This is a genomic window from Saccharothrix coeruleofusca, assembly GCF_014648515.1.
Taxonomy (GTDB): domain Bacteria; phylum Actinomycetota; class Actinomycetes; order Mycobacteriales; family Pseudonocardiaceae; genus Actinosynnema; species Actinosynnema coeruleofuscum.
On the sequence record NZ_BMRG01000008.1, the window covers coordinates 22,994 to 130,729 of the forward strand.

General features: G+C 73.9%; 86 protein-coding genes and 1 pseudogene. 51 read left to right on the forward strand and 36 right to left on the reverse strand.

Annotated elements, in window-relative coordinates:
* Positions 1–1,026, reverse strand: a 1,026-nt coding sequence (locus IEZ00_RS36880; protein WP_268248784.1) for an ABC transporter transmembrane domain-containing protein, incomplete at its 3' end; no start/stop codon positions are given.
* Positions 1,027–1,160: 134 nt separating this feature from the next.
* Between IEZ00_RS36880 and IEZ00_RS20525 the strand changes: the two genes are divergently transcribed.
* The 8 genes from IEZ00_RS20525 to IEZ00_RS20560 all read left to right on the forward strand — a co-directional run bounded on the left by IEZ00_RS20525 (position 1,161) and on the right by IEZ00_RS20560 (position 20,517).
* Positions 1,161–2,486, forward strand: a complete 1,326-nt coding sequence (locus IEZ00_RS20525) for a lysine N(6)-hydroxylase/L-ornithine N(5)-oxygenase family protein (RefSeq protein ID WP_189224921.1) — start codon at positions 1,161–1,163, stop codon at positions 2,484–2,486.
* Between the two features lie 67 nt (positions 2,487–2,553).
* Entirely contained in the window at positions 2,554–3,558 is a 1,005-nt protein-coding gene (locus IEZ00_RS20530) for an iron-siderophore ABC transporter substrate-binding protein (protein WP_189224922.1), read from the forward strand.
* An 87-nt stretch (positions 3,559–3,645) separates the two neighbouring features.
* Positions 3,646–16,914: a non-ribosomal peptide synthetase gene (locus IEZ00_RS20535; RefSeq protein WP_189224923.1), complete on the forward strand. Its 13,269-nt coding sequence runs from the start codon at positions 3,646–3,648 to the stop codon at positions 16,912–16,914.
* Positions 16,911–17,108 (forward strand): MbtH family protein, encoded by a 198-nt coding sequence (locus IEZ00_RS20540; protein ID WP_189224924.1) that lies wholly within the window; start codon positions 16,911–16,913, stop codon positions 17,106–17,108. The genes IEZ00_RS20535 and IEZ00_RS20540 overlap by 4 nt, the downstream gene beginning before the upstream one ends.
* 221 nt (positions 17,109–17,329) lie before the next feature.
* Positions 17,330–18,319 carry an iron chelate uptake ABC transporter family permease subunit gene (locus IEZ00_RS20545; protein ID WP_229795945.1) on the forward strand — a complete coding sequence of 330 codons (990 nt, stop codon included), beginning with the start codon at positions 17,330–17,332 and terminating at the stop codon, positions 18,317–18,319.
* A complete protein-coding gene (locus IEZ00_RS20550) occupies positions 18,316–19,344 on the forward strand; it encodes a FecCD family ABC transporter permease (RefSeq protein ID WP_229795946.1) in 1,029 nt (342 codons plus the stop codon). Before IEZ00_RS20545 ends, IEZ00_RS20550 begins: the two co-directional genes overlap by 4 nt.
* Positions 19,341–20,171 carry an ABC transporter ATP-binding protein gene (locus IEZ00_RS20555; RefSeq protein WP_189224927.1) on the forward strand — a complete coding sequence of 277 codons (831 nt, stop codon included), beginning with the start codon at positions 19,341–19,343 and terminating at the stop codon, positions 20,169–20,171. Before IEZ00_RS20550 ends, IEZ00_RS20555 begins: the two co-directional genes overlap by 4 nt.
* Before the next feature lie 166 nt (positions 20,172–20,337).
* Positions 20,338–20,517 carry a hypothetical protein gene (locus IEZ00_RS20560; protein WP_189224928.1) on the forward strand — a complete coding sequence of 60 codons (180 nt, stop codon included), beginning with the start codon at positions 20,338–20,340 and terminating at the stop codon, positions 20,515–20,517.
* Here IEZ00_RS20560 and IEZ00_RS20565 read toward each other — a convergent pair.
* Positions 20,507–21,499 (reverse strand): LLM class flavin-dependent oxidoreductase, encoded by a 993-nt coding sequence (locus IEZ00_RS20565; protein ID WP_189224929.1) that lies wholly within the window; start codon positions 21,497–21,499, stop codon positions 20,507–20,509. The genes IEZ00_RS20560 and IEZ00_RS20565 overlap by 11 nt on opposite strands.
* Before the next feature lie 35 nt (positions 21,500–21,534).
* On the opposite strand from IEZ00_RS20565, the gene IEZ00_RS20570 reads away from it, so the two are divergent.
* Positions 21,535–21,810 (forward strand): GNAT family N-acetyltransferase, encoded by a 276-nt coding sequence (locus IEZ00_RS20570; RefSeq protein WP_189224930.1) that lies wholly within the window; start codon positions 21,535–21,537, stop codon positions 21,808–21,810.
* A gap of 41 nt (positions 21,811–21,851) precedes the next feature.
* Here the strand turns inward: IEZ00_RS20570 and IEZ00_RS20575 are convergent, their stop codons facing one another.
* Genes IEZ00_RS20575 through IEZ00_RS20585 form a run of 3 tightly spaced genes read right to left on the reverse strand, consistent with a single transcriptional unit; the run spans position 21,852 to position 24,962 of the window.
* Positions 21,852–22,289, reverse strand: coding sequence for a response regulator (locus IEZ00_RS20575; RefSeq protein ID WP_189224931.1), 438 nt, complete (start codon positions 22,287–22,289; stop codon positions 21,852–21,854).
* A complete protein-coding gene (locus tag IEZ00_RS20580; protein ID WP_189224932.1) occupies positions 22,282–23,787 on the reverse strand; it encodes a sensor histidine kinase in 1,506 nt (501 codons plus the stop codon). Before IEZ00_RS20580 ends, IEZ00_RS20575 begins: the two co-directional genes overlap by 8 nt.
* Positions 23,787–24,962: a PP2C family protein-serine/threonine phosphatase gene (locus IEZ00_RS20585; RefSeq protein WP_189224933.1), complete on the reverse strand. Its 1,176-nt coding sequence runs from the start codon at positions 24,960–24,962 to the stop codon at positions 23,787–23,789. The genes IEZ00_RS20580 and IEZ00_RS20585 overlap by 1 nt, the downstream gene beginning before the upstream one ends.
* A 120-nt stretch (positions 24,963–25,082) precedes the next feature.
* Here IEZ00_RS20585 and IEZ00_RS20590 point away from each other — a divergent pair, with 120 nt between their 5' ends.
* Positions 25,083–25,832 carry a lysophospholipid acyltransferase family protein gene (locus tag IEZ00_RS20590; RefSeq protein ID WP_189225082.1) on the forward strand — a complete coding sequence of 250 codons (750 nt, stop codon included), beginning with the start codon at positions 25,083–25,085 and terminating at the stop codon, positions 25,830–25,832.
* Here IEZ00_RS20590 and IEZ00_RS20595 read toward each other — a convergent pair.
* The 7 genes from IEZ00_RS20595 to IEZ00_RS20625 form a co-directional block, all read right to left on the reverse strand.
* On the reverse strand, positions 25,753–26,220 hold the full coding sequence (locus IEZ00_RS20595) for a YkvA family protein (protein WP_189224934.1): 468 nt from the start codon (positions 26,218–26,220) through the stop codon (positions 25,753–25,755). The two genes, IEZ00_RS20590 and IEZ00_RS20595, sit on opposite strands and share 80 nt — an antisense overlap.
* 47 nt (positions 26,221–26,267) lie before the next feature.
* Positions 26,268–26,411: a hypothetical protein gene (locus IEZ00_RS20600; RefSeq protein WP_189224935.1), complete on the reverse strand. Its 144-nt coding sequence runs from the start codon at positions 26,409–26,411 to the stop codon at positions 26,268–26,270.
* 73 nt (positions 26,412–26,484) lie between these two features.
* Positions 26,485–27,768 carry a glycosyltransferase family 2 protein gene (locus IEZ00_RS20605; protein ID WP_189224936.1) on the reverse strand — a complete coding sequence of 428 codons (1,284 nt, stop codon included), beginning with the start codon at positions 27,766–27,768 and terminating at the stop codon, positions 26,485–26,487.
* A 54-nt stretch (positions 27,769–27,822) separates the two neighbouring features.
* The gene (locus tag IEZ00_RS20610; protein ID WP_189224937.1) at positions 27,823–29,382 is read right to left on the reverse strand and encodes an NAD(P)/FAD-dependent oxidoreductase; all 1,560 of its coding nucleotides are present in this window, start codon (positions 29,380–29,382) and stop codon (positions 27,823–27,825) included.
* A complete protein-coding gene (locus tag IEZ00_RS20615; RefSeq protein WP_189224938.1) occupies positions 29,379–30,218 on the reverse strand; it encodes a ferredoxin in 840 nt (279 codons plus the stop codon). Before IEZ00_RS20615 ends, IEZ00_RS20610 begins: the two co-directional genes overlap by 4 nt.
* A 163-nt stretch (positions 30,219–30,381) precedes the next feature.
* The gene (locus IEZ00_RS20620; RefSeq protein ID WP_229795947.1) at positions 30,382–31,134 is read right to left on the reverse strand and encodes a DUF4142 domain-containing protein; all 753 of its coding nucleotides are present in this window, start codon (positions 31,132–31,134) and stop codon (positions 30,382–30,384) included.
* A 13-nt stretch (positions 31,135–31,147) separates the two neighbouring features.
* Positions 31,148–31,726 (reverse strand): hypothetical protein, encoded by a 579-nt coding sequence (locus IEZ00_RS20625; protein ID WP_189224939.1) that lies wholly within the window; start codon positions 31,724–31,726, stop codon positions 31,148–31,150.
* Positions 31,727–31,913: 187 nt separating this feature from the next.
* Between IEZ00_RS20625 and IEZ00_RS20630 the strand changes: the two genes are divergently transcribed.
* Together IEZ00_RS20630 and IEZ00_RS20635 are read left to right on the forward strand one after the other, a co-directional pair.
* Complete coding sequence (locus tag IEZ00_RS20630) at positions 31,914–32,471, forward strand: sigma-70 family RNA polymerase sigma factor (protein ID WP_372448488.1); 558 nt, start codon at positions 31,914–31,916, stop codon at positions 32,469–32,471.
* A gap of 5 nt (positions 32,472–32,476) precedes the next feature.
* Positions 32,477–33,205, forward strand: coding sequence for an anti-sigma factor family protein (locus IEZ00_RS20635; RefSeq protein ID WP_189224940.1), 729 nt, complete (start codon positions 32,477–32,479; stop codon positions 33,203–33,205).
* 4 nt (positions 33,206–33,209) lie between these two features.
* On the opposite strand, the gene IEZ00_RS20640 is transcribed toward IEZ00_RS20635, so the two are convergent.
* On the reverse strand, positions 33,210–33,551 hold the full coding sequence (locus tag IEZ00_RS20640) for a DUF742 domain-containing protein (protein WP_189224941.1): 342 nt from the start codon (positions 33,549–33,551) through the stop codon (positions 33,210–33,212).
* Between the two features lie 565 nt (positions 33,552–34,116).
* Between IEZ00_RS20640 and IEZ00_RS20645 the strand changes: the two genes are divergently transcribed.
* Together IEZ00_RS20645 and IEZ00_RS20650 are read left to right on the forward strand one after the other, a co-directional pair.
* Positions 34,117–35,085 carry an SRPBCC family protein gene (locus tag IEZ00_RS20645; protein WP_189224942.1) on the forward strand — a complete coding sequence of 323 codons (969 nt, stop codon included), beginning with the start codon at positions 34,117–34,119 and terminating at the stop codon, positions 35,083–35,085.
* Positions 35,082–36,257, forward strand: coding sequence for a zinc-dependent alcohol dehydrogenase (locus IEZ00_RS20650; RefSeq protein ID WP_189224943.1), 1,176 nt, complete (start codon positions 35,082–35,084; stop codon positions 36,255–36,257). Before IEZ00_RS20645 ends, IEZ00_RS20650 begins: the two co-directional genes overlap by 4 nt.
* 18 nt (positions 36,258–36,275) lie before the next feature.
* Here IEZ00_RS20650 and IEZ00_RS20655 read toward each other — a convergent pair whose 3' ends face one another.
* Positions 36,276–37,508: an HNH endonuclease signature motif containing protein gene (locus IEZ00_RS20655; RefSeq protein ID WP_189224944.1), complete on the reverse strand. Its 1,233-nt coding sequence runs from the start codon at positions 37,506–37,508 to the stop codon at positions 36,276–36,278.
* A 160-nt stretch (positions 37,509–37,668) separates the two neighbouring features.
* Here IEZ00_RS20655 and IEZ00_RS20660 point away from each other — a divergent pair, with 160 nt between their 5' ends.
* The 3 genes from IEZ00_RS20660 to IEZ00_RS20670 all read left to right on the forward strand — a co-directional run bounded on the left by IEZ00_RS20660 (position 37,669) and on the right by IEZ00_RS20670 (position 39,768).
* On the forward strand, positions 37,669–38,187 hold the full coding sequence (locus IEZ00_RS20660; protein ID WP_189224945.1) for a MarR family winged helix-turn-helix transcriptional regulator: 519 nt from the start codon (positions 37,669–37,671) through the stop codon (positions 38,185–38,187).
* A gap of 248 nt (positions 38,188–38,435) precedes the next feature.
* Entirely contained in the window at positions 38,436–39,053 is a 618-nt protein-coding gene (locus tag IEZ00_RS20665) for a DUF4360 domain-containing protein (protein ID WP_189224946.1), read from the forward strand.
* An 85-nt stretch (positions 39,054–39,138) separates the two neighbouring features.
* Positions 39,139–39,768, forward strand: a complete 630-nt coding sequence (locus IEZ00_RS20670; RefSeq protein ID WP_189224947.1) for a DUF4360 domain-containing protein — start codon at positions 39,139–39,141, stop codon at positions 39,766–39,768.
* Positions 39,769–39,838: 70 nt separating this feature from the next.
* Here the strand turns inward: IEZ00_RS20670 and IEZ00_RS20675 are convergent, their stop codons facing one another.
* Both IEZ00_RS20675 and IEZ00_RS20680 read right to left on the reverse strand, forming a co-directional pair.
* A complete protein-coding gene (locus tag IEZ00_RS20675) occupies positions 39,839–40,051 on the reverse strand; it encodes a hypothetical protein (protein ID WP_189224948.1) in 213 nt (70 codons plus the stop codon).
* Between the two features lie 91 nt (positions 40,052–40,142).
* Entirely contained in the window at positions 40,143–40,844 is a 702-nt protein-coding gene (locus IEZ00_RS20680; RefSeq protein ID WP_229795948.1) for a VIT1/CCC1 transporter family protein, read from the reverse strand.
* A gap of 37 nt (positions 40,845–40,881) precedes the next feature.
* Here IEZ00_RS20680 and IEZ00_RS20685 point away from each other — a divergent pair, with 37 nt between their 5' ends.
* On the forward strand, positions 40,882–41,661 hold the full coding sequence (locus IEZ00_RS20685; RefSeq protein WP_189224949.1) for a phosphotransferase family protein: 780 nt from the start codon (positions 40,882–40,884) through the stop codon (positions 41,659–41,661).
* A 22-nt stretch (positions 41,662–41,683) separates the two neighbouring features.
* Here IEZ00_RS20685 and IEZ00_RS20690 read toward each other — a convergent pair whose 3' ends face one another.
* Both IEZ00_RS20690 and IEZ00_RS20695 read right to left on the reverse strand, forming a co-directional pair.
* Positions 41,684–42,232: a hypothetical protein gene (locus IEZ00_RS20690; RefSeq protein ID WP_189224950.1), complete on the reverse strand. Its 549-nt coding sequence runs from the start codon at positions 42,230–42,232 to the stop codon at positions 41,684–41,686.
* The gene (locus IEZ00_RS20695; protein WP_189224951.1) at positions 42,229–42,588 is read right to left on the reverse strand and encodes an ArsR/SmtB family transcription factor; all 360 of its coding nucleotides are present in this window, start codon (positions 42,586–42,588) and stop codon (positions 42,229–42,231) included. Before IEZ00_RS20695 ends, IEZ00_RS20690 begins: the two co-directional genes overlap by 4 nt.
* Positions 42,589–42,675: 87 nt before the next feature.
* Here IEZ00_RS20695 and IEZ00_RS20700 point away from each other — a divergent pair, with 87 nt between their 5' ends.
* The 4 genes from IEZ00_RS20700 (at position 42,676) to IEZ00_RS20715 (ending at position 46,444) form a co-directional block, all read left to right on the forward strand.
* Entirely contained in the window at positions 42,676–43,404 is a 729-nt protein-coding gene (locus IEZ00_RS20700) for an SDR family NAD(P)-dependent oxidoreductase (RefSeq protein ID WP_189224952.1), read from the forward strand.
* A gap of 93 nt (positions 43,405–43,497) precedes the next feature.
* Positions 43,498–44,175 carry a response regulator transcription factor gene (locus IEZ00_RS20705; RefSeq protein WP_189224953.1) on the forward strand — a complete coding sequence of 226 codons (678 nt, stop codon included), beginning with the start codon at positions 43,498–43,500 and terminating at the stop codon, positions 44,173–44,175.
* Between the two features lie 10 nt (positions 44,176–44,185).
* Complete coding sequence (locus tag IEZ00_RS20710) at positions 44,186–45,469, forward strand: HAMP domain-containing sensor histidine kinase (protein ID WP_189224954.1); 1,284 nt, start codon at positions 44,186–44,188, stop codon at positions 45,467–45,469.
* 243 nt (positions 45,470–45,712) lie between these two features.
* Entirely contained in the window at positions 45,713–46,444 is a 732-nt protein-coding gene (locus IEZ00_RS20715) for a CAP domain-containing protein (RefSeq protein ID WP_189224955.1), read from the forward strand.
* Between the two features lie 198 nt (positions 46,445–46,642).
* Here the strand turns inward: IEZ00_RS20715 and IEZ00_RS20720 are convergent, their stop codons facing one another.
* Positions 46,643–47,119, reverse strand: coding sequence for an Lrp/AsnC family transcriptional regulator (locus IEZ00_RS20720; RefSeq protein WP_189224956.1), 477 nt, complete (start codon positions 47,117–47,119; stop codon positions 46,643–46,645).
* A gap of 121 nt (positions 47,120–47,240) precedes the next feature.
* Between IEZ00_RS20720 and pdhA the strand changes: the two genes are divergently transcribed.
* From pdhA to IEZ00_RS20745, 5 genes are all read left to right on the forward strand, one after another.
* Positions 47,241–48,320, forward strand: coding sequence for a pyruvate dehydrogenase (acetyl-transferring) E1 component subunit alpha (gene pdhA / locus IEZ00_RS20725; protein ID WP_189224957.1), 1,080 nt, complete (start codon positions 47,241–47,243; stop codon positions 48,318–48,320).
* Positions 48,317–49,336, forward strand: a complete 1,020-nt coding sequence (locus IEZ00_RS20730; RefSeq protein WP_229795950.1) for an alpha-ketoacid dehydrogenase subunit beta — start codon at positions 48,317–48,319, stop codon at positions 49,334–49,336. The genes pdhA and IEZ00_RS20730 overlap by 4 nt, the downstream gene beginning before the upstream one ends.
* The gene (locus tag IEZ00_RS20735; RefSeq protein WP_189224958.1) at positions 49,329–50,573 is read left to right on the forward strand and encodes a dihydrolipoamide acetyltransferase family protein; all 1,245 of its coding nucleotides are present in this window, start codon (positions 49,329–49,331) and stop codon (positions 50,571–50,573) included. The genes IEZ00_RS20730 and IEZ00_RS20735 overlap by 8 nt, the downstream gene beginning before the upstream one ends.
* A 107-nt stretch (positions 50,574–50,680) precedes the next feature.
* Entirely contained in the window at positions 50,681–51,229 is a 549-nt protein-coding gene (locus tag IEZ00_RS20740; RefSeq protein WP_189224959.1) for a GNAT family N-acetyltransferase, read from the forward strand.
* Positions 51,217–51,831, forward strand: coding sequence for a histone deacetylase (locus tag IEZ00_RS20745; protein WP_229795951.1), 615 nt, complete (start codon positions 51,217–51,219; stop codon positions 51,829–51,831). The genes IEZ00_RS20740 and IEZ00_RS20745 overlap by 13 nt, the downstream gene beginning before the upstream one ends.
* 46 nt (positions 51,832–51,877) lie before the next feature.
* Here IEZ00_RS20745 and IEZ00_RS20750 read toward each other — a convergent pair whose 3' ends face one another.
* The 3 genes from IEZ00_RS20750 to IEZ00_RS20760 are packed head-to-tail and all read right to left on the reverse strand — an operon-like array spanning position 51,878 to position 54,813.
* Entirely contained in the window at positions 51,878–53,020 is a 1,143-nt protein-coding gene (locus IEZ00_RS20750) for an RICIN domain-containing protein (RefSeq protein WP_189224960.1), read from the reverse strand.
* 58 nt (positions 53,021–53,078) lie between these two features.
* Positions 53,079–54,143, reverse strand: a complete 1,065-nt coding sequence (locus IEZ00_RS20755) for a GDSL-type esterase/lipase family protein (RefSeq protein ID WP_189224961.1) — start codon at positions 54,141–54,143, stop codon at positions 53,079–53,081.
* Between the two features lie 49 nt (positions 54,144–54,192).
* On the reverse strand, positions 54,193–54,813 hold the full coding sequence (locus IEZ00_RS20760) for an L-threonylcarbamoyladenylate synthase (RefSeq protein WP_189224962.1): 621 nt from the start codon (positions 54,811–54,813) through the stop codon (positions 54,193–54,195).
* 147 nt (positions 54,814–54,960) lie between these two features.
* On the opposite strand from IEZ00_RS20760, the gene IEZ00_RS20765 reads away from it, so the two are divergent.
* Positions 54,961–55,911 carry an NAD(P)/FAD-dependent oxidoreductase gene (locus tag IEZ00_RS20765; protein WP_189224963.1) on the forward strand — a complete coding sequence of 317 codons (951 nt, stop codon included), beginning with the start codon at positions 54,961–54,963 and terminating at the stop codon, positions 55,909–55,911.
* Positions 55,912–56,264: 353 nt separating this feature from the next.
* A complete protein-coding gene (locus tag IEZ00_RS20770) occupies positions 56,265–57,092 on the forward strand; it encodes a nitroreductase/quinone reductase family protein (RefSeq protein ID WP_189224964.1) in 828 nt (275 codons plus the stop codon).
* 4 nt (positions 57,093–57,096) lie between these two features.
* Here IEZ00_RS20770 and IEZ00_RS20775 read toward each other — a convergent pair whose 3' ends face one another.
* A complete protein-coding gene (locus IEZ00_RS20775) occupies positions 57,097–57,798 on the reverse strand; it encodes a hypothetical protein (RefSeq protein ID WP_189224965.1) in 702 nt (233 codons plus the stop codon).
* An 88-nt stretch (positions 57,799–57,886) separates the two neighbouring features.
* The gene (locus tag IEZ00_RS20780; RefSeq protein WP_189224966.1) at positions 57,887–58,612 is read right to left on the reverse strand and encodes an SDR family oxidoreductase; all 726 of its coding nucleotides are present in this window, start codon (positions 58,610–58,612) and stop codon (positions 57,887–57,889) included.
* A 94-nt stretch (positions 58,613–58,706) separates the two neighbouring features.
* Between IEZ00_RS20780 and IEZ00_RS20785 the strand changes: the two genes are divergently transcribed.
* Positions 58,707–59,393 carry a TetR/AcrR family transcriptional regulator gene (locus IEZ00_RS20785; RefSeq protein WP_189224967.1) on the forward strand — a complete coding sequence of 229 codons (687 nt, stop codon included), beginning with the start codon at positions 58,707–58,709 and terminating at the stop codon, positions 59,391–59,393.
* A 15-nt stretch (positions 59,394–59,408) separates the two neighbouring features.
* Here IEZ00_RS20785 and IEZ00_RS20790 read toward each other — a convergent pair whose 3' ends face one another.
* Together IEZ00_RS20790 and IEZ00_RS20795 are read right to left on the reverse strand one after the other, a co-directional pair.
* Entirely contained in the window at positions 59,409–59,846 is a 438-nt protein-coding gene (locus IEZ00_RS20790) for a hypothetical protein (RefSeq protein WP_189224968.1), read from the reverse strand.
* Positions 59,847–59,968: 122 nt separating this feature from the next.
* The gene (locus IEZ00_RS20795; protein ID WP_189224969.1) at positions 59,969–61,126 is read right to left on the reverse strand and encodes a glycosyltransferase; all 1,158 of its coding nucleotides are present in this window, start codon (positions 61,124–61,126) and stop codon (positions 59,969–59,971) included.
* 202 nt (positions 61,127–61,328) lie between these two features.
* Between IEZ00_RS20795 and IEZ00_RS20800 the strand changes: the two genes are divergently transcribed.
* The 6 genes from IEZ00_RS20800 to IEZ00_RS20825 all read left to right on the forward strand — a co-directional run bounded on the left by IEZ00_RS20800 (position 61,329) and on the right by IEZ00_RS20825 (position 65,787).
* A complete protein-coding gene (locus tag IEZ00_RS20800) occupies positions 61,329–61,514 on the forward strand; it encodes a hypothetical protein (RefSeq protein WP_189224970.1) in 186 nt (61 codons plus the stop codon).
* On the forward strand, positions 61,511–62,233 hold the full coding sequence (locus tag IEZ00_RS20805; protein WP_189224971.1) for a hypothetical protein: 723 nt from the start codon (positions 61,511–61,513) through the stop codon (positions 62,231–62,233). The genes IEZ00_RS20800 and IEZ00_RS20805 overlap by 4 nt, the downstream gene beginning before the upstream one ends.
* Positions 62,230–63,138: a DUF6895 family protein gene (locus IEZ00_RS20810; protein WP_189224972.1), complete on the forward strand. Its 909-nt coding sequence runs from the start codon at positions 62,230–62,232 to the stop codon at positions 63,136–63,138. The genes IEZ00_RS20805 and IEZ00_RS20810 overlap by 4 nt, the downstream gene beginning before the upstream one ends.
* Positions 63,135–64,112 (forward strand): serine hydrolase domain-containing protein, encoded by a 978-nt coding sequence (locus tag IEZ00_RS20815; RefSeq protein WP_189224973.1) that lies wholly within the window; start codon positions 63,135–63,137, stop codon positions 64,110–64,112. Before IEZ00_RS20810 ends, IEZ00_RS20815 begins: the two co-directional genes overlap by 4 nt.
* A 144-nt stretch (positions 64,113–64,256) precedes the next feature.
* Positions 64,257–64,826, forward strand: a complete 570-nt coding sequence (locus tag IEZ00_RS20820; protein WP_229795952.1) for an LOG family protein — start codon at positions 64,257–64,259, stop codon at positions 64,824–64,826.
* A 124-nt stretch (positions 64,827–64,950) separates the two neighbouring features.
* Positions 64,951–65,787, forward strand: a complete 837-nt coding sequence (locus IEZ00_RS20825) for a helix-turn-helix domain-containing GNAT family N-acetyltransferase (protein ID WP_189224974.1) — start codon at positions 64,951–64,953, stop codon at positions 65,785–65,787.
* A 7-nt stretch (positions 65,788–65,794) separates the two neighbouring features.
* Here the strand turns inward: IEZ00_RS20825 and IEZ00_RS20830 are convergent, their stop codons facing one another.
* The gene (locus IEZ00_RS20830; RefSeq protein ID WP_189224975.1) at positions 65,795–66,502 is read right to left on the reverse strand and encodes a Crp/Fnr family transcriptional regulator; all 708 of its coding nucleotides are present in this window, start codon (positions 66,500–66,502) and stop codon (positions 65,795–65,797) included.
* 101 nt (positions 66,503–66,603) lie between these two features.
* Between IEZ00_RS20830 and IEZ00_RS20835 the strand changes: the two genes are divergently transcribed.
* Positions 66,604–67,248 carry a chemotaxis protein CheB gene (locus IEZ00_RS20835; protein WP_189224976.1) on the forward strand — a complete coding sequence of 215 codons (645 nt, stop codon included), beginning with the start codon at positions 66,604–66,606 and terminating at the stop codon, positions 67,246–67,248.
* A gap of 26 nt (positions 67,249–67,274) precedes the next feature.
* Here IEZ00_RS20835 and IEZ00_RS20840 read toward each other — a convergent pair whose 3' ends face one another.
* Positions 67,275–68,495 carry a PP2C family protein-serine/threonine phosphatase gene (locus IEZ00_RS20840; RefSeq protein WP_229795953.1) on the reverse strand — a complete coding sequence of 407 codons (1,221 nt, stop codon included), beginning with the start codon at positions 68,493–68,495 and terminating at the stop codon, positions 67,275–67,277.
* Positions 68,496–68,875: 380 nt separating this feature from the next.
* Between IEZ00_RS20840 and IEZ00_RS20845 the strand changes: the two genes are divergently transcribed.
* Positions 68,876–73,003, forward strand: a complete 4,128-nt coding sequence (locus IEZ00_RS20845; protein ID WP_189224977.1) for a SpoIIE family protein phosphatase — start codon at positions 68,876–68,878, stop codon at positions 73,001–73,003.
* Positions 73,000–73,308, forward strand: a complete 309-nt coding sequence (locus IEZ00_RS20850; RefSeq protein ID WP_189224978.1) for an STAS domain-containing protein — start codon at positions 73,000–73,002, stop codon at positions 73,306–73,308. The genes IEZ00_RS20845 and IEZ00_RS20850 overlap by 4 nt, the downstream gene beginning before the upstream one ends.
* Before the next feature lie 31 nt (positions 73,309–73,339).
* On the opposite strand, the gene IEZ00_RS20855 is transcribed toward IEZ00_RS20850, so the two are convergent.
* From IEZ00_RS20855 to IEZ00_RS20865, 3 genes are all read right to left on the reverse strand, one after another.
* The gene (locus IEZ00_RS20855) at positions 73,340–74,812 is read right to left on the reverse strand and encodes a DHA2 family efflux MFS transporter permease subunit (protein WP_189224979.1); all 1,473 of its coding nucleotides are present in this window, start codon (positions 74,810–74,812) and stop codon (positions 73,340–73,342) included.
* Positions 74,813–74,995: 183 nt separating this feature from the next.
* Positions 74,996–76,102, reverse strand: a complete 1,107-nt coding sequence (locus tag IEZ00_RS20860; RefSeq protein ID WP_189224980.1) for an NAD(P)/FAD-dependent oxidoreductase — start codon at positions 76,100–76,102, stop codon at positions 74,996–74,998.
* Between the two features lie 53 nt (positions 76,103–76,155).
* Positions 76,156–76,644: a MarR family winged helix-turn-helix transcriptional regulator gene (locus IEZ00_RS20865; RefSeq protein ID WP_229795954.1), complete on the reverse strand. Its 489-nt coding sequence runs from the start codon at positions 76,642–76,644 to the stop codon at positions 76,156–76,158.
* 79 nt (positions 76,645–76,723) lie between these two features.
* Between IEZ00_RS20865 and IEZ00_RS20870 the strand changes: the two genes are divergently transcribed.
* Both IEZ00_RS20870 and IEZ00_RS20875 read left to right on the forward strand, forming a co-directional pair.
* On the forward strand, positions 76,724–78,733 hold the full coding sequence (locus IEZ00_RS20870; protein ID WP_189224981.1) for an MMPL family transporter: 2,010 nt from the start codon (positions 76,724–76,726) through the stop codon (positions 78,731–78,733).
* 224 nt (positions 78,734–78,957) lie between these two features.
* Complete coding sequence (locus IEZ00_RS20875) at positions 78,958–81,234, forward strand: S9 family peptidase (protein WP_189224982.1); 2,277 nt, start codon at positions 78,958–78,960, stop codon at positions 81,232–81,234.
* A gap of 33 nt (positions 81,235–81,267) precedes the next feature.
* On the opposite strand, the gene IEZ00_RS20880 is transcribed toward IEZ00_RS20875, so the two are convergent.
* Positions 81,268–82,287 carry an aldo/keto reductase gene (locus tag IEZ00_RS20880; protein WP_189224983.1) on the reverse strand — a complete coding sequence of 340 codons (1,020 nt, stop codon included), beginning with the start codon at positions 82,285–82,287 and terminating at the stop codon, positions 81,268–81,270.
* Positions 82,288–82,494: 207 nt separating this feature from the next.
* Between IEZ00_RS20880 and IEZ00_RS20885 the strand changes: the two genes are divergently transcribed.
* The 4 genes from IEZ00_RS20885 to IEZ00_RS20900 all read left to right on the forward strand — a co-directional run bounded on the left by IEZ00_RS20885 (position 82,495) and on the right by IEZ00_RS20900 (position 85,864).
* Positions 82,495–83,364, forward strand: a complete 870-nt coding sequence (locus IEZ00_RS20885; RefSeq protein WP_189224984.1) for an alpha/beta fold hydrolase — start codon at positions 82,495–82,497, stop codon at positions 83,362–83,364.
* A 116-nt stretch (positions 83,365–83,480) separates the two neighbouring features.
* Positions 83,481–84,314 (forward strand): helix-turn-helix transcriptional regulator, encoded by an 834-nt coding sequence (locus tag IEZ00_RS20890; protein ID WP_189224985.1) that lies wholly within the window; start codon positions 83,481–83,483, stop codon positions 84,312–84,314.
* 120 nt (positions 84,315–84,434) lie between these two features.
* The gene (locus IEZ00_RS20895; RefSeq protein WP_189224986.1) at positions 84,435–84,890 is read left to right on the forward strand and encodes a nuclear transport factor 2 family protein; all 456 of its coding nucleotides are present in this window, start codon (positions 84,435–84,437) and stop codon (positions 84,888–84,890) included.
* 2 nt (positions 84,891–84,892) lie between these two features.
* A complete protein-coding gene (locus tag IEZ00_RS20900) occupies positions 84,893–85,864 on the forward strand; it encodes an alpha/beta hydrolase family protein (protein ID WP_229795955.1) in 972 nt (323 codons plus the stop codon).
* Here the strand turns inward: IEZ00_RS20900 and IEZ00_RS20905 are convergent.
* The gene (locus IEZ00_RS20905) at positions 85,850–86,215 is read right to left on the reverse strand and encodes a VOC family protein (protein ID WP_189224988.1); all 366 of its coding nucleotides are present in this window, start codon (positions 86,213–86,215) and stop codon (positions 85,850–85,852) included. The two genes, IEZ00_RS20900 and IEZ00_RS20905, sit on opposite strands and share 15 nt — an antisense overlap.
* Positions 86,216–86,316: 101 nt before the next feature.
* Here IEZ00_RS20905 and IEZ00_RS20910 point away from each other — a divergent pair, with 101 nt between their 5' ends.
* Complete coding sequence (locus IEZ00_RS20910) at positions 86,317–87,282, forward strand: helix-turn-helix transcriptional regulator (protein WP_189224989.1); 966 nt, start codon at positions 86,317–86,319, stop codon at positions 87,280–87,282.
* Positions 87,283–87,306: 24 nt separating this feature from the next.
* Here the strand turns inward: IEZ00_RS20910 and IEZ00_RS20915 are convergent, their stop codons facing one another.
* Complete coding sequence (locus IEZ00_RS20915; RefSeq protein ID WP_189224990.1) at positions 87,307–87,927, reverse strand: dihydrofolate reductase family protein; 621 nt, start codon at positions 87,925–87,927, stop codon at positions 87,307–87,309.
* A 212-nt stretch (positions 87,928–88,139) separates the two neighbouring features.
* On the opposite strand from IEZ00_RS20915, the gene IEZ00_RS20920 reads away from it, so the two are divergent.
* From IEZ00_RS20920 to IEZ00_RS20930, 3 genes are all read left to right on the forward strand, one after another.
* On the forward strand, positions 88,140–88,550 hold the full coding sequence (locus IEZ00_RS20920) for a YybH family protein (protein ID WP_189224991.1): 411 nt from the start codon (positions 88,140–88,142) through the stop codon (positions 88,548–88,550).
* Positions 88,551–88,615: 65 nt separating this feature from the next.
* Positions 88,616–89,140, forward strand: a complete 525-nt coding sequence (locus IEZ00_RS20925) for a flavin reductase family protein (protein WP_189224992.1) — start codon at positions 88,616–88,618, stop codon at positions 89,138–89,140.
* An 11-nt stretch (positions 89,141–89,151) separates the two neighbouring features.
* Positions 89,152–90,741 carry an acyl-CoA carboxylase subunit beta gene (locus IEZ00_RS20930; RefSeq protein ID WP_373293171.1) on the forward strand — a complete coding sequence of 530 codons (1,590 nt, stop codon included), beginning with the start codon at positions 89,152–89,154 and terminating at the stop codon, positions 90,739–90,741.
* Between the two features lie 160 nt (positions 90,742–90,901).
* Here IEZ00_RS20930 and IEZ00_RS20935 read toward each other — a convergent pair whose 3' ends face one another.
* On the reverse strand, positions 90,902–92,356 hold the full coding sequence (locus IEZ00_RS20935) for an aspartate aminotransferase family protein (protein ID WP_189224993.1): 1,455 nt from the start codon (positions 92,354–92,356) through the stop codon (positions 90,902–90,904).
* A gap of 1 nt (position 92,357) precedes the next feature.
* Positions 92,358–92,741 carry a YybH family protein gene (locus IEZ00_RS20940; RefSeq protein WP_189224994.1) on the reverse strand — a complete coding sequence of 128 codons (384 nt, stop codon included), beginning with the start codon at positions 92,739–92,741 and terminating at the stop codon, positions 92,358–92,360.
* Positions 92,742–92,916: 175 nt separating this feature from the next.
* Between IEZ00_RS20940 and IEZ00_RS20945 the strand changes: the two genes are divergently transcribed.
* Together IEZ00_RS20945 and IEZ00_RS36885 are read left to right on the forward strand one after the other, a co-directional pair.
* Positions 92,917–105,579 (forward strand): type I polyketide synthase, encoded by a 12,663-nt coding sequence (locus tag IEZ00_RS20945; protein ID WP_189224995.1) that lies wholly within the window; start codon positions 92,917–92,919, stop codon positions 105,577–105,579.
* A 55-nt stretch (positions 105,580–105,634) separates the two neighbouring features.
* Positions 105,635–107,736 (forward strand): annotated as a pseudogene (locus tag IEZ00_RS36885) (type I polyketide synthase); the annotation flags it as partial.

The window sequence follows — 107,736 nt, forward strand, 5'->3', positions numbered from 1 at the left end:
GCGCAGCGTCCCCGACCGCACCCCGGACAGCCGCACGTGCCCGGCCACCGGCTCGGCCGGCGACGCGTGGCCCGGTGGCACGGCCGGGGGAGCGGCCAGCACCTCGCCGATCCGCGCGGCTGAGGCGCGGCCCTGGGCGAACAGCCCGTTGACCCAGGAGAACACCGACAGCGGCCACAGCAGGAACTGCGCCAGGCCCACCGCCGCGACCAGCTGGCCGACGGTGATCGCCCCGTCGGCGGCCAGCCTGCCGCCGACCAGCGCCACCACCGCCAGGAACACCCCGGTGACCGCGAGCATCGAGCCGTCCAACCAGGCCCGCGCCCGCGCCGCCCGCACCGCCGCGGCCATCGAGTCGCGGCTGGTGGCCCGGTACCGGTCGGCCGCGGCGTCCTCGGCGCCGATGCCCTTGAGCGCGCGCAGACCGGCCACCAGGTCGGCGGCCACGCCGGAGGCCAGCGCGGCGCGGTCCTGCTCGGCGTCGCTGCGCCGCTCCAGCGGCTTGCCCAGCAGGTGGGCCAGCACCAGCAGCAGGGGCGCGGCGACCAGCACCAGCAGCCCCAGCGGCAGCGAGACCCGCAGCAGCGCCACCGCGCCCACCAGCAGACCCGCCACCGCCGCGAACGCGGTGGGCAGCGCCAGGTTCACCGCGCCGACGCGCTGGGCGTCGGCGGTGGCGATGCTGGCCAGCTCGCCGGAGAGCCTGCCGCGCTGGGCGCCGCCGTCGGCGGCCAGCACCCGCTGGGCCAAACGGGTGCGCAGCTCGTGCGCGGCCCGGTGGGAGGCGCGCTCACTGGCCCGCAGGGAGAACCGGAAGCTGGTGGAGAGCACCAGGAACACCGCGCCGAGCACGGCGATCCAGCCGAGCAGCCGCCCGGTCGTGCCGGTGCCCACCGCTTCGTCGATGACCACGCCGATGAGCAGGGGGACCATCGCCTCGCCCGCTTGGTGCGCGGCGCCCAGGACCGAGGCGGCGGCCACGGATCGCCACTGCCCGGAGACGGCGTCCGACAGGACGGTTTTCACCCGACCACCTTCCCCTGTGCTCCAGGTGAGGTTAGCCTAACCGCAGAAGAGACCCGGCTCACTCCCCGACGCGTGCAACTTAGGTTAGGGTAACCAAAGTTTGATCACCCACTCGTCGCACCGATGGGACAGCCATGCCAGCACAGCCACCGGTTTTCGACCTACTCGGCGTCGGCTTCGGGCCCTCCAACCTGGCGCTGGCCGTCGCCGTCACCGAGTACAACGCCACCGCGGCCAAGGCGGACGTGGTGACCGCCCACTTCCTGGAGCGGCAGGAGGGCTTCGGCTGGCACCGGGGGATGCTGATCGACGACGCGACCATGCAGGTGTCCTTCCTCAAGGACCTCGTGACGCTGCGCAACCCCAACAGCTCCTTCAGCTTCCTCAGCTACCTGCACCACAAGGACCGCCTGCTCGACTTCGTCAACCACAAGAACCTGTTCCCCCTGCGGGTGGAGTTCCACGACTACTTCGAGTGGGCCGCCGAGCGGGTCGACGACCTGGTCTCCTACGGCCACGAGGTGGTGGCCGTGCGCCCGGTGGTCGAGGACGGCGTGGTCGCCTACTTCGACGTGGTCTCCCGCGTCGCGGGCGGCGAGCCGGAGGTGCGCCGCGCCCGCAACCTGGTGCTGGCCACCGGCCTGCGCGCCCACCTGCCCGAGGGCGTGCGGGCCACCGAGCGGGTGTGGCACAACAGCGAGTTCCTGCACCGCGTGCGAGCGCTGTCCGATCCCCGGCGGCTGGTCGTGGTCGGCGCGGGCCAGAGCGGCGCCGAGGTCGCCGCGCACCTGCACGAGCGCTTCCCCGACGCCGAGGTTTGCGCGGTGTTCGCCCGCTACGGCTACAGCCCGGCCGACGACAGCTCCTTCGCCAACCGGATCTTCGACCCGGCCGCGGTGGACGACTACTTCCAGGCGCCCGAGCAGGTCAAGCGCGCCCTGATGGCCTACCACGGCAACACCAACTACGCGGTGGTCGACAACGACCTGATCGCCGAGCTGTACCGGCGCGTCTACCGGGAGAAGGTGCTGGGCGCGCAGCGGCTGCGGCTGCTCAACGTCTCCAAGCTCGCCGAACTGGTGGACACCCCGGACGGGGTTCGGGTGACGGTGGAGTCGCTGACCAGCGGCGAGCGGGAGGTGCTCGACGCCGACGCGGTGGTGTTCGCCACCGGTTACCGCGAGGCCGACCCCACCGCCCTGCTGGGCGAGCTGGCCGCCAAGTGCCTGCGCGACGCGGGCGAGCGGCTGCGGGTGGGCCGCGACTACCGGCTGGGCACCACCGACGACGTGCTGGGCGGGATCTACCTGCAGGGGGGCACCGAGCACACGCACGGCATCTCGTCCTCGCTGCTGTCCAACACCGCCGTGCGGGTGGGGGAGATCCTCCAGTCCGTGCTCCACCACCGCGCGCCCGCGGTCCCCGCGCAGCACGAGTACGCCGTCAGCGCGCTTTCCTGAGGCAGCGGCGAGAACACCGGCAAGTCACCACGGCGCTCCGTCGCGCCTGGCGAAAGGGAACAACGACATGTCCACCAGGTCCAAGCTGACCGCCGTCGCGGCGGCCGCCGCGCTGGCGCTGACCGCCTGCGGGGGCGGCGACGCGGGCAGCGGCTCCGCGAGCACGACCGGCACCTCCTCGGGCGCCTTCCCCGTCTCGGTCGAGCACAAGTACGGCACCACCGAGATCAAGGCGGAGCCCACCAAGGTCGTCACCCTCGGCCTGTCCGACCAGGAGCCGGTGCTCGCGCTGGGCGTCAAGCCGGTGGGCGTGGTCGACTGGTTCAAGGAGCGGCCCTACGGCAACTGGCCGTGGACCAAGCAGCTGTGGGGCGACACCCAGCCCGAGATCGTCGGCGAGCGCGACGAGTACAACCTGGAGAAGGTCGCCGCGCTCAAGCCCGACCTGATCGTCGCGGTGTACTCGGGGATGAACCAGGAGCAGTACGACACCCTGTCCAAGATCGCCCCGGTGGTCGCGCAGCCCAAGGGGTTCGTCGACTACGGCGCCCCGTGGCAGGAGCAGACCAAGCACATCGCCAAGGCGCTGGGCAAGTCCGCCAAGGCGCAGGAGCTGATCGACGGCGTGGCCAAGCGGTTCGCCGACGCCAAGGCCGCGCACCCGGAGTGGTCGGGCAAGACCGTCGTGGTGGCCGACAGCTTCAAGCCGGGCGAGTACTCCGCGTTCGCCCCCACCGACCCGAAGGCCATCTTCATGCGGGAGCTGGGCTTCACGCTGGTCGACGAGATCGGCGCGCTGGCGGGTGAGCGGAACGTGGCGCAGTTCAGCGAGGAGCGCTTCGACCTGCTCGACGCCGACCGCCTGGTGTGGCTGACCTCCGACGTGGCCGCGCAGGAGCGGGTCAAGGCGGTGCCCGCCTACCAGCGGCTGGACGTGGTCACCGGCAAGCGCGACCTCTTCCTCACCTACATGGACCCGCCGATCGGCGCCGCCATGTCCTTCAACACGGTGTTGAGCGTGCCCTACGGCATCGACCAGGTCGTGCCGCTGCTGGAGCAGATCAAGAGCTGACCGGCGAAGGCCGGGGGTGGGGTGCCGACCGGGCACCCCACCCCCGGCGTGCGCGGGTGAGGAACGGACGAGCCGGAGAAGGTTGAGATGACGACCCTGCCACTGACCGCCGCCCAGCGCGGAGTCCGGCTGGCCCAGCAGTTGGAGCCGGACAACCCCGTCTACAACGTGGGCTGGTACCTCGACCTGCGCGGGCCGGTCGACTTCGGCAGGCTGGCCTCGGCGGTGCGCCAGGCCATCGCCGAGACCGGGGCGCTGCACGTCCGGTTCACCCGGCACGGGCAGCAGCCCGTGCCGGTCGCCACCGACCTCACCGACCTCGCCTTCGAGTCCTTCGCCGACGCGCGCGCCTGGATGGAGCGGGACCTCGCCCGGCTCGTCGACGTCGCCGAGGGGCCGATGTTCCACCACGCGCTGCTGCGCGTCGGCGCGGACCGCGTGCTGTGGTACCAGCGCTACCACCACCTGGTCATGGACGCGCGCGGCTGCGTCCTGCTCACCGAGCGCGCCCGCGACCTCTACGCCCGGCCCGACGAGCACCGCCCGCGACCGCTGGAAGTGCTCGTCGAGGCCGACCTGGCCTACCGGGACTCCCCGGCGCGCCAGGCGGACCGGGAGTTCTGGCACGCGCGGATGGCCGACCGGCCCGAGCCGGTCCGGCTGGTGCCGCGCGCCCACGGCCAGGCGCGCCGGGTCCTGCGGCGCACCGTCGAGCTGCCCGCCTCGCCGAACTCGCGGCAGGCCATCGCCGCCGTCGCCGCCTACGCGCACCGGGTCAGCGGCGCGCACGACGTCGTGCTCGGCCTGCCGGTCACCGGCCGCCTGGGCGAGGCCGACCGCACCACCCCCGGCATGGTCTCCACCGTGCTGCCGCTGCGGCTGACCGTGCGCCCGGAGGCCACCCTCGCCGAGCTGGCCGCCGACGCGGACCGGGAGATCCGGGCCGTGCTGCCGCACACCGCCTACCGGGGCGAGGACCTGGCCCGCGAGCTGGGCCTGCGCGACGGCATCGCGGAACTGGTCGGCCCCACCGTGAACTACCTCGGCTTCGGCCAGGGCCTGGTGTTCGAGGGCCTGGACACCGAGCTCAACGTGCTCTCCCACGGCCCGGTCAACGACCTGAGCACCTCGTTCGTGCGGCGCGTCGACGGCACGACGGCGATCACCTTCGAGGCCAACGCCGAGGTGTGCGCCGAGGCCGAGCTGGCCGAGCACGAGCGGCGCTTCCTGCGCGTGCTGGCCGCCGATCCGGACCGGCCGATCGCGCGGATCGACCTGGTCGACGCGGGGGAGCGCGCGGCGCTGCTGGAGATGGGCAGCTCGCCGCGCGAGGTGGAGGAGTTGACCTGGCCCGCCGCGTTCGAGCGGCAGGCCGCCCGCACCCCGGACGCGGTCGCGGTGGTCTGCGAGGACGAGCAGCTGACCTACGCCGAGCTCAACGCCGCGGCCAACCGGCTCGCCCGCGCCCTGCGCGCGGGCGGCGTGCGGGACGAGGACGTGGTGGGGGTGATGCTGCCCCGGTCGGTCGAGCTGGTGGTGGCGCTGCTGGCGGTGATGAAGGCGGGCGCGGCCTACCTGCCGCTGGACGCCGACCACCCGCGCGAGCGCGTCGCGGCCATGGTCGCCGACTCGGGCGCGGCGCTGGTGCTGACCCCGGAAACGCGGCTCGACCTGCCCGACGACGCGGGCGACCTCGGCCTGGACATCGGGCTGCACCAGGCCGCCTACGTCATCTACACCTCCGGTTCCACCGGCAGGCCCAAGGGCGTCGTGGTCACCCACGAGGGCATCGGCAGCCTGATCGCCACCGCGCTGGACCGCATCGGCATCACCCCCGACAGCCGCGTCGTGCAGTTCGCCTCGGTCGGGTTCGACGTGGCCGTCTGGGACCTGTGCATGTCGCTGTGCGTGGGCGGTACGGCGATCGTGGTGCCCTCGCACCGCCGCGTCGCGGGCCAGGAGCTGACCTCCTACGTCAACCACCACCGCGCCACCCACATGATCCTGCCGCCGTCGCTGGTGGCCGCGCTGCCGCCGGAGTGCGAGCTGCCCGAGGGCGCGGTGCTGGTGGTGGGCACCGAGACCGTGCCGACCGAGCTGATCGCCCGCTGGGCGCGCCGGATGCGCGTGGTCGCCGCCTACGGCCTGACCGAGGCCACCGTCAACTCCACGCTGTGGGCGGCGCGGCCGGACTGGACCGGCCCGGTGCCCATCGGCGTGCCGGACCCCAACACCCGCTGCTACGTGCTGGACTCCGCGCTGCGCCCGGTCCCGGTGGGCGTCGAGGGCGAGCTGTACGTGGGCGGGCGCGGCCTGGCGCGCGGCTACCTCGGTCAGTCCGCGCTGACCGCCGGGCGGTTCGTGGCCGACCCGTTCGGCGAGCCGGGATCGCGCATGTACCGCACCGGCGACCGGGCCCGCTGGCGCGCCGACGGCAACCTGGACTTCCTGGGCCGCGCCGACGGGCAGGTCAAGATCCGCGGCTTCCGGATCGAGCCCGGCGAGGTGGAGAGCACCCTGATGGGGCACCCGGACATCGCCCAGGCCGCGGTGCTGGTGCGCGAGGACCACCGCCGCGTCAAGCGCTTGGTGGCCTACGTCGTCGGCGGCGTGGACCCGGCCGCGGCGCGGGAGCACGCGGCCGCCGCGCTCCCGGAGTACATGGTGCCCTCGGTCGTGGTGCCGGTCGCGGGGCCGCTGCCGCTGACGCCCAACGGGAAGCTGGACCGCAAGGCGCTGCCCGAGCCGGACTGGACCGCGCTGGGCGGCGACGCCCCCGCCACCAACCCGACCGAGCGGGCGCTGGTCGACGCGATGGCGGCGGTGCTGGGCCTGACTCCCGGCGTGCACGACAACTTCTTCGAGCTGGGCGGCGACAGCATCGTCGCGACGCAGCTGGTGGCGCGCGCCCGCGAGGCCGGCCTGGTCATCACCCCGCGCGAGGTGTTCGAGCACCGCACGGTCGCCGCGCTGGCCGCCGTCGCGCGCGCCGTCGATCCCGCCGAGCATGTCCAGGTGGAGCTGGTCGACGCCGAGCTGCGCGCCGAGTTCGCCGGGCACGACGTGCTGCCCGCCGCGCCGCTGCAGGAGGGCTTCTTCTTCCACGCCCGCTTCGACACCGACGACTCCTACGTGGTGCAGGAGGTCCTGTCGCTGGGCAGGCCGGTCCGGCGGGACGAGGTGCAGGCCCTGCTGAACCGGCACCCCGCGCTGCGTGCCGGGTTCGCGCAGAGCGCGCGCGGCCGGGTCGTGCAGGTGATCCCCGAGTCGGCGCGGCTGCCGTGGCGCGAGTACGACGCCTGCACCGACCTGGAGGAGGTGCTGGCCGCCGAACGCGCGGACGGGTTCGACCTGGAGTGCCCGCCGTTGATGCGGGCCGCGGCGGTGGGCGACCGGTTGGTGCTCACGCTGCACCACATCCTGGTTGATGGCTGGTCGGTCGGCCTGCTGCGGCGGGAGCTGGACGGGCACCCGGTGGACGCGCCCGAGCACCGCGCGTACTTCACCTGGCTCGCGGGCCGCGACCGGGACGCCGCCCGCGCCGCGTGGCGCGCCGCTCTGTCCGATGTGGACGGACCGACCGTGCTCGTGGCCGCGCCGTCGGACCGGCACGCCCAGCACGGCGTCGTGCTGTCCGAGGAGGCGAGCGCGCGGCTGGTCGCCGCGGCGCGCGGGCGCGGCCTGACCCTGGGCAGCGTGCTGCACGGCGCGTGGGGGCTGCTGCTGGGCGGCCTGACCGGCCGCGCCGACGTGGTGTTCGGCAGCACGGTCGCGGGCCGCCCCGCCGAGGTGGCGGGCATCGAGTCGGCGGTCGGCCTGTTCATCAACACCGTGCCGGTGCGGCAGCGGTGGCGGGCCTCGGACACGCTGGCGGGCGCCTTCGCCCGGCTGCAGGACGAGCAGGCGGCGCTGCTGGAGCACCAGCACCTGGGCCTGGCGGAGATCCAGCGCGCGGCGGGCCACGGCGAGCTGTTCGACACCCTCGTGGTGGTGGAGAACTTCCCCGACGTGGTCACCGACGTCGAGGTGCGCGACCGGGTGCACTACCCGCTGGCGCTGGTGGTGCTGCCCGGCGAGCGGATCGAGCTGCGGCTCAAGCACCGCCTCCCCGACGACGAGGCGGCGCGGATCGCCGACCGCCTGGTGCGGCTGCTGGAGGCGTTCGCGGCCGACCCCGACCAGCCGGTGGTGGGCCTGGAACTGGTGTCGCGGGCCGAAGCCGAGTGGCTGGCCGCGCTCAACGCCACCCGCGCCGAGGTGCCCGAGGGCACGCTGGTCAGCCGCATCGCCGAGCAGACCGCCCGCACGCCGGACGCGGTGGCGGTGGTGTTCGAGGAGCACCGCCTGACCTACGCCGAGCTGGACCGGCGCTCCGACCTCCTGGCCCGCAGGCTGCGCGCGCGGGGCGCGGGGCAGGTCGTCGCCGTGGCCGTGCCGCGCTCGGCCGAGCTGGTGGTGGCGCTGCTGGGCGTGCTCAAGTCCGGCGCCGCCTACCTGCCGCTGGACCTGGACTACCCGGCCGACCGGATCGAGTTCATGCTCGCCGACTCCGGCGCCACCACCGTGGTGCGGCCGGAGGACTGCGCGGACCTCGACGCGCCGGACGCCGCGCTATCGGACGCGCAACCGGTCGCGCCGCGCCCGGACGACCCGGCCTACCTGATCTACACCTCCGGGTCCACCGGCCGCCCCAAGGGCGTGGTGGTCACCCACCGCGCCATCGTCAACCGGCTGGCGTGGATGCAGCACCGGTACGGCCTGGCCGCCGACGACCGCGTGCTGCAGAAGACGCCGTCGAGCTTCGACGTGTCGGTGTGGGAGTTCTTCTGGCCGCTGTGCCAGGGCGCGGCCGTCGTGCTGGCCCGGCCCGACGGCCACCGCGACCCGGCCTACCTGGCCGAGCTGGTGCGCGCTCAGCGGATCACCACGCTGCACTTCGTGCCGTCGATGCTGGCGGCCTTCCTCGGCGTGCCCGAGGTGCTGGACGACCCGGCGTGGTCGGTGAGCCTGCGCCGGGCGTTCAGCAGCGGCGAGGCGCTGACCGGGGAGGTGGCGGCCCGGTGGCGCGAGCTGACCGGCGTGCCGCTGCACAACCTCTACGGCCCCACCGAGGCCGCGGTGGACGTGACGCACTTCGAGCACGACGGCGCGCCCGAGGTGTCCGTGCCGATCGGCCACCCGGTGTGGAACACCGAGCTGCACGTGCTGGACCCGTTCCTGCGGCAGGTCCCGGCCGGGGTGCCCGGCGAGCTGTACCTGGCGGGCGTCCAGCTGGCGCGCGGCTACCACGGCAGGCCCGCGCTGACCGCCGAGCGGTTCGTGGCCAACCCGTTCGGCCCGCCGGGCTCCCGGATGTACCGCACCGGCGACCTGGTCCTGCGCCGCGCCGACGGCGCCCTGGTCTACCTGGGGCGCACCGACCGCCAGGTCAAGGTGCGCGGCAACCGGATCGAGCTGGGCGAGGTCGAGGCCGCGCTGCGCGGGCAGCCCGGCGTGGCCCGCGCCGCGGTGATAGCGCGGGACAACCAGCTGCTGGCCTACGTCACGCCCGAGGACGTGGACCTGACCGCGGTGCGCGCGGGCATCGCCGAGGCGCTGCCCGCCGCGATGACCCCGCACGCGCTCGTGGCGCTGGCCGAACTCCCGCTGACCCCCAGCGGGAAGCTGGACCACAACGCGCTGCCCGCGCCCGCCGCCGCGCCCGCCCAGCGCCGAGCACCGGTCACCGAGCGGGAGCGCGTCCTGTGCGGGATCGTCGCCGATGTGCTCGGCGCGCCCGAGATCGGCGTGGACGACGACTTCTTCGCGCTCGGTGGCGACAGCATCACCTCCATCGCGGTGTCCACCCGCGCTCGCAGGGCGGGCGTGGAGATCAGCCCGCGCGACGTGTTCGAGCTGCGCACCGTCGCCGCGCTGGCCGCGCTGCGGGTCGACACCGCCGAGGTCGACCACGACGCGCCGCTGCTGGAGCTGACCGACCAGCAGCGGCGGGCGCTGCCGCCGCACGAGGACGCCTGGCCGCTGTCGCCGTTGCAGGAGGGTCTGTTCTTCCACTCCAGCTACGACACCGGGGCGCTGGACGTCTACCTGTCGCAGGAGACGATGGACTTCGCCGCGCGGCTGGACCTGGACCGGCTGCGCCGCGCGGGCGACGCCCTGCTGGCGGGCAACCCCAGCCTGCGCGCCGGGTTCACCAGCGACGGCGTGCCCGCGCCGGTGCAGTTCATCGCCCCTGCCCCGGAGATCCCGCTGCGCGAGGTGGCGGTCGCCGACGAGGCCGAGGTGGCCGCCCTGCTGGCCGCCGACCGCCGCGAGCGGTTCGACCTGGCCGCCCCGCCGCTGTTCCGGTTCCTGGTGCTGCGCCTGCCCGACGGCCGCGACCGCCTGGTCATCACCCACCACCTGATCCTGTGGGACGGCTGGTCGGCGTGGCTGTTCCTGGCGCGGCTGCTGGAGCTCTACCGCGACCCGGAGGCGCCGCTGCCCGCGTCCGGCTCCTACCGCGACTACCTGGCGTGGCTGGCCCGCCAGGACCACGACGCCGCGCTGGCGGCGTGGCGCGCCGCGCTGTCCGGCCTGGCCGAGCCGACCCTGGTCGCCCCGGTCGACCGCACCCGCGAGCCGGTCATCCCGGCCGAGTCCCACGCCGACCTGCCGGTGGCGCTGACCGACCGGCTGCGCGAGCGCGCCCGCGCCCACGGCGTCACCGCCAACGCCCTGTTCACCGTCGCCTGGGCGCTGGTGCTGGCCGCCCAGGTCGGGCGGGACGACGTGGTGTTCGGCACCGCCGTCGCGGGCCGACCGGTCGAGGTCGACGGCGTCGAGGACGTCATCGGCATGTTCCTCAACACCATCCCCACCCGCATCGCCGTCGACCCGCGCGAGACCGTGCTGGAGCTGCTGCGGCGCGTGCAGTCCGAGCGCACCGCGCTGATGTCCTACGAACACGTGGGCCTGGGCGAGATCCAGCGGGAGAGCGGGCACCGGCAGCTGTTCGACACGCTGTTCGTGCTGCGCACCGGCGACGGCGAGGAACGGCTCGCCGAACTGGGCCGGGCGCACGGCGTGCTCGACGTGTCCAACGTGGACGGCACGCACTTCCCGCTCACCCTCATCATCACCCCCGGCGAGCGCACCCGCGTGACGCTGGCCGCGCGGCCGGACCTGTTCGCCGCCGAGGCCGCGAGCGCCGTCCTGGCCCGCTACACCACCGTGCTGCAACGGCTGGTCGACCGGCCGGAAGCGCCGCTGGGCGCGCTGGACGTGCTGCCGGAGCACGAGCGCGCCGCGCTGGAAGCCGAGTGGGACGCCAGCGCCAACCCCGTGGTCGACCTCACCATCGCCGAGATGCTGGCCGCGCAGGCCGAGCGCACCCCCGACGAGACCGCGCTGGTCTTCGGCGAGCAGCGGCTGACCTACGCCGAACTGCAACGGCGCGTCGACCACCTGGCCGCCGTGCTGCGCGACCGCGGCGCGGGCCCGGAGCGGGTGGTGGCGCTGGCGCTGCCGCGCTCCGTGGAGATGGTGGTGGCGCTGTTCGCGGTGCTGCGCACCGGGGCCGCCTACCTGCCGCTGGACCTGGACCACCCGGCCGACCGGCTGCGGATGATGGTGGAGGACACCCGGCCGCTGTGCGTGCTGTCCACCGCGTCGGTCGGGCTGGTGCCCGACGCGCTGTGCGTGGAGGACCTGCCGCCCGCGCCCGAGGTGACCGAGTGGCCGCGCTTCTCCCTGGAGCACCCGGCCTACGTCATCTACACCTCCGGGTCCACCGGGCGGCCCAAGGGCGTGGTCACCCCGTACCGGGGGCTGACCAACATGCAGCTCAACCACCAGCGGGCGATCTTCGCACCCGCCATCGCCGCGGCGGGCGGGCGCAGGCTGCGCATCGCGCACACCGTGTCCTTCGCCTTCGACATGTCCTGGGAAGAGCTGCTGTGGCTGGTGGAGGGCCACGAGGTGCACATCTGCGACGAGGAGCTGCGGCGCGACGCCGCCGCGCTGGTCGCCTACTGCGACGAGCACCGGGTCGACGTGGTCAACGTGACGCCGACCTACGCGCAGCTGCTGATCGAGGAAGGGCTGTTGGAAGGGCACGTGCCCGCGCTGGTGCTGCTGGGCGGCGAAGCCGTGCCGGACTCGGTGTGGCGGCGGCTGCGCGACACCCCCGGCACCTACGGCTACAACCTCTACGGTCCCACCGAGTACACGATCAACACCCTCGGCGCGTCCACACAGGACAGTGAGACGCCGACCGTGGGCAAGGCGATCTGGAACACCCGCGCCTACGTGCTGGACGCGCACCTGCGCCCGGTGCCGCCCGGCGCGCCCGGCGAGCTCTACATCGCCGGTGTCGGCCTGGCGCGCGGCTACCACGACCGGTTCGCGCTCACCGCCGAGCGGTTCGTGGCCGACCCCTACGGCCCGCCCGGCTCGCGCATGTACCGCACGGGCGACCTGGTGCGCGCCCGCGCCGACGGCAACCTGGACTTCCTGGGCCGCACCGACGACCAGGTCAAGATCCGCGGCTACCGGGTGGAGCTGGGCGAGGTCGAGGCCGCGCTGGCGGGCCAGGACGGCGTCACCCACGCCGCCGTGGTGGTCGACGCGGGTCCGGGCGGGGTGAAGCGGCTCATCGGCTACGTCGTGTCCGAGGTCGACCCGGCGGTGCTCAAGGAGCGCCTGAAGGCCGCACTGCCGGACTACATGGTGCCCGCCGCGATCATGCCGGTGGACGCGCTGCCGCTGACCGTCAACGGCAAGCTGGACGTGCGGGCGCTGCCCGCGCCGGTGGTGACCGGCGCGACCGCCTCGCGCGCGGCGGCCACCCGCGCCGAAGAGGTGCTGTGCGGGCTGTTCGCCGAGGTGCTGGGCGTGGCCTCGGTCGGCGTGGACGACAACTTCTTCGACCTGGGCGGCCACTCGCTGCTGGCCACCCGGCTGGTCAGCCGGGCCCGCACCGCGCTGGGCGCGGAACTGGCCATCCGCGACCTGTTCGACGCGCCGACCGTGGCCGAGCTGGCGGCCCGCGCGGGCGGCGCGCCGTCGTCGCGGCCGGTGCTGCGGCCGGTCGAGCGCCCCGAGGAGCTGCCGCTGTCGCACGCGCAGCAGCGGCTGTGGCTCATCCAGCAGATGGAGCAGACCTCGGCGGCCTACAACTTCCCGCTGGTGTTCCGGCTGCACGGCGACCTGGACGTGCCCGCGCTGCGCGCCGCGTTCGGCGACGTCGTGGCACGGCACGAGGCGCTGCGCACCGTGTTCGGCGAGCGGGACGGCGTGCCGTTCCAGCGGGTGCTGCCGGAGGCCGAACCCGTCGTGGTGGTGCGCGAGGCCACCGAGGACGAGGTGCCCGCCATCGTCGCGGGCGAGGTGGACCGGCCGTTCGACCTGAGCGCCGAGCTGCCGCTGCGGGTGACCGTGGCGCGCCTGGCCGAGGACCGGCACCTGGTCGTCGTGCTGCTGCACCACATCACCACCGACGAGTGGTCGGACCGGCCGTTCCTGCGCGACCTCGCCGAGGCGTACCGCGCCCGCCGCGCCGGACGCGCTCCACAGTGGACAGAGCTGCCCGTGCAGTACGCCGACTACACGGTGTGGCAGCGGGAGCTGCTCGACGTGGTGGGCGAGGACCAGCTGGCGTACTGGGAACGCGCGCTGGCGGGCGCACCGGAGGAGCTGGAGCTGCCCACCGACCGCCCCCGCCCCGCACGGCCGTCCTTCCGCGGCGCGGACCTGGAGATCGCGTTCGACGACGAGTTGTGCGGGCAGGTGCGGGCGCTGGCGCAGTCGACGGGCGCGAGCACCTTCATGGTGCTGCAGGCGGCCGTGGCCGCCCTGCTGAGCAGGCTGGGCGCGGGCGAGGACGTCCCGCTGGGCGCGCCGATCGCGGGCCGCACCGACGAGGCGCTCGACGAGCTGGTCGGCTTCTTCGTCAACACCCTGGTGCTGCGCGCCGACCTGACCGGCGACCCGAGCTTCGCCGAGCTGGTGGCGCGGGTGAAGGAGACCAGCCTCGCCGCGTTCTCCCACCAGGACGTGCCCTTCGAGGCGGTGGTGGACCGGCTCAACCCGGTCCGCTCGGCCGCGCGCAACCCGCTGTTCCAGGTCATGGTCGGCTACCACAGCCGGGGCGGCGACGCCTTCGCCCTCGACGGCCTGGCCGTCCAGTGGCAGGAGCACCGGACCACCACGGCCAAGTTCGACCTGGTGTTCAGCTTCACCGAGCACGTCGACGGCCCGATCGGCTGCCGCCTGGAGTACGCCACCGACCTGTTCGACCGGGACACCGCCGAGCGCCTGGGACAGCGGCTGATTGCGCTGCTGCGCGCCGTGCTGGCCGACCGGGACGCCCCGGTCGGCGCGGTGGACCTGCTGACCGACGACGAGCGCCGCCGGGTGGTGGAGGAGTTCAACGACACCGCCCGCGCGGTGCCCGAGGAGACCTTCACCGCCCTGTTCGCCCGCCGCGTGGCGGAGCGGCCGGACGCGGTCGCGGTGGTCGACCGCGCCCGCTCGGTCGGCTACCGCGCGCTGGACGCGCGGTCCAACCGCATCGCCCGGCTGCTGGCCGCGCGCGGCATCGGCCGGGAGTCGGTGGTGGGCGTGGCGGTGCCCAAGTCGGCGGACATGGTGGCGACCGTGCTCGCGGTGCTCAAGCTCGGCGCGGCCTACCTGCCGCTGGACCTGTCCCACCCGGCCGACCGGATCGCCTACATGATCGAGGACTCGGCCGCCGCGCTGGTGGTCACCACCACCGACGCGCCGGTGCCCGCCGACGCGCTGCTGCTGGACTCCCCGGAGGTGGTCGCGGAACTGGCCGCTCTCGACGAGTCCGCCGTGGACGCCGGTCCGCAGGGCTTGGACTCGGCGATGTACGTCATCTACACCTCCGGCTCCACCGGCCGCCCCAAGGGCGTGGTCGTGCCGCACGAGGGCATCGCCAGCCTGGTGGCCACCGCGGTCGACCGGATGGGCCTGACCGCCGACAGCCGGGTGCTGCACTTCGCCTCGGTCGGCTTCGACGTGTCGGTGTTCGAGCTGGCCATGGCCCTGTGCGGGGGCGGGCGGCTGGTGCTGGCCCCCGAGGAGGTGCGGGTGGCGGGCCCGGCGCTGACCGACTTCCTGCGCGAGCGCCGGATCACGCACATGATCCTGCCGCCGTCGCTGGTCTCCGCGCTGCCCCCGGACTGCGAGCTGCCCGAGGGCTCCACGATCCTGGTCGGCACCGAGACCGTGCCGCCGGACGTCATCGGCCGCTGGGCCGGGCGGCTGAACCTGCTGGCCGCCTACGGCCTGACCGAGGCCACGGTCAACTCCACGCTGTGGAAGGCCCGACCCGGCTGGGACACCGCGGTGCCCATCGGCGTCCCCGACCCCAACACCACGGTCTACGTGCTGGACGCGCGCCTGCGCCCGGTGCCGCCCGGCGTGGTGGGGGAGCTGTACGTGTCCGGGCGCGGTCTGGCCCGCGGGTACCTCAACCGGCCTGGCCTGACCGCGGAGCGGTTCATCGCCTCGCCGTTCGGCCCGCCCGGCGCGCGCATGTACCGCACCGGCGACCGGGCCCGCTGGCGCGCCGACGGCAACCTGGACTTCCTGGGGCGGGTGGACACCCAGGTCAAGATCCGCGGCTTCCGCGTCGAGCTGGGCGAGATCGAGGCCGCCCTGGCCAGGCACCCGGACGTGGCTCAGGCCGCCGTGGTGGCCGACCGCGAGGGCGACATCACCCGCCTGGTCGGCTACGTCGTCGGCGCCACCGAGGACGACCTGCGCTCGTTCGCGGCCGAGCGGCTGCCCGAGTACATGGTGCCCGCGACTATCGTCCAGCTCGACGGGCCGCTGCCGCTGACCCCCAACGGCAAGCTCGACCGCAAGGCGCTGCCCAAGCCGGACTGGTCGGCGCTGACCGGCGACGACCGGCCGGTCACCCCGGAGCAGAAGGCCATCGCGGAGCTGTTCGCCGAAGTCCTCGGGGTCTCGCCGGGCATCCACGACGACTTCTTCTCCCTGGGCGGGCACTCGATGGCGTCCATGCGCCTGGTCGGCAAGATCCGCGCGGTCTTCGGCGTGGACCTGGCGCTGCGCGACGTGTTCGACTCGCCGACCGTCGCGGGCCTGGCGGGCAGGCTCTCCGGCGCGTCCTCGCGCCGCCCCCGGCTGCGCCGCTTCGACCGCCCGGTGGACCTGCCGGTGGCCCCCGTGCAGCGCGGCCGGGGCGGCACGCGCTGGGACCACGCGCTGGCGCTGCGCGCGGCCGAGCCGTTCGACGTGCCCGCCTTGACCGCCGCCCACGCCGACGTGGTGGCCCGCCACGAGCCGCTGCGCACCGTGGTGCACGGCGGCCTGCAACGGCCCGTCGCCGCGCCACCGCTGGAAGTCGTGCGCGTCGACGTGCTCGACGACGCCCTGACCGCGTTCGCGCAGGAGGATGTGGACCTGTCCGCGCACCCGCCCGTCCGCGCCCGGCTGGTCGTGGACGCGGGCGGCGCGCAGGCGCTCCTGCTGACCATGCACTACCTGGCGGTGGACGAGTGGTCGGTGGTGCCGCTGTTCCGCGACCTCCAGCACGCCTACGCCGCGCGCCGCGCGGGCGAGGCCCCCACGTGGGCCGACCTGCCGGTGAACTACGCGGACTACACGCTGTGGGCGAGCGAGGTCGTCGAGGCGGTGGGGGAGGAGCAGCGCGCGTACTGGCGGGAGGTGCTGCGCGACCTGCCCAAGCTGCCGCTGCCCTACCGGGGACCGTGGCGGGCCGGTCCGTACCGGGCCGACACCATCGCGCTGGAGCTGCCCGCCGACCTGCACGAGGCGATCGACCGCCTGGCCGCCTCCACCGGCACCAGCATGTTCATGGTGGTCCAAGCGGCGCTGGCGGCGGTGCTCAGCCGGTACGGCACGGACATCCCCATCGGCGCGCTCGCCGCCGGGCGGGGCGAGGAGGCGCTGGCCGACCTGGTGGGCTCGTTCGCCACGACGGTGGTGCTGCGCACCGACACCGCGGGCGAGCCCGGCTACACCGAGCTGCTGTCCCGAGTCCGCGCCACCAACCTGGCCGCGCTGGACCACGCCGACGTGCCGCTGGACGTCACGCCGCAGGTCCTGCTGATCCACCACGAGAAGGCGGTGTTGTCCACTTTGGATGGTGGGGTCGGCGTCCTCGACGCCGTGCCGACCGGGACGACGCCCGCCGAGCTGGCGCTGAGCTTCTACGAACCGCAGGGCGACGGTCCGGTGCCCTGCTACCTGGTCTACGCCACCGAGTTGTTCGACCGCACGACCGCACAGCGGTGGGCGGACGCGCTGCACGAGGAGCTGCGCGCGGCGACCGCCGACCCCGACAGGAGGATCACCCCATGACCAACCCCTTCGACGACCCCGACGGCCGCTTCCACGTGCTGGTCAACGACGAGGAGCAGCACTCGCTGTGGCCGTCGTTCGCCGATGTCCCGGCGGGCTGGCGGGCGGTGTTCGGGCCGGACACGCGCGAGGCGTGCGCGGCGTACGTGGAGCAGCACTGGACCGACCTGCGCCCCCTGAGCCTGCGCGAGTGACGTTCGCCCCGCCCCCCCGCGAGTCGAACCCCAGGACACCGCGAACTGAGCGTTCGGACACCGCGAACCGCACGTTCGCGCACCCCGAACCGCGCGTTCCCACGCCCGGTAGTAGTTGACGGCCCTCGGGGGCGGGTCGGGTGGTACTTGCCGACGCGGGGAGGGGCGTCCCAGGGGTGGGATGTCTTCGGTTAGCCTTGCCTAAACACGGGGAGGTGCGGGTGAGGCGGGGCATCGGGTTGGCGCTCTCGGTCGGCGTGCTCGGCTTCGTCGTCCTGCTCAGCCTCTGGGTCGGCACCAAGAACATCCCGTTCACCGCCACCTGGGACCTGCTGCTGCGTGACGACGGCTCCGGCGACGCGGCGATCATCCGCGACGTCCGCGTCCCCCGCGCGCTGCTGGGCGTGCTGGTCGGCGCGGCGCTGGGCCTGGCGGGCGCGCTGATGCAGGCGCTGACCCGCAACCCGCTGGCCGACCCCGGCCTGCTCGGGGTGAACATGGGCGCGGCGGCCGCCGTGGTGTCGGCGATCGCGTTCTTCGGGGTCACCTCGGCCACCGGCTACGTCTGGTTCGCGCTCGCGGGCGCGGCGGTCGTGTCGGTCGCGGTCTACGTGCTGGGCTCGACCGGCCGGGGCGTGGTCGGGCCGGACCGGCTGGTGCTCAGCGGCGCCGCGCTGGGCGCGGTGCTCTACGCCTTCATCTCCGCGGTGCTGCTGCTCCACGCCCACACGTTCCACTCCTTCCGCTTCTGGAACGTGGGCTCGCTGGCGGGGCGGACGCTGGAGGTCGTCGGGCAGGTCGCGCCGTTCATCCTGCCCGGCATCCTGATCGCGTTCCTGCTCGCGCCCAGCCTCAACGTGCTGGCGCTGGGCGAGCACACGGGCAAGGCGCTGGGCGCGAACCCCAACCGCACCAAGGGCTTCGGCGTGCTGGCGATCACGCTGCTGGCGGGCGCGGGCACCGCTGCGGCCGGGCCCATCGGCTTCGTCGGGCTGGCCGTGCCGCAGGTGGCCCGGATGATCGCGGGCTCGGACCAGCGCTGGGTGCTGTCCTACTCCGCGGTGCTGGCGCCGGTGCTGCTGCTGGGCGCGGACGTCATCGGGCGCGTGCTCATCGCGCCGCAGGAGATGGAGGTCGGCATCATCACCGCGTTCCTGGGCGCGCCGGTGTTCATCGCGCTGTGCAGGCGCAGGAAGCCGGCGCGGCTGTGAAGACCATCCGGACCGGCCCGCTCTCGCTGCGGGTCAGCGAGCGCGCCGTGCTGACCTGCCTGGCCGTGGCCGCGCTGACCGCCGTGACCGCGGTGACCACGATGGTCACCGGCGACTTCCCGCTGACCGTGGGCGAGGTGCTGAGCACCTTCGTGGGGCAGGGCGACGGCGCGTCGGAGTTCGTCGTGCTCACCCTGCGGCTGCCCCGGCTGCTGACCGGCCTGCTGGTGGGCGCGGCGCTGGCGCTGAGCGGCGCGATCCTGCAGAGCCTGTCGCGCAACCCGCTGGCCAGCCCCGACATCATCGGCTTCACCCAGGGCTCGGCCACCGGCGCGATCGCGGTCATCGTGCTGTTCCAGGGCGGCATGACGGCGGTGGCCACCGGGTCGGCGGTCACCGGCCTGCTCACCTCGGCCGCGGTCTACCTGCTGGCGCTCAAGCGGGGCGTGCAGAGCTCCCGGCTGGTGCTGATCGGCATCGGCGTCAGCGCCATGATGCTCTCGGTCAACTCCTACCTGATCACCCGCGCCACCCTGGAGGGCGCGCTGGCCGCGCAGGCGTGGCTGGTCGGCGGGCTGAACAACCGGGGCTGGGACCACGTGCGGGTCATCGCCGCCGCGCTGGCGGTGCTGCTGCCGTGCGCGCTGTGGCTGGGCCGCCGCCTGGCGCTGCTGGAGATGGGCGACACCGCGGCGACCGGCCTGGGCGTGGACGTGGAGCGGACCCGCCTGGCGCTGCTGGCGGTGGCCGTCGGGTTGGCCGCGGTGGCCACCGCGGTGGCCGGGCCCATCACGTTCGTGGCGCTGGCCGCGCCGCAGCTGGCGCGCAGGCTCACCGGCGCTTCCGGCCCCGGCCTGGCCGCCGCCGCGCTGGTGGGCGGGCTGCTGCTGGTGGTGGGCGACCTGGCGGTGCAGCGGCTGTTCCCGACCACACCGCTGCCGGTGGGCATCGCCACCGGGGCGATCGGCGGGCTGTACCTGGTGTGGCTGCTGGCCACCGAGTGGCGGAAGGGGAGCACCCGATGACCAGGCTCAGGGGCGAGGACCTCACGCTGGCCTACGACGAGCGCGTGGTGGCCACCGGGCTGGACGTGGCCGTCCCCGACGGCTCGTTCACCGTCATCGTCGGCCCGAACGCGTGCGGCAAGTCGACGCTGCTCAAGGCGCTGGCGCGGATGCTCAAGCCGCGCGCGGGCGCGGTGCTGCTGGACGGCAAGGCCATCTCCTCCTACCGCTCCAAGGACGTCGCCCGGCTGCTGGGGCTGCTGCCGCAGACCTCGATCGCGCCCGGCGGCATCACCACCGGCGAGCTGGTGGCCCGCGGTCGCTACCCGCACCAGCGGGTGCTGCGCCAGTGGTCGGTCCAGGACGAGGCGGCGGTGGACCGGGCGATGGAGCTGACCGGCGTGCGGGAGCTGGCCGACCGGCCGGTGGACGAGCTGTCCGGCGGGCAGCGGCAGCGGGTGTGGCTGGCCATGGTGCTGGCCCAGCAGACCTCGATCCTGCTGCTGGACGAGCCGACCACGTTCCTCGACATCGCCCACCAGGTCGAGGTGCTGGACCTGTGCGCGGACCTGCACGAGGACGGGGGCCACACGCTGGTGGCGGTGCTGCACGACCTCAACCAGGCGTGCCGCTACGCCACCCACCTGATCGTGATGAAGCCCGGCCGGGGGATCGTGGCGCAGGGCGACCCGGCCGACATCGTCACCGCCGAGCTGGTGCGCGACGTGTTCGGGCTGCCCTGCCGGGTGATCGACGACCCGGAGACGGGCACGCCGCTGGTGGTTCCGCTGCGCAGGCAGCGGGTCGCGGTCGGGGGAACCGCTCCGCAACTGTCCCAAGTGGACTGACCGGTGGTGTCGCCGCCTGCGGCCCCGCTGCTCCGATCGGGTCACAAATCCCTTGTGGCGTAACGAAAAGGTCTACGCGACCCGTGCGGTGCATAAGTCGGTGATGCAGTGGGCACCCCAGGGTCCCCATCCACACCGTCCGTTCCGCTCGACGAGGAGCAGGACCATGGCCCACAAGAGAGACCTGATCGACATCCGCAGCGGCGACGAGTTCTACCAGCCCACCCCCTTCGGCCTGGTCTACCCACTGCGCACCGGCGACGGCGCGCCCCCGCCCGACCAGCGGGGCCGCACCTGGGAGTACTTCGTGGCCAGCGGCCGCGAACTGCAACCGGTCACGTCGTGAGCCGGGGCAGCACCTCCTGGCCGAACAGCCTGATCGCCTCCAGGACCGCCGCGTGCGGCAGCCCGCCGATGTCCACCACCACCAGGTGGGCGTCCAGGCCGAGCAGCTCGCCCAGCCCGTTGAGCCGCTCGGCGACCTCGGCCGGGTCGCCGCACACGGCGGCCCCCGCCATGAGCGCGTCCACGTCCACCTCGCTGCCGCCGTCGCCGCGCCACGGGTGGGCGAACCGCGCGTAGGCCGACAGGTGCGGCCGCCACAGCCGCCGCGCCTCCGCCGAGGTGGGCGCGACGAACACGTGGCTGGGCAGCGCCACCCGTCCCCGCCCGCCCAGCGCCTCCCGGTAGCGCCGCACCACCGGCAGGTGCGTGCCGGGGTCGCGCAGCGTGCTGGGCAGCATCAGCGGCAGCCCCAGCTCCACCCCCAGGTCGGCCGACACCGCCGAGCCGCTGCCGATCCACACCGTGGGGCGCGGTCGCTGCACCGGCCGGGGCACCGTGGTCACGTCCACCAGCGGGCTGCGGAAGCGCCCCCGCCAGGTCACCCCCGGCCGCTCCAGCAGCGTCAGCAGCAGCCGCAGGTTCTCGTCGAACCGGGCCCGCAGGTCGTCCTGGACGCCGAAGGCCGCGTCGGTGCGCTGGGACACCCCGCGCGCCACGATCAGCTCCGCCCGGCCCGAGGACAGCACGTCCAGCGTGGCCAGCTCCTCGGCCACCCGCACCGGGTCGTGGTGGGCCAGCAGGGTGACCCCGGTGGACAGCCGCAGCCTGCTGGTGCGCGCGGCGATGGCGGCCAGCAGCAGCTCCGGCGCGGAGACGATGTAGCGGGTGAAGTGGTGCTCGCCGATCGCCACCCCGGTGAAGCCCGCCTCCTCGGCCACCACCGCCTGCTCCACGACGGCGCGCAGCCGGTCGGCCTCGCTGACCGCCTGCCCGGTGCTGGGGTCGGGCAGGTGGTCGCCGAGTATCAGCAGGTAGACGTCCATTCCGCAATACTGCACCGCGCGATTAGGCTGGGTGCATGAAGGCCACTGTCGTCGACAACCCGGACCGCTCCCGCTACGAGGTCTTCCTGGACGGGGAGCTGGGCGGGTTCGCCGACTACGCGCTGGGCGACGGGGTGATCGCGTTCACCCACACCGAGGTCGCGGTCGAGGGCAGGGGGCTGGGCGGCGAGCTGGTCCGGCACGCCCTGCGGGACGCCCGCTCGCGCGGGCTCAAAGTCCGCCCCGACTGCTCGTTCGTCCGCGACTACCTGGCCAAACACCCGGAGCTCGCCGAGGTTACCGACGAGTAGTACCCGCGGGTGGGCTGGACCGACCCCGAACCCGCGCCTGATCAGCGGGGCAGCTTCACCACGGTCACGAAGAAGTCGTCGATCTGCCGGACGACCTCGATGAACCGGTCGAAGTCCACCGGCTTGGTGACGTAGGCGTTGGCGTGCAGGTCGTAGCTGCGCAGGATGTCCTCCTCCGCCTCGGAGGTGGTCAGCACCACCACCGGGATGGTGCGCAGCGACTCGTCGGCCTTGATGTCGGCCAGCACCTCCCGGCCGTCCCGCTTGGGCAGGTTCAGGTCCAGCAGGATCAGCCCCGGCCGCGGCGCCGAGGCGTACTCGCCCTCGCGGCGCAGGAACTCCATCGCCTCCACGCCGTCGCGCACCACGTGCAGCTGGTTGCGGATCTTGTGGTGCTCGAACGCCTCCTGCGTCATCAGCGCGTCGCCGGGGTCGTCCTCGACCAGCAGGACGTCGATCACGTTCAGCGAGTCACTCATCGGTGTCCCCGGTTTCCTCTTCCTCGACGACGGGCAGCGTGAACTTGAAGGTCGTGCCGGGCCCCTGGCCGGGCTCCAACCAGATCGTGCCACCGTGGTACTCCACGATCTTGCGGCACATCGCCAGGCCGATCCCGGTGCCGGGGTAGTCGTCCTTGTGGTGCAACCGCTGGAAGATCACGAAGATCCGCTCAGCGTACTCCGGCGCGATGCCGATGCCGTTGTCCTGGACGGTGAACGTCCACAGCTCCCCGGTGCGCTCGGCGCTGATGCGCACCACCGGCGGGTCCTCGCCGTGGAACTTCAGCGCGTTGCTGACCAGGTTGCCGAACACCCCGCCCAGCAGGGACGCCTCACCGCGCACCCTGGGCAGGTCGGTCCGCACGATGGTGGCCCCGGTCCGCTCGATCACCTCGGAGTAGCTGTCCTCCACCTGGGCCACCAGCTCGTCGCAGTCCACGATCGTCTGCTCGCGGGTGATCCGGCCCACCCTGGAGAACGCCAGCAGGTCGTTGATCAGCACCTGCATCCGCTTGGCGCCGTCCACGGCGAACTGGATGTACTGCTCGCCGCGCTCGTCGAGCTGGCCGGAGTAGCGCCGCTCCAGCAGCTGGCAGAAGCTGGCCACCTTGCGCAGCGGCTCCTGCAGGTCGTGCGAGGCGACGTAGGCGAACTGCTCCAGCTCGGAGTTGGAGCGCTGCAGCTCCTTGAGGTCGGAGACGATGCGCTGCCGCATGGCGTCCACGTCGTGCGCCAGCATCACCGTCTCGCGCGGGCCCGCCACGTCCACCGCGTGCGCGTAGTCGCCGGAGGCGACCTTCCGCGCCTGCGCCGCCAGCACCGCCAGCGGGGCGATCACGATGCGGTGCAGCACCACCGCCACGCCCGCGATGATGACCACCAGCAGCACACCCAGCCCCAGCGACAGCCACACCACCTCGGCGGCCACCTCGTCCAGGGACTGCCTGGCCGCCCGCGCCTCGGCGTCGAGGTCGCCCCGCAGGTCCGCCACGGCCGCGCGGACCCGGTCGAACAGCTCCTTGCCGCGGGTCACGTCGCCCAGCGTGGGCAGCGCGGCCCCGCTCAGGTGGACCTGGGCGATGATGCCCTCGGCGTACTGCAGCCGCCAGTCGGTGGCCGAGCGGCCGATGGCGTCGACCTCGCCCGCCAGGTCCGGCCGGATCTCGGCGAGCAGCGCCCGCGTCTCGTCCTCGGCGCGGCGCTCGGCGTCCTGGCCGTCCAGGTAGGGGGAGAGGAAGTCCTGGTGCGCGGTGATGGCGAAACCGCGCAGGCCCGTCTCCTGGTTGATCAGCGCGCTGTCCAGGTCCTGCACCGCCTGCTGGGCCGGGACCACGCGGTCCAGCAGCCGCTCGCGCGCCTGGCTGAGGCTGCCCATGGCCACCGCGATGCCGGTGATGGCACCCGCGCTCACGATGATCAGGATCGCCACGGCGGCGACCAGCAACCTGCTGGCGGGCCAGCGGGCGCGCAGGTCCATCAAGTACTCTCCGAGATCAGCAGCACGGCCATGTCGTCGTCCAGTTCCCCGCCGTTGAGCTCTTTAACCCTCGAGATCAGCGCGTCCAGCAGCGACGAGGGGTGCCCCGCCCGGTCCGGGCGCTCCTTGCGGACCTGGCCGATCAGCTCGATCAGCCGCTCCGCGCCCAACCGCTCGGTGTCGCCCGCCACCCGGCCCTCCACCAGGCCGTCGGTGTAGAGCAGCAGCTTCCAGCCGGGGGGCAGCGGCACGTCCAGCCCGCTCCAGGTGCTGTCGGGCAGCACGCCCAGCGGCAGACCCGCCCGGTCGCGGGGCAGCTCCACCACCTCGTCGCCCACCAGCAGCATCGGCTCGGGGTGGCCCGCCAGGTAGATCCGCGCCCACCGGCGGTCCGGCGAGATGGTGACCATGCACGCGGTGGTGAACAGGCCCGGCTGGTGGCGCTCGTGCTCCAGGATCTGGTGCAGCGTGCGCAGCACCCGCGAGGGCTCCTGGTCGGCCAGCACCAGCGCGCGCCAGGCGATGCGCAGCAGCACCCCCAGCGCGGCCTCGTCCGGCCCGTGGCCGCACACGTCGCCGATGAGCACCTGCAGCGTGCCGTCCGGGGTGGCCACCGCGTCGTAGAAGTCGCCGCCCAGCAGCATCCGGCTGCCGCCGGGCCGGTAGCGCACCTGCACGTCGGGCCCGTCGTCGTGCAGGATCGGGGACGGCAGCAGGCCGCGCTCCAGGCGGGTCTTCTCCGCCGCGTGCAGCTGCTCGTCGCGCAGCTGCCGCTGGGTCTCCTCGGCCTGCTTGCGGCCCACCGCGTAGCGGATGCCGCGCAGCAGCGCCTCGCCGTCGACCTGGCCCTTGACCAGGTAGTCCTCGGCGCCCGCGGCGACCGCGCGCATCCCCTGCCGCTCGTCGGTCATGCCGGTCAGCACGATGATCGCCGCCGGGTGCGGCTGGGCCAGCAGGTGCAGCAGGCCGTCCAGGCCGGTGGTGTCGGGCAGGCCGAGGTCCAGCAGGACGCAGTCGGAGCCGGGCAGGAGCCTGCTGGCCTCGCGCAGCGTTCGCGCGCGGCGCAGCTCCACGTTCGCCCCGACGTCCTCCAGCAGGGCCTCGACCAGCACGGCGTCCCCCTCGTCGTCTTCGACGAGGAGCACGCTGATGCGGTCTACGGCGCTCGTGGGCACGTGCGGGACAGTAGTCGAACTGGATCAGGACGGGGACGGGCAGGCGACCGTTGCCCGGCGCGTGTCGCCCGCGGCGGTGCGGCGGCGGTGGCCCAGAATCCCCCGGTGAGCTTCTCCGAGATGGTGGCGTTGACCGCGCGGTTGCCCCGGCGCGGCCGGGGGTTCTGGTACGGGTTGGCGATCGAGGCGCTGTGGCCGCTGGTCGTGCTGTTCGTGCGGACGCGGATGCGTGGGCGGCGTCACGTGCCGGGCCGGGGTCCGGTGCTGCTGGCGGCCAACCACCTGTCCAACGCCGACCCGGTGACGCTGGCCGCGTTCGCGCTGGCCTCCGGGCGGGTGCCGCGCTTCCTGGCCAAGGCGGCGCTGTGGCGGGCACCGGTGGTCGGGTGGGTGATGTCGTCGGGCGGGCACATCCCGGTCGACCGGGGCACCGCGCGGGCCGGGCTGGCGGTGGGCGCGACGCGGGACGCGCTGCGCGGCGGCGAGTGCGTGATCGTCTACCCGGAGGGCACCTTCACCACCGACCCGGACGGCTGGCCGATGCGCGGCAAGTCGGGTGTGGCGCGGATCGCGCTGGAGACCCGCACCCCGGTGGTGCCGGTGGCGCAGTGGGGCGTCCAGCGGCTGCTGCCGCCGGGCGGCCTGCTGCCCCGGCCCTGGACGCGGGTGGACGTGCTGGCCGGTCCGGAGGTCGACCTGTCCGACCTCTACGAGCTGGAGCCGACCAAGGAGGTGCTGGAGGAGGCCACCGCGCGGATCATGAGCGCGATCACCGGGCTGCTGGCCGAGCTCAGGGGCGCCGCGCCCGGTGACCGCGCCGTTCCGACTCCCAGCGCAGGTAGCCACCCGCCGCGGCGGACAGGCTGGTGAGCAGCCACACCAGCACGCCCGCGTCGTCGGTGACCCCGATGACCGGCAGCAGCTCGGGCAGCACGTCCACCGGGGACACCAGGTAGACCAGGGCGAACGCCCAGGTGGCCACCCTGGTGGCGGGCAGGCCGTAGTCCTTGCGGGCGCGCAGCATCCGCGGCAGCGCGCGGGCCCGGTCCAGGACCGAGCCCATCGGCTCGGGCTCCCCGGCGGCGATCCGGGCGCGTCGCCGCCGCGCCCGGCGCAGCAGGCCGAGCGCGATCCCGGCCGCGCCCAGCACGAGCAGCGCGACGCCCACCGCGGCCGGGGGGAGCCCGACCACCTCCGCGTCCCGCCACACCAGCGTCGACAGCCCCAGCACGGCGAGGAACCCGCCGAAGAAGATCACCCCACCATGCTAGGGCCGGAGGCCCCGCCGCGCACCGCTCGCGCGGCTCACCGTCTTCGCCCCGCCGCCAGCAGCGCCGCCGCCACGACGGCGCACCCCGCGGCCGTGGCACCCCGCCAGAGGGCCCGGTCGAAGAGCACCACCAGCCCGTTGCACAGGGCCAGCGCGAGGAAGACGGCGGCCAGCGCCACCAACGGTTTCGACCACTGACGGGACGTGCCGCGCGATGTCATGACCTGAACAGCGTTCGGATTGGCCCGGCTGTTACGCGACGCCGCGGTTCACCGCCCGAAGGGGCGCGGCCGATGGGTCGGGCGGGCACGCCGCTGCCAGGGGAGTCGCGGGGGAGTCGTCGTTGAAGCCCGCCCAGTGGCCGACCCGGAACACCCCCGGCCCGGTCGAGCCGCCCAGCGCGATGCGCCTGTCCCGCACCGCGCGCACGGTCAGCTCGGCCTGCCGGTCCAGCAGCCCGTCGATCCGGGTGTCGTCGAGCCCGTCGATCTCCTCCCAGAAGGTCAGCACGCGGTTGACGTAGAGCGCCACCAGGTGGTCGCGCGCCTGCTCGAACCGGCCGCCCGCCAGCGCCGCCAGCGCGTCGGCCAGGACGTGCGGCCACTGCTCGGTGGTCACCCGCAGCCCCCACGGCGCGGCGGTGAGCCCGTCCGCGGCGGGGAACAGCGCCCGCACGTCATCGCGGTGCGCGTCCAGGTACCGCGCCACCGAGGCGGACACCCGCGAGACCACCGCCGGGTCCTGAGGGGCCGCCGCGCCGTCCACCGCCGCCCGCGAGCGCACCGCGCCCGGTCGTGGCGGGCGCACGCAGTCGGTGCGCAGCACGACGTGGAACAGCGAGTCCAGCACCTGCTGCGGCAACCGCAGGATCTTCGGGAACGGGGAGTTGTGCAGCTTGCGCCCCAGCGGTACCTCCACCACGCGCATCCGCTCGCGCAGCGCGTTGGCGGTCAGCCACACGTCGATGCCGTAGAGGTAGGCGCTCGCGGGCCGCGGCCAGGTCCGGGCCCGCTCCAGGAACGCCCGGTTGAAGGCGAACTCGCCACCGATGGGCTGCTGCAGGTGCACCCCGAACACCGCCGCCAGCAGCGGGCTGGCCAGGTGGTTGGTGGTGTTGGCCTCGAAGCGGTTGCGCCGGTAGACGGGCACCGCCAGCGTCGGCCGCTCGTCGTCGACCGCCCCGGCCAGCCTGCCCACCCACTCCGGTTCGGCGGAGCGCACGTCCGCGTCGAGCAGCAGCACCCGGTCCGCGCCCAGCTCCAGCGCGCGGTCGATGATCGCGAAGACGTTGGTGCCCTTGCCGGTTCCCTCGCCGCCGCTGCGCGCCACGACCTTGCGGGCGCGCAGCGGCGTCTCCGTGAACCGGTCCACGGTGCCGTCGGTGCTGCCGTTGTCGGCCAGCACGACCGCGTTGCTCCCGCCGGGGAAGGCCAGCCGCAGGCCGGCGTCGGCGGCCTCGGCCACCGCGCCGACCGTGCGCGCCTCGTCACGGGCCGGGATGCCCACGACCGTGACTGCGTTGTTCCGGTTCGCCATACCCCCGAATGCTTGGTGGCCGGAGTTACGGAACTACGGCATTCGGGTAACAGCTCACCTGGGCCTGGCCCTGGGGCCGCTGCGGGCCAGCGGACGCGGCTGGTGCCGGGTCCGCACCACGGGGGCGTGCTGCGGCGTGTAGTCGTAGCGGGCACCCTCGTAGCGGGTCTCCTCGTGGCGGACTTCCTCGTAGCGGGACCGTTCGGGACGCGGCTGCTCGCGGGGCGGGATCGGCAGCGGCTGCGAGTCCTGCTGCTGCCGGGGCAGCCGGGGTTCCTCGCCCCGCCCCGGATCACCTCGTCCAGGATCACCTCGCCCCGGAGCACCGCCGCTGTCGGCCAGTTCGCCCCTGGCGGGGGCGATCCGGGTCGCCTCCGGCTCGGGCCCGGCCAGGTGCTGCGGCACCCGGCGCTGCCGCTCCGGACCGCCCACCACCTTGTTCTGCCGCCACAGCTCCGGCGACAGCTTGATCATCGCGGTGGGCGCGTCCAGGCCCACCATGCCCACCAGCCTGCCCTCGTTGACGAAGCCGGTGATGGTGCGGTGGTCCTTGCTGGAGCGCGCCAGCGTGGTGGTGTCCTTGCCGAGGGCGGGGATGCCCGACCCCTGGATGCGCATCCCGTACTGCTCGGTCCAGAACCTCGGAACGGGGGTGAACGGCCGCGAATTCTCCCTGCCCGCCAACAGGTTCTCCGCGGCCGCCCGCCCCATTTCCACCGCGTTGAGCCAGTGCTCGACCCGACGCGGTTGTCCTCCGAACCTCAGGTTGGGCCAGCGCGCGACATCGCCCGCGGCCACGATGTCGGTCGCCCCGACCGCGTGGCAGGTCGCGTCGCACAGCAGCCCGTCCTCCAGCACCAGCCCCGAGCCGCGCAGCCAGGCCACCGACGGGGAGGCGCCCACCGCGATCACCACGACCGCGGCGAAGAACACCTGCCCGTCGGACAGGTGGATGGCCACCCCGCCCGGCTGGCGCACCCAGTGCCGGATCTTCACGCCCATCGCCATCCGCACGCCCCGCGCCCGGTGCGCCTCGGTGACGGTGTCGCCGATCTGCTTGCCGCACGCGCCGCCCAGCAGCGTCGACGAGCGGCTGACGATGGCCACGTCGCGGCCCATCATCTTCACCGACGCGGCCATCTCGCAGCCGATCAGGCCGCCGCCGATCACCACCACCAGGCCCTGCGTGGAGTTGATCGCGTTCTTGATGCCGATCGCGTCGTCGACCGTGCGCAGCACGTGGATGCGCGGGTCCTGCCGCGGCGCGCCCGCGAGGTGGCGCGGCTCGACCCCGGTCGCGATGATCAGCCCGTCGTACTTGAGCTCCTCGCCGCCGGGCAGTCCCACCACGTGCCGGTCCGGCTCCAGGTGGGTGGCCGCGGTGCCCAGCCGCCACACCGCGTTGAGCTCGCGGCTGATGGTCAGCCGCAGGTCGCTGGCGTGCAGCTCGCCGTTGATGGCCTCCTTGGACAGCGCGGGCCGGTGGTAGGGCAGGTGCCGCTCCGCGCTGACGATCACGATCTCGCCCTGGTAGCCCAGCTCCCGCAGCCGCTCCCCGGACCGCAGCCCTGCCAGCCCGCCGCCCGCGATCACGATCCGCTCCTCGTTCTTCACCGCACTCGCTCCCGCAGTTCGATCGCGCGCATCGGGCACGCGCGGGCGGCAGCGCGCGCCTTCGCGAACTGCTCCGGTGGGGGCCTGCGGTCGTAGCGCAGGCGCTCGTCGTCGACCAGCTGGAAGATGCCGGGCGCCTCGGCCTGGCAGATGCCGTAGCGGTGGCAGCGCTCGTTGTCGACGCTGACGTCCAGCGCGCTGCCGCCCGCGCCGTCGGGCTCGGGCTCGAAGCCCGGCTCCGGCTCCAGCATGCCGAGCTTGACCAGCACGTCGGGCGGCAGGAAGCGGGCGAGGGCGATGGTCACCGTGGGGATCAGGATGGTCAGGCCCGCCAGCCACAGCACGGCCAGGTTGCCGTTGGCGATGGCGCCGAACCAGGAGTGGATGACGGTGATGGTGACCGCCGGGTAGGCCAGCTGGTGCAGCCGCAGCCACTTGCGGTAGTAGATTTTCTTGCGCAGGCCCGCGGTGAACGCGATCACCAGCATGATCTCCAGGCCGATGATGCCCAGCGCGTGCCGGAACAGGCCGCCGGTGGCGAACGGCACGGTGATCTTGACGAAGCTGAAGGCGTTGACCTGCAGGATGGTGAACGCGAAGGCGTGCAGCGAGCCGAAGGCCAGCGCCAGCGTCGCCAGCACCATGTGGCTGTTGCGCAGCCCTTGCCTGCCGGTGAACTTGTTCGCCCAGCCGGTGGCGATCATGACGCCCCAGCACAGGGTGGCGCACATGGCCGCGTAGGCCAGACGTGCCGAGATCTGCGCCACGTGGCGCACTCCGGCGTCGTGGCCGTCGCCCGCCGCCTGGGCGACGAGCAGCGGAACCTGGGTGAGCACGGTTTTCGACCTCCGAGATGGCGGGAGAGAACTCGCAGGTGGGGGACGACCCGCCCGGCTGGTCGCGCAGGAGTGGTCACGACCTGCCGGGCGGGAAGGGGTGTGTGACAGTTCCGCGTCGCCGCGGTTGACGTGGTGTGCCCGCTGTGGCCACCACCTCCTTTCACTTCACCGAACCCTTCGGCCGCAGCACGCGCAGCAGGCCGATGGTCACCGCGGCCCCCACCGCGCAGATCAGCAGGACGGTCATCATGTTGGGGCCGCCGGTCGGGACGACCTGGGCAGCGCGCACGGGGTTGGCCGATGCCGCGTCCGGCGCCGCGCCCGCGGCCACCGGTTTGGCCAGCCCCACCTCGGCGGTGACCAGGTTGGTGCTCTCCAGCAGCGTCATGTGCTTGAGCACGATGTTGTTGCCCACCTGGGCGAACTGCCGGATCGCCTCGTTGCGGGTCATCGCCCGGACCTGGGCGATGACCGGGAAGATCGAGCCGTGCGCGGCGCGCAGCCGGTTGGCGAACGAGTCGTCGAACGCCGCGCCGGTGGCGCTGCGCATCTCGGCCATCCACGACTGCTGGTCGGCGTTGGGCTCGTCGGGCAGTTCCACGCCCATCTGGTCGGCCAGCCGGAGCACCCGCTGGTCGAGGAACGCGTGGTCGCTGGCCAGCTGCGCGCCGACCTCCTTGACCCGCTGGCTGGCCGCGCGGGTCTGCGCCTCCTCGCCCATGGGCATCTCCCACAGGCCCGCGAGGCGCACCTTGACCAGCAGGTCCTTGTCCATGGCCGTGATCGGGCCCAGCGGCGTCTGCTGGACCGGACCGGCGTCCACCGGGTCGTCGGCGTGGGCCACACCGGTGAGACCGAGCGAGAGCAGCAGGTGCACGGCCAGCACCACCGCCGCGGAACGCTTCGCTGACATGGCTTTCCCAGTCCTAGTAACCGTCGCCAGTGGACCCCTGCGCGGGCGCCGCGCCGTCCTCCGCCTGGGCCTTCTTGCCCTCCGGGGTGACGGCGAACCACGTGCCGCCCTTGCCCTGCCCGGTCAGGTCTCCCGCCTTCTTGTCCCCCGTGTACCGGTACAGCGGCCAACCGGCCAGCGTGACCTGCTTCTTGCCGTCGGCCCTGGTCACCGAGCCCACCATGGTCGGGTCCACACCGGAGGTCATGGTGTGCTCGCCGACCAGCACCGGGGGCCACGACTTGGCGCACTCGCCGTCGCAGTTGGACTTCGGCGGCTTGGCGGTGTCCTTGTCGTACCGGTAGAGCGCGAAACCCCCGGCGTCCGCCACGAACCAGCCGACCTGTGCCGACTCGGTGGCCGACAGCATCTGGTGGGGCTCCTTGCTGAATTCGGCCTGTTGCTGGAGAGTCGTCGTACCGGAGCCGGCGCCCGCCGCGCCGTTCCCGCTGCCCGTGGCTCCCAGGCCGCCCGCGCCGCAGGCGCTGGTCAGCACGAATGCCGCGAGGGCGGGAACGGTGAGCAACGCCTTCCTGGTGCGTCGACTGCGCATGGTTGGTCCTTTCTCCTGCTGGCGGGTTCCGCCGAACGGTCCAGCGACCGGGGGGAACCGGTCGACGCCATTGGGCGGACACCGAGGAGTACGGACACGACCCGGTGACGGTTCACGAACGATTCGACCACTTTTTCTGCGGCCAGACTCTCGACTTGGAACCCGTCGGCGCGCTTGGATACGCGGCGTGGCGCGGCACAGACGCACTCAACAACAAACACAACGCGATCAGCCATGGCCGGACACCGGTCTGGAGGACGAGCTGATCCGCAGGCTCTACCAGGAGTTCGGCAGCGCGCTGCTCGGTCACGCCATGCGGCTGACCGGCAGCGACCGCCAATGGGCAGAGGACATCGTGCAGGAGACGCTGGTCCGGGCGTGGCGCAACGCCGAGAAGCTGGAGCGGGACCCCGTCCTGCTGCGCTCTTGGCTGTTCACCGTGGCCCGGCGGCTGGTCATCGACGACCGCCGCAAGCGCAGCGTCCGACCGCAGGAGTCGGAGTTGACCCCGTCCGACGAGGCGCCGTCGCGGGATGAGGCGGACCGCACGCTGGCCGCGATCGTGGTCGCCGAAGCGCTCAACGGACTGACGGAGGAGCACCGGGAGGCTATTCTCGAGACGTATTTGAGGGATCGGACCGTCGGGGAAGCCGCAGCGGTGCTCGGAGTACCACCGGGCACGGTGAAGTCCAGGGTCTACTACGCTCTTCGCGCCCTGCGGCGGGCGCTGCAGGATCGGGGCTGACACAGGTGAGTTCGCTGCCGAACCACGTCGACGTGGCGGCGTATGTCCTCGGCATCCTCGATGAGGACGAGGTCGACGCCTTCGAGAACCATCTCGCCCAGTGCCGCCGATGTGCGCTCGACTTGCGCGATTTCGCCATGCTGCCCGACCTGCTCGACGAAGCCGACGCCAACGGGATGCTGCGCTCCAACGCGGGCGAGCGACCCGACGGGCGCTCCGTGCGGGCGATGCTGGACACGGTGTCGGAGGACCGCGCGCGCAAGCGCCGGAACCGCGTCCTGCTGGCCGCCGCCGCGGCCGTCCTGCTCGTCGCCGTGACCGCCGTGGTGTCGGTGAACCTCGCTTCTTCCTCTTCGAACACCGTGGCCGCGGGTTCCACCGCGCCCCGGCAGTCCGAAGTGGCCAACAACTCACCCGACGGATCGGGGTCGGTCGCCCGGACCGACCCCGCCACCGGGGTGACCGCCCGGATCAGCGCTTCGCCCGAGCCCTGGGGGACCTCACTGCAGCTGGAGGTCAGGGGGGTCAAGGGGCCGGGGCTGTGCGAGCTGGTCGCCAAGTCCCGCGAGGGCGACGTGCTGACCGTGGCCAGCTGGAAGGCCGCCGGGTCGGGCAGCGGCGACGACCCGGTGCACGTCGTCGGGGGAGTCGGCTTCAAGTGGCACGAGATCTCGGAGTTCTCGGTGCGCTACAACGACGACGGCAAGGTCCTGGTGCGCCTGCCCACCAGTTGACGCGCTAGATCCGGCGCAGTCCCAGCAGGACCCGCTCCATCAGCTCCAGCGACGGGCCGCCGTCGGAGTTGTCGGCGTTCTGGTGGACGTTGATCAGGCTCAGGTCCGACATGTCGGCCAGCAGCACGCGCACCACGCCCAGCGGCAGGTGCAGTCGTGCGGCCACCTCGGCCACCGAGTGCGGCAGCCTGCACAGGTCGCTGATGATGCGGTGCTCCGCGGTGGAGGTCAGCGCGTCGCGGGCGGCGCGCTCGTTGGTCGTGACGATCGTTTCGATCGCCAGCGCTGTCGTCGAGCGCGTCCGGCCGCCGGTCCTGGTGTAGGGGCGCACCCGCGGTGTCGACACCGGAGCTCCTCGGCGGTCGGAGTGATCTTCAAGGCCGTTGCCGGTGTTCGACCTTAGAAGTGACCGGGGTGCGCTGTCTGCTGTTGATCCGAAATTCGGCGGGTTTTTCTTTCCGCCGACACGCTGCGTACCAGCGTTGATTCCCAGTGTGATCGAAATTTTCGACACTCATGGGATGATCGGTTGCCGACCGGCTCGGCGACCGGGAGGCCACCCCGCGACGGCAGTCGTCGCGAGGTGACCCGGAGGATCACCCGATGGGTGTCGGATTCACGATCACAGGAACCTCGCAGAACACTGGGGCAGAACACTGGGGGATGTGTTCTGGTGATGAGCTCACCATCGCGGCTTGTGGCCGGGTTCGAAGCTAGCCGGCGCGGGAGCGCTCTCACAACGGTGTTGGGCAAGGCTTGATGTTGACCGTTCAACGGAATGGTTCGTCGAGCGGCGAACCGTCACCGTTCGACACCAGGTGTAACGCCGAAGAGGGGTGGTAACCCGCCGTGGTCAACGGCCGCGCGCCGCAGAGCACGCGGCTCAACCCGAGGGCATCCGGAGGACGGCCATGGTCTCCCAGTCGGTGGACCGGAAGACGGCGGGCAGAGCGGGAGGACGGCTCGGGCGAGCCCTGGGCTGGGTGAGCCTGGGCCTGGGAGTCGCGCAAGTGGCGGCCCCGAACGCGGTGCGGCGGATGAGCGGGGTCGACGACTCGGCCACCTCCCGCGCGGTGGTGCCGCTGGTGGGCGCCCGCGAACTCGTGCACGCCGCCGGGCTGCTGGCGGGCAAGCGGGCAGGCCCGTGGGCGTGGACCCGCGTCGCGGGCGACGCGATGGACCTGACCAGCCTCGCCGTGGCGCTGGCCAACCGACGGGGGCGGCAGCAGGCGCGGCAGCGCAGGCGCCTGGCCGGGGTCACCGGCGCCGTGCTCGGCATCACCGCTCTGGACGTGCTCACCGCGCTCACCTCCCGTGAGCGGGCCGGAGGAGGAACTGTGAACCTGACCGCCACGACGACCGTGCGCAGGCCACCGGGGGAGGTGTACGAGTTCTGGCGGCGCTTGGAGAACCTGCCCACCTTCATGGCGCACCTGGACGACGTGCGCACCACCGGTGAGAGGACCAGCCGCTGGAGCGCCACGGCACCGTTCGGCCGCACCGTCGAGTGGGACGCCGAGATCACCGACGAGGAGCCCGGCGTGCGCATCGGCTGGCGCTCGACCGGCGACGCGGACGTGCCCAACACCGGCAAGGTGTGGTTCGTGCCCGCACCGGACGGCGTGAGCACCGAGGTGCACGTGGTCATCCGCTACGACATGCCCGGCGGGGCCATCGGCAAGGCCGTCGCCCGCTACTTCGGCGAGGAGCCGCACCAGCAGCTCGACGACGACCTGCGCAGGCTCAAGCAGGTCCTGGAGACCGGCGAGGTGGTCCGCTCCGAGGGCGCCCCGTGGGGCAAGCGCGCCCGCCACGAGTTCCCGCAGCGGCCCGCGCAGCCCCTGTCGGCCGAGGAACTGGCGAAGGGAGCCGTGGCATGAGGGCGAACACCTGGGCGGGCCGCAACAAGGTCGAGGTCCGCGACGTGCCCGACCCGACCATCCTCAACAGCCGCGACGCGATCGTGCGGGTCACCTCCACCGCGATCTGCGGCTCGGACCTGCACCTGGTCGACGGCTACGTGCCGACCATGCAGGACGGCGACATCATGGGCCACGAGTTCATGGGCGAAGTGGTCGAGGTCGGTCCCGGCGTCGACCCCGGCAAGCTGCGCGTGGGCGACCGGGTCGTGGTGCCGTTCCCGATCGCCTGCGGCGCCTGCGGGGCGTGCGCGGCGGAGCTGTACTCCTGCTGCGAGAACAGCAACCCCAACGCGGGCATCGCGGAGAAGATGTTCGGCCACCCGGTCGCCGGGATCTTCGGCTACTCCCACCTGACCGGCGGATACGCGGGCGGGCAGGCGCAGTACGCGCGGGTGCCCTTCGCCGACGTCGGCCCGCTCAAGATCGAGTCCGACCTCACTGACGAGCAGGTGCTGTTCCTGTCCGACATCCTGCCCACCGGCTACATGGGCGCCGAGATGTGCGACATCCAGCCCACCGACGTGGTCGCGGTGTGGGGCGCGGGACCGGTGGGGCAGCTGGCCATGGACAGCGCGCGGGCACTGGGCGCCGCGCAGGTCATCGCGATCGACAAGGAGCCCTACCGGCTGGCCATGGCCGAGCGGGCGGGCTACACCACGATCAACTTCGACGAGGTCGACGTCCGGTCCCGGCTGCTGGAGCTCACCGGCGGGCGCGGCCCGGAGAAGTGCATCGACGCCGTCGGCCTGGAGGCCACCCACGGCAGCGCCCACATCAACGCCTACGACCGCGTCAAGCAGGCCGTCCGGTCGGAGACCGAGCGGCCGCACGCCCTGCGCCAGGCGATCCTGTCCTGCCGCAGCGGCGGCGTGGTGTCCGTCATCGGCGTCTACGGCGGCCTGATGGACAAGTTCCCGGCGGGCGCCTGGATGAACCGGTCGCTGACGCTGCGCACCGGTCAGTGCCACGTCCACCGCTACATGAAGCCGCTGCTCGGCCTCATCGAGCGCGGGGAGATCGACCCGACGCGGATCATCACCCACCGCATGTCGCTGGAGGAGGCGCCGCGCGCCTTCGAGATCTTCAAGCACAAGCAGGACGACTGCGAGAAGGTGATCCTCACTCCCTGACGGCGGCCACCCGGCTGGTCAAGCCGCGTGCCGGGTGGGTTGTCGGTGCAGCAGGTTCTGCCGGGGGCGCTGGGCGGGATCGACGTGGCGGGGTGGGATGACGGCAGGCACCCCGTCGACCAGGGTGATGCGCCACTCGGTGTGGTGGACCAGGCTGTGGTGACGGCGGCACAGCAGGACCAGGTTGTCCAGGTCGGTGGGGCCGCCGTCGGCCCAGTGGCGCACGTGGTGGGCGTCGCACCAGGTCGATGGCCGGTGGCAGCCGGGGAAGGCGCAGCCGCCGTGGCGGGCGTGCAGGGCGCGGCGCTGCGCCAGGCTGACGGTGCGCCGGGCGCGGCCGAGGTCGAGCACCTCCGAGCGCCCGCCGAGCACGACCGGGATGACCTTGGCGTCGCAGGCCAGGCGGCGGGCCTGGGCGGCGCTGAGGTGGCGGCCGTCGTCCAGCCGGGCGTGGCCGGTGCCGCGGCGCAGCGCGTCGAAGCCGACCGTGACGCTGATGTGCGGGCGCTCCCCGGCTTCGCTGGGCAGCCTGCCGCTGCCCTCGGCAAGCTCCAGCAGGTCGGCGAACGCCTCCCCCTGCCGCTCGGCGCGGTTGCGCGGTGCGGCCGCACCGCGTTCGGCCGCACCTCGCTCGGCTGCGCCCTGTTCGGCGGCATCCCGTTCGCCCGCCAGGGGCGCGGCCAAGGGGTACAGCAGGGCGGTGAACTTGGCGCCGGTCTCGGCGGACAGCTCGCCCCACAGCTCCAGCCGTCCGCCCGGCAGGTGGCGCAGGTGCAACACGTCGCCGCGGGCGGCGTGCTCGTCCCGTTCGTCGGCTTCGTCCCGCGCGGTGCGGTCGCGGATGTGCTCGGCCAGCAGCCGCACCGCCCGCGGCTCCACCGCGCAGGCGGCGCGGACCAGGATCTCCTGACTGCCCGGAGGCAGTCGCAGCGAAACCGCCCGCGCCAGCTCGGCCAGGTGCTCCTCGCTCAGCTCCGGCCACACCTCTGCGGGGATCGGGTGCGCGGGTTCCAGCGGCTGCCCGGTGGCGCTGAGGGTGCCCAGGAACAGGCGGACCTGCGCCGTCCAGCGCCGCAACCGCGCCCGGTCGACGCGGGTGCTGTGCCGATAGGACTCCAGGTCCAGCCCGCGCCGCAGCACCTCGGCCAGCAGGGCCAGGCGCTGCCCGTGCAGCGCTCGGGCGCGCGTCTCGACCTCGGCGACGGCACTCATCAAGTCGTCGTCGGACAGCAGCGCGGGCGGAGGACTCATGTCCACCACGTTATTCGAACACCTGTTCCCGTCGCATCTACACGATCAGGCGTTCACGGATGGATGACCGGGGCGCCGCGCTGTCCACAGTGGTCCCCCTGTCGCGCCCTGGTGTCCTGTTCGAGCACCGCGGACCCTGGTGTCCTGAGAGGATTGCCCGGTGGCTGAGCAGGAGGTGCCCGTCGCCGAGGACGTGGTGACGGAGCAGGACTACGAGAGGTTCGCGCGGCACCGCATCGCCGAACTCGGCGGGGACGCCGAGGCGTTCGGCCTGTCCTACAACGTGCTGCAGCTGGCGTACATGATGATCACCGATTACGAGGCGCTGGTGCACCGCGAGCACGGCTGGACCATGCCCGCGTTCCGGCTGATGTTCAAGCTGTGGATCCTGGGCCCGACCCAGCCCAACCGGTTGGCGGACCTGTCGGGGACCACGCGCTCGGCGATGTCGAACCTGATCAACACGCTGGAGCGGGCGGGCCTGGTGGAGCGCAGCCGCGACGAGCGGGACCGGCGGGTGGTGTTCGTGGCGCTGACCGAGCGCGGGCGCGAGGCGGTGTCGCGGGCGTTCCCCAGGCAGAACGCGCGGGAATCGCGGTGGTTCGAAATCCTCTCGCCGGAGGATCGCGCCCGGATGGTCGACATGATCCGCCGCGTGGTGGCGACCCGGCCGGGGTAGTGGCGGGACGCCTTTCGGACAATGTCGTGCGAAATTCAACGAAATGTTGCGCAGCCGGTTGTTAATGCGTCTCAGGTTTTCTGAGATGTGGTCATCCCAGGGTCGCTGAACCAGCCCCTGTTTCACCAGGTGGACCCCTGGTGCGGACGCTAAACATTTTTCATGCGGATGGCGGAATGGCCGCCGGGGATTGCTGCGATACGTTCGCTTAACCGTCGTCGCATCGCATCGCAGCAGAAAGGCCCCCCATGCTGACCACAGTGGCAGCGGCTGCGCTCGTCATGTCCGCGCTCATTCCCACCGCCCAATCCGAGGCCGTGCCCCCGCCGGACTACGTCACCGTCGATGTGGTGACCGTGAACGGGTCGGGTTGCCCAGCCGGAACGGCCGCGGTGGCTGCTTCCCCCGATCGCACCGCGTTCACCGTCACCTACAGCGCGTTCCTCGCCGAAGCCGGTGAAGGCGCCGCCCCGACGGACTTCCGGAAGAACTGCCAGCTGGCCGTGAAGGTCGGCTACCCGCAGGGCTTCACGTTCGGCGTCGCCCAGGCCGACTACCGCGGCTTCGCGCACCTCCAGGCGGGTGCGACCGGGATGGAGCAGGGCAACTACTACTTCGCGGGCATGTCGCCCACCGGGCGCAAGAGCCATTCCTTCACCGGCCCCTACAGTGACAACTGGCAGGCCACGGACGCGACCGAGTTCGGTTCCATCGTGTACGCCCCCTGCGGCGAGTCCCGATTGGTCAACCTGAACACCGAGCTGCGGGTTTCGAACGGCTCCGCGCAAGGCACCAGCTTCATGGTGATGGATTCCACCGACGGCAGCGTCAGCACCAAGTACCACTTCGCCTGGAAGCGGTGCTAGGAGTTGTCGGCTGCAGTGGAGCACGTTCGACCCCGGAGCAATTCGCCGCCGTTGATCGGTTTTTTGACGAGTCGGAAGGTGTTCGATGCTGAACATTGTGGCCGCCGCCCTGGCGGCGTCGGTGATCGTGATCCCGCCCGGTGGGGCACCCGGCACCACTCCACCGCTGGACCACATCACCATCGAAGTGGTGACCGTCAACGGGTCCGGTTGTCCGGCCGGGACCGCGGCGGTGGCGGTGTCGCCGGACAACAAGGCGTTCACCGTGACCTACAGCGACTTCATGGCGGTGGTGGGCGGTAACGCCGATCCCACCGCGTGGCGCAAGAACTGCCAGCTGAACCTCAAGGTCAACGTCCCGTCGGGCTTCACCTACGGGATCGCCCAGGCCGACTACCGCGGCTTCGGGCACCTCGAGCCGGGTGCCACCGGCATGGAACGGGCGAACTACTACTTCCAGGGTATGTCGCCCACGGCGTACAAGGTGCACAACTACGCCGGGCCGTTCAGCGACGACTGGCAGGCCACGGACACCACCGAGCTCGCCGCGATCGTCTACCACCCCTGCGGCGAGAAGCGCAACTTCAACATCAACACCGAGTTGCGGGTGAGCCTGGGGACCTCCGACCCCAAGACCACCAGTTTCATGTCGATGGACTCGACCGACACCACCATCCAGACCACCTACCACTTCGCATGGAAGACCTGTCCATAGACCCCGTGGTGGGGAGGCCGGCGGGCAGGCAGCCGAGAGGTTGCCTGCCCGCTTATACGCGGTGGGAACGCTAGCGGGCGGCGCGGCGCGCCGCCCTCGCGCAGGCCGCGGCGGCGAGCAGCAGCAGAGCGGCCACGGCTGCCTGCCACCACGCCGACTCGCTCAGCGCCACCGTCACGTTGACCGCTCCCACCAGGGTGAACAGGCAGGCCAGCAGCAGCCACAGCCCGCGTTCGGACTTCAGCCCCCCGCGGACGAGGGACGGCATAGGTGAGTGCGCCATGGCGGGACCTCCAGGGGATGCGACGCAGCAGGACACGTCGAATGCGCGGCGGTTACCCACTGACCGGTCGATTCACACCTGCGCGATCACCTCAGCCGATCGTCACCCCGAACAGCAGCCCCACGTAGTAGGTCACCAGCATGGTGAGCGACCCCACCACGACGTTGCGCCGCACCGCCCGCCCGACCCGGCTCGCCCCGAGCCGGGCGCTGACCACGCCGGTGATCGCCAGACCCGCCAGCACGGCCAGCGCGCACGCCCACACCCGCCACGACGTCGGCGGCAGCACGATCGCCACCAGCGGCACCACCGCCCCCGCGGCGAAGGCCACCAGTGAGGCCCAGGCCGCCTGCCACGGGCTGGTCAGGTTGTCCGGGTCGATCTGCAGCTCGGCCTCGGCGTGGGCGCGCAGCGGGTCCTTCGCGGTCAGCTCGCGCGCCACCTCCTCGGCCAGCTCCGGCGACAACCCCTTGGCCTGGTAGATCTCGGCGAGCTCCCGCTCCTCCTCCTCGGGCATGTCGCGCAGCTCGCGCGCCTCCTGGCGCAGCGCGGCCCGCTCGGTGTCGCGCTGGGTGCTCACCGAGACGTACTCGCCGCCCGCCATGGACAGCGCGCCCGCCACCAGCCCGGCCACCCCCGCGGCGAAGATGGCCGTGCGGTCGGAGGTGGCCCCGGCGACGCCGACCACCAGGCCCGCGGTCGACACGATGCCGTCATTGGCCCCCAGCACCCCGGCGCGCAGCCAGTTGAGCCTGCTGGAGAGGTCGTCCTGGTGGGGTTCGTCGACGTGCACGCCCGTGATCGAACCACGCGGCGGTTAGCCTCGTGCCATGGGGGAACTGCGTCGAGTCCTCGCCGCCCACTTGCCCGGCCTCCCCGTGGAGTCGGTGCGGCTGCTGGGCGAGGGGCAGGAGAACGTCGCGTACGAGGTGAACGAGTCGCTGGTGGTGCGACGGCGCAAGCGGGGCTCGGTCGTGGCGGAGGCCGCCGTGCTGGCGGCGGTCGCGGAAGTCTCGCCGCTGCCGGTGCCCGTGCCGCTGTTCGCCGAAGGCGAGTGGATGGCCTACCGCAAGCTGCCGGGGGTGCCGCTGCACCGGGTCGGTCCCCGGCCGTCGGTGGTGGCCGCGCTGACCGAGTTCCTCGCCGCGGTGCAGGCCGCCGACATCCCGGCGCCCGAGGACGACCCCCCGCTGCAGGAGTGGCTGGCCGACGCGGCGGCCGACTACCCGGCCCTGCCCGTGCCCGAGGCGTTCCGGCGGCCGGTCGAGCGGTTCCTGGCCGCTCCGCCGCCCGCGGCCGGGCACCGGTCGGTGTTCTCGCACAACGACCTCGGGGTGGAGCACGTCCTGGTGGACGTGGCCACGACGGGGGTGACCGGGGTGATCGACTGGACCGACGCGGCGTGGGTCGACCCGGCCTACGACTACGGCAGGCTGTTCCGGGACCTGGGGCCGTCGGCGCTGGCGGCGACCCCGGAGCCGCTGCGCGAGCGGGCGGTGTTCTACGCGCGGTGCACCGCGCTGGAGGACCTGGCCTACGGCGTGCGCGGCGGGCACGAGGTCTACGCGCGCAGGTCGTTGGAGTCGATGGCGTGGGTGTTCCGGGTGTAGCACCGCCGCGTGGTCGGGCGGCTCAGGACTCCAGGACCCGCCACACCGGGCCGTCGTGCCAGCTGGCCTCCAGGCGCGAGGTGCGGCCCGAGCCGGTGAACACGACCACCACCGCGTCCGCGGGCAGTTCGACGCTGGCGGCGTAGCCCTGGCGCGGGGTGGCCGAGATCGGCTGCATCGCGCCGGGGGAGAAGCGCACCGAGGCCACCCCGCCCTGGGTGGTGAAGCTGCGCAGGTAGGCGGGTTTGCCGTCGATCTCGGTCCAGGTGCCTTCCTCCGACGGCAGCGGCTGGGTGGCCGTCGTGGTGGTGGTGGTGGTCGTGATGCCGGTGGTGGTGGTCGTGGGCCGGGAGGCGGGGGTCGGGACGGCGGCCGTGGTGGTCGTGACCGCGGTCGTGGTGGTGGTGGTGGTCGTGGTGGCGACCAGCGACGAGTGCTGCACCGGTCCGGCCACCACGCGCGGTCGTTCCGGCACGCCCGCGTCCAGCACGAACCGGATGCCCAGCCAGGACAGCCCGACCGCGACGGCGGTCGACGCCGACCACGCGGCCAGGTACAGGCCCCGGCTCACGCCGGACCGGACGACACGCTGACGTGGTTGCCCACGTCGTCGCGGTCGGCGGCGTCCAGCACGGCGTCGAGCAGGTTCGGGAAGCGGGCCTCGATGTCCTCGCGGCGCAGCCGCACGTAGGAGCGCGTGCCCTCGCCTCGGGTGTCGGTCAGGCCCGCGCCGCGCAGCGTGCACAGGTGGTGGCTCAGCGTGGACTTGGCCACGGGGACGTTGAACTCGCTGAAGCAGCGCTCCTCGCCGTTGGCCAGTTGTCGGACCAGTCCCACGCGCAGCGGGTCGCTCAGCGCGGCCAGCACGTCGGTCAGGCGCAGCTGGTCGACGGCGGGCGGGGGTTCCCTGTGGCGCACGTGGACCATGATAACCGTTCGATGGTTTGCGAACTTCGAACGAAGTCGCTAGCTTGTTCGATGTTCACCGAATATCGAACAACAAGGGGTTGGGTCATGGAGTTGGCGAACCAGCGCGCCCTGGTCACCGGGAGCACCTCGGGCATCGGGCGCGAGACGGCCCTGCTGCTGGCGGGCGCCGGCGCTGCCGTGGTGGTGTCCGGGCGGGACGCCGAACGCGGCAAGGCGGTGGTCGCCGACATCGAAGCGCGCGGTGGGCGGGCCGAGTACGTCCAAGCGGACCTGGCGGACCTGGACTCGGTGCGCGAGCTCGCGGAGTCGGCGGGGGAGGTCGACGTCCTGGTCAACAACGCGGGCGTCTTCCCGGCCGCGTCGACCTTCGAGCAGGACCTGGCCGGCTACCAGCTCATGTTCGACATCAACGTGCGCGCGCCGTACTTCCTCACCGCCGCACTGGCGCCGAAGATGGTCGAGCGCGGCTCCGGCAGCATCGTCAACATCTCGTCGCTGGCCGCCGCCCGCGCCTTCCCCGGCACGTCGGCCTACAGCGCGACCAAGGCGGCGCTGGAGTCGCTGACCCGGACGTGGGCGCTGGAGTTCGCCGGGGTGCGGGTCAACACCGTGACCCCTGGGCCGGTCACCACCGACGGCGCGATGACCGAGGCCGCTGACGGCACGGACCCGAGGGCCGCGATCGCGCTGCTGGGGCGGGTGGCCTCGGCGTCGGAGATCGCCGAGGTGATCCTGTTCCTGGCCTCGCCCAGGGCCAGCTACGTGACCGGGGCCAACATCTTCGTCGACGGTGGCGGCGCGGTGTTCAAGTAGCGGTGTTCAAGTAGCGGTGTCCGACCAGCCGGGTGCCGAGCGCTCCTCCGCCCCCGCCCCGGCGCGAAGAGTTCTCGCGTTACCGTGCGCGCCATGGTTTCGGTGCTGCTCGTGGAGGACGACGCGGTGGTGCGCTCCGCCGTGACCCGAGCCCTGACCGGGCTCGGCCACGCGGTCCTGCCGGTGGGCACGGCGCTGGAGGCGCTGCGGGAGATCACCGCCGCCACCTTCGACCTCGTCGTGCTCGACCTCGGCCTGCCCGACGTGGACGGGGCCGACGCGCTGCGGATGATGCGCGGCGTCTGCGACACCCCGGTCATCGTGGCCACCGCCCGCGACGACGAGAAGGAGATCGTGCGGCTGCTCAACGCGGGCGCGGACGACTACCTGGTCAAGCCGTTCTCCAGCGAGCACCTGGCCGCCCGGCTGTCGGCGGTGCTGCGCCGCGCCCGCCGGGAGCCGCCGCCGGGGCCGCTGCGGATCGGCGAGCTGGTCATCGACCTGGACCGGCGCGAGGCCCGGCTGGGCGACCGGGAGCTCAACCTGACCCGCAAGGAGTTCGACCTGCTGGCCTACCTGGCCGCCCGGCAGGGCAAGGTGGTGCCGCGCGCCGAGCTGCTGGCCAACCTGTGGAACCTGTCCGGCCGCGACGACCAGACGCTGGACGTGCACCTGTCGTGGCTGCGCCGCAAGCTCGGCGAGCGGGCCGCCCAGCCGCGCTACCTGCACACCGTGCGCGGGGTCGGCTTCAAGCTGACGGCCGCCGGATGAGGACGACCGCGTGAGGAAGTCGCTGGCGCTGGTCTCGCTCGCGGTCACCTCCATGGTGGCGCTGGCCTTCCTCATCCCACTGGCCCTGGTGGTGCGCCAGCTCGCCGAGGACCGGGCGCTGGCCGACGCCGAGCGGCGGGCCGGGGCGCTGGCCCCGGTGCTGGTGATCACCGACGACCCGGCGGCGGTGCGGCAGGCGCTGGCGGGCAGCGACGGGCAGGTCGCGGTGCACCTGGGCGGCGGGCGGGTGGTCGGCTCGGGCAAGGCGACCGAGGAGCAGCTGCGCACCGCCGCGCGGGAGGGGCGGGCGTTCGTCGCCGAGGTCCCGGACGGCCGGGTGCACGTCCAGCCGGTGGTGCTGGACCGGGGCCGGGTCGTGGTGGTCGAGGCGTTCGTGGCGCGGGAGGAGCTGGCCCGCGGCGTCACGCAGGCGTGGCTGGCGCTCAGCGGGGTCGCGGTGACCCTGGTGCTGGGCTCGGTGCTGGTCGCCGACCGGCTGGGCGCGCGGGTGGTCAAGGCGTCGCGGGCGCTGGCCGACCAGGCGCGCAAGATGGAGCAGGGCGACCTGGCCGCCCGCGTCACGCCCACCGGCCCACCGGAGCTGGTGGAGGTCGGCGGCGCGTTCAACCGGATGGCCGACCGGCTGGGCCAGCTCGTCACCGCCGAGCGCGAGGTGCTGGCCGACCTGTCGCACCGGCTGCGTACCCCGCTGACCGCGCTGCGGCTGGACTCGGAGACGCTGGGCGCCGACAGCGGCGCCAACCGGGTCCGGCAAGCCGTGCACGCGCTCGAGCGCGAGGTCAACGAGCTGATCCGGGCGGCCCGCCGGGAGCTGGACGACCCGGCGGGCACGCGCTGCGACGCCGCGGAGGTGGTGCGCGACCGGCTGGTGTTCTGGTCCGCGCTGGCCGACGACCAGCAGCGACTGTGGAACCTGCGCGGCGTCGAGCGGCCCGCGCTGGTGCCGCTGACCCGCAGCGACCTGGCCGCGGCGATGGACGCCGTGCTGGGCAACGTCTTCCGGCACACCCCCGAGGGCACCGGGTTCGTGGTGGCGCTGTTCCACCAGGCCGACCGGGTGATCGTGGTGATCGAGGACGCCGGTCCCGGCATCGCCGACCTGGAGGCCGCGCTGCGGCGGGGCAGCAGCGGCGCGGGCTCGACCGGCCTGGGCCTGGACATCGCGCGCCGCGCCGCGGAGTCCACCGGGGGCTCGCTGGTGGTCGACCGAGGCCCGCTGGGCGGCACGCGCGTGCAGCTGCGGCTGACCCGGCTGGATGACGCTCCAGTCTGACCCGAGCGGCCTTTCCCGAACCTGATGACAACTTTAAATCTTCCATAAATAAATGCCTGTTGACATTTCCGCGAAGCTCGATAAAGTTGTTTCCAGGAAATGGGGCCGATCGCGGCGCTCCCAACGCTCGACCGGTCGACCCCATTCCACTCTGGTGCGGCGACCGCGTGCGCTACCCTGCATAGAGCGCAGTCGCGGTCGCCGCGCCCGAAAATCGCTGTCGAACGCAGATGAGGTTTTCGCGTGTCGCGCAAGAGCACCGCACTGCCCGTCGCCGCCTTCGCCCTGCTGGCACTGACCGGTTGTGAGGAGCCGGAGTCGATCGGGCTCGTGGGCGCCACCGCCACCACGACCACCCGCGCCCCGTTACAGCCCAGCGCCACCCCGACCACGAGCACCACGACGATCACCAGCGGCACCACCACGACGACGAGCACGACCACGACGACGAGCACCACGACCGCCGAGCCGACGACCACCACGACGACGGTCGCCGCCGCCACCACCACGACCAGCAGGCCACCTGCCGTCACCGCCACCACGACGACGGTCGCCGCGAAGCCGCCGGTCACCACCACGAAGGCCCAGGGCGAAGCCGACATCGCCGAGGCCAGGGTGGTCGAGCTGACCAACGCCGAACGCGCCCGCAACGGCTGCCCCGCGCTGGCCGCCGACCCGCGACTGGCCAAGGCCGCCCGCGCGCACAGCGCCGACATGGCCGCGCAGAACTACTTCAGCCACGTGTCCAAGGACGGCCGCTCGTTCGTCGACCGGATCAAGGCCGCGGGCTACCCCACCCCCGGCGCGGAGAACATCGCCGCGGGCCAGCGCACGCCCGAGGACGTGGTGAAGGGCTGGATGAATTCCGCGGGCCACCGCGCGAACATCCTCAACTGCGGGCTCAAGGCGATTGGCGCGGGCATGGCCAGGGGTGGTTCCTACGGAATCTACTGGACCCAGAACTTCGGCTGGTGACCCCTCGACACCCCGCGTGACCCGAATGCTCCGGTCATCGCGGGTGACATGCGCCGCCCGGACAACGCACCCGGCGGTAAACGGCGGCATCGCCGGGTGCCGCACCCGTCGCGGCGCATAGGCGAACGCCCCCGCTCCCACTCCGGTGGGGGCGGGGGCGCTCTGCCGTTGTCGGGGCTGTTGTCGGAATTGACGGTTTCACAGCCGTGGCTGGTGGGCTTCGGCGGGCAGTTCGTCGAGGATCAGCACGGTGTGGCTGGAGGTCACGTCCGGCATGGTCTGCAACCGGGTCAGCACCAGGTCGCGCAGGCTGTGCGCGTCCGGCGCACGCACCAGCAGCACCAGGTCGTAGTCGCCGGAGACCAGCGCCCCGTGCCAGACCTCGGGGATCTCCAGCACCCGCTGGCGCACCGCCTTCCACGAGTGCTGGCTGATCTTGAGGTAGACGTAGGCGGAGATGCCGTAGCCGTAGCGCTCCGGGTCCACCACCGCCGAGTAGCCGGTGATCACCCCGTCCCGGTGCAGCCGCTCCACCCGCGAGTACGCGCTGGCGCGGGAGATGTGCAGCCGCTCGGCCAGCGCCCGCATCGACAGCCTGCCCTCCGCGCGCAGCGCCTCCACGATGCGGCGGTCCGTGGTGTCGAGCGGAGCCGTTCGTCCAGCGCTGGGCGTCATGTGGCCGACTGTAACCCGATCGCGCGGCCATCCGTCCGGATTGTCCATCCGGAACTGGAAGATCGGTCGGTGTGAGCCGGATCATGCCAGGCACCGCGTTCCACCAGTTCCGGAGGTGCCCATGGCCCGCCTGCGCGCACCCGAGCGGGAGCGGACGCTGCTCCCCTCGGAGGAGCCGTTGTCGTTGCTGCGCAAGGACGGCTCGCCGGTCGAGGACTCGCCGCTGGAGATGCCCGACGACGACGTGCTGGTGCGGCTGCACCGGCACATGGTGATCGGCCGCCGGTTCGACACCCAGGCAACCGCGCTGACCAAGCAGGGCAGGCTGGCGGTCTACCCGTCCTCGCGCGGGCAGGAGGCGTGCCAGGTCGGCGCGGTGCTGGCGCTGCGCGAGCAGGACTGGCTGTTCCCCACCTACCGGGACTCGGTGGCGCTGGTGACCAGGGGCGTGGACCCGGCCGGGGCGCTGACCCTGCTGCGGGGCGACTGGCACCTGGGCTACGACCCGCACGAGCACCGGGTCGGCCCGCAGTGCACGCCGCTGGCGACCAACACCCCGCACGCCGTGGGCTTCGCGCACGCGGCCCGGCTCAAGGGCGAGGACACCGCCGCGCTGGTGATGCTGGGCGACGGCGCGACCAGCGAGGGCGACACCCACGAGGCGCTGAACTTCGCGGGCGTGTGGCGGACGCCGGTGGTGTTCCTGGTGCAGAACAACGGCTACGCCATCAGCGTGCCGCTGAGCAAGCAGACCGCCGCGCCCTCGCTGGCGCACAAGGGCATCGGCTACGGCGTGCCGTCGGTGCTGGTGGACGGCAACGACGCCGCCGCGGTCTACGCGGTGGTGCGCGAGGCGCTGCGCGCGGACGGGCCGACGCTGGTCGAGGCGATCACCTACCGCATCGAGGCGCACACCAACGCCGACGACGCCACCCGCTACCGCGACGCCGACGAGGTCGCCGCCTGGCTGGACCGCGACCCGGTGGACCGCCTGGAGGCGCACCTGGTCTCGCGCGGTCTGCTCGACGCCGCGGGCAAGCGGGCGCTGGCCGAGGAGGCCGAGGCGTTCGCCGCGCGGGTGCGCGAGCAGCTCAACGCCGACGTGGAGACCGACCCGGCGGAGCTGTTCGCCCACGTCTACGCCGAACCCACCACCCACCTGCGCGAGCAGGCGGCGCAGCTGGCGCGGGAGCTGGCATGACCACGGGCACGACCACGGGCACGACCGTGGTGTCCATGGCGGCCGCGCTCAACCGGGCGCTGGCCGACGCGCTGGAGGCCGACGAGCGCGTGCTGGTCTTCGGCGAGGACGTGGGCGCGCTGGGCGGGGTGTTCCGGGTGACCGACGGGCTGGCGGCCCGCTTCGGCGAGCGGCGGGTGTTCGACACCCCGCTGGCCGAGTCCGGCATCGTCGGCACCGCCATCGGCATGGCCATGAACGGCCTGCGCCCGGTGGTGGAGATGCAGTTCGACGCCTTCGCCTACCCGGCGTTCGAGCAGATCACCAGCCACCTGGCCAAGCTGCGCAACCGCACCCGCGGCCGGGTCGAGGTGCCGGTGGTCATCCGGGTGCCCTACGGCGGCGGCATCGGCGGGGTGGAGCACCACTGCGACTCCTCGGAGGCCTACTACACCCACACCCCCGGCCTGCGCGTGGTCACCCCCGGCACCCCGGACGACGCCTACCGGCTGCTGCGCGACGCGATCGACTCGCCCGACCCGGTGGTGTTCCTCGAACCCAAGCGCCGCTACTGGACCAAGGGGCCGCTGCACGGCGGCCCGGCGGCGGCGTTCGACCGGGCCGTGGTGCGCCGCCACGGCCGCGACGTGACGCTGATCGCCTACGGGCCGATGGTCGCCACCGCGCTGGAGACCGCCGAGGCCGCCCGCGAGGAGGGCTGGGACGTCGAGGTGGTCGACCTGCGCAGCCTGTCGCCGTTCGACGACGAGACCGTGTGCGCGTCGGTGCGCCGGACCGGGCGGGCCGTGGTGGTGCACGAGGCGTCCGGGTTCGGCGGCTACGGCGCGGAGGTCGTGGCGCGGGTGACCGAGCGCTGCTTCCACCACCTGCACGCCCCCGTGCTGCGGGTGACCGGTTTCGACATCCCCTACCCGCCGCCGAAGCTGGAGAAGCACCACCTGCCCGGCGTGGACCGCGTCCTCGACGCGATCGACCGGCTGCAGTGGGACGACCGGGTGGTGGTGCGCGGTGCCTGACTTCCGGCTGCCCGACCTCGGCGAGGGCCTGACCGAGGGCGAGATCGTGACCTGGCTGGTGTCGGTCGGCGACCGGGTGGTGGTCGACCAGCCCGTGGTGGAGGTGGAGACGGCCAAGGCCGTCGTGGAGGTGCCCTGCCCGTTCGAGGGCGTGGTGAGCGCCCGGTTCGGCGAACCGGGGGAGAAGCTGGCCGTGGGGTCGGTGCTGCTGACCGTCGGCGAGCCAGAGCCGTCCGGTGGTCGCAGCGGCAACGTGCTCATCGGCTACGGCACGTCCGCCGCGCCGCGCCGCAGGCGCCGGGCGGGGGCCCGCGTGCCCGCACCGCAGGCGCCGAGCATCCCCGCGCAGGCGGCTCCCGCCGAGGCAGTTCCCATCGAAAAGGGCCCCGTCGAGGAGGCCCCGTCCGGCAACCCCGGCGTCATCTCCCCGCTGGTGCGCCGCCTGGCCAAGGAGAACGGCCTGGCGCTGGAGCGCATCCGGGGCACCGGGCCCGGCGGCGTCATCCGCCGCGTCGACGTGGAGCGGGAACTGGCCGCCCGCACCGCCGAGCCCACCGCCGCGCCCACTGGTGGCAGGCGCATCCCGCTGCGCGGCCCGCGCGGCGCGATCGCGCGCAAGCTGGCCACCTCGCGCCGCGAGATCCCCGAGGCCACCGTGTGGGTGGACGTGGACGCCACCGGCCTGTTGCAGGCCCGCGCGGCGCTGCCGTCGGTGTCGCTGCTGGCGCTGCTGGCCCGGTTCACCGTGCTGGGGCTGAAGAAGTTCCCCGAGCTGAACTCGCGGGTCGAGGGCGACGAGGTGGTCGTGCTCGACGAGGTCCACCTGGGCTTCGCGGCCCAGACCGACCGGGGCCTGGTCGTGCCGGTGGTGCGCGACGCGCACACCCTGACCACCGCCGAGCTGGCGGCGGCGATCGCGGCCCACACCGCCTCGGCGCGCGCGGGCACGCTCACCCCCGCCGCGCTGACCGGCGGCACCTTCACCGTCAACAACTACGGCGTGTTCGGCGTGGACGGCTCGGCGGCGATCATCAACCACCCGGAGGCGGCGATCCTGGGCATCGGCCGGATCGTGGACCGGCCGTGGGCGGTGGACGGGCAGCTGGCGGTGCGCAAGGTCGGGCAGCTGACGCTGGCCTTCGACCACCGGGTGTGCGACGGCGGCACGGCGGGCGGGTTCCTGCGCTTCGTGGCCGACTGCGTCGAGTCGCCGATCACCGCGCTGGCGGACCTGTGACCTGAGTGGACGGCCGGTACCCGACGAACCGGCCGTCGCGCACTCGTCCCGCACCGCACCGCGTTTATCGCGCGACCAACCACGTCCGCGCGCACTAGCGTGGCGGTGTGGCCAAACCCGACTACCCGATCCGGACCGAACGCCTGCTGCTGCGTCCCTTCACCCCGGCCGACCACGCGGCCCTGCACTCCTGGCAGTCCCGCCCGGACGTGGTGCGCTACCTCTACGGCGGGCCCCGCACCCACGAGCAGACCGCGGAGAGCCTGGCGCTCAAGTGCTCGGTGACCTGGCCGTCCGAGGAGGGCCAGCACCTGGCGCTGGCGCTGCAGCGCGGGGACGAGGTCATCGGCGAGACGGTGCTCAAGTGGCACAGCCGGGAGCACCGGCAGGGCGAGATCGGCTACATCCTGCACCCCGACCACCACGGTCGCGGCTACGCCACCGAGGCGTCGCGGGCGATGCTGCGGCTGGCCTTCGAGAACCTGGGCCTGCACCGGGTGACCGCCTCCTGCGACGCGCGCAACGAGGCGTCGTGGCGGGTGATGGAGCGGCTGGGGATGCGGCGCGAGGCGCACTTCCGGCACAACGAGTGGTTCAAGGGCGGCTGGGGCGACGAGATGATCTACGCCATGCTGGAGGACGAGTGGCCCGGCTGAGCGGACCCGACCTGGTCTGGTACGTCAGCTACGGCTCCAACATGCGGGCCGAGCGGTTCGGCTGCTACCTCGCCGGGGGAGTGCCGGTCGGCGCCACCCGCGGCTACCCCGGCTGCCGCGACCCCCGCCCGCCGCGCGCGGTGACCGGCTGGGAGATGGCGGGCGGCATCTACTTCGCCACCCACTCGCCGGTCTGGGACGGCGGTCGGGCGTTCTTCGACCCCGACCTGCCCGGCACCACCGCCGCGCGCGCCTACCTGGTCACCGCCGGGCAGTTCGCCGACGTGGCCTCGCAGGAGATGTACCGGGAACCGGGCGTGGACCTGGACCTGTCCGAGGTGCTGGCCACCGGCCGGGCCCAGCTCGGGCCCGGCCGGTACGAGACGCTGGTCCACCTCGGCGACCGCGACGGCCGCCCCGCGCTGACCTTCACCGCGCCGTGGCGCGCCGCCGAGGTCGAGCACACCGCGCCCTCGGCGGCCTACCTGCGGATGCTGGCCACCGGGCTGCGCGAGGCGCACGGCTGGGACACCGGGCGCGTGGCGGCGTACCTGGCGGAGGCCACCCCGTTCTGGTCCGCGCGGGACATCGCGGCGCTGTAGCCAGACGCTGTAGCCAGACGCTGTAGCCAGGCGCTGCGACCAGGCCCTACTGGAACTTCCAGCGCTGGTTGGCCTGGCCGTTGCAGTAGTAGGCGCCGACGCCGGTGGTGACGGTGCCCTGCGGGTACTCCTGGTCCAGGCACCAGCCGCTGAGCGCGTTGACCAGCGTCGTGGTGTCGTCGTAGTGGTCCCGCTCCATCCGCCAGCGCTGGTTGGCCCCGCCGTTGCACGGCCACGCGCCGACCGCCGTGGTCGCCGTGCCCTGCGGGTACTCCTGGTCCAGGCACCAGCCGCTCAGCTCGTCGACCACGACCGCCGTGTCGGCGGAGTCCCACCGCAGCACCCAGCGCTGGTTGGCCTGGCCGTTGCAGTGGTAGGCGCCGACGCCGGTGGTGGCGGTGCCCTGCGGGTACTCCTGGTCCAGGCACCAGCCGCTGAGCGCGTTGACCAGGCCGGGGTTGAGCGGGCCGGAACCGGGGGCGAAACCGGCGTCGAGGTCGTAGGCCCACCAGGCCACCGGCAGCCGCGTCGGCGGCGTGGACAGCGGCGTGCCGACCACGTTGGAGTCCGCCCGCCAGTCACCGCGCAACGGCCGCGTGGCCCGCGTGCCCGCAGGTGCGGCGGCCTCCACCCGGTAGGTGCCCGCCGGCAGGTCGTGGAAGGCGTACTGGCCGCCGCCGGAGGGCAGCGCGCGCAACACCGTTCCCTCGTGGTCACTGTGCCCGATCAGGGTGAACGTCGTGTCCACCGCGGACTCGCCGCCCTCCCGCACGCCGTCGCCGTCGGCGTCGAGCCAGGCCCGCCCGCTGATCTCGCCGCCCTGCTGCGGGAACCACGCGTTCACCGGCGTCGCGTCCGCCAGCTCGACCCGCCTGCTGGAGGCGTCGAGCGAGCGGTAGCCCGCCGCCGAGGCCGTCACGTCGTAGGCGCCCAGCGGCAGCCCGGCGACCTCGAACCGGCCCTCGCCGTCGGTGACACCCGTGCGCTCGACGCCCGAGCCGACCCCGCGCACGGTCACCGACGCGCCCACCCTGGGCGGCTCGTCGGCGTCGCGCCCCCGGTCCCCGTCGCGGTCGAAGAACACCCACCCCACGACGCGCCCCTCGTCGGCCGCGCCCGCCGGTCCCGCGCCCGCGACCACCAGCCCGACCGCCAGCACGGCGGCGGACCACTTCCACGAAGTCCTCACGACATCCCCCCTCGATCTTGGTCGGGGGAAGGCTATCGGTAGGGACCGACAAGCCCCGTCACGCGGGCGCGCGGTCCCGCTCCGGCACCGCGCGCAGCGTGCCGTCCTCACCCGCCACGCAGGCCGCCGCGCGGTCGGTGGTGGCCAGGAACTGGCCCAGGCATCGCCCGAACTGCTCGTGCCCGCGCGCGTTGGGGTGGAACGACTCCTGCAGCGCGTGCGGCGCGCGCCCCTGGTCGCGCAGGCCGTCGAAGTCCACGGTCAGCCGGGTGAACCACTCGGTGCCCTGGTCGTCCCCGCCCGCGCACGCCTCGTGCCCCTCGCCCGCGCGCGACAGGTCCAGGAACCGGGCGTCGGTGGCCAGCGCCGCCGTGCGCAGCGCGGCCGACAGCTCGCCCACCGCGGTGTCGCGGACCCAGCGCATGTCCCGGGTGCGCAGCGGGCACCCGGCCAGGTTCTGCAGGCCGGCGGGCAGGTCGGGCGACACGGGGGAGGCGTAGGACTGGAGCACCAGCGTGTAGGACCGGTCGGTGTAGCCCTCGTCGCGCAGCACCGACCGGATGTCCCGCAGCGCGCGTTCCACCTTCGGCGTCATCCGCGCCACGCGCTCGCGCCACTGGTCGGCCAGCACGTCCGAGCAGTCCGCGCGCCGCTGGAACCACGCCTGCAGGCACTGGCCCAGCACGTCGGAGAAGCGCGGGTCGTCGTTCGCGCCCACCGCGACCACCACGGCGGTCACCCGGTGCTCGCGGGCGATGGCCGCCAGCTGCCGCGCCTGCGATCCCTCGGTGTTGCGCACCTGGTCGGTCAGGCCGACCTGCTCGGCGTTCGACCCCGAGCAGGCCAGGTTGAACACCCGGTCCACGTCCGGGATCGGCGTCTTGAAGATCTGCGCGGCGCGGGATCGGTGGCACCAGTTGCCCGCCTCGCCGTCGGTGCCCGGCTCGTAGTCGCCCGCGCCCTCCCCGGACATGGTCGAGTCGCCCAGCGCCACCGCCGCGGTCGGCGCGTCGCGGCTGGGACCGGGCGGCTCGGGGAACGGGCTGTCGCCGACCACCAGCAGCAGGGCGAGCAGGGGCAGGACCATGACGAGCGCCGCGAAGCGGCGGAGGGTGCTCCGCATCGCCGTCCATTCTACGGACAACCGGTCCGCCGCACGGGGTGATCGGCGGCTACTCGAACCGGCTCGGGTCGCCCGCACCTCGGCGCAGCACCTCCGGCTCGTCGCCGGAGAAGTCGACCACGGTGGTCGGCTCCGTGCCGCAGTCGCCGGAGTCGATCACCGCGTCGACCGCGTGGTCGAGCAGTTCCTTGATCTCCCAGCCCTGCACCAGCGGCTCGGCGTGGTCGGGCAGCAGCAGCGTGCTGGACAGCAGGGGCTCGCCCAGCGCGTCCAGCAGCGCCCGCGCCACCGGGTGGTCGGGGATGCGCGCGCCCACGGTCTTCTTCTTCGGGTGCAGCAGGCGGCGCGGCACCTCACGGGTGGCCGGGAGGATGAACGTGTAGCTGCCCGGCGTGGCCGCCTTGACCGCCCGGAACACCGTGTTGTCCACGTGCACGAACTGTCCCAGCTGCGCGAAGTCGCGGCACATCAGGGTGAAGTGGTGCCGGTCGTCCAGGTGCCGGATCTGCCGGATGCGGTCCAGGGCGTCCTTGTTGCCCAGGCGGCAGCCCAGCGCGTAGCAGGAGTCCGTCGGGTAGGCGATCAGCCCGTCCTGGCGGATCAGCTCGACGGCCTGGTCGATCGTTCGGCGCTGGGGGTTGACCGGGTGCACGTCGAAGTACCTCGCCATGGGCGGGGAGCTTAGAGGCACCGACCGCCCGGCGCGGCACGGGAGCGTCGGGCGGCCGAGGAGCGTATTGCGGTAATGGCAAAAAATTTTGTCAGAACAGCCAGGGTTGCGGATAGTCGGGGGCACCGGACGAGAGAGGAGCGCTCGATGGAGCGGAACTACGACGTGGTGGTCGTCGGCGGTGGCGCGGCGGGACTGAGCGGTGCGCTGACGCTGAGCAGGGCGCGGCGGTCGGTGCTGGTGGTGGACTCGGGCGAACCGCGCAACGCCCCGGCCGGACACGTGCACAACTACCTGGGGCGGGAGGGCACGCCGCCTGGTCGGCTGCTGGCCATCGGCCGGGACGAGGTCGCTTCCTACGGGGGCGAGTTCACCGACGGCGCGGTCACCTCGCTCACGCGCGTCGACGACGGGTTCCGCGTGGCGCTGGCCGACGGCCGCGAGGTGGTGGCGCGTCGGCTGCTGGTGGCCACCGGGCTGGTCGACGAGCTGCCCGACGTGCCGGGGGTGGCGCAGCGGTGGGGTCGGGACGTGCTGCACTGCCCCTACTGCCACGGCTACGAGGTGCGCGACCAGGCGATCGGGGTGCTCGCCACGGTCGGTCCGCTGGCGGTGCACCAGGCGCTGCTGTTCCGGCAGTGGAGCGAAGACGTGGTGCTGTTCCTCAACGGCGTGGACGCGCCGGACCCGGAGCGGGCCGAGCAGCTGGCCGCGCGCGACGTCCGGGTGGTGGCGGGCGAGGTGGCCGCGCTGGAGGTCGAGGACGACCGGATCACCGGTGTCCGACTGGCCTCCGGGGAGGTCGTGCCGCGCCGCGCCGTCGTGGTGGGGCCCCGCTTCTGGGCGCGCGCCGACCTGCTGGCCGGCCTCGGGCTGGAGCCGGTGGAGCAGCTGGTGGAGGGACACGTCGTCGGCACCCACATCCCCGCCGACCCCACCGGGGCGACCAAGGAACCCGGCGTGTGGGTGGCAGGCAACGTCGCGGGCGCCCAGGCGCAGGTCATCACCTCCGCGGCGGCCGGGCTGACCGCCGGGGCGGCGATCAACGCCGATCTCGTCGCCGAGGACACCCGCCGGGCGGTGGCGCGACGCCGCTGAAGCGACGCCGCTGGAACCACTCCGCTGGAACAACTCCGCTGGGGCGACGTGGTGGTCGCGGGCGACCGCGACCACCACGGCATTGCCCGCAAGCCTTGGCGCCACTAGGGTTGCCCGCATGACTGCCGGGTCGGCCTTGGGCCACGAGCGAGTTGGGTGCCCGGCCACGGCGTGATCGCCGGGCGGGCCCGAGGGCCGCCTTCTCCGCACCCCCAACACCTTTCCACCCCGCCACGCGCGCACAGCCGCGCGTGTGCCGCCGCGCGTGCGCTGCCACGCGCCCACCTCCCACCGCGGTCGAGCGCGCTCCCGCGGTGTGGTCGTCATGCCTTGCCAACGGAGAAGGACCACCTGTGCCAGAAGATTTCAACCAGAAGGTCATCGAGGAGTTCCGCGCCAACCGGGGTCGCGTCGGCGGCTACTTCGAAGGCGCCCGCCTGCTGCTGCTCACCACCACCGGCGCGCGTTCGGGCAAGCGGCACACCGTCCCGCTGGGCTACCTGCCCGACGGCGACCGCGTGCTGGTCATCGGCTCGGCGGGCGGCGCGCCCCGGCACCCCGCCTGGTTCCACAACCTGGTGGCCGACCCCCGCGCCACCGTGGAGGACGGGGTGTTCACCTACGAAGCGCAAGCCGAAGTCCTGGCGGGGGAGGAGCGCGACCGCGTGTTCGCCCGCGCGGTCGAATTCGATCCGGGCTGGGGCGAGTACCAGGCCAGGACCACCCGCGTGCTGCCCGTCGTGGCGCTCAAGCAGGTCGGCGGCGGGCCGCCCGCCTTCGGGTCGTGGGCCGAGGCGGTCAAGGGCGTGCACGAAGCCTTCCGCCGCGAGTTGTCGTTGATCCGCGAGGAGATCACCCGCTCCGGGCCGGGGCTGGGCGCCCAGCTGCGGATCAACTGCCTGACCCTCTGCCAGGGCCTGCGCAACCACCACACCGGCGAGGACGTGGCCCTGTTCCCGTTCATCGCCGACCGGTACCCGGAGGTCAAGCCGGTGCTGGACCGGTTGGCGCTGGAGCACGAGCGGATCGCGGCACTGCTGGCGGACCTGCACCGGGTCACCTCCGAGGGCGACACCGGGCCGGAGGCGTTGCGGGTGGAGGTCGAGCGGCTCGCGGGCGAGCTGGAGCGGCACCTGGCCTACGAGGAGGAGCAGCTGGTCCCGCTGCTGGAAGTCGGCTGACGGCTCACCCCAGGGTGCTCACGAAGGCCAGCGCGCCGAGCGCGGGAACCGCTGCCAGCGCCAGCAGCGCGGACCGGCGGTCGGGGCGCGGGCCGTCGAGCAGCAGGCGCACTCCCGCCGGGACCAGTGCCGCGCACAGACCCGCGGTGGCGACCACGGAGAGCACCTCGGTGCCCTTGAGGACTCCCATCGGCAGCAGGCTCGTCAACGCCAGCGCCACCGCTCGCGCCGTGCCCAGCACCCGACTGCGGTGAGCGCCGAGCGCGAGCACCAACCAGCCGGACACGACGGTGAACGACAGGAAGCTGAACAAGTGCAAGTCCTGGTAGGACTCGGTGATCAGGGCCGTTGCGCGCTCCGCGCCCGCGTGGCGGACCATGCGGTGCGCAGCTTGGTCGACGCCCGCGTGGAAGGTGCGCTCGAACAGTCCACACAGGACCAGAGCGCCGCCCCACTTCGCCAGTGCCGGGCGCGTCCGCCCGATGTGGTGCACCAGCACGAGCACCGCCGGGCACAGCAGGACGTTGCCCGCCGTCGAAGTCGCTTGCGCGGCGGCCATCAGGCCGGGGTGCTCGGCGATGGCCGCGATCTGATGGGGGAAGAAGAAGGGGAACGGCGCTCGCAGCAGCGTGCCGGTGAGAAGCAGCAGCGGGCCGAGGACCAACGCCGTCGAGCCGATCCAGCGGCCGGGGAACCAGTGCGTCATGAGGTGAAGATCGCACCCGGTGCCCCGGTCCGGGATCGGCCCTGGGGCCGATTCGGCTGATCGGCCCCAGGACCGATCCCGCCTGGAGTCAGACGATGCCGCCGTTGGCGCGCAGGACCTGGCCGTTGACCCAGCGGGCCGGGCCCGCCAGGAACGACACGACCTCGGCGATGTCGGCGGGGGTGCCCAGGCGCTCCAGCGGCGGCTGCGCGGCCAGCTTGGCGATGGTCTCCTCGTCCTTGCCGTCCAGGAACAGCGCGGTCGCGGTCGGGCCGGGCGCGACCGCGTTGACGGTGATGTCGCGGCCGCGCAGCTCGCGGGCCAGGATCAGGGTGATCGCCTCGACCGCGCCCTTGCTGGCGGCGTAGGCGGCGTAGCCGGGCAGCGCCAGGCCGAGCACCGAGGTGGAGAAGGTGATGATCGCCCCGCCCCGGCGCACCCGGCGGGCGGCCTGCTGGGCGACCACGAAGGTGCCCCGGATGTTGGTGCGGTGCATCCGGTCCAGCGCGTCCAGGTCCAGTTCGGCCACCGGCGACAGCACCATCACGCCCGCCGCGTGGACGACCGCGTCCACTCCGCCGAAGGTCTCCTCCGCCGCGTCGAACACGGCGGCGACGGCGGTCTCGTCGGCGACGTCGGCCCGCACGGCGATGGCCTGCCCACCCCGTGCGGTGATGGCGTCCACGGCGGAGCGGGCCTCCTGCTCGTTGCCGCCGTACACGACGACGACGGCGAACCCGTCGGCGGCCAACCGCTCGGCGCTCTCCCGGCCGATGCCCCGCGAGCCGCCGGTGACGATCGCAACGCGTGCCATGGTGTGCTCCTCGAAGTGATGTTCCATCCGCTAACGACGCAACGATATCATCGCTACCGAACCAGCGCTACCAATGTGCTGTTATCATCGCTATATGGCTGAGACGACCAGGGAACGCCTCGTGCGGGCGGCGGCGGACCTGCTGCAACGGGGCGGGCGCGACGCGCTGTCCACCCGCGCGGTGACCGCGGCGGCCGGGGTGCAGGCACCCACCCTGTACCGGCTCTTCGGCGACAAGGACGGCCTGCTCGACGCGGTGGCCGACTACGGCTTCCGCACCTACCTGGGCTCCAAGCACGCGCTGGGCGACAGCGGCGACCCGGTGGAGGACCTGCGCCGGGGGTGGGACCTGCACGTGGAGTTCGGCCTGTCGATGCCCGCGTTCTACCTGCTGATGTACGGCGAACCGCGGTCCGGGGCGGCTTCCGAGGCCGGACGCCGGGCGCGTGCGGTGCTGCGTCGCATCGTCGAGCGCATCGCCGCGGCGGGCAGGCTGCGGCTGGGGGTGGAGCACGCCGCGCAACTGGTCCACGCCACCGGAATGGGGGTCGTGCTCACCCTGATCTCCAGCCCGCCGGAGGAGCGCGACCGGGAGCTGTCGGTGGTGGCGCGCGAGCACGTGCTGCGCTCGATCACCACCGACGAGGCCGTGGCGGGCGAGGCCACCGCGCCCAGCCGGGCGGCCGCGCTGCGGGCGGCGGTGGACGCGGACCCCCACCTCCCGCTCACCGCGGCGGAGCGGGCGCTGCTGGCCGAGTGGCTCGACCGGATCGCGGGCTGAGCCCCGGCCCGCGCTCTACTGCGTCGTCTCGAAGACCCGCACCGCGGTCGCCGTGCCGCCCTCGGTTTCGGCCACGACGGTCACCGCGTCGCCCTCGACGGGAGCACCCGGCGAGCCGAACGCCGTTCCGGCGTCGATGACGTAGGTCCGGCTGTAGCCGTCGCTGCTCCGGGCGGTCAGCGAGGTGTCGGTGACGGCGGTGACCGTGCCGCGCTGCACCTCGCCGTGCAGCAGATCGCTGATCAGCGGATCACCGATCAGCGGATCACCGGCACCGGCGGGCGCCTGCCCCACCTCGGAGGACGACGCCGAGTTGCCGCTGGCGTGGACGACTCCGCCGCCACCGGCGGCGATCGTCAGCGCGACGGCCCCGGCCACGATGCCCTTGCGCAGCCCCGACGGCTGCGTCTGCCGCGGCGCGGGGGTGGGATTTGACTGCTCGGTCGTGGTCATCGGCTGCTCCCAGCGGTTCGGGGTCGACGTGGACCACCTTCGCGGTCGTGGCTGTGTCGCCGCTGTGCGCGCGGTGGGACCCGCCTGTGCGCCCACAGGCGCACAGGCGGGTCGACCGGGAGTCAGCGTGCGTACTCGTGCAGCCGCGCGGCCACTTCCTCCGGCGACGGCATGGTGGCGATCTCCGCGGCCACCGCGCGGGCCGCGGCGCGGACCACCTCGTCGGCCAGCAGGGCGCGGGCGCGCTCGGTGATCGCCTCGGCGGTGACCTCCTGGCCGAGCAGTTGTTCGCCCAACCCGGCCTCGGCCAGCGCCGCGCCGTTGTCGAACTGGTCCGCGCCCTGCGGCAGCACCAGTTGCGGCACGCCCGCCGCCAGCGCGCCCAGCGTCGTGCCGCTGCCGCCGTGGTGCACCACCAGGTCGGTGTGCGGCAGCACTCGCGCCTGGGGTACCCACTGCCGCACCAGGACGTTCTCCGGCACCTCGCCCAGCGCCTCGACCTGGACCGTCGGCCCCGCCGCGACGAGCACCCGGACGTCCAGGGCCGCCAGGGCGGCCAGCGCCCCGCGCAGCACGTCCGCGTGGCCGAACGCGGTGCCCAGCGTCAGGTAGACCAGCGGGCGGTCGTGCTCGGCCACCCCGGCGGGCAGCTCACCGGGCTCGGCGAAGGCCACCGGCCGCAGCGGGAGACGTCCGGAGGCGGGGGTGAACGCCTTGTCCTGCCAGGAGGGCGGGCAGATGTCGAGGTAGGGGTGGCCCACGAGGAAGGCGTGCTCGGAGGGCAGCGCCACGCCCAGTTCCGCGGCGACGTCCGCGAACTGGCCGGTGACCGCTTCCCAGGTCAGCGCGGGGCCGACGCGGCCGAAGCCGTGGCACAGGGCGGGGACGCCCGCGACCCTGGCGGCCAGGCCCGCGCCGGGCGCGCCCAGTTCGTGGACGAGCAGGTCGGGGCGCCGGTCGGCCAGCACGGGGGCCAGGTCGGCGGCCAGCCGCCGGGGCAGCACCTCGGTGAACGCCTTGGCGGCCAGTTCCAGCGACTCGCCCTGGGTCGGTGGGGGTCCCACGGGCGGGAACTGCGCACCCCCGCTGGCCAGGGCGAACGCCTCTTCGAGCGGCATTCCCGCGGTGACCGGTGTCAGGTCGAGCGCGCGCAGCGTCGGGTGGAGCTCCTCGGTGGTGGCGTAGAGGACCTCGTGGCCCTGTTGGCGTGCCGCGCGGGCTAATGGCAGCAGGGGGTACGTGTGGCCGTACGTGCCCAGGCTGGAGAAGAGGATCAACACCTAATTAATCGTACGCTGAATTTCCGGCCCGCGCAGGCGCCTCCTCGCGCCCCAACGGCTTCCGGCGCGAACGGCGGGCGGATCGGTGCCCTGTCACTCACATGAGTGGAAAGGGCCCGGACCGGCTCCCCCGACCGGACACCGTCCCCCTTCCGTGCTGCACTCGAAGTGCTGGTGCTTTCCCTAAATCAAGGAGGCTGCGATGTCAGCTCAGACCGTGGTGCGCCCCGTCGCGACACCGGAAGAGCAAGCCGTCCTGCACGAGTTGATGGCGGAGCCGGAAGCCGCGATCAGCGACGCGCCGCTGTACTCGCCGCAGTCGGCGGGGCTGCTCCTGCTGGGGCTGCTGCTGTCCCCTGAGGTTCCCAAGGAGCCCAAGGACAAGTGAACCCGGCCGAAGTCCGGGTTCGCCTCGCGGACGCGGCCACCGCGTTGGCGGGCCGCGTGCTCGACGCCCTGCGCGGCGCGGGCGCGGTGGGCCTGGTCGACTACATGGACGCGTGCCCCGACGAGGCGACGGCGCTGGGGGCGGTCCGACTGCTGGGGGCGGACCTGTTCGCCCCGCAACTGGTGGCGGACCGCCTCCTCGACGCGCGGGAAGCCGCCGTGGTGGCCGAGTCTTTCGGGACCTACCCCCCGGTGATCGGGGCGAGCTCGGAGGAGCAGCGGGTGGCCGCGTGGCGGGACTGGGCCGCGGTGCGGCTGCTGGCCCTGTTCTACGGACCCGAGCCGGACGCGGCGGGCGTCGCCCCGCCGGACAACGCCGCGGCCGTGCTGGGCAGGGTCGAGCAGTGGCCGCTGTGGTCGGCGGCCGTGGCCCGGTTGTCCCCACTGGCGCTGCCCGAGGTCGGCGGCCCGGTGGTGGCCGCCGTCGTGGCCGAGCCGCTGGCGCTGACCAGGGGCGCGAGCCGGGCGGTGCTGCGCCGCGACTACCCCACGGCGGCCCGGCTGGCGCGCTGGACCGCGCTGCTGGCCCACCTGGGCGTCGAGCTGCCGCTGGACCCCGCGCCGCTGGTCGAGCACGTCCGGCTGCGCGTCGGGGCGGAACCTCGGCTGCTGCTGGACCTGGCCGTGGCCCGACTGCTGCTGGGATCGGAGGCGGTGTGACCGGATCATCGGTGGCCCGCATCGCGCACGACCTGAGCACCGCCGCCCTGGACTGGCTGCACGCCAACCGGGAGCGGGGTGCCTTCCCCGCCGACACCGGCGCGGACCTGGGCGACCCGGACAGCGCTTACAAACCGCTCGGCGAGACCGCGCTGGCCGCCTCCCTGGTGCTGCGCGAGGGCGCGGCGGGCAGCGCGCAACTGCGCACCGCGCGCGAGCTGGTGGACTTCACCTGGCAGCAGATGCGCGAGGGCGCGCTGCTCTACGAGCGGCAGCTGCGCTACCCGCTGCTGACCGACCCGCTGGAGACCTACGCCCACTTCGCCCGCAGCGGCCACCGGCACGACGAGCTGGAGGAGCTGCTGACGCACTGCGCGGCGGTCGGCTCGATGGTCGAGGTGGTGCCCAACCGCAGGCTGGCCGTGGCCAACGCGCACCGGACCGTGGGCGTCGGCGCCGACGACTGGCCGTCGCTGACCCGCGCCACGTGGCTGGGGCAGACCCCGCCGCCGTGGGCCATCGACTGGATGACCGGCTACAGCGTGACCCACACCGTCTTCCACCTCACCGACTGGGGCGCGCGGCCGGACGGGCTGCCCGCCGACATGACCGCCTACGTCACCGACTGGCTGCCGGTGTGGATCGACATCTGGTCCGAGGTGGGGCAGTGGGACCTGGTGGGGGAGCTGCTGATCGTGGGCGTCTGCCTGCCCCGGCCCAGGCTCGACGCCGCGGAGTGGGCGCGGCTGGCGGCGCTGCAGCACGCCGACGGGATGGTGCCGCGCGACGGCGAACCGGTGACCGGATCCCCGGACCAGCGGTTCCTGAACCACCAGCACACCACCGTGGTCGCCACGGTGGCGGGCACGCTCGCGTTGTCCCGGCTGCTGAACGGCGCCGCGTGACCGACCCGCTCACCCCACTGCTGTCCACAGTGGACGGCACTGCGGTGGCCGCCCGCCGGGGCGACGAGGACTTCCTGCTGACCTCCGGGACCACCGCCCGCGGCGGGGCGCTGCCGGTCCGGTCGGACACCCGGTTCGAGATCGGCTCGCTGACCAAGACGTTCACCGCGCTGCTGCTGGCGGAGATGGTGGCGCGCGGGGAGGTCGGCTACGACGACCCGGTCGAGCGGTACCTGCCGCGCGAGTGCGCCCCGCGCGCCCCGATCACCCTGGTGCGGCTGGCCACCCACAGCTCCGGGCTGCCCAAGCTGCCGCCGGGGCTGTGGCGCTCCGCCCTGCCCGCCTGGTTCACCAACCCCTACCGGGCGTTCACGGCGCGGGACGTGCTCGCCGCCGTGCCGCGCGCCCGCCCGCGTCCGGGGGTGCGCTACTCCAACTTCGGCGTCGGGCTGCTGGGCCACCTGCTGGCCCGCGCCGCGGGCTGCCCGTTCGAGGAGCTGCTGACCGCCCGCGTGCTGCGCCCGCTGGGGCTGCCCGACACCGGCTGCGCCCCCGCTCCCCAGGCCACCGGCTACTGGCGCGGCAGGCCCCGACCGCCGTGGGAGATCCCCGGACTGCCCGCCGCGGGCGCGTTGCGCTCCAGCGCGCGGGACATGCTGCGCTACCTCACCGCCCACCTGAACCCGAGCGCCACCCCGCTGGAGCGGGCGCTCACCGAGGTCACCCGCCCCCGCGTGGCCCTCCCCGGCGGCGCCGACCACCTGTGCCTGGTGTGGAACCACCGCGCGCGGCCGGGGCACGAGCTGCTGTTCCACTCCGGCGGCACCAGGGGGTTCACCTCCTTCGCGGGCTTCAGCCCGCGGGCGGGGACCGCGCTGGTCGCCCTGGTCAACACCGGCCCGACCCTGCGCGGCACGTTCATCCAGCGCTCCTACGAAGCCCTGCGCACCCTGGCCACCCTCGCCCCCGCCTGACCCACCGCGCCCGCAAGTACCACCCGTGCGCTTCGGCCGAGCGCGTAACCACTACCCGCGTCGGCGGGCTGGGGCGGCGGGTAGTGGTCAGCGGCCCGCTGCGGCGGGCCGGGTGGTACTTGCGGGCGGGGCTAGGTTCTGGGGGTGCGGGTGTGCGTCTACTGCGGATCGTCGGCCGGTCGCGCCGAGTACCTCGCCGCCGCGCGGCGGGTCGGCGAGACCCTGGCCCGCCGCGGCGCGGAGGTGGTCTACGGCGGGGCCAGGGTCGGCACGATGGGCGCGGTCGCCGACGGCGCGCTGGCGGCGGGCGGACGGGTGATCGGCGTGATCCCGCGGTCGCTGGTGGACTGGGAGGTCGCCCACGACGGCCTGACCGAGCTGCGCGTGGTGGACACGCCGCACGAGCGCAAGGCCGTGATGACCGGGCTGGCCGACGCCGTGCTGGCGCTGCCCGGCGGCGCGGGCACCTTCGACGAGCTGTTCGAAGCCTGGACGTGGGCGCAGCTCAAGCTGCACGCCAAACCGGTCGGCGTGCTCAACGTCGCGGGCTACTTCGACCCGCTGGTGGCGCTGGTCGAGCACATGCTCCGCGAGGGCTTCCTCAAGCCGCCCTACCGGGACATGCTGCTGGTCGACGACGACCTGGAGCGGCTGCTGGACCGGTTCGCCGACTACCGGCCGCCCGACTACACCTGGTCGGACGACCCGCCGTGACCAGCGCCGGGGCGCGTCCCGCCCACCGTGACCGGCCCATTCGTCGATCTTCCTCGATGGAGTGAGCGATCTATCGACTGACGTCGATTGACGCGACCATTGTCGCTGGTCGACAATCAGCGCCATGACCACGACCCTCGCCACGCGGGACGCGGCCACCTACGCGCAGTGGTTCGCCTGCCTGGCCGACCCGACCAGGGTGCGGGTGCTGCACGTCGTGGCCACCGCGCCGGGAGAGATCACCGTCGGCGCGCTCACCGAGGCCGTGGGCATCAGCCAGTCCACCTGCTCCCACCACCTGCGCAAGCTCGCCGAGGTCGGGTTCGTCCGGCTGCGCAAGGAGGGCACGGCGACGCTGGTGTCGGTCGACCCGGCCTGCCGCGCCTGCCTGCCGCACGCCGCCGACGCGGTCATGGGCACCGTCGCCACCCGCCCGCGCCACCCCGCGAACCCGCCCGCCGACGTCACCGTGCGCGCCATGACCGATGACGACTGGGCCGACGTGCGGCGCGTCTACGGCGAGGGCATCGCCACCGGCAACGCCACCTTCGAGACCGAGGTGCCCAGCAGGCGCACCCTGGACGCCAAGTGGCTGGCAGGCCACCGCTGGGTCGCCCAGCTCGGCGACCGGGTCGTGGGCTGGGCCGCGGCCACGCCGGTGTCGACCCGCGAGTGCTACTCCGGGGTGGCCGAGACCTCGGTCTACGTGGGGGAGGGGGTCCGCGGCCGGGGCGTGGGCACAGCGCTGCTGCGCAAGCAGGTCACCGCGGCCGACGAGGGCGGGCTGTGGACGCTGCAGACCGCGATCTTCCCGGAGAACCGCGCCAGCATCGCCCTGCACCACGCCGCGGGCTTCCGCACCGTCGGCGTGCGCGAGCGCATCGCCCGGCACCACGGCGTCTGGCGCGACACGGTCATGCTCGAACGCCGCTGCCGGACCGCCGAGCCGCCGTCGTGCTGAGCGGACCTCAGGCGTCCGGGCCCGCGAACGCGTCGAACTCGTCCTTGATGATCCGGTAGCACTCGCAGGCGATGCCGGTCAGGCGCGGCCGGTCGAGGATGGCGAGGTTGCCCCGGCTGTAGGTGATCACGCCGTCGGCCTGCAGCTTGCCCGCGATCTCGGAGACGGTGCTGCGCCGCACGCCGAGCATCTGGGCCAGGAACTCCTGGGTGAGGGGGAACCGGTCGCCGCGGGTGCGGTCGCCGGTGGTGAGCACCCAGCGGGCGGCGCGCTGCTCGGCGAGGTGGGCGACGTTGCAGGCGACGTTCTGCGCCATCTGGGTGATCATGGTCTCGGTGTAGCGGTGCAGCAGGCCGTGCAGCTGCCCGTCCTGGTGCAGGAACTCCCGGAAGTCGGTCGCGGACAGCTCCGCCGCCCTGCCGGGCACCTGGCAGAACGCCGCGGTGGGGCTGGTCGCCGAGCCGAGGAACAGCGGCAGCCCGACCATGCCCTCGAAGCCGACCGTGGCGACCTCGACCACACCGCGCTCACCGCTGACCGGCGTCACCAGCGAGAAGACCGAGTCCAGCGGGAAGTACACCGCGTCCATGGGGTGCCGGTACTGGTAGATCGGCTGCTTGATCCGCAGGTCGACGACGCGCAGGCCGGGGCGCAGCCGGGTGAACTCCGCCTCCGACAGCTTCGCCAGGAGCGTGTTCCACCGGTAGTCGTCCACGTCCGCCCTCCTCGTGCCGCGGTGCCGTGGGGGTACCCGCTGTGGTCGCGGCCACCCCGCCATGTGTCGGCTACCGGGCACAGGGCGGTAGCCTGGACGTCGTGTCCGCCACCGCGCACGGCCCCGTGCCCCCTGGTTTCCAGGCGGTGGCGATGATCGCCTCGCTGGGCGGCCTGCATGCGGTCTCGGAGGTCCTGCGGGGCCTGCCTGCGGACTTCCCCGCGCCGATGGTGGTCGTCCAGCACGGCCGCCGCGAGGCCGACGGCGACCGGCTCGGCCGCCTGCTGGCGCGCGTGACGCCGCTGCCGGTGCGGACCGCCCGGACCGGCGACCCGCTGGGCGCCTCCGGGGTCGTGGTCGTGCCGACCGGGCACTGCGCGGTCCTCGGGCCCGACCGCACGATCACCCTCGCCGAGGGGCCCGCCCTCCGCTCCGGCGACCAGTTCCTGACCAGCCTCGCCGCCACCCTCGGGCAGGCGGTGATCGGCGTGGTGCTCACCGGGATGCTCGACGACGGCGCGCGGGGCGTCCGCGAGGTCAAGCGCGGCGGCGGCCGGGTCCTGGTGCAGGACCCCACCACGGCCCGCGCGCCGGGGATGCCCGCCAGCGCCATGGCCACCGGCTGCGTGGACTTCGTCCTGCCGCTGAACCGGATCGCGGCGGCGCTGGTGGCGCTGACCATGGCCCCCGGCGGCGCCGACCTGCTCCGCGTGCCGATCGCCCCCTGGGCCCGTCTGCACGCCTGAGCCCGCGCTCACACGGTGGGCAGCGCTCACACGGTGGGCAGCAGGGTGGCCTGCTCGGTGGTGGTCCACTCCAGAACCAGCAGGGTGGCGTCGTCCTGCAACCGCCCCCGCTGGTGCTCGAGCACGGCGTGCACCACCCGGCGCAGCGTCTCGGGCGCGGGCAGCCCGGCCTGCTCGTGGCGCTCGGTCAGGTCCACCAGCCGCTCCAGGCCGAAGAACTCGCCCTGCGGGCTGCGGGCCTCGGTGACGCCGTCGCTGTAGAACAGCACCCGGTCGCCGGGCTGCAACTGCTCGTGGTGCACCAGCGGCTCGGTCGTCTGGAAGCGGCCCAGGCCCAGCGGGGTGCGACCGCGTCCGTCCAGCTGGCGCACCACCCGGCCGTCGCGCAGCACCACCGGGGGCAGGTGCCCGGCGTTGAGGTAGACCAGCTCCCCGGTGGCCAGGTCCAGCCGGGCCAGGAACGCGGTGGCGTAGGCGAAGGTGTCCGCCTGCCGGTGCGCGGCGATGGTGTCGTCGGCCAGCTCGGCGGCGGCGACCAGGTCCGCGCCGCCCCGGCGGGCGTTGCGGGTGGCGGCCAGCGCGATGGAGGTGGTCAGCCCGGCCTGCAGGTCGTGACCCATCGCGTCGAAGATGGCCACGTAGGCGTGGCCGTCGTCCACGGCGTAGTCGAAGCCGTCCCCGCCGACGTGGTCGTAGGGCTCCATCGCCGCGGCGATCACCACCCGCTCGGAGGCGAACACCTTCGGCGGCAGCAGCTGCCACAGCAGCTCGGAGGCCACCGACAGCGGCCTGGTGCGGCGCACCCGGTGGAACAGGTCGCTGTAGAGCTCCTTGCTCAGCACCAGGTGCGCGATCACCCCGGCCAGCGCCCAGCAGCGCTCGCGCAGCCGTTGGTCCGCCGGGTCGCCGCCCTCGGGCAGAGCGATCTGGGCGACCCCGAGCCGCTCGGTCCCGTCGAGCACCGGCACCCACAGGTGCGCCACGGCGGCCTCGACCGCCGTGATGATCTCCATCCGGGTGAACGCCCGGCCCGCCAGCGTCGCCTCGATCGACAGCGGCGGACCGGCTGCCCGGCGCACCGGGTGCAGCTCGCGCTGCCCCAGGTCGACCAGGTAGAGCTCCACCGAGGCGCCGACCAGGGCGGTCGCCTCGTCGAGGATGCGCGGCACGTCCTCGGCGGTCGCCAGGTGCGACTGGTTGACGACGTGGGTGAACACCGCTTGCCACGACTGGCCCCGCTCGATCACCGCAACAGGGTAGGGGAAGCGCGCCGTCCGGCACCCCCGTGGGACAGCGCTTCGGCGACGCCCGTCCCACCAGGGGGGCACGTCATCCGGTGACCGCGCGGGGCGAGAGGATCGCCCGACCCGCGCAGCGGACGCTGAAAGGAGTGAGGTTCCGACCGCAGATTCACTCGTGAGATGCGCGGAAGTCGTGATTCCTCACGTGCGGGGCACCACCTGCCGACGCCGCGCCGCCACCGGCCCCGCCGCTGCTCAGGTCGTCGCTTGCGAGGGGGCGACCTATCATCTCCCCATCGTGTCATCGGACTCCGACGGTGGCGGGAGTCGCATGGCCGAGCAGCAGCGGAGCGGTGGTCCCGGAGTGGTCGACGAAGGAGTACCCGGTGACGCGTTCTGACGAGCCGCCCGCTTGGGCGGACGTGTTCGCCGCGGACGGCGGGGTCGGCCGGGACCTCGCCGCGGTGGACTGGGCCAGGACCCCGCTCGGACCGCCCGCCGACTGGTCCCAGGGCCTGCGCACGGCGGTGAGCATCCTGCTGTCGTCGCGCTTCCCCATGTGGCTGGCGTGGGGACCGGAGCTGACGTTCTTCTGCAACGCCGCCTACCGGCACGACACCCTGGGGCGCAAGTACCCCTGGGCGCTGGGCAGGCCCGCGACCGAGGTGTGGGCGGAGATCCGGGACGACATCGGTCCGCGCATCGAGACCGTGCTGACCACCGGCGAGGCGACCTGGGACGAGGCGCTGCTGCTGTTGCTGGAGCGGTCGGGCTACCCGGAGGAGACCTACCACACGTTCTCCTACAGCCCGCTGCGCGACGACTCGGGCGGCGTGGTCGGCATGCTGTGCGTGGTCAGCGAGGACACCCAGAAGGTCATCGGCGAGCGGCGCATGGCCACGCTGCGCGACCTGGGCTCGGACCCCAGCGTGGTGCGCACCGAGCGGGAGACGCTCGCCTTCTCCTGCCGCCAGCTCGACCGCAACCGGCGGGACCTGCCCTTCACGCTGACCTACCTGTTCCAGGACGACGGCGGCGCGCGGCTGGCGGGCACCACCGGGATCGCCGCCGGGCACCCGGCCGCGCCGACCGTGCTGCCCGCCGACGCGCGGGCGGTGTGGCCGTCGGCGGCCCCCGCCCTCGGCGAATCCGCCGTGGTGGAGCTCGACGGGCCCGCGTTCACCGGCCTGCCCGCCGGCGACTGGGCGGAGCCGCCGGTGCGGGCGCTGCTGGTGCCGCTGCAGCAGCAGGGCGCCGCGCCGCACGGTTTCCTGGTGGCCGGGCTGAACCGCTACCGGCCGCTGGACGAGGGCTACCGGGGGTTCGTCGAGCTGGTCGCCGGGCACATCGCGGCGGGGGTCGCCAGCGCCCGCGGCTACCAGGCCCAGCAGCGGCGGGCCGAGGAGCTGGCCGAGCTCGACCGCGCCAAGACCGCGTTCTTCGCCAACATCAGCCACGAGTTCCGCACCCCGCTCACGCTGATCATGGGCCCGCTGGCGGAGCTGCGCGACCGGCTGGCCGGGGCGGAGCCCGCGATCCGCGAGGACCTGGAGGTCGTCCACCGCAACGCGCTGCGGCTGGCCAAGCTGGTCAACACCCTGCTGGACTTCTCGCGCATCGAGGCGGGCCGGACGCGGGCCGCCTACGAGCCGGTCGACCTCGCCGCCCTCACCGCCGAGCTGGCCAGCGTGTTCCGCTCGGCGGTCACCCGCGCCGGGCTGGCCTTCGAGGTCGACTGCCCGCCGCTGCCCGAACCGGTGCACGTGGACCGCGGCATGTGGGAGGGGGTGGTCCTCAACCTGCTCAGCAACGCGCTGAAGTTCACCTTCGAAGGCTCGATCGGCGTCTCCACGCGCGCCGAGGACGGCCAAGCGGTGGTCACGGTCGAGGACACCGGCATCGGCGTGCCGCCCAAGGAGCTCCCCCGGCTGTTCGAGCGCTTCCACCGCGTCGAGAACGCCCGAGGCCGCTCCGGCGAGGGCAGCGGCATCGGCTTGGCGCTGGTGCGGGAGCTGGTGGAGCTGCACGGCGGCACCATCACCGTCGACAGCCAGGAGGGCAGGGGCACCCGGTTCACCATCCGCCTGCCCTTCGGCCGCGCCCACCTGCCCGCCGACGCGCCCGCCCGGTCCGAGGTGTCCGTGACCGCCGAGCCGTACGTGCGGGAAGCCCTGCGCTGGCTGCCCAGCGAGCGGGACGGCGGGCAGGACGGCGAGCAGGTCGTGGGGGAACCGGCCGCGTCCGGTCCCGGAGTACCCGCGACGGTGCTGGTGGCCGACGACAACGCCGACATGAGGTCGTACCTGGCCCGGCTGCTGGCGGGCGCGGGCTACCGGGTGCGGCCCGTCGGAGACGGCGTGAAAGCCCTGGAGGCGATCCGCGCCCAAGAGCCCGACTTGGTCATCAGCGACGTGATGATGCCCCGCATGGACGGCCTGGCCCTGGTGTCCGCGCTGCGGGCGGACCCGCGCACCGAGGCGGTGCCGGTGCTGCTGCTGTCCGCCCGCGCCGGGCAGGATGCCTCGATCGAGGGCTTGCAGGCGGGTGCCGACGACTACCTGGTCAAGCCGTTCACCGCGGCGGAGCTGCTGGCCAGGGTGCGCGCGCACGTGGAGCTGGCCCGCCTGCGCAACCACCACGCGCGCTGGCGCACCGCTCTGGTGGAGTCCCTGCAGGAGGCGTTCTTCGTCTGCGACGAGGAAGGCACCGTGGTCGAGATCAACGCGGCGTTCACCGAGATCATCGGCTATGGCCCCGAAGGACTGCCCTACCGGATGGTGCACCCGTGGTGGCCGGACGCCGAGACCGACCCGGAAGCCTACCGGCAGACCGCGGAAGCCTTCGAGAGCCTGGGCGACCGCAGGCGCGGCAACTACACCGTTCCGCTGGTCCACCGCGACGGCCGCCGGCTGTGGGTCAGCGTCCTGTTCAACCTGACGCAGGACCCCGACACCGGGCGCACCGTCGCCGTGGGCACCTTCCACGACGTCACCGCCGAGCGCTGCGCGATCCAGCGCGAGACGGCGCTGGCGGCGCTGAGCGTGCGGCTGTCGCGGGCCACCAGCTCGGCCGAGGCGCTGGCCGGGGCGCTGGAGCAGTTCAAGGACCTGTGGCGCGCCCGGCGCGTGCTGTCCGTGGTGTTCACCGAGCGCGGCGAGCCGACCGTGACCGGCACCGACACCGCCCTGTCCTGGGACGGGCTGGGCGAGGAGCACCGCGCGGTGCTCACCGGCCTGCGCGGGCGCCCCGCGCTCAGCCCGGTCACCCAGGGCGCGGGCGTGGGCGTCACCCTGGAGCACCCCGAGGGCGCCTTGGTGCTCTGGCTGGACCTGGACGAGCACCGCCCGTTCACCGACCAGGACGAGCTGCTGCTGTCCGTGCTCGCGGGCCACCTGGCCCAGGGCCTGATCCGCGCCCACCAGATCGACCAGCAGCGGGAGACCGCACTGGCGTTGCAGCGCGCCATCCTGGGCCCGTCCCGCCTGCCCGAGGGCTTCGTCGTCCGCTACGAGCCCGCGGCGCGCCCCCTGGGGGTCGGCGGCGACTGGTACGACATCGTCGCCCTGCCCGACGGCCGCATCGGCGTCGTCCTCGGCGACTGCGTCGGCCGCGGCCTGAAAGCCGCCGCCGTCATGGGGCAGTTGCGCAGCGCCTGCCGGGCTCTCCTGCTGCAGCAGCAGGGCCCGGCCAGCACCCTCATGGCGCTGGACCACTTCGCCGCGGGCATCCCCGGCGCGGTGTGCACCACCGTGTTCTGCGGCGTGCTGGACCCGGCGACGGGCGAGCTGACCTACTCCAGCGCCGGGCACCCGCCCGCCGTCCTGGCCAAGGCCGACGGGAGCACCACCCTGCTGGACCGGGGGCGTTCGACCCCGCTCGCGGTGCGGATGGACGTCGGGCGCCCGGAGGCGGAGTGCGCCCTGCCGCCCCGCTCCACCCTGCTGGTCTACACCGACGGTCTGGTCGAGCGCCGCCGCAGCCCGCTGACCGCGGGCATCGACCAGGCGGCCGGGGTCGTCCGGGACGGCCGCGGCGCCACCCTGGACGACCTGGCGGACCTGCTGATGACCCGGTTGGCCCCGGCCGGGGGGTACGACGACGACGTGGCGCTGCTGCTGTACCGCTACCCGGCTCCGCTGGAGCTGACCTTCCCCGCCGACCCCGCCCAGCTCGCGCCGGTCCGCCGGGCACTGCGCGGCTGGCTGGAGCGGTGCGGGCTCTCGCCCGACGCGGCGCAGAACGTGCTGCTGGCGGCGGGCGAGGCGTGCGCCAACGCCATCGAGCACGGCTACCGCGACGCGGCTCGCGCCCACGTCCGGCTCAGGGTCGAAGCCGCGGTCGACGACCTGCGCCTGACCGTGGCCGACAACGGCCGGTGGAAGACGCCCCGCCCGCAGGACAACCCGCACCGGGGGCGCGGGGTGGCGCTGATGCGCGCCACGATGCGGCACGTCACCATCACGCCGGGCCCGGTCGGCACGGTCGTCGACATGCGCATGAGGATTCCGCGATGACCACACCGCTCACCCTCACGCCGGGCAGTCGTCCGGACGGGACCGCGGTCCTCAAGGTCGTGGGCGAGATCGACATGAGCAACATCGCGGCCTTCGCCGCCGCTCTGGAGGACGTGCCGGGGCGGGTGGTCGTCGACCTGACCGGGGTGGATTACCTCGACAGCGCGGGCCTGAGCGTGCTCTTCACCCACGCCGACCACGTCGAACTGCTCGCGAGCCCCCTCCTGGCACCGGTCATCACCATCTCGGGGCTGGCCGAGGTGACCACCGTGCGCGGGTTGCGGGAACCCGCCGCGCCCGAGTAGGGGCGGGGGAGGAGCCCCCGCCCCGTGGCGCTCAGTGGTGGGCGGGAACCCCCGCCCCGGTGTCGACCTTGCCGCCGATCGCGAAGGAACCGGCCACCGGCAGCAGCGACACGAACGCCGCGAGCAGCAGCGCCGAGTGCACGCCGCCCATCTCGGCGGCCGCGGCCTGGCCGGACGCGGTCAGCTCGGCGGCGGCCGCGCTCATCACGCTGACCAGCAGCGCGACCCCGGCCGCGGCGGCCAGCTGCTGGGTGGTGCTGAACACGGCGCTGCCGTGGGAGTACAGCCGGGAGGGCAGCGCGCCCAGGCCGGAGGAGAACAGCGGGGTGAACGAGAACGCCAGGCCCAGGCTCAGCACCAGGTGGAACACCAGCACCAGCGCCGCGGGCGTGGCGGCGTCGAAGGTGGTGGCGAACCAGAGCGAGGCGCTGGTGGCGGCCGTGCCGACGACGAGCAGGACGCGCGGGCCCACCCGGTCGTAGAGGCGGCCGACCAACGGCGACAGCAGACCCATCAGCAGGCCGCCGGGCAGCAGCAGCAGGCCGGTGGCCAGCGGGTCCAGGCGCAGCACGTTCTGCAGGTAGATCGGCAGGATCGTCACGGTGCCCAGCAGCAGCCCCATCATCACCATCATCAGGGCGCTGGCCAGGGTGAACGTGCGGAAGGTGAAGGTGCGCAGGTCCAGCAGCGCGCGTTCGCGGCGCTGCAGCGACACCTGGCGCAGCACGAACGCGGTGATACCGCCGATGCCCAGCGCGAACGAGACCCACAGCGTGGTGCCCGCCGAGCCGCCCGAGTGGCCGATGCTGGACAGGCCGTAGACCAGCCCGCCGAAGCCGACCACCGACAGCGCGACCGACAGCAGGTCCAGCGGCGTGTCGCTGGACTCGCCGACGCTGGTCACCTGGCGCACGCCCAGCAGCAGCGTGCCCACCGCGATGGGCAGCACCACCCAGAACATGGCGCGCCAGCCGAAGGTGTTGAGCACCACGCCCGAGACCGTGGGGCCGATGGCGGGCGCGACGGAGATCACGATGGAGATGTTGCCCATCACCGCGCCCCGGCGGGCGGGCGGCACCAGCGTCATCACCGTCGTCATCAGCAGCGGCAGCATGATCGCCGTGCCGCACGCCTGCACCACGCGGCCCGCCATCAGCACGGTGAAGCCGGGGGCCAGCGCCGCGAGCAGCGTGCCCGCGCTGAACAGGGTCATCGCCGCGCCGTAGAGCACGCGGGTGGGCACCCGCTGGATCAGGTAGCCGGTGACCGGGATGACCACCGACATGGTCAGCAGGAAGCCCGCGGTGAGCCACTGCCCCACGGCCGCGGTCACCTGGAGCTCGTCGAGCAGCACCGGGAGCGCGACGCCCATGATCGTCTCGTTGAGGATGACCACGAACGTGGCCACCAGCAGCACGGCGATCACGGTGCGGTCGCGGCGGCTCAGCGAAGGCGGCGACGACCCGGCGCCGGTCACGGCGTCGGGCGCGGCAGTGGAAGTCATGCGGGGTCCCCCAGGGTGAAATGGGCGCGCGGAACAGCGACAGCGCCGATGAGCGCCGCCCACCCTACTCGCGCGGGCAGGGTGCGGCCCGTGATTTTTCGCATCGTGGGTGCGGAACGAGTGGTGCGGCAGGGATATTCCCCCGCGGGGCGGACATTTCCCGGACGGCGGGCGCTTCGGCGGTCAGCGCGCGAACCGGTCGGGGACGAAGGGCGCCAGCAGCGGGTGGGTCTCGCCGGTGACGATCCGGTCGGCCAGCAGTTCCCCGGCGACCAGGCCCAGAGTGGCGCCGCTGTGGCTGAACGCCACGTGCAGGCCCTCGACGCCCGGCACCGGTCCCAGCACCGGTTCGCCGTCGGCGGGAACGGGTTTGGGCCCCATCGCGAAGGAGCGCGGCGACAGCGCCGGGTTGCCCGCGAGCACGGCGCGGGCCTCCGCGCACAGACCGTCCACAATGGAGTGGATCAGGTCCGGGTCGTTGCCGTGCCGCCCGACCGCCTCCTCCGACCACGCCGAGTCGAACACCAGCGCGCCGTCGGGCGTGGGGCGGATCGACACCCGCGGTGTGATCAGGACCATGCGCAGCCCGACGTCAACCGGGTCGCTGCGCACCAGCAGCGCGGTCGTGGTCCGGTCGCCGATCGGGAAGCCGAGGCGGGCCAGCGCGCCGGGCACGCCCGCGCCGGTGGCCAGCACCACCGCGTCGGCGTCCCAGCTCAGCCCGGACCCGGTCCGGGCGCCGATCGCGCGGCCGCCCGAGGTCACCACCTCGGCCCGCCCGGCGTCGGTCACCACCGTCCCGCCGAGCCGGGTCAGCTCCGCGAGCAGCAGGGCGATCAGGGACGGCAGGTCCACCCAGCCCTCGTCGGGGGCGCGCACCGCGCCGCACTCCGGCACGGCGGCGGGGTCGACCCCGGCGACCACCTCCGCGACCTCGCCCGCCGACAGCCACTCGACCGGCAGGCCCTCGGCCCGCTGCCAGGCGAACACCTCGCGCAACCGGGCTCGCTGGTCGGGCGCGCACCAGGTCAGGCGGCCGTCGAAGCGCAGCCACGCCGGTCCGCCCAGGCGCGCGGCCAGTGCGCGGTAGCGGTCGATGCCGAGCAGTCGCAACCGGTGGTAGTCGGTTGACCGGACGGCCGCGGAGTTCAACCACGACAGCGACCTGCCGGAGGCCCCGCTGGCGGGCCCGGCCTCGGACACGAGCGTGACCGAGGCCCCGAGCCGGGCGAGGTGGTGCGCCGTGGACGCGCCCAGGACACCGCTGCCGAGGACGACCACCCTGACCATGCCCACCCCTTCCCGAGCGGATCGGGCACCTGAAGGTACCGGCGTCGCCCGTGTCACACGCGGTCAGCGGGGGAGTGCTCCTGATCGGGTTCGACCAGCGTCGCGCGCACCGCCGCCGTGGCCTCGACGCTGGCCTGGAGGAACCGGGTGATGGTGGCCCGCTGCTCGTCGTCGAAGCCGGTCCACGCCTCGGTCAGCGCCAGGCCGAGCGGCACGAAGAACGCCCGTCCCAGCTCCAGGGCCTGGTCGGCCACCACCAGTTCGACCTTGCGTCGGTCGGTGGCGCTGCGGACCCGGCGGATGTGCCCGGAGGACTCCAACCGGTCCAGCACCGACGTGGTGGCCGAAGCGCTCAGGTGCAGCGCCCGCGCCAGCCCGGTGGGCGACAGCGGGCGGCCCTGCGCCTTGGCGTCCATGATGAGGGTGAGCGCGTTGAGGTCGGTGCGGTGCATCCGGTGCGCCTCGCCGAACAGCTCGGCGAACCGGTCGGTCTCCACCGTCAGCTGCCGCAGCAGCCTGATCAGCGTCGCGTTGTCGTGCACGCCGGTACGCCCTCCTCTAATATTTCGACCGTCGAAATATGTGTCGCTCGAAGTTCACAGCTCCGGAGGACATTGTCCCGTGACCGCGAAACGATGGCTCCTGCCCGCGCTCATCGCCGTCGCCTGGCTGGCGCTGGGCGGCTTCGGCGGTCCCTACACCGGCAAGCTCAGCGATGTGGCGGTCAACGACAACACCGCCTTCCTGCCCGAGTCCGCCGAGGCCACGGAGGTGGCCAACCGGCTGCGGGAGCTGGAGCGGAGCAACAGCCTGCCCGCGATCGTGATCGCCGAGCGCACCTCGGGCATCACCCCGGCCGACCGCGACTACCTGGCCGCCCGCGCCGCCGAGCTGCCCGGCGAGGCGTCCCCGCCGATCCCCTCCCAGCAGGACGGCCAGGCCCTCCAGGTGGTCGTCGCGGTCGGCGCGGACGATCCCGCCGGGGGCGTGGAGCGCATCCGCGAAGTGCTGGGGCAGGCCCCGGACGGGCTGACCGTGCTGGTCACCGGCCCGGCCGCGCAGGTGGCCGACCTCAAGGAGGCGTTCGGCGGCATCGACGGGCTCCTGCTGCTGGTCGCGGGCGCGGTGGTGGCGGTGATCCTGGTGCTGGTCTACCGCAGCCCGCTGCTGCCGGTGCTGGTGCTGCTGTCCGGCGTGCTCGCGCTGGGCCTGGCCAGCCTGGCCGTCTACCTGCTGGCCGACCGCGACGTCATCGACCTCAACGGCCAGAGCCAGGGCATCCTGTCGATCCTGGTGTTCGGCGCGGCCACCGACTACGCGCTGCTGCTGGTCTCCCGCTACCGCGAGCAGTTGCGCGACACCGAGGACCGCTTCCAGGCCATGCGCACCGCCTGGCGGGCCACCCTGGAACCGATCGCCGCGTCCGCGGGCACGGTCGTGCTGGGCGTGCTGTGCCTGCTGTTCAGCGACCTCAACTCCAACAAGGGCCTCGGCCCGGTGGCCGCCATCGGCATCGCCGCCGCGTTCGCCGCCTCGGTGACCTTCCTGCCCGCCGCCCTGGTGCTGTTCGGCCGCGCCGCGTTCTGGCCGCGCCGCCCGGCGTTCGGCTCCGCGCACCCGGAGCGCAGCGGGCTGTGGGGCCGGGTCGCCCGCCTGGTCGCGACCCGGCCGCGCGCGACCTGGGTGGTGACCGCGCTGGTGCTGCTGGCGGGCGTGGCGTTCGTCCCGCAGCTGCGCGCCTCCGGCACCGCCCAGTCCGACGTCTTCCTCAACGAGGTCGACTCGGTGCGGGGCCAGGAGGTGCTGTCGCGGCACTTCCCCGGCGGCAGCGGCGCGCCCACGGTCGTGCTGGCGCGGGCGGAGCGGGCCGACGAGGTGGCCGCCGCCGCGCGGGTCGACGGGGTGGCCAAGGTCGACGTGACCAAGCGCGCCGATGACCTGGCCAGGATCGACGTCGTGCTGGCCGACCCGGCCGACTCGGCGGCGGCCACCACGACCGTGCAACGGCTGCGGGACGCGGTGCGCGCGGTGCCCGGAGCCGAGGCCAAGGTGGGCGGGCCCACCGCGACCCAGCTCGACACCGAGCGCACCTCCGAGCGCGACCGGCTGGTCATCATCCCGATCGTGCTGGTGGTGATCTTCCTGGTGCTGGCGCTGCTGCTGCGCTCGCTGCTGGCACCGCTGCTGCTGATCGCCACCGTGGTGCTGTCCTTCGCCGCGACCATGGGCGTGTCCGCGCTGGTGTTCAACCACGTGCTCGACTTCCCCGGCGCGGACCCGGTGGTGCCGCTGTTCGGGTTCGTGTTTCTGGTGGCGCTGGGCATCGACTACAACATCTTCCTGATGACGCGCGTGCGCGAGGAGAGCCGGGAGCTGGGCACCCGCGAGGGCGTGCTGCGCGGCTTGACCATCACCGGCGGGGTGATCACCTCGGCGGGCGTGGTGCTGGCGGCGACGTTCTCGGCGCTGGCGGTGCTGCCGATCCTGTTCCTGGCGCAGATCGCGTTCATCGTCGCCTTCGGCGTCCTGCTGGACACCCTGGTGGTGCGGTCGCTGCTGGTGCCCGCGCTGGCCGTGGACCTGGGCAGGCGCATCTGGTGGCCTTCGAAGCTCATGCGGGGCAAGGACTGAGGCGCGTGCGTTCACCGTCAAGTCATTGCAACGACAGTCGGGCTTCTCGTTGCATTGCTTTTAGCGGCTTTGCAACGATGTCTCGCCTTTAACCTGGCACTTTGCTCAGATCGGGTGACATCCTCGTTGTCGGGTTCCGGAACGCAACGTAGCGTTTCTGGAGTCAGAAACAACGTGTCCGGGACGGCCGACGCGCCCGGAACCGACCCCGAGGACGGACGAGGATGAGCACCACCCAGGACTACCAGGCGGCGGAGCAGCTGCTCCGCCGCTCCGCCCGGCCCGGCGAGCTCGTCGTCGGCGACAAGGTCGAACCGCGGTGGATCGACGGGGGCGCCCGCTTCTGGTACTCGGTCGGCACCGGTGTCGGCAGGCGGTTCGTGCTGGTCGACCCGGCGGCGGGCAGCCGTGCGCCCGCCTTCGACCACGACCTGCTCGCCGCCGCGCTGGCCACCGCCTCCGGGCAGCCGGTCGACCCCGGGGCGCTGCCCTTCGCCACCGTCGAACCGGTCGGCGACGCCGTGGAGTTCGACGCCCTCGGCGCGCGCTGGCGCTGCCGCCTGGACGACTACGCCTGCGAGCGGACCGAGCCCGCTCCGCCGGGCAACCCGCTGGAGGTGCCGTCGCCGGACAACCGGGTCGCGGTGTTCCGGCGGGGGCACGACCTGTGGGCGCGCTCGCGGTCCGACGGCCGGGAGTGGGCGCTGACCACCGATGGCGGGCCCGACCACCAGTACGGCACGGGTCCGGACTGCACGGGCAACGCCACCCTGCTGCGCAAGATCGGCCTGCCGCACCTGCCGCCCGCGGTGGTCTGGTCGCCCGACTCGACCAAGGTGCTGGCGCACCGCACCGACGAGCGCGGCGTCCGGCGGACCCACCTGGTGGAGGCCAGGCCCGCCGACGGCGGCGCACCCGTCCTGCGCAGTCAGCGCTACGCCTACGCGGGGGACGAGGAACTGCCCCGAGCCGAACTGGTCGTGCTGGACGTCGCCGAGGGCGCGGTGGTCCGCGCGCGGGCCGAACCGCCGCTCATGGCGCAGATGTCGCCGATCGCGGCCCAGTGGGCGTGGTGGGCCCCGGACGGCTCGGCGGTGTACTACCTCGACCGGCCGCGCGACCTGCGCACGCTCACCCTGTTCCGGCTGGATCCGACCACCGGCGAGGTCACCGCCGTGCTCAGCGAGACCGGTGCCACCCGCGTGGAGCCCAACCAGTGGGCCTACGAGCCGCCGCTGGTGCGGGTGCTGGCCCGGGAGGTGCTGTGGTACTCGCAGCGGGACGGCTGGGGCCACCTGTACCGGTACGACCTGCGCACCGGCGCGCTGCTCGGGCGGGTCACCTCCGGGCGGTGGGCGGTGCGGCAGGTCCTGCGCGTGGACGAGGCCGAGCGGGTGGTCTACTTCACCGCCTCCGGACTGGTCGAGGAGGACCCGTACCGGCGCACGGTGTGCCGGGTCGGCCTGGACGGCTCCGGCTTCGCCAAGCTCACCGACGACGAGCTGGACCACGTCGTCACCGTGCCCGACGGCCAGGGGTACTTCCTCGACTCGGCGTCCACAGTGGACACTCCGCCGGTGACCACGGTCCGCGACTGGTCCGGCCGGGTGCTGGTCGAGCTGGAGCGGGCCGACATCGGCGGGCTCCTCGCCACCGGCTGGACGCCGCCGGAGCGGTTCCGGGTCAAGGCGGCCGACGGGGTGACCGACGTCTACGGCGTGCTGTACCGGCCGCGCGGGTTCGACCCCGCCCGGCGCTACCCGGTGGTGGACAGCCTCTACCCCGGCCCGCAGGTCACCCGCGTCGCCCCGTGCTTCGACCAGGGCGGGATGGGGCTGGACGCGGAACCGCTGGCGGCGTTGGGCTTCGTGGTGGTGGCGCTGGACGGCCGGGGCACCCCTGGGCGGGACAAGTCCTTCCACGACGCCTCCTACGGCCGCTTGGCCGACGCGGGCGGCCTGGCCGACCACGTCGCCGCGCTGCGGCAGCTGGCCCGGACCCGGCCCTGGATGGACCTGGACCGGGTGGGCGCGTTCGGCCACTCCGGCGGCGGTTTCGCCGCGGTGCGGGCGATGCTGGACTTCCCCGAGGTCTTCCGGGTGGGCGTCGCCCTGTCCGGGCCGCACGACACCCGCTGCTTCAACGCGGGTTTCGTGGAGTCCTACGACGTGGCGGACAACCCGGAGGCGTGGGCGCGTTCCTCCAATGTGGACATAGCCGACCGGTTGGCGGGCAAGCTGCTGCTGGTCCACGGCGAGCTGGACGACCAGGTGCACCCGGATCACACGCTGCGGCTGGCCGACCGGCTCATCGCCGCCGACAAGGACTTCGAGCTGCTCGTGGTGCCGGGGGCCGAGCACACGCTCATCGACTGCCTGGCCTACGTCCGCAAGCGCTGCTGGGACTTCCTGGTGCGCGAGCTGGTGGGCGCGCGGCCGCCCGCCCACCGCCCCGCGCCCATCGCGCTGGGTCCGGAGCTGCTCGGCGGGCTGTTCGCCTGAGCGCGCGACCGGCCCCGGTGGTCCGCCCTCGGGTCAGCGCCGCCGCAGCGACGGGTCGAGCAGCGCGGGCGGGGTGTCGTTCTTCTCGTGCGCGGCCAGGTCCACGCCGGGCGCGACGATCGCGTCGATCGCGTCCAGCACGTCGGCGGGCAGCGCGGTGTCGGCGGCGGCGAGCTGCGAGCCCAGGTGTTCCAGCGTGCGGGGGCCGATGAGCGCGCTGGTCACCGCCGGGTGCGCGGTGACGAACCCGAGCGCGAGCTGGATCAGGGTCAGGCCCGCCTCCTCGGCGACGGCCGCCAACCGCTCGACGGCGTCGAGCCTGGCCCGGTTGTGGGGCAGGGCGGTGTCGAAGCGCTGCGGCATGAACGTCGAGCGGTTGGTGCGGACCTCCCGGCCCGCGCGGACCGCGCCCGACAGCCAGCCCGACGCCAGCGGGCTCCACACCAGCACGCCGAGCCCGTACTGCTGGGCCACCGGCAGCACGTCGGCTTCGACCCCGCGCTGCAGGGCGGAGTAGCTGGGCTGCTCGGTGGTGTAGCGGCCGAGGTGGTGCTCGCGGGCGGCCCACTGGGCCTGCACGATGCGGTGGGCGGGGAAGGTGGAGGAGCCGAAGTAGCGGATCTTGCCCGCTCGCCGCAGGTCGGTCAGCGCCGACAGGGTCTCCTCGTCGCTGGTGCTCGGGTCCCACCGGTGGACCTGGTAGAGGTCGACGTGGTCGACGCCGAGGCGGCGCAGGCTGCCCTCCAGCGCGGTGGTCAGCCAGCGGCGCGAGCCACCCCGGTGGTTGCGCTCGTCACCCAGCGGCAGGCCCGCCTTCGTGGCCAGCACGACGTCGTCGCGGCGGCCCGCGATGGCCTTGCCGACCATCTCCTCGGACTCCCCGCCGCTGTAGGCGTCGGCGGTGTCGATGAGGTTGATCCCGCCTTCGAGGGCCGCGTCGACGATGGCGGTGGCCTCGTCCTGGCCGGTGCCGCCGACCCGCCCGAAGTTCATCGCGCCGAGCGCGAGGGAACTGACCTGCACGCCGGTGTGACCCAAAGTGCGGTACTGCATGACCGTGCTCCTCCTTGCGGCTGGTGCGCGACGCCCGAATAACCGGAACATCGCTCCACAAGTTACGGAACATAGTTCCACTTAGCAACTCCCATCCCCGAACCGAGCGTTCGGGACGACGGGTGGTAGTTGACGGCCCCCGGAGTCGCTTCGGGTAGTACTTGCCGACGCGGGCTGGGGGAGGGGGTTGTGGGCTACCTTGCGGGCGTGGACTTCGAGGAGATCGTCATCAGCACCGAGCGCCTCGACTTCCCCGCGCTGGTCGCGGGGGACGGGCCGCCGGTGGTGTGCTGGCACGGGTTCCCCGACCACCCGGCCACGTTCGGGCCGCTGGCCGAGCGCTTGGTGGCCGCGGGCAGGCGGGTCGTCGCGCCGTTCCTGCGCGGGCACCACCCCGCCACCGCCGACCGGATGCCCCACGGAGACGGCCTCACGCTCGCCGCCGACGCCGCCGCGGTGGCCGAGGCGCTGTCCCCGGACCAGGGGGTGGACATGGTGGGGCACGACATCGGCGCGGGCATGGTGGCCAGGCTGGCCGCGCTGTGGCCGCACCGGCTGCGCCGCGGCGTCACCATGGCGGTGCCACCGCCCGGTGCCCTGCCCGCCCTGCTGACCGACCCCGAGCAGCAGCAGCGGTTCTTCTACCTGTGGCTGTTCCAGGTGCCCGAGGTGGCCGAGGCGCTGCTGGCGGTGAACCGGCGGCTGGTGGACCACCTGTGGGCGACCTGGTCGCCCGGCCTGAGCCTCGACGAGCGCCACCGGGCGCGGGTGCACGAGCTGTACGGCGACCCGCAGGTGCTGCGCAACACCTTGAGGGTGTACCGCGCCAACTTCGACACCTCGCTGCGCGACCCCGAACTGGCGCCGCTGGCCGCGCGCAGCGAGCTGCCCGCCACGGTCCCGCTGCTGGTGCTGGCGGGCGCGGACGACGGCTGCCTGCCACCCGCCACCTTCGCCGACGCGCGGGCGGCGCTGGCGCCCGGCTCATCGGTGCGGGTCGTGGCGGACGCGGGCCACTTCATGCACCTGGACCGGCCGGACGAGGTGGCCGAGCTGGTGCTGGACTGGATCGGCTGACGCCGCCCCGCCCGCCGCGACCGGTCACCCGCCGACCGGCCACTGTCGGCGGGTAGGTTCGACCGGGCAAGGCTCAGCGCGGGCGGGCGGACCCGCCCCGGAACCCGGAGGGCCGCGTGGCACCGTCCTCGGAGAACTCGCTGGGGGCTTTCCTCCGGTCGCGGCGCGAGCGCGTGGACCCCGCGGCCGTCGGCCTGTCCTCGGCCACCCGCCGCCGCACGCCGGGGTTGCGCCGCGAGGAGGTCGCCCGCCGCGCGGACGTCAGCGTCGAGTGGTACACGCGCCTGGAGCAGGGCCGAGGGGGAACGCCGTCCGCGCGGGTGCTGCGGAGCGTGGCCGACGCCCTGCTGCTGAGCCGGGCGGAGCGCGAGCACCTGTTCCTGCTCGTCCAGGGGCGGCGGGTGGACGCGCCGCGCGGCCCGGCGGCGGCCGTGGTCGACCCGCGCTTCCGCCGGGCGCTCGACGGCTTCCCGCACGCCCCGGCGTACCTCAAGACCGCGGCGTGGGACGTCGTGGCCTGGAACCGCGCGGCCCGGCTGGTGCTCTCCGACTACGAGGCCATGGAGCCGGGGGAGCGCAACGTGCTGAAGATCCTCTTCCTCGACCCGGCCTCGCGGAAGTTGTTGCGGCACTGGGAACGCGAAGCCGGACTGGCCGTGTCGACCTTCCGGCTCGAACTCGCCCGCTGGGGGACCACGAGCGAGGCCGAGCGACTGGTCCGGGAGCTGCGCGCGCGCAGCGCGGAGTTCGCCGGGATGTGGGAGGCCAACGACGTCGGCGTGCTGGGCGAAGGCGTCAAGCACCTGGTCCACCCCACCGCGGGCGACCTCTCCCTGTGGTACTCGTCGTTCGCCGTGGACGACGAGCCCGGACTCGGGATGGTGCTCTACACGCCGGACACCGAGCGGGACGCGGAGCGCATCCGGCGCCTCCTGGGCGACAGCGCCTGATCCGACGGGCGCTGGGGGGTACTGGCGGTACCCGTATGACCACGGCGTGGTCGGACCCGCCGCGCGGGAACAGGATCTGCGGTGCACGCACGGACCACCGTCCCGAGAGGAGCAAGGACCGTGACCACCACCGCGCCGGTCGACGAACTCGCGCTGCGCATGGAGCAGTGGCGGAAGACCTTCGAGGCCAAGGACGTCGAGGGCATGATGTCCTTCTACGCCGACGGCGAGGCGTTCAGCGCCTTCGACCTCATGCCGCCCATCGAGTTCCGCGGCGGCGAGATGTGGCGCCGCAACTGGGTCGACTTCTTCGCCGCGTGGCGGGGCCCGCTGCGCCTGGACTTCGCCGACGTCGAGGTGCACGCCTCGACCGACCTCGGGTTCGCCCGCCTGCTGGTGCGCCTGGTCGGCACCATGAACGGCCAGGAGGTCGACCTGTGGGTGCGGACCACCAACTGCTTCCGCCGCGTCGACGGCCAGTGGCTGATGATCCACGACCACGTCTCGGTGCCGCTGGACTTCGCCACCGGTCGGGCGCTGACGACCCTGTCCCCGAGCAAGCCGATGGGGGAGTGACGGTGCCGACCACGCTCACCGCGCGGCAGGCCGAGGAGGTGCTCGACCGGCTCGCGGGCGCGTTCCTGAACCCGGTCCGCTCGCCCGTCCTGCGCACGCCCGCGGAGGAGGGGCTGGAGTACGAGGAGGTGACCTTCCCCGCCCGCGACGGGGTGCCCCTGGAGGGGTGGTTCATCCCTGCCGACTCCGACCGGCTCGTCATCGCCAACCACCCCATGGGCTTCAACCGCTCCGGGCTGCCCACCCACCTGGAACCGTGGGCCTCCACCTGGGGGCCCACCGGCAACGTCTTCGAGGTCGACTTCGTCCCCGACTACCGGGTCCTGCACGAGGCGGGCTACAACGTGCTGGCCTACGACCTGCGCAACATGGGCCTGAGCGGCGCGGCGAACGGCGGCGCCGTGACCAGCGGCCGGTACGAGGCGCGCGACGTCCTGGGCTCGCTCGCCTACGCGGCGAGCAGGCGCGACACCAAGGACATGCCGGTCGCCCTGTTCAGCCGCTGCCTGGGCGCGAACGCGACCTTCGCGGCGATGCGCCAGGACCCGGCGGCGTTCGAGGGCGTCCGGTGCCTGGTGGCCTGCCAGCCCGTGTCCGACCGCGTCATCATGGGGCGGGTGCTGGAGATCCTCGGCGTCGGCGCGGACCGGCTCGACGACCTCGACCGCAGGGTCCTGGTCAGCACCTCGGTCGGCTTCCGGGACCGCCCCGACGCGGAGTGGGCCCGCCACGTCCGCGTCCCCACCTACTTGTACGGCGTCCACGACGACTCCCTCACAGAGCCCGCCGACCTGGAGCGGATGTTCGAGGTGATGGACGTCCGGGACAAGAGGTTGGCGTGGGTCCGGGGCACCTCGGCGCGCTGGGACGGCTACCTGGAGTTCCAGCGCAGGCCCCAGCCGGTGCTGGAGTGGCTGTCGCGCCACGTGCCGCCGGGCGCCCCGGACCGGGGGCAGCGGTCAGTCGACCGGTGAGACGCGGATGAGGTTGCCGTCCGGGTCGGCGATGACGAAGGTCCGCCCGAAGACCTCGTCGTGGGGTTCCTCGACGACGGTGACGCCCTTGGCGGCCCAGTTCGCGTGGACCTCGTCGACCGCCGGAGCGCCGCCCGGCACCGTCAGCCCGACTTCGAACGAGCGCGGCGCGGCCGGGTCGACCTGCTCGGCCCGGCCGGACCACAGGGCGAACAGCACGCCGGGGGCCACCTCGAACGGGACGTAGCGGGGCGTGGTGGTGACCGGCTCGATCCCGAACAGGTCGCGGTAGAAGTCCGTCGCCCGTTCGACGTCGGTGACGTAGATGAGGAAGAGGTTGGGCGCTGCCACGGTGTCGTGCTCCTTCCGTCGGCGGCCGGGTGTCGGCCGTCGGTGTCAGGGTGGCGCGATAACACGACAGAACCTGTCGTGTTCAGGGGCAGAATGGCGACATGGCACGACCGCAGCGGCTGATCGAACTGCTGGCGGCGCTGCGGGCGCGCCGCCGGACCACCGCCGAGGCGCTGGCCGCCGAGCTGGGCGTGTCCACCAGGACCGTGCTGCGCGACGTCCAGGCGCTGGTGGACGCGGGCATCCCGGTGTTCACCGAGCGGGGCAGGTACGGCGGGATCAGCCTGCTGCCCGGCGACCAGGTCGACCTGTCCAAGCTGACCACGGCAGAGGCCGACGTGCTGCGCGCCGTGGGTCTCGACCTCGACCGCGCCCGGCAGCTGGGGGAGGAGGCGGTCGCGCGCTCCACCCTGGGCAAGCTCGTCCCCCGGCGGACCCCCGCCGCGCGGGCGGAGCTGCCGCTGTCGCTGCACCAGGTCGTCGCGGTCGACAACCGCGCCTGGTTCGCGGACGGCGAGCCGGGCCCCGACGTGGCCCGGCTCGCGCAGGACCTGCGCAGGGGGCGCAGGCTGCGCATCCGGTACCGCCGCAGCGGGTCCACGACGGCGCGGCCCGCCGTCGTGGACCCCTACGGCCTGCTCCTGCGGGCCGACCGCTGGTACTTGATCGCCGATCGCGACGCGCGGCCGAGGATGTACGCCCTGTCCCGCTTGCGGGACTGGGAGGTGCTCGCGGAGCCGCGGCGGCTGCGCGAGGGCGAAGACCTCGCGGGCGTCGCGGCGGAGCTCGGCCGGGAGCTGGAGTCCCGGCACGAGGTGACCGTCACCGCCCGCCTCGACGCCGACCGGGTCGACCTGGCGCACCGCGTCCTCGGCAGCAGGCTGCGCACCGTCGGCGAGGCCGCCGACGGGCGGGTGACGATCACCGTCTCCTACGACCAGCTCGACGGCGTCCGCCAGCTGCTGCAGTTCGCCGACCACATCGAGGTCGTCGACCCGGAACCCGCCCGGCGGCTGGTCCACGACCTCGCCCGGCAGCTGGCCCGCGCGCACGAGGGCGCCCGGTGAGGACGCCCTCGGCTGCGTCCCCGGTCACCAGTTCCCGGTTTCCGGGCCCATGGCGCCGTATTCGACCGCGCCGCCGCGCGCGTACGTGCTGACCACGACGCCGGTGCCCAGCACCTCCGAGCGCACCAGCTCCAGGCCCGCCGGGGCGGTGCCGTCCCCGAACAGGCGCTTGCCGGTGCCCAGCAGCACCGGCATGACCAGCAGGTGGAACTCGTCGACCAGGTCGTGCGCGAGCAGCGTCTGGACCAGCGCGCCGCTGCCGTGGACCTGGATCTCCCCGCCTTCACCGCGCTTGAGCGCGCCGACCGCCTCGGCCACGTCGCCGGTGAGCAGCGCGGAGTTCTGCCAGGACACCGAGGTCAGCGTCCGGGAGGCGACGTGCTTGCGCACCCCGTTGAGCTTCACCGCGAGCGGGTCGTCGGCCAGCGGCCAGGCGGCCGCGAAGATCTCGTAGGTCCGGCGGCCCAGCAGCAGCGCGTCGGCGCGGAAGGTCACTTCCGCCACCCGCGCGACGACCTCCCCGTCCAGGTGCGGGACGGCCCAGCCGCCGTGCCGGAAGTCGCCGTCGCGGTCCTCGTCACCGCCGCCGGGCCCCTGCACGACCCCGTCCAGGGACAGGAACGAGGTCACCATCAGCTTGCGCATGTCATCTCCTCCGCGGACGCCCCCGGTGGCGTCCTCATGCTCGCGTCGAAGAGACCGGACCGGAATCGACAACCGACTCCTGTGATCCGCGTCACGCGCAGATCGGTCGATGAGCGGTCGATTATTCCGCGATGAGAGGCCGTGCGCGATGCCTGGATAACGTGAGCCGAGGGCAATAGCCGAATGCGCGAGGAAAGCGAGGACAGCCGCCCATGACCGCCCAGCTGGATCTGAACAACCTGGACCTCACCGACGACCCGGAAGTGCAGAACGACGTCTTCCTGGCCGCTTTCAACTCCGGCCAGGGAGCCATTTTCGACAGCCTCTACCGGGAGGACTCGATCTCCAACCTCTCCGGCACCCCGCTGACCGGCGCGGCGCGCACCGAGGCGATCACCGCGCTGCTGGCCACCAAGCCGGAGCTGAAGTCCCGCGTGCGGTCCTACTACGCCACCGCCGACACCTCCCTGATCATCGTCGACTACGACCTGGTGATCACCAAGGAGGACGGCGGCAAGCAGCGCATCCAGGGCAAGTGCACCGACGTGCTGGTGCGCGGCGAGGACGGCAAGTGGGTCATGGCCGTCGACCGGCCGGTGGCCGGTTCCATCGAGGACCTGTAGGTCCACCGGCCGCGCGGGCCACGCCCCTGCCGTGGCCCGCGCCCTCCTCGGGAAGGACGTGTGCGATGGACCTGGCCCCCGAGCTGTCCGGGGTGTCCCCGACCGAGATGCGCGCCACCCTGGGCCGCTTCGCCACCGGCGTCGTCGTGCTCACCGTCGGCGGCGAGCACATCCACGGGATGACCGCGAACGCGTTCAGCTCCGTCTCGCTCGACCCGCCGCTGGTGCTGTGCTGCGTGGCCCGCGACGCCACCATGCACGGCGCGATCACCGCCGCCGGGCACTTCGCCACCTCGGTGCTGCGCGCCGACCAGGAGCGCTTCGCCCGGTACTTCGCCGACCGCGGCCGACCCTCCGGTGGCGCCCAGTTCGACCCCGTCGACTGGCTGCCCGGCAGGCACACCGGCGCTCCGGTGCTGGCCGACGCCCTGGCCTGGGTGGAGTGCAGGCTGGAGCAGACCCACCGGGCGGGCGACCACTCGGTGTTCATCGGCCGCGTGCTGGGCACCGGCCGCGGGGCGGGCACGGCGGGGCTGCTGTTCTTCGACGGCGCGTTCGGTCAGGCCGACACGAGCGAAAGGCGACGATGAGCATCACCGGGATGGACCGGCGGCCCGCGGCGCGACCTGCTCCCGAGCAGGTCGCGCCGCTGCCGTCACCGCCGCGCACCATGCGGGCGCTGCGCGCGCGGCGCGACGAGCTGCGCTCGCGGATCACCGAGGGCAGCCGGGAGGCCACCCAGCGCCAGCACCGGCTGGGCAAGCGCACCGCGCGGGAGCGCTTGGCGCTGCTGCTGGACGAGGGGTCCTTCGTCGAGCTGGACATGTACCGGCGGGGCGCGGGTGGCGGCGGCGTGCACACCGACGGCGTGGTGGCGGGCTCGGGGACCGTGGACGGCCGCCGGGTCTTCGTCTACGCGCAGGACTTCACCATCTCCGGCGGGTCGCTGGGCGCGGCGCACGCGGCGAAGATCCACAAGGTGATGGACCTGGCGCTGGCCAACGGCGCGCCGGTCGTCGCGCTCAACGACAGCGGCGGGGCGCGCATCCAGGAAGGCGTCATGGCGCTGGACGGCTACGGCGGCATCTTCAGCCGCCAGGTCGCGGCCTCCGGCGTCATCCCGCAGATCAGCGTCGTGCTCGGGCCGTGCGCGGGCGGCGCGGCGTACTCGCCCGCGCTGGCCGACTTCACCTTCATGGTGCGCGAGACCGCGCAGATGTACCTGACCGGCCCGGACGTGGTGGCCGCGGTGAGCGGCGAGCGGGTCACCCACGCCGAGCTGGGCGGCGCGGACGTGCACGGCACCCGGTCCGGCGTGGCCTCGTTCGTGCACGACGACGAGGAGAGCTGCCTGGCCGACGTGCGCTACCTGCTGTCGCTGCTGCCCGCCAACAACCTCGAACCCCCGCCGCCGGTGGAGTTCGCCGAGGACGACCCGGCGCGGCCCCGGCTGCCCGACATCGTGCCGGTGGAGCCCAACCAGCCCTACGACATGCGGGCCGTGCTGGCCGAGGTGGTCGACGACGGCGAGTTCCTGGAGGTCCACGAGGGCTGGGCGGGCAACGTGCTGTGCGCGCTCGGCCGCGTCGGCGGCGAGGTGGTCGGCGTGGTCGGCAACCAGCCGCTGGTGCTGGCGGGCGTGCTGGACACCGCGGCGTCGCAGAAGGCCGCGCGGTTCGTGCGGTTCTGCGACGCGTTCAACATCCCGCTGGTGACGCTGGTGGACGTGCCGGGGTTCCTGCCGGGCACCGAGCAGGAGTACGGCGGCGCGATCCGGCACGGCGCCAAGCTGCTGTACGCCTACTGCGAGGCGTCGGTGCCGCGCGTGCAGGTGATCCTGCGCAAGGCCTACGGCGGGGCGTACATCGTGATGGACTCGCGGTCCATCGGGTGCGACGTGTCGCTGGCGTGGCCGACCAACGAGATCGCGGTGATGGGCGCGGAGGCGGCGGTGAACGTGGTGCACCGCAAGGAGCTGGCCGCCGCGGCCGACCCGGCCGAGCTGCGGGCGGCGCTGATCTCCCGCTACACCGCCGAGCTGATGCACCCCTACTACGCCGCCGAGCGCGGCCTGGTCGACGACGTGATCGACCCGGCGGAGACCCGCGCGGCGATCATGCGGGCGCTGGCCATGCTGCGCGACAAGCGCAAGCGCCCGCCTGCCCGCAAGCACGGGAACGTGCCGCTGTAGAACGCGCGGCAGGTGGTCGGAACGGCAAGAGCCCCGCCGGGTGTCGAACCCGGCGGGGCTCTTGCCGTTCCGGTCGTGGACGGGTGGCGAACGCGGTGCGGCCCACCGACCAGGGGAGAAAGTCGGTGGGCCGCGGGGTCGCCGGGGGACCGGGGTGGGGTCAGCCCGGCAGGAGTGCGGAGTCGTCCTGGTCGCGCAGCGCGGCGCACACCGCGCGCAGACCGGTGACCAACTGGTCGATGTGCTCGTCGGAGATCTCGATCGACGGCTCGAACCGCAGCGTGTGCGTGGCGCTGGCGGTCGGGAACACCCGGACGTGGTGCTCGCGCAGCAGGTACCCCGCCAGCACGTAGCCCAGCAGCCCCATCCGGGCGTACTCGGCCACGCCGCCCTCGCCGCCGGTCCGGTCGTGGAACTCCAGTCCCAGCATCAGGCCGCGTCCGCGCACGTCGGCCACGACGGTCGGGAACTCGTCGCGGACCGCGCGCAGCGCGGCGGCCAGCGCCTCGCCGCGCTCGGCGGCCCGGCGGTAGGCCGCGCCGCCGTCGGCTTCGAGCAGTTCCACCACCTTGGCGCCGATGTGGCAGGAGAAGGCGTCCTTGGCGAAGGTGGAGCTGTGCAGCAGCTCGAACTCGGGCAGGTAGCGGCTGCGCCGCACCAGCAGCACCGACGACTTCGCCAGGCCGCCGCCGATGGCCTTGGCCAGCACGATGTAGTCGCCGAGCAGCCCGACGTGCGAGGCGGCGTAGAACGCGCCGGTGCGCCCGACCCCGCTCTGCACCTCGTCCACCACGACCGGGAACCCGGCCGCGTCCGCCGCCGCCCGGATCTCCGCGGCGACGTCGGCCTCCAGCACGCGGATGCCGCCCTCGCCCTGGACCGGCTCGACGAAGAACGCCGCCACCACCGGCAGGTCCCGCTCGACCAGCTCGCCGTCCACCACGTCCAGCACGGTCACCCGCTCGGCCTCCACGGCCTTGGTGACCTCGGCGGGCGGCACGAACCGGGCCTGCGCGGCCAGGCCGCGGAAGGGCAGCCGGTAGCCCGCGTTGTGGGTCAGCTGCACGCTGCCCGCGAGCTTGCCGTGGAAGGAGCCCTCCAGGGTGAGGAACACCGGCGGCAGGTCGAAGCGGCCCTCGTTGTGCGCGCGGGCGCGGGCGGCCAGCTCCGGGTCGGCCGAGGCCAGGTGCTCGTCGATCTCGGCGCGCAGCCGGGCCAGCTTGCCCACGCGGTCCATCTCGGCGTGCTTGAGGGCGACCTCCACCGCCTCCGCGCCGGTGTTGGCGAAGATCGCCGAGTACGGCTCGTCGGTGCCGAACTCGCGCCACAGCACCCGGTTCAGCGCCGCGGCCAGGTCGTTGGCGTAGGGGTGGTAGGAGAACTGGGCGTGCACCGGCACCCGCTGGTCGAGCAGCTCACGGGCGCGCTCGACCAGCGCGGGGTGGTTGTGGCCCAGCACCAGCGAGCCGTAACCACCGACGAAGTCCACCACCGGCACGTCGCCGGACGGGGTGCGCCACCACAGGGTGTCGCCCTCGCCCCGCACGTACTCCGCGTCCAGGCCCACCTGCGCCAGCAGTCCGCGCAGGTGGGCCTCGGCCAGCTCCAGGGCCATGTCAGCTGTCGCCGAACGGGTTGTCGACGGCGTAGCGCCACCGGCCGTCGGGGCCCTTGCGCAGCACGTCCAGGCCGGTGCCCGACAGCGACTCCTCGCCCTCGATGTCGAACTTCCAGTCCACCACCAGCAGCGCGGTGTCGCCGGTCACGTAGGACTCCTTGACGGTGGCGCTCATGGCCGGCTTCTTGGCCATGAACTCCCGGACCGCCTGCTCGTGCTCGGCGCCGCTGATCGGCTTCTCCGGGTCCCACACCGACACCGCGTCCTCGGTGTAGAGGCCCAGCACCGCCTCCACGTCGCCCGCGTTCATCGCGCGCACGTACAGCTCGGTCATCTTCGTCGCGTCGGTGGGGGGCGCGAACTCGTTCACGGTCGTGGTCATCGCAAATCCTTTTCTGCCGGGTCGGCGAACAGCGCGGCCGACGCTAATGACCGGCGGTCACGGACCGGTAATCCGCCATCCCGAGAACGCCCGACGACCGGCCCATTACTGCTCGCGACGAATTGCTCGGTAGTAATCGAGTCCGGAGTAGTCCGCTGGTTGGGAAGGACGGGCGATGGCGAACCTGGACGACGCGGTCGCGGTGGTGGGTGTGGCGTGCAGGCTGCCCGGCGCGGCCGACCCGGCGGCGTTCTGGCGGCTGCTGCGCGAAGGCCGCGACGCCGTGGTCGAGCTGCCGCCGGAGCGCTGGGAGGCGTTGACGCCGCGGGTGCGCGCCGAGGCGGGCACCCGCTACGGCGCGTTCCTGGACGGGGTCGGCGAGTTCGACGCGGGGTTCTTCGGCATCTCCCCGCGCGAGGCCGCCGCCACCGACCCCCAGCAGCGGCTGGTGCTGGAGCTGGCCTGGGAGGCGCTGGAGGACGCGGGCACCCGGCCCGCCGACCTCGCGGGCAGCCACACCGCGGTCTTCGTCGGCGCGCTGCGCGACGACTACGCCGCGCTGGCGCTGGGCCGGGGCCGGATCACCCAGCACACCAACACCGGCACGCACCGCGGCATCATCGCCAACCGCGTCTCCTACGCGCTGGACCTGCGCGGCCCCAGCGTCGTGGTGGACACCGCGCAGTCGTCGTCCCTGGTGGCCGTGCACCTGGCCGCGCAGAGCGTGCGGTCGGGCGAGTCGCCGCTGGCGATCGCGGCGGGCGTGAACCTGAACATCCTGGCCGAGGGCGCGGAGGGCGCGCGGAAGTTCGGCGGCCTGTCGCCGGACGGCCGCTGCTTCACCTTCGACGCGCGCGCCAACGGGTACGTGCGCGGCGAGGGCGCGGCGGCGGTGGTGCTCAAGCCGCTGAGCCAGGCGCTGGCCGACGGTGACGACGTGCGCGCGGTGATCCTGGGCAGCGCGGTGAACAACGACGGCGCGACGCCGGGCCTGACCGTGCCGGACGCCCGCGCGCAGGAGCAGGTCGTGCGGGCCGCGCAGCGCCGCGCGGGCGTCTCGCCCGAGCAGGTGCAGTACGTCGAGCTGCACGGCACCGGCACGCCGGTCGGCGACCCGGTCGAGGCCGCCGCGCTGGGCGCGGTGTTCGCCGACCGCGCCGAGCCGCTGCCGGTCGGCTCGGTCAAGACCAACATCGGCCACCTGGAGGGCGCGGCGGGCATCGCGGGCCTGGTCAAGACCGTGCTGGCGATCCGGCACCGGCACCTGCCCGCCACCCTCAACCACGAAACGCCCAACCCCGCCATCCCGCTGGACCGGCTGGGCCTGACCGTCCACACCGGACTGTCCGAGTGGCCGCACCCGGACCGGCCGCTGATCGCGGGCGTCAGCTCCTTCGGCATGGGCGGCACCAACGCGCACGTGGTGCTGGCCGAGCCGCCCGCGCGCCCGGAGCGGCCGGAGCGACCGCGCGAGGCGGGCCACCCGGTCGCCGTGCCGGTCACCGGCCGCACCCGCGAGGCGCTGCGCGCCCACGCCGCGCGGCTGCGCCGGACCCCCGGCTCGCCCGCCGACCTCGGCTGGTCGATGGCCACCACGCGGACCGCTTTCGAGCACCGCGCGGTGGTGGTCGCCGCCGACCGGGAGGCGCTGGACGCGGGCCTGACCGCGGTGGCCGATGGCGCGCCCGCGCCCGGCGTGGTGACCGGCGAGGCGGGGGACGGCTCGCTCGGCGTGCTGTTCACCGGCCAGGGCGCGCAGCGCGCGGGCATGGGATCGGCGCTGTACCGGGCGTTCCCGGCGTTCGCCTCGGCCTTCGACGAGGTCTGCGCCCACCTCGACCCCCGGTTGCCCGAGGTGATCGCCTCCGGCGAGGGGCTGGACGAGACCGCCTGGACCCAGCCCGCGCTGTTCGCCGTCGAGGTGGCCGCGTTCCGGCTGGCCGAGTCGTGGGGCCTGCGGCCCTCGGTGCTGCTGGGGCACTCCGTCGGCGAGGTCGCCGCCGCGCACGTGGCGGGCGTGCTGTCGCTCGCCGACGCCGCCGCGCTGGTCACCGCGCGCGGCGCGCTCATGGGGGCGCTGCCCGCCGGGGGCGCGATGGTCGCGGTGGAGGCCGCCGAGGACGAGCTGGACCTGCCCGAGGGCGTGTCGCTGGCGGCGGTCAACGGGCCGCGCGCGGTGGTGCTCTCCGGCGCGGAGGAGCCGACCCTGGCCTACGCGGAGGCGCTGCGCGCCCAGGGCAAGCGGGTCAAGCGGCTCACCGTCAGCCACGCCTTCCACTCGCACCTGATGGAGCCGATGCTCGACCGGTTCCGCGAGGTCGTCTCCGGCCTGACCTTCCACGCACCGAGCATCCCGGTGATCTCCGCGGTGACCGGGCGCGAGGAGGACCTGACCGACCCCGAGTACTGGGTGCGCCAGGTGCGCGAGCCCGTGCGCTTCCTCGACGCGCTGCGCGCCGCCGAGGTCGGCACGTTCGTGGAGGCCGGGCCGGACGGCGTGCTCTCGGCGATGGCCGCGGCGATCGGCGCGCGGGCGTTCCCGCTGATGCGCGCGGGCGCGGACGAGCCCACCGCGGCGCTGACCGCGCTGGGCGCCGCGCACGCCCGTGGCGTGGCCGTGGACTGGGTGGGGGTCTACGCGGGCGTGGACGCGCGCAGGATCTCCCTGCCGACGTACCCGTTCCAGCGCGAGCGCTACTGGCTGGACGACCAGCCCGCCGCCGCTGTGCCCGCCGTCCCCGCTCCCGCGGCCGCGGCACCCGCCGCTCCCGCTGTCGCCGCCGCGCCCTCGCGCGACATCGCCGAACTGGTGACCGCGCACGTGGCCGCCGTGCTGGGGGCCCGCGACGCGAGCCGGATCGACCCGCGGCTGCCGTTCCGGGACCTGGGCTTCGACTCGCTGATGGGCGTGGAGCTGCGGGAGAACCTGGCCGCCGCGCTGGACCGCCCGCTGCCCAGCGGCCTGCTGTTCGACCACCCCACGCCCCGCGCGCTGATCGACTTCCTGTCCTCCGGCGACGCAGAGGAGGCCGCCGCCGAGGCCGGGGCGAGCGCGGAGCCCATCGCCATCGTCGGCATGGCCTGCCGCTACCCCGGCGGGGTCGGCTCGCCGGAGGAGCTGTGGCGGCTGCTGGTCGACGAGCGCGACGCGATCGGCCCGTTCCCCGCCGACCGGGGCTGGTCGCCGGACCTGCACCACCCCGACCCCGACCGCCCCGGCGCCAGCTACGTGCGCGAGGGCGGCTTCCTGGCGGGCGCGGGCGAGTTCGACCCGGCGTTCTTCGGCATCTCGCCGCGCGAGGCGCTGGCCATGGACCCCCAGCAGCGGCTGCTGCTGGAGACCGCCTGGGAGGCGCTGGAGCGCGCGGGCATCGACCCCGAGTCGCTGCGCGGCAGCCGGACCGGCGTGTTCGTCGGCGGCACCACCGGCGACTACGGCCCCCGGATGCACGAGGCGGACGAGCAGGTCGAGGGCCACGTGCTCACCGGCGCCGCGCCCAGCGTGATGTCCGGCCGCATCGCCTACCAGCTCGGCCTGGTCGGCCCGGCGCTGACCGTGGACACCGCGTGCTCCTCCTCGCTGGTGGCGCTGCACCTGGCGGTGCGGTCGCTGCGCAGCGGCGAGTCCAGCGCGGCCATCGCGGGCGGTGTCGCGGTCATGGCCACCCCCGGCATGTTCCTGGAGTTCTCCCGCCAGCACGGCCTGGCCGCCGACGCGCGTTGCAAGTCCTTCTCCGCCGACGCGGACGGCACGGCGTGGGCCGAAGGCGTCGGCCTGCTGGTGCTGGAGCGGCTGTCCGACGCCCGCCGCAACGGGCACCGCGTGCTCGCCGTGATCCGGGGCAGCGCCATCAACAACGACGGCGCGTCCAACGGCCTGACCGCGCCCAGCGGCCGCTCGCAGCAGCGGGTCATCCGGCAGGCGCTGGCCGACGCCGGTCTGTCCACTTCGGACGTCGACGTGGTGGAGGCGCACGGCACCGGCACGGCGCTGGGCGACCCGATCGAGGCCGAGGCGCTGCTGGCCACCTACGGCCAGGACCGCGCCGAACCGGTGTGGCTGGGCTCGCTGAAGTCCAACATCGGCCACACCCAGGCCGCCGCGGGCGTCGGCGGGGTGATCAAGCTCGTCGAGGCGATGCGGCACGGCGTGCTGCCGCGCACCCTGCACGTGGACGAGCCGACCCCGCGCGTGGACTGGTCCTCGGGCGCGGTGCGGCTGCTGACCGAGGCCCGCCCGTGGCCTTCGGCGGACCGCCCCCGGCGGGCGGCGGTGTCCTCGTTCGGCATCAGCGGCACCAACGCCCACCTGGTGCTGGAGCAGGGCGACGCCGAGGTGCCCGCCGAACGCGCCGAGGTGCGCACCCCGGTGCCGTGGCTGCTCAGCGGGCACAGCGAGGACGCGGTGCGGGCGCAGGCCCGGCAGCTGGCCGCACTGGACGAGCCCGACGTGGCGGCGGTGGCCAACGCGCTGGCCGCGCGCACCCGGTTCGACCACCGCGCGGTCGTCGTCGGCACCACCGCCGAGGACTTCGCCGCCGCCCTGCCCACCGCCGCGCCGGTCCGCGCGGTCCCCGACGCCCGCACCGCCGTGCTGTTCACCGGCCAGGGCGCGCAGCGCGCGGGCATGGGCCGCGAGCTGTACCAGGCACACCCGGTGTTCGCCGCCGCGCTGGACGAGGTGGTGGCCGCGTTCGAGCCGCACCTGGACCGGCCGCTGCGGGAGCTGATGTTCGGCTCCTCCCCGGAGCTGGACCAGACCCGCTACACCCAGCCCGCGCTGTTCGCCTTCGAGGTCGCCCTGTACCGGCTGGCCGAGCATCACGGGCTGCGGCCGGACCTGCTGGCCGGGCACTCCATCGGCGAGCTGGTCGCCGCGCACGTGGCGGGCGCGCTGTCGCTGCCCGACGCCGCCAAGCTGGTCGCCGCGCGGGGCAGGCTCATGCAGTCCGCCCGCCCCGGTGGCGCGATGGTCGCCATCGCGGCGCGGGAGCAGGACGTCGAGCTGCCGGAGGGCGTGTCGCTGGCCGCGGTCAACGGCCCGGAGTCGGTGGTGGTCGCGGGCGACGAGGCGGCCGTGCTGGAGCTGGCCGCCCGCTACCCGCGCCACCGCAGGCTGTCGGTCAGCCACGCCTTCCACTCGTTCCACATGGACGAGGTGCTCGACGAGTTCCGCGCGGTGGCCGAGTCGGTCACCCACCACCGGCCGCGCGTGCCGGTGATCTCCACCGTCACCGGCGAGCCGCTGGAGCCCTCCGCCGAGCACTGGACCCGCCAGATCCGCGCCACGGTGCGGTTCCTGGACGCGGTGCGCGGCCTGGAGCGGCGCGGCGCGTCGGTGTTCGTGGAGGTCGGGCCGGACGCGGTGCTCGCGCCGCTGGCCCGGTCGGCCGGGGTGACCGCCGTGGCGCTGGGCCGGGCGGGACGGCCCGAGCCGCTGACCGCCGTGCAGGGCCTGGCGCAGGCGCACGCCCACGGCGCGCCGCTGGACCTGGCCTCGTTCGCGCCCGGCGACACGCGCGCGGACCTGCCGACCTACCCGTTCCAGCGCCAGCGGTACTGGCTGGAGTCGCGGGGCCGGGCGACGGGCCTGGTCAGCGGCGAGGTCGAGCTGGCCGAGCGGGACGAGCTGGTGCTGCACGGCGAGGTCTCCACGGCCGCCCAGCCCTGGCTGGCCGGGCACGTGGTCAACGGGGCCGTGCTGGTGCCCGCCACCGCGTTCCTGGAGCTGGCGCTGGCGGCGGGGCAGCGGGTCGGCCTGCCGCGCGTGGCGGAGCTGGTGCTGGAGGCCCCGCTGGTGGTGCCCGCCGACGGCGCGGTCCAGGTGCAGGTGACCGTGCGCGAGGGCCGGTTCTCGGTGCACTCGCGCACCACCGACGCCTGGCAGCGGCACGCCACCGGGTCGCTGGCGCAGGCCACCGCCGCGCCGGAGCTGTTCACCTGGCCGCCGGAGGCGGTGGAGGAGCCGGTGGCCGACGCCTACGACCGGCTCGCCGAGCTGGGCTACGACTACGGCGGCGCGTTCCGCGGCCTGCGCGGGATCTGGCGCGACGGCGACACCGTCTACGCCGAGGTCGAGGTGCCCCGCCCGGAGCGGGGGTTCCTGGTGCACCCGGCGCTGCTGGACGCCGTGCTGCACCCGCTGGTGCTGCGACCGGCGGGCGGCGGGCGCATCCGGCTGCCCTTCGCCTGGCGCGGGGTGGAGCTGCACGCGCCCGACGCGACCGTGCTGCGGGTGCGCATCACGCCTGCGGGCGAGGACGAGTTCGCGGTGGACCTGCTCGACGGGGCGGGCACGCCGGTCGGGTCGATCGAGGGCATCGCGCTGCGCGCGGTGGCCAGGGACTCCCTCGCGGGCTCCCGCGCCGCCTCGGCGGCGTTCACGCTGACCTGGACCCCGGTCCAGCAGCGCGACCACGAGCAGGGCGGCGAGCACGTGGTGGTGCCGCCCGCCGCCACCGACGACCCGGCCGAGGCGGTGCGCCACGCCCTGCGGCTGGTCAAGGACTGGCTGGCCGAGCGGCACGACCCCGCCGACCGGCTGGTGTTCCACACCCGCCGCGCGGTGGCCGCGAGCCCCGGCGAACCGGTCGACGACCTGGCCGGTGCCGCGGTGTGGGGCCTGGTGCGCGTGGTGCAGTCCGAGCACCCGGACCGGGTGGTCGTGGTCGACGCCGAGCACGAGGACGAGGTGCGCGCGGCCGTGGCGACCGGCGAGCCGCAGCTGGCCGTGCGCGACGGGCGGTTGCTGGCGCCGCGCCTGACCCGCGCCGAGCTGCCCGAGCCCGCGCCGCTGGCCGTCGACGGCACCGTGCTGGTCACCGGCGGCACCGGCGGCCTCGGCGCGCTGGTGGCCCGGCACCTGCACGACCGGCACGGCGTGCGCGACCTGCTGCTGGTCAGCCGCCGCGGCCTGGACGCGCCGGGGGCCCGCGAGCTGGCCGAGGAGCTGGGCGCGCGGGTGGCGGCGGTGGACGTGGCCGACCGCGACGCGCTGGCCGCGCTGCTGGCCGGCGAGCGCCTGGGCGCGGTGGTGCACGCCGCGGGCGTGCTGGACGACGCCACCACCACCGCGCTGACCGACGAGCAGGTGGACCGGGTGCTCACCGCGAAGGCCCGCTCCGCCCGGAACCTGCACGAGGTGGCGGGCGACGTGGACCTGTTCGTGCTGTTCTCGTCCATCTCGGGCGTGCTGGGCACGGCGGGCCAGGCCAACTACGCCGCGGCCAACACCTACCTCGACGCGCTGGCCGCCCACCGCCGGGCCCAGGGGCTCAAGGCCACTTCGCTGGCCTGGGGCCTGTGGGCGGCGGGCATGGGCGAGACCCTGTCCGAGGCCGACATCGCGCGGTGGGCCCGCTCCGGTGTCGCCCCGCTGACCGCCGAGCTCGGCCTGGCGCTGCTGGACCGGGCGCTGTCCGGCGACGCCGCGCTGCTGGTGCCCGCCGCCCTCGAACCGTCCAAGGTGGACCCCGAGGGCCCGGTGCCCGCGCCGCTGCGCGGCCTGGTCCGGCGCAAGGCGGCCAAGCCCGCCAAGGTGGCCGCGCTGACCGAGGCGTCGGCGCTGGAGCTGGTGCGCGGCGCGGCCGCCGCCGCGCTGGGCCACGCCGACGGTCGCGCGGTGGACCCCGACCGGGCCTTCCGGGAGCAGGGCTTCGACTCGCTGGCCGGGGTGGACCTGCGCAACCGGCTGATCGCGGCCACCGGCCTGCCGCTGTCCGCGACGCTGGTGTTCGACCACCCGACGCCCAAGGCGCTGGCCGCCTACCTGCTGGCGGGCAGCGGGCCCGCCAGGACCGCCACCAGGACCACCGGGCGCGCCGACGAGCCGATCGCGATCGTGGGCATGGCGTGCCGCTATCCCGGTGGTGTGCGGTCGCCGGAGGAGCTGTGGCGGCTGGTGGCCGACGGGGTGGACGCGGTGTCGGGCTTCCCGACCAACCGGGGTTGGGACCTGGACAACCTCTACGACCCCGACCCCGACAAGACCGGCACCAGCTACACCCGCGAGGGCGGGTTCCTGCACGACGCCGACCTGTTCGACGCCGACTTCTTCGGCATGTCGCCGCGCGAGGCGCTGGCCACCGACCCGCAGCAGCGGCTGCTGCTGGAGACCGCCTGGGAGACCTTCGAGGACGCCGGGGTGGACCCGGCGACCCTGCGCGGCAGCCGGACCGGCGTGTTCGTCGGCGTGATGTACGACGACTACGCCTCGCGGCTGCCCGAGACACCTGAGGAGGTTGAGGGATTCCTGCTGGCGGGCAACACCTCCAGCGTCATCTCCGGCCGCCTGGCCTACACCTACGGCCTGGAGGGCCCGGCCATCACGGTGGACACCGCGTGCTCGTCGTCGCTGGTGGCGCTGCACCTGGCGGCCAACGCGCTGCGGCAGGGCGAGTGCGACATGGCGCTGGCGGGCGGCGTGACCGTCATGGCCGGACCCAGCACGTTCGTGGAGTTCTCCCGCCAGCGCGGCCTCGCGCCGGACGGCCGCTGCAAGTCGTTCTCGGCGGAGGCCAACGGCACCGGCTGGGCCGAGGGCGTGGGCCTGCTGCTGGTGATGCGGCTGTCCGAGGCCCGCCAGCGCGGCCTGGACGTGCTCGCGGTGGTGCGCGGCACCGCCGTCAACCAGGACGGCGCGTCCAACGGCCTGACCGCGCCCAGCGGACCCGCCCAGGAGCGGGTCATCCGCGACGCGCTGGCCTCGGCCCGGCTGTCCACTTCGGACGTCGACATGGTGGAGGCGCACGGCACCGGCACGAAGCTGGGCGACCCGATCGAGGCGCAGGCCCTGCTGGCCACCTACGGGCAGGACCGCGAGACCCCGCTGTGGCTGGGCTCGCTGAAGTCCAACATCGGCCACGCCCAGGCCGCGGCGGGCGTCGGCGGCGTCATCAAGGTGGTGCAGGCGATGCGGCACGGCGTGATGCCGCGGACCCTGCACGCCGAGCGGCGCTCCCCGCACGTGGACTGGTCCTCCGGCGCGGTGGAGCTGCTGACCGAGGAGCGCCCGTGGCCGCGCGGCGACCGGCCGCGCCGGGGCGCGGTGTCCTCGTTCGGCATCAGCGGCACCAACGCGCACGTGATCCTGGAGGAGGGCGCGGCCGTGCCCTCGCGGGAGGAGCGGGAGCCCGACGACGAGCCCACCGTGCTGCTGCTGTCGGCCCGCGACGAGACCGCGCTGCGCGCGCAGGCGGCGAACCTGCGCGAGCACCTGCTGGCGAACCCGGAGCTGGCCCCGGTCGACGTGGGCCTGACCCTGGCGCGGCGACCGCTGCTGGAGCAGCGCGCCGCGGTGGTCGGCGACCGCGCCGCGCTGCTGCGCGGGCTGGCCGACCTCGACTCGCCGGGCGTGGTGCGCGGCAGCGGCGACGGGCGCGGCCGGACCGCGTTCCTGTTCACCGGCCAGGGCAGCCAGCGCGTCGGCATGGGCCGCGAGCTGTACGCGCGCTCGGCGGTGTTCCGGGCGGCGCTGGACGAGGTGTGCGCGCACTTGGACCCGGTGCTGGACCGGCCGTTGAAGACCGTGCTGTTCGCCGAGGAGGACTCCGCGGACTCGGCGCTGCTGGACCAGACCCAGTTCACCCAGGCCGCGCTGTTCGCGCTGGAGGTGGCGCTGTTCCGGTTCGCCGAGCACCACGGGGTCGGGCCGGACTTCGTGTTCGGCCACTCGGTGGGCGAGGTGGCCGCCGCCCACGTCGCGGGCGTGTTCGACCTGGCCGACGCGTGCAGGCTGGTCGCGGCGCGCGGCAAGGCGATGCAGTCCGCCCGCGACGACGGCGCGATGGCCGCGATCGAGGCCACCGAGGAGGAGGTGCTGCCCACCCTGCGCGGTGTGGTCACCGTCGCCGCGGTCAACGGGCTGCGCTCGGTGGTGGTCTCCGGTGACGCCTCGGCGGTCGCCGAGGCGGTCGAGGAGTGGTCGTCCAGGGGCAGGCGGGTGCGCAGGCTGCCGGTCAGCCACGCGTTCCACTCGCCGCACATGGACGAGGTGCTCGACTCCTTCCGCGCCGCCCTGGACGGCATCGCCTTCCACGAGCCCCGGTTGACCGTGATCTCGGACGTGACCGGCGAGCCCGCCACCGCCGAGCAGCTGCGCTCGCCGGACTACTGGGTCCGCCACATCCGCGAGGCCGTGCGGTTCCTCGACGGGGTGCGCACCCTGGAACGGCTGGGCGTCACCGAGTTCGTCGAGCTGGGCCCCGACGGGGTGCTCACCGCGCTGGTCCGGCAGGGCCTGTCGGGCGAGCCGGGCAGCGCGGTGCCCGCGCTGCGCCGGGGCCGCCCCGAGCCGGAGACCGCGCTGGCCGCGCTGGCCACCCTGCACACCCGCGGCGTGCCGGTGAGCTGGGAGTTCCCCCGCGCCCGGCGGGTCGCGCTGCCCGCCTACCCGTTCCAGCGCCGCCGGTTCTGGCTGGACGCGCCGCGCCCGCACCGCTCGGCGGGCGCGCTGGGCCTGGGCGAGGTCGGCCACCCGCTGCTGGGCGCGGCGGTGGAGCTGGTCGACGGCGGCTCGGTGGTGTTCACCGGTCGGGTCTCCGCCAGCGGCTGGCCCGGCGACCACCGGGTCCGCGACGACGTGCTGCTGCCCGGCACCGCGTTCGCCGAGCTGGTGCTGGCGGCGGGCGCGCACGTGGGCCACCCGCACCTGGAGGAGCTGACGCTGGCCGCGCCACTGGTCCTGGGCGCGGCGCGGCTGCAGGTCACGGTGGGTGCCGCGGAGGGCGACCGCCGCCCGGTGACGGTGCACGCCGCGACCGACGACGGCCCGTGGGAGCTGCACGCCACCGGCGCGCTGACCACCGGGGCGGGCGAGCCCGAGCCGGTGGTGCAGTGGCCGCCCTCGGACGCCGAGCCGGTGGACCTGGCGGGCGCCTACGACCGGCTGGCCGAGCACGGCTACCACTACGGCCCGGCCTTCCGCGGCCTGCGCGCGGTGTGGCGGCGCGGTGACGAGCTGTTCGCCGAGGTGGCCACCCCCGATGGCACGACCGGGTTCCTGGCGCACCCGGCGCTGCTGGACGCCGCGCTGCACACCCTGCTGCCGGGCGTGGTCGACGACGACGCCGAGCCGGTGGTGCCGTTCTCCTGGCGCGGGGTGACCGCGCACGCCGCCGGGACGGTGGCGCGGGTCCGGCTGGTGCGGCGCGGGTCGGCGGTGGCGCTGGACGCCTACGACGCGGCGGGCGAGCCGCTGCTGGGCGTGGAGGAGCTGCTGCTGCGCCCGCTGGGCCGGGGCGCGCCGCGCGACGGCCTGCACGCCCTGACCTGGCGCCCGGTCGCGGTGCCCGCCCTGCCGCCGCACGGCATGGCCGTGCACCGGGTGGTGGGGACCGGCCGCGAAGCGGTGCACGAGGTGCTCGACGTGCTGCGCCGCGCGGGCGACAAGCTCGCCGTGGTGCTGCGCGACGGCGTGGCGCAGGCGGCCGTGCGCGGCCTGGTGCGCACCGCGCAGACCGAGCAGCCCGGCCGGTTCGCGCTGGCGTCGCTGGACGACGACCCCCGCTCGGAGCAGGTGCTCGACGCCGCCCTGGCGCTGGGCGAGCCCGAGGTGGCGGTGCGCGGCGGCGAGGTGTTCGTGCCGCGCCTGGCCAGGACCGCGGGGGAGGGCCACCAGGTCGACTGGGGCGGCGGCCCGGTGCTGGTCACCGGCGCGACCGGCGCGCTGGGCGGCATCCTGGCCCGCCACCTGGTGACCGAGCACGGCGTGTCCGAGCTGGTGCTGCTGAGCAGGCGCGGCCCGGACGCGCCGGGCGCGGCGGAGCTGGTGGCCGAGCTGGCCGCGCTCGGCGCCACCGCCACCGCGGTGGCCTGCGACGCGGCCGACCGGGACGCGCTGGCCGAGGTGGTGGCGCGGCACCGGCCCACCGCCGTGGTGCACACCGCGGGCGTGGTGGCCGACGGCACGCTGGAAGGGCTGACCGCCGAGCAGGTCGACGCCGCGCTCAAGCCGAAGGTGGACGCCGCCTGGAACCTGCACGAGCTGGTCCCCGACGCCTCGGCGTTCGTGCTCTACTCCTCGGTCGCCGGCCTGCTGGGCACCGCGGGCCAGGCCAACTACGCGGCGGGCAACAGCTACCTCGACGCGCTGGCCGAGCACCGCCGCGCCGAGGGCGGGCACGCCGTGTCGCTGGCCTGGGGCCTGTGGGAGACCGCGAGCGAGCTGTCCGGCGGTCTGTCCGAAGTGGACCTGCGCAGGCTGGCCAGGAGCGGGCTCAAGCCGCTGGCCGCCGACGAGGCCATGCGGCTGTTCGACGCGGCGCTGGCGCACGGAGCGCCGGTGCTCGCGGTGACCGGGCTGGACCTGGCGGCGCTGCGCGGCCGCGACGACCTGCCCGCCGTGCTGCGCGACCTGGTGCGGGCGCGGGCGGCCAAGCCCGCCGCACGCGCGCCGAAGGAGGCCGCCCCGGCCGCGCTGGACCCGCAGCGACTGCCCGAACTGGTGCTGGCGCAGGTGGCCGCGGTGCTCGGGCACGACGACCCGGCGGCGCTGGAGGCCAAGCGGGCGTTCACCGAGCTGGGCTTCGACTCGCTGACCGCGGTGGAGCTGCGCAACCGGCTGGCCTCGGCCACCGGCCTGGAGCTGGCCACCACGGTGGTGTTCGACCACCCCAGCCCGCAGGCGCTGGCCGAGCACCTGCGCACCCTGCTGGTCGCCGACCGCGCCCCGGACGCGGCGGAGCTGGTGGACCGGCTGGAGGCGCTGCTGCGCGACGGCGGGCTGGCCGAGCCGCAGCTGGACCGGCTGCGCGCGCTGATCGGCGGGCCCGCGCTGGACCCCGACCTCGACTCCGCCGACGACGAGGCGCTGTTCGCCCTGGTCGACGACCTCGACTGAACCTGGAGACGACGTGGCTGACGAAGACAAGCTCCGCGACTACCTGAAGCGGGCCATCGCCGACGCGCGGGACGCCCGCCGCAGGCTCAAGGAGGTCGAGGAGAAGGAGCAGGAACCGGTCGCCATCATCGGCATGGCGTGCCGCTACCCCGGCGGCGTCACCTCGCCCGACGAGCTGTGGCGGCTGGTGGCCGAGGGCCGCGACGCGGTCGGCCCGTTCCCGGTCAACCGGGGCTGGCCCGCCGACCTGCACGACCCCGACCCCGAGAAGGTGGGCAAGTCCACCACCGCGCAGGGCGGCTTCCTGCACGACGCCGACCTGTTCGACGCCGAGTTCTTCGGCCTGTCGCCGCGCGAGGCGCTGGCCGCCGACCCGCAGCAGCGGATGCTGCTGGAGACCACCTGGGAGGCGGTGGAGGGCGCGGGCATCGACCCGGAGTCGCTGCGCGGCAGCCGGACCGGCGTGTTCGTCGGCGTGATGTACAACGACTACGGCTCGCGCCCGGACCTGCCCGCCGAGGAGGTCGAGGGCTACCTGTTCAGCGGCAGCGCGGGCAGCATCGCCTCCGGCCGCCTCGCCTACGCCTTCGGCCTGGAGGGGCCCACCCTGACCGTGGACACGGCGTGCTCGTCGTCGCTGGTGGCGCTGCACCTGGCGGCCAACGCGCTGCGGCGCGGCGAGTGCGGGCTGGCCGTGGCGGGCGGCGCGACGGTGATGTCCACGCCCACCGCGTTCGTCGAGTTCTCCCGGCTGCGCGGGCTGGCCGCCGACGGGCGCTGCAAGTCCTTCTCCGACCACGCCGACGGCACCGGCTGGTCGGAGGGCGTGGGCGTGCTGCTGCTGGAGCGGCTGTCCGACGCCCGCCGCAACGGCCACCGCGTGCTGGCGGTGGTGCGCGGCAGCGCGATCAACTCCGACGGCGCGTCCAACGGCCTGACCGCGCCCAACGGCCCGGCCCAGGAGCGGGTGATCCGCCAGGCGCTCGCCTCGGCCGGTCTGTCCACTTCGGACGTGGACCTGGTGGAGGCGCACGGCACGGGCACCAAGCTGGGCGACCCGATCGAGGCCCGCGCGGTGCTGGCCACCTACGGCCAGGACAGGACCGCCCCGGTGTGGCTGGGCTCGCTGAAGTCCAACATCGGCCATGCCCAGGCGGCGGCGGGCGTCGGCGGCGTCATCAAGGTGGTGCAGGCGATGCGGCACGGCGTCGCGCCGCGCACCCTGCACGCCGAGCAGCCCTCCCGCCACGTCGACTGGTCGGCGGGCTCGCTGGAGCTGCTGACCGAGGCGCGCGAGTGGCCGCGCGGCGACCGGCCGCGCCGGGCCGCGGTGTCCTCGTTCGGCTTCGGCGGCACCAACGCGCACGTGATCGTCGAGGAGGTCGAGCAGGAGGTCGAGCGGGAGCAGGCCGCCGCCGCGCCCGCCGGGCCGGTGCCGGTGGTGCTGTCGGGCAAGACCCCGCGCGCCGTGGCCGAGCTGGCGGCCAGGCTCGCCGACGTCGAGCTGACCGCCGACGTCGCCTACACGCTGGCCACCCGCACACCCATGCCGTACCGGGCGGGTGCGGTGGGCCTCGCCGACTTCCCCGAAGCGGTGCTGCCGCGACCGGGCAAGGTGGCGTTCGCGTTCACCGGGCAGGGGTCGCAGCGCGTCGGGATGGGCTTGGAGCTGGCGCGGTCCCAGCCGGTGTTCGCGCGCGCCCTCGACGAGGTGCTGGCGCACTTCGAGCAGCCGGTGCGGGCGGCGGTCGAGTCCGGTGAGGGCCTTGACGAGACCGGCACCGCCCAGCCCGCGCTGTTCGCGGTGGAGGTGGCGTTGTTCCGGCTGCTGGAGTCCTGGGGTGTGCGGCCGGACTTCCTGGTCGGCCACTCGATCGGCGAGCTGGCCGCGGCGCACGTGGCGGGTGTGCTGTCGCTGGCGGACGCGGCGAAGCTGGTGGAGGCGCGCGGCCGGTTGATGCAGGCGCTGCCGCGTGGTGGTGCGATGGTGGCGGTGCGGGCCGCCGAGGACGAGGTGGAGCTGCCCGAGGGCGTGGCCGTGGCGGCGGTCAACGGGCCGCGCTCGATCGTGCTCTCCGGCGTCGAGGAAGCGGTGCTGCGGGCGGCGGAGGGCTTGCGGGGCAAGCGGTTGACCGTCAGCCACGCCTTCCACTCGCC

Coding starts and splice junctions, on each gene's coding strand:
- IEZ00_RS20730 (WP_229795950.1), top strand. CDS start 48,317: ATGACCACGGGCACGACCACGGGCACGACCGTGGTGTCCATGGCGGCC.
- IEZ00_RS20800 (WP_189224970.1), top strand. CDS start 61,329: ATGTCAGCTCAGACCGTGGTGCGCCCCGTCGCGACACCGGAAGAGCAA.
- IEZ00_RS20580 (WP_189224932.1), bottom strand. CDS start 23,787: ATGGACCTGCGCGCCCGCTGGCCCGCCAGCAGGTTGCTGGTCGCCGCC.
- IEZ00_RS20575 (WP_189224931.1), bottom strand. CDS start 22,289: ATGAGTGACTCGCTGAACGTGATCGACGTCCTGCTGGTCGAGGACGAC.
- IEZ00_RS20535 (WP_189224923.1), top strand. CDS start 3,646: ATGACGACCCTGCCACTGACCGCCGCCCAGCGCGGAGTCCGGCTGGCC.
- IEZ00_RS20850 (WP_189224978.1), top strand. CDS start 73,000: ATGACCACACCGCTCACCCTCACGCCGGGCAGTCGTCCGGACGGGACC.
- IEZ00_RS20650 (WP_189224943.1), top strand. CDS start 35,082: ATGAGGGCGAACACCTGGGCGGGCCGCAACAAGGTCGAGGTCCGCGAC.
- IEZ00_RS20720 (WP_189224956.1), bottom strand. CDS start 47,119: ATGACGCCCAGCGCTGGACGAACGGCTCCGCTCGACACCACGGACCGC.
- IEZ00_RS20665 (WP_189224946.1), top strand. CDS start 38,436: ATGCTGACCACAGTGGCAGCGGCTGCGCTCGTCATGTCCGCGCTCATT.
- IEZ00_RS20700 (WP_189224952.1), top strand. CDS start 42,676: ATGGAGTTGGCGAACCAGCGCGCCCTGGTCACCGGGAGCACCTCGGGC.
- IEZ00_RS20705 (WP_189224953.1), top strand. CDS start 43,498: ATGGTTTCGGTGCTGCTCGTGGAGGACGACGCGGTGGTGCGCTCCGCC.
- IEZ00_RS20945 (WP_189224995.1), top strand. CDS start 92,917: ATGGCGAACCTGGACGACGCGGTCGCGGTGGTGGGTGTGGCGTGCAGG.
- IEZ00_RS20560 (WP_189224928.1), top strand. CDS start 20,338: ATGGCCCACAAGAGAGACCTGATCGACATCCGCAGCGGCGACGAGTTC.
- IEZ00_RS20675 (WP_189224948.1), bottom strand. CDS start 40,051: ATGGCGCACTCACCTATGCCGTCCCTCGTCCGCGGGGGGCTGAAGTCC.
- IEZ00_RS20625 (WP_189224939.1), bottom strand. CDS start 31,726: ATGCGCAGTCGACGCACCAGGAAGGCGTTGCTCACCGTTCCCGCCCTC.
- IEZ00_RS20920 (WP_189224991.1), top strand. CDS start 88,140: ATGACCGCCCAGCTGGATCTGAACAACCTGGACCTCACCGACGACCCG.
- IEZ00_RS20780 (WP_189224966.1), bottom strand. CDS start 58,612: ATGGCACGCGTTGCGATCGTCACCGGCGGCTCGCGGGGCATCGGCCGG.
- IEZ00_RS20910 (WP_189224989.1), top strand. CDS start 86,317: ATGGCACGACCGCAGCGGCTGATCGAACTGCTGGCGGCGCTGCGGGCG.
- IEZ00_RS20930 (WP_373293171.1), top strand. CDS start 89,152: ATGGACCGGCGGCCCGCGGCGCGACCTGCTCCCGAGCAGGTCGCGCCG.
- IEZ00_RS20875 (WP_189224982.1), top strand. CDS start 78,958: ATGAGCACCACCCAGGACTACCAGGCGGCGGAGCAGCTGCTCCGCCGC.
- IEZ00_RS20670 (WP_189224947.1), top strand. CDS start 39,139: ATGCTGAACATTGTGGCCGCCGCCCTGGCGGCGTCGGTGATCGTGATC.
- IEZ00_RS20655 (WP_189224944.1), bottom strand. CDS start 37,508: ATGAGTCCTCCGCCCGCGCTGCTGTCCGACGACGACTTGATGAGTGCC.
- IEZ00_RS20925 (WP_189224992.1), top strand. CDS start 88,616: ATGGACCTGGCCCCCGAGCTGTCCGGGGTGTCCCCGACCGAGATGCGC.
- IEZ00_RS20565 (WP_189224929.1), bottom strand. CDS start 21,499: ATGGACGTCTACCTGCTGATACTCGGCGACCACCTGCCCGACCCCAGC.
- IEZ00_RS20880 (WP_189224983.1), bottom strand. CDS start 82,287: ATGCAGTACCGCACTTTGGGTCACACCGGCGTGCAGGTCAGTTCCCTC.
- IEZ00_RS20765 (WP_189224963.1), top strand. CDS start 54,961: ATGGAGCGGAACTACGACGTGGTGGTCGTCGGCGGTGGCGCGGCGGGA.
- IEZ00_RS20525 (WP_189224921.1), top strand. CDS start 1,161: ATGCCAGCACAGCCACCGGTTTTCGACCTACTCGGCGTCGGCTTCGGG.
- IEZ00_RS20755 (WP_189224961.1), bottom strand. CDS start 54,143: ATGCGGAGCACCCTCCGCCGCTTCGCGGCGCTCGTCATGGTCCTGCCC.
- IEZ00_RS20685 (WP_189224949.1), top strand. CDS start 40,882: ATGGGGGAACTGCGTCGAGTCCTCGCCGCCCACTTGCCCGGCCTCCCC.
- IEZ00_RS20915 (WP_189224990.1), bottom strand. CDS start 87,927: ATGCGCAAGCTGATGGTGACCTCGTTCCTGTCCCTGGACGGGGTCGTG.
- IEZ00_RS20645 (WP_189224942.1), top strand. CDS start 34,117: ATGGTCTCCCAGTCGGTGGACCGGAAGACGGCGGGCAGAGCGGGAGGA.
- IEZ00_RS20775 (WP_189224965.1), bottom strand. CDS start 57,798: ATGACGCACTGGTTCCCCGGCCGCTGGATCGGCTCGACGGCGTTGGTC.
- IEZ00_RS20620 (WP_229795947.1), bottom strand. CDS start 31,134: ATGTCAGCGAAGCGTTCCGCGGCGGTGGTGCTGGCCGTGCACCTGCTG.
- IEZ00_RS20555 (WP_189224927.1), top strand. CDS start 19,341: ATGACCAGGCTCAGGGGCGAGGACCTCACGCTGGCCTACGACGAGCGC.
- IEZ00_RS20790 (WP_189224968.1), bottom strand. CDS start 59,846: ATGACCACGACCGAGCAGTCAAATCCCACCCCCGCGCCGCGGCAGACG.
- pdhA (WP_189224957.1), top strand. CDS start 47,241: ATGGCCCGCCTGCGCGCACCCGAGCGGGAGCGGACGCTGCTCCCCTCG.
- IEZ00_RS20540 (WP_189224924.1), top strand. CDS start 16,911: ATGACCAACCCCTTCGACGACCCCGACGGCCGCTTCCACGTGCTGGTC.
- IEZ00_RS20570 (WP_189224930.1), top strand. CDS start 21,535: ATGAAGGCCACTGTCGTCGACAACCCGGACCGCTCCCGCTACGAGGTC.
- IEZ00_RS20760 (WP_189224962.1), bottom strand. CDS start 54,813: ATGGCGAGGTACTTCGACGTGCACCCGGTCAACCCCCAGCGCCGAACG.
- IEZ00_RS20530 (WP_189224922.1), top strand. CDS start 2,554: ATGTCCACCAGGTCCAAGCTGACCGCCGTCGCGGCGGCCGCCGCGCTG.
- IEZ00_RS20855 (WP_189224979.1), bottom strand. CDS start 74,812: ATGACTTCCACTGCCGCGCCCGACGCCGTGACCGGCGCCGGGTCGTCG.
- IEZ00_RS20590 (WP_189225082.1), top strand. CDS start 25,083: ATGGTGGCGTTGACCGCGCGGTTGCCCCGGCGCGGCCGGGGGTTCTGG.
- IEZ00_RS20935 (WP_189224993.1), bottom strand. CDS start 92,356: ATGGCCCTGGAGCTGGCCGAGGCCCACCTGCGCGGACTGCTGGCGCAG.
- IEZ00_RS20825 (WP_189224974.1), top strand. CDS start 64,951: ATGACCACGACCCTCGCCACGCGGGACGCGGCCACCTACGCGCAGTGG.
- IEZ00_RS20695 (WP_189224951.1), bottom strand. CDS start 42,588: ATGGTCCACGTGCGCCACAGGGAACCCCCGCCCGCCGTCGACCAGCTG.
- IEZ00_RS20785 (WP_189224967.1), top strand. CDS start 58,707: ATGGCTGAGACGACCAGGGAACGCCTCGTGCGGGCGGCGGCGGACCTG.
- IEZ00_RS20605 (WP_189224936.1), bottom strand. CDS start 27,768: ATGGCGAACCGGAACAACGCAGTCACGGTCGTGGGCATCCCGGCCCGT.
- IEZ00_RS20940 (WP_189224994.1), bottom strand. CDS start 92,741: ATGACCACGACCGTGAACGAGTTCGCGCCCCCCACCGACGCGACGAAG.
- IEZ00_RS20860 (WP_189224980.1), bottom strand. CDS start 76,102: ATGGTCAGGGTGGTCGTCCTCGGCAGCGGTGTCCTGGGCGCGTCCACG.